The organism is Nocardia sp. NPDC003693, from assembly GCF_053981095.1.
Genome location: NZ_JBSFNO010000018.1, coordinates 1 through 115,343, shown reverse-complemented (window position 1 = coordinate 115,343; position 115,343 = coordinate 1). Strand labels below are relative to the sequence as shown.

Below are 115,343 nucleotides of genomic sequence, written 5' to 3'. Positions count from 1 at the left end.
CGGCTGTGCCGGATCGGCAGTCTTCTCGCTCATCACGGCACCAGCCCGTCCGGCAGGATGCCGGTCAGCACGAGGGCCAGCAGGGTGAGTCCGGCGAACACCGCCAGCCAGTCCTCACTGATCCATGACCATCGTCCGGTCGCCGCCGCGACCTGTTCTCCGGCGGTTTCGTCCTGTGACATGACCGGGTACCCACTTTCGCCTAGCTACTGACCTACGCCGGGCGAAGCCTGCCGCCCGGCGATTTCAGTGCAGCACCGGCGGTTTTACGAGAACAGGTTTCAGCTCATGCGGATCGCAACGAGCGAAATCCACTCTGGTGGAACACCAATGGTTCGGTGGCGGGATGGGTGCTCAGCCGATGCACGCGCAACAGCACCACGGCGTGATCGCCGGCCGGAACCTGTTCGTGCACCGAGGTTTCCAGCCAGATCGTGGCGCCGCCGATGAACGCGGCATTGCCGTGGCCGGTGTGCAGATCCACGCTCCGGAACCGGTCGCCGGTGCGCGAACTCAGTTCCTTGGCGACCTGATCCTGCCCGGTCCCGAGCAGACTCAGACCCAGCCGGCTCGCCTTCTCCAGGCGCGGCCAGGTCTCGGAGGTGTACTGCACGCAGATGGCCACCAGCGGCGGGTCCAGCGACACCGGCACGAAGGTGCTCACCACCAGCCCGTGCGGTTGTCCGCCGATCCGCGCGCACACCGCCACGATCCCACTGGGGAAGTGCGCGAACGTCTTTCGCAGCTCGACCCCCTCCACCGAGGTGAGTGCGGCCGCGGCCCCGTCCGGAAAGACATCCGCGTCGCCGCGAATCGAAGTCAGCTCGCCCATCTACCCACTCCACCATCCCGGCCTACCCCGGAACAGGTTTCAGCTCACCCCGATTCGAGCCCCGGGAACGCGAAACCCGCCCGGTCCGAAGGACCGGGCGGGTTCCGGGGTCCCGCGCACCGGACGTTGCAGGACCGGCAACGCGCCCCGGCTACTTGGCCGGAGCCACGAAGGGCTGGTTGATGGTGGTGAAGTAGTTGAACGCGGCGATGATCGCCACCGGGGCGGTGATGAAGATCTGGCCCGCGAGGGTGCCCAGGAAGCCGACCGTGGTGATGCCGGTGAGGCAGCCGAGCACGGTGCCGCCCAGCGCGCCGAACATGGCGGTCAGCGCGGCACTGGCGGCCAGGCCGACAGCGCCGCCGACGAGGCAGCCGACAGCCGCGCCACCGAGGCCACCGGCCAGGGTCGCGACGGTGCCGCCCATGGAGATGGTGTCGATCATGCGCTTCCAGGCGGCCTGTTCCCGGTCATACTCGGACTTGAACGGGGCCTGGTTCTCGAAGGGCAGGTTGACCGGCTTGTAGACGGCCTTGTCGATGGTGTACTCGGGGGTCAGCGTCGCGGTGTTGTCCGAGATGTTCGCGGCGATCGGGAACTCGAAATCGTCGACGCGGAACTTGAGCTCGGTGCCGGCGACGGTGGTCCCGTTCGCGGCCTTGATCTTGAAGACGCCGTCCTCGACGACCATCGCGCCCGCATCGGTGCGGATGATGGTGCTGGTGTCGGTGGTGGTGGCGGCGTAGTTGATCACGCCCTGGTCGGCGGGGGCTTCGGGAGCCGCGCCCGAGGTACCGGCGGTAATCCCCATGGCGGCGATCAGCAACGCCGCGGTGGCGGCGAATTTCTTCGAAAGCATGTTGTCGTTTTCCTCATCAGGCAGATCCGCAGGGGGAACGGAGGAATACAAACGTCGGCTCACGAACGGAATATGACTCGAGGGTGCCGCCACGATGAACTCTCGTGGCGACACCCTCGGGGGAGTACTACCGGATTACTTGGCCGGCGGGGTGAAAGGCTGGTTCACCGTGGTCAGGTACTGCGCGGCAGCCAGAATGGCGACCGGAGCGGTCACGAAGACCTGGCCAGCAATGGTGCCGAGGAAGCCGACCGCCGCCGCACCGGCGACGCAACCACCGAGCGGACCCGCGCCGAACAGAGTCGCCAGCGGCGCGGTCGCAGCCAGACCGACTGCGGCTCCAGCGGCGCAACCCAGCGCCGCGCCGCCGATACCACCGACGAGGGTTCCGACCGCCGCACCGAGGGTGATGGTGCTGGTGAGACGGGTCCAGGCCGCAACCTCACGCTCGTACTCGGTCTTCCACGGCGCCACGTTCTCGTAGGGCAGTGCGACCGGCTTGTAGACCGCGCTCGCCACATCGAACTTGGGGGTCAGGGTCGCGGTATTGCCCGAGATATCCGCGGCGATCGGGAACTCGAAATCGTCCACGCGGAAGTTCAATTCGGTGCCGGCGACCACGGTGCCGTTGGCTGCCTTCACCTTGAAGATTCCGTCTTCGACGACCAGCGAGCCCGCATCGGTGCTGATGATCGACTGGGTCTCGGTGGTGGTCTGGGTGTAATTGATTACGCCCTCGTCAGCCTTGACCGGGGACGCACCGGCGGTCCCGGAGGCCAGGCCCAGCGCCGTAACTACCAGCGCCGCAACTCCGGCGAACTTCCTCATCTTCATTGGTACTGCTTCCTCGCCACTGCCGAAACGAACTTGATAGCGGCAAGCATCAAGCAAACGACGCAGAACGAGGAGGTTAAAAACCAGCTTGATTCGATCGAGATAGGGGCTTGACTACTTGGCCTTGGCGGCCGCCTTGGCCTGCTTCTTGAATTCCCGCACCTGCCCCAGGGATTCGGCGTCGGTGACGTCGGCGACCGAGCGGCGGGAGTTCTGTTCGCCGTATGCGCCGGCGGCCTCGCGCCAGCCGCGGGCTTGCAGTCCGTCCTGTTTACCCAACAGCGCCAGGAAGATTCGGGCCTTCTGGTCGCCGAAACCCGGAAGGGCTTTGAGGCGTTTCAGGACTTCTTTGCCGTCGGGATCGCCCTCGGTCCACAGACCTGCGGTTTTGCCGTCGTAGTTCTCGACGATGAAGCGAGCCAGCTCCTGTACCCGGCGGGCCATGGAACGGCCGTACCGATGAATTGCCGGGGGCGTCGCGGCCAGCTCCTCGAATTCGGCCGGATCGGCGTCGGCGATTTTACGGATGTCGAACCCGCCCATTCGCTCGGCGATCTTCTGCGGGCCCCGGAACGCGTGTTCCATCGGGAACTGCTGGTCCAACGTCATTCCGACCAAAAGGGCGAAATCATCGGATGAAAGCAGGGCATCGGCTTCTGGTTCCTGAGCGATACACAGCGCGCGGCTCACCATGGGTCGATCATCCCATCCGGCCCGCGGACCGGTGACAGGGGTCACGCGAACACGCCACCTGGGCGCCGGCGTGGGCCGGTTGACCGGCCCGGTGGGATCTGGGAGTTTGTCGAACCATGAAGTACCTACTGCTCATCTACGGCAACCAGGAGAAATGGGATTCGATCCCGCCCGCGGAGTGGCCGCGCGTGGTGGCCGAGCAGGAGGCGTGGAACGCGCGCTATCGCGCCACCGGGGAACTGCTGGGCGCCTACGGTCTCGGCGACGCCGACACCGCGGAACTCGTGCTGCGCCGGGACGGCGCGCCGGTCGTGACCGACGGGCCCTACCTCGAGACCAAGGAGTACCTGGCCAGCCTCTACCTGCTGAACGTCGCGACCGCCGAGCGGGCGCGCGAGATCGCGGCCGACATCCCCATGGCCGATCGATCGCCGGTGGAAGTGTGGCCGGTGCTGCACGAGTCGCCGAAACAGTGACCGGCTCGGGCGTCGAATCGGTTCTGCGCGAGCTCGCGCCCGGCGTGCTGGCCACCCTGGTCCGGCGCTACGGCGACTTCGCCGCCTGCGAGGACGCCACCCAGGAGGCGCTGCTCGCCGCGACCACGCAGTGGCCCGAGTCGGGTATGCCGGACAACCCGCGCGGCTGGCTGGTGACCGTCGCGCAGCGGCGGCTCATCGACGAGATGCGCGGCGAATCGGCGCGCCGCCGGCGCGAGGAACGCGACGCGGCCGCCACCGTCGAACCCGGCGACGCGCCCGCCCACGATGATTCGCTCGCGCTGCTGTTCCTGTGCTGCCATCCCGCGCTGACTCCCCCGAGCCAGATCGCGCTGACGCTGCGCGCGGTCGGCGGCCTGAGCACCGCGCAACTCGCGGCCGCCTTCCTGGTGCCGGAAGCGACCATGGCACAGCGGATCTCCCGCGCCAAGCAGACCGTGGACGCCGCGGGGCGCGTCTTCGCCATGCCCGCGCCCGCCGAGCGGGCCACCCGGCTGGCTGCGGTGCTGCACGTGCTGTACCTAATCTTCAACGAGGGCTACACCGCTACCGCCGGAACGGATCTCGTGGCACCCGACCTCAGTGACGAGGGAATTCGACTCGCGCGCATGCTCTTCCGGCTGCTGCCCGCGGACGCCGAAGTGGCCGGGCTGCTGGCCCTGATGCTGCTCACCGACGCGCGCCGGGCCGCGCGCGTGGACGCCGCCGGGGACCTGGTGCCGCTCGACGAGCAGGATCGCGGACTGTGGGATCACGCGCGGGTCGCCGAGGGGGTCGAGCTGATCACCGCGACGCTGGCGCGCGGGGACGTCGGCCCGTACCAGCTGCAGGCCGCGATAGCCGCCGTGCACGACGAGGCCGAAACCGTCGAGACCACGGACTGGCCGCAGATCCTCGCGCTCTACGACCTGCTCGAGCGCGTCGCGCCCAATCCCGTCACCACGCTCAATCGCGCGGTCGCGGTGGCCATGGTCCTCGGACCCGCGGCCGGGCTGGCCGTCATCGCCGAGCTGGAGTCGGACCGGCGAATGGCCCGCCATCACCGGCTGCTCGCCACCCGCGCGCATCTGCGCGAACTCGCGGGCGACCGCGCGGGTGCGGCCCGGGACTATCGCGCGGCCGCCGACCGGGCCGACAATGCCCCTGAGCAGCGCTATCTCGCCGGGAAAGTTTTTTCGCTGACGATGTAGAGATCGCGGCGACCGCTCCGACCACCTCGCGTAAGGCACCGAAAAGCCAACCCGAGGAGTCACCGTGAACACCACCCGCGAACCCATCGTCCGCGCCGACATGAGCATCTCCCTGGACGGATTCGTCTGCGGCCTGGGAGCGCTCGAGCCGCCGTACCTGGACGAAGGCTTCCATCGCGTCACCGAGTGGGCCGTCAAGCACTTCGTCTGGCAGGAGCAGCACGGCCTCACAGGCGAGACGTCCGCGACCGCCGTCACCGATCCCGAGGCCGAGGTGATCGCCGAACGCGTCGAGCGGACCGGAGCGTACGTCCTGGGCAGGCGCATGTTCGATTCGGCCGGCACGGAATGGGACATCGAGTCGCCGTATCACGTGCCGGTCTTCGTGGTCACCCAGCGCGCGGAGGAATCGCGAATCCTGGCCGACGGCACCGTCTTCCACTTCTGCACCGACGGCGTGACCGCGGCGATCGAGCAGGCTATCCGGGTGTGCCGCGCGGCGGGCGCGGGCCGGGACGTGCACGTCTCCGGCGGCGCGTCCATCGTGCAGCAGGCCCTGGCCGCCGGCCTCGTCGACGAACTGCACATCCATATCGCGCCCGTCCTGCTCGGCCGCGGCGTCCGGCTCTTCGACAACCTGCCCGCCGGGATCGTGGAACTCGAGCGCTACCGGGTTCTCGACTCCGCCGACGCCACCCACCTCGCCTTCCGCATCCCGCGGCGGGACGCCGGGGGCGACGAGTCCGGCGCGCCCGCGAGCACCGGCGCCGTCCCCGAGACCACCTCGGCCGCGACCACCGGCACCATCCCGGCGACCGAGCGCACCGCCGACGGCTCGGACCCGGCCGAGGACACCGCCTCCGAATCGCCCACCGGCACAGTCGAATCCGCGACCGGCGTCCCCGGCGATGTCGCGCGCCCGAACACCCGCGAGGTCGTCTCGCGCGACGGCACGGTGCTGGCCGTCGACGCCATCGGCTCCGGGGCCCCGGTGATCCTGCTCGGCGGCGCGTTCAACGATCGCTCCACGGTCGCGGCCCTGGCCGCGGCGCTCGCGCCCGACTTCACCGCGATCACCTACGACCGCCGCGCCCGCGGCGGCAGCGACGACCGCGCCGCGGACTACGCGCTGCGGTCCGAGATCGAGGACCTCGCCGCGGTCATCGCCGAGTTCGGCGGGCGGGCAAGCGTTTTCGGTCACTCCTCGGGCGGAGTCCTCGCGCTGGAGGGTCTCATGCACGACCTCCCGATCGACCGGGTCGCGGTCTACGAGACCCCGTACCTGGCCGACGACTCGCGGCCCGCCCCCGCCCCGGGCACCCGCGCACGCCTCGCGGAGCTGGTGCGCGCGGGCGAGCACGACGCCGCGGTGACGCTGTTCCTGGAGGAGAACGTCGGGGTGCCCGCCGAGATGGTGGCGGGGATGCGCGCCGCCGACGACTGGCCCTTCCTGGTCGCCAACGCCGGCGGCCTGCCCTACGACGCCCTCGCCTGCGGCGACGACCTCGCCCCACCCACCGCCCGCCTCGCCGCCCTGACCCGCCCGATCCTGGCGGTCCACGGCGATCAGACCTGGCCCTGGCTCGCCGCGGGCGCCCGTGCGGTGGCATCGGCCGCCCCCGGCGCCCGCACGGTCGAGCTCCCCGGCGCCGACCACGGCGTCCTCGCGACCCCCGACCAGCTCGCCCCCACCCTGCGCGAGTTCTTCACCGCCCCCGCCCACCCCTGATCACCGGCGGCACACCGCCCCGCCCGCAACGGCTTCCGCGATGACCCCGCACCCGGGATCTCGCGCCGCGGGTGGGGCGTACGCGCTTTCCATGCCACTACACCCGGCGGCCACTACACCCGGCGGCCACTACACCCGGCGGCCACTACACCCGGCGGCCACTACACCCGGCGGCCACTACACCCGGCGGCCACTGCACCCGGCGGCCACTGCACCCGGCGGCCACTGCACCCGGCGGCCACTGCACCCGCGCAGGCGGGTGCGTGGCCCGGAGCCATGCTGGTGCGTGGCCGGTGCGGGGGACGTTCACCGGGGTTGGCGGCATCGTCCCTTCTGCCCGCGTTGCGGTGACGCGCGTCACGACTAGGCTCGGCGACATGCCCGACACCATGGCTGTACCCACAGCGGGAGCCGCGCCGCACGACGGCGGCGGGTCCGGACTGCGACCGGACCGATTCGACCGAGAAGGCCAGGACCAACTGGTCGACGTACACGATCTACAGGCCGCGCTACCCGGCATCCGGCGGCTGCGGAACTGGGCGCACGACGCGCTCGCCGCGCGCGCCGGAGAGAGCGCGGTGGACATCGGATCCGGGACCGGGTCCGAGGTCATCCGGTTCGCCGAGGCGGTCGGGGCCACCGGCACCGCGGTCGGGGTCGAACCCGACCCGCAACTGCTGACCGCCGCCGAACGCCGGGCCGCCCAGGCCGGATCGACCGCCACCTTCGTCTCCGGCGACGCCTACGGCCTGCCGTTCGGCTCGGACAGCTTCGACGTGGCGCTGTGCGAACGCGTCTTCCAGCACCTGACGTCCCCGGCACGCGCGGTCGGCGAAATCGCCCGCGTGCTGAAACCGGGCGGCCGGGTCGTGGTCATGGACAGCGACTGGGGCACCGCCATCGTGCATCCGGGCGACCGGCAGGTGGTCGGCAAGGTCATCGAGACCATGATCGCCGGAACCACCAACCCCTTCGCCGGGCGCAGGCTCGCCGGGCAGCTCAGCGCGGCCGGACTGGTGGTCGACGACATCGGCTCGCACGCCCTGATCCAGGACGGCGGGATCGGCGCGGGCGCCCTGGTGGCCCGCATCGCCGACATGTCCGTGGCGCGCGGGTCCATCACCCAGGAGCAGCGCGATCAACTCATCGCCGACCTGGAAGCGGGCGCGAAGAGCGGCGACATCCACCTGTCGGTGACCATCTTCGCGGTGCTCGCCCACAAGGCCTAGCCGCCGCATCGTCTCCATGTAAAAGCAAGGCGCGCACCGTATCCGGTGCGCGCCTTCGATTCCGGTAGCGACTACCGGCGCGGCCTATTCCCCGGCCGCGGCCAGGAGCTTCTCGGTGGCGGCCAGCAGCACGCACGTCGCGACGCCGTCCATCGCCTTCTCCAGATCGGCCAGCGAGGGGAAGCTCGGGGCGAGCCGAATGTTCTTGTCCTCGAGGTCCTTTCCGTACGGGAAGGACGAACCGGCGGGGGTCAGCGCGATGCCGGCCTGCCGGGCCAGCCCCACCACCCGGCTGGCCGTGCCCTCGAGCACGTCGAGGCTGATGAAGTAGCCGCCCTTGGGCTCGGTCCAGGACGCGACCTTGGACGCGCCCAGGCGATCCTCCAGAATGCGCAGCACCAGCTGGAATTTCGGCTCCAGGATGGCGCGGTGCTTCTGCATGTGCGCCCGCACACCCTCGGCGTCACCGAAGAAGCGCAGGTGCCGCAGCTGGTTGACCTTGTCCGGGCCGATGCTCTTCTTGCCCGCGTGCTTCAGGAACCAGTCCAGGTTCGCGGTGGACGCGCCGAGGAAACTCACGCCCGAGCCCGCGAAGGTGATCTTCGAGGTGGACGCGAAAACGTAGGGGCGGTTGGGGTTTCCGGCCGTGGCGGCCAGCCCGAGCACATCGATCACCGGATCGGCGATGTCGGTCAGCGGGTGCACCGCGTAGGCGTTGTCCCAGAAGAGCCGGAAATCGGGCGCGGCGGTGGGCATGGAGACCAGCTCGTGCGCCACGGCCTCGGAGAAGGTGACGCCGGTGGGGTTGGAGTAGTTCGGCACCGCCCACAGGCCCTTGATGCTCGCGTCGTCGCGGACGAGCTCGGCGATCGCGCGCACGTCCGGCCCGTCGTGACCCATCGGAATCGGGATCATCTCGATGCCGAGCGATTCGGTGATGGCGAAGTGCCGGTCGTAACCCGGTGCGGGACACAGGAACTTGAGCACCGGCTCGTCGGCCCAGCGCCGCTCGGAGTCGGCGTTGCCGTGCAGCATCGAGTACACGATCACGTCGTGCATGTACTCCAGGCTGGCGTTGTTGCCCGCGATGAGGTTCTCGACCCGGATGCCCAGCAGCTCGCCGAAGATGGCGCGCAGCTCCGGCAGGCCGTGCAGGCCACCGTAATTGCGCACATCGGTGCCGGTGGCGTCGCGGTAGTCCTCGATGCCCGGCAGCGAGAGCAGGTCCAGCGACAGGTCCAGCTGCTCGGGCGCGGGCTTACCGCGCGTGATGTCCAGCGTCAGCTTCTCGGTCTGGAGCGTCGCGTAGTTCGCGGTCTGCGTCTCGTGTTCGGTTACGAGTTCCGCATGGCTCATCAAACCAATTTGCGTCTGCCGGGGCATGGTGCAGCCTTTCCAGGGGCTAGGGGTGTTTTGTCCTGTCTGCGCCACAGCGCCGACCCGGATCACGTTACTTGGTAGCCACTGCCGACGGGGAGGTATCTCCACCGTCGCAAGCGTGCGAACACCCCGGAAATTAAAGGGGACCCAGCGCACCCGGCAGAGCCCGTTGACCCTTGCTGCCTTCCGGCCCTGGGGGAGTTCACAGGATGCGCGCCGCGCTGGATCCGTCGGCCAGTGTAGCGGCTCACCGAGACTCGCGCCGCCCCGGGTCGATACGATCGGTCGGACAGGCGGGGGGACCCGCTCAGCACCGGAGGGGAAAACCTGTAGTGACTAGCTCCAATCCCGGATCGGGCGACCCGCAGGACCCGGCCCGGCACCAGGAAACCGCGCAGTGGTGGGACATGCCGCCGGCCACCCAGGACGCGGGCGCGCCGGTCACCGGCGCGGACCCCACGATGCTCAACTACGGGGGTGGAGCGGCGTACGCCCCTCCCCCGCAGCCCTTTACGCCCCAGCCGTTCACCGGCCAGCAGTCCGCACCCCAGCCCTTCCCGGGTCTGCAGTCCGCACCGCAGCCGTTCCCCGGGCAGCAGTCCGCGCCCCAGCCGTTCGCGGGTCAGCAGTTCGCGTCCCAGCCCCAGCCGTTCTCCGGCGGGTACGCCCAGCAGCCGCCGCCGCAACCCCCGATGGGCAGCTACGGCGGCTACACGCCCCCGCCGTCCGGCGGCGGATCCAAGACCGGCTGGATCATCGGCGGCGTGGTGGGCCTGGTGGCGATCGTCGGCATCGGCGTCGTGGCGATCGGCTTGTCCGGCAAGAAGGACAATCCGCTCAGCCCGCTCGATGACGGGAAGGCCGCCATGGACGGCAACTACTCCATGGACAACGTCACCAACGCCTGCAACCTCATCGATCCCTCGTCGATAACCCGCTGGTCCTCGACCTCGAGCGGAACCCCCGAGCACACCGAGACCAAGCCGACCGATTACTCCGGCGGGCGGCTGACCTGCACGGCCGGCTACGAAAGCCAGTCCAGCACCAGCAAGTACCACACGAACGAGGCGGACATCACCCTCGACGTCTCCTTCAACGGCGCCTACGGCAAGCCCGACTACGAGTCCTGGAAGTCCTACGACACCGGCACCACCGGCAGCGGCCGCTCCTCCGGCGACGTCAGCGGCATCGGGTCGCAGGGCTACTGGCACGCCGAGACCCGCGACTACTCCTCGTTCAGTGTGCTCGATTACACAGTCGCCGTGCAGGACAGCAACGTCTCGGTCAAGGTCAAGATCAGCGTCGACCGCGGCGAAGGCGAAACCGTCAGCAAGGAGGACGTGGCCCGCGTCGCCAAGGACCAGGTCCAGCAGGCCCTGAACGGCCTGAAGAAGAAGTAGCCCGCGCACCGGCCGATCCCCGCGAGAAAGCGTCCCCGACCACCGAATTTCTTGTTACCGCCCTCTACCCGGTATATTCCTCCACGGAGGATTCGCCTAGTGGCCTATGGCGCTCGCCTGGAACGCGGGTTGGGTTAACGCCCTCAGGGGTTCAAATCCCCTATCCTCCGCTCACGAAAGCCTCGGCTGGACACCGTCCGCCGAGGCTTTCGTCGTTTCCGGCCGATTGTTTCCGGTCAGTCGTCGACGCGGGCGTGGCGGCCGGTCGGGGGCGGGACCGAGACGGCGGGCAGGTCCGGGACGGGGACCGGGGAGAGGGCGCGCTCCCACAGGGGAGCGGTCGTCTCCACGAACCTGGGGAGTTCTTCGGTGGGGTAGTCGAGTTCTCGGCGGGCCTGCGCGAGGAAGAGGTCCATGGTGCCGTAGGCGGTGAGGATCTCCGTGAGGAGGCGCAGGGCACTGGGGTGGGTTGTCTGCGTCACGTTCGTCATGGTCCTCCACTGGGGCGCGAACCCGGGCGCGCCACGCACCGGGACGGCCGCGGACTCGGAACACCGGCCGGCGGATGGGGTTGGGTTGGGTATACCCGCCGGCCGGTGTCGTGCTGCCGTGTACAGCGATCGGCCCCGTTTGCAGGCCGGGGCCCGAGTCGTCAGGGCGGGACGACCCAGGGCATCCGAGCGCGGGCGGCTGCCAGCCTGTAACTGCGCGTGGCCGGGAGTCCCCACGCAGGATCCCGCGCTCGGAATGCCCGAGGCCAAAGCTAGGCAGTACCACCAGGTCGCCGCGACACGACGCGCACGATGGCATGGAATGTCAGCGCATTCAGCACGACAGGTCACAGGTGACTAGAAAATAGCCTCTATGCCCGTCAGGTGGCCTGGCAAATCATCGGAAAGCATCCGTCGGCGCCGGATCGCCCGCGGCGCGCAGGGCCGCGACGACCTCGTCGAGAGCCGAGTCCAGCAGCGCCGCGTAGTCGTCGAGCCGGATCACGACCGCCGGATCGGCATGCACGGACACCGTGACCGTGTCGCCGAGGCCGTGCACGCCGTGGGTCAGATGCATGACCGAGCCCAGCCCGGGAAACCCCGCGGTGAACAGGACACGGCCGCCGGCGAACGCGAGATCCGCGGGACCCCGGTGCACGCTGGAGATCACGGTGTGGCCCGAGACCGACTGCGGCAGTACATCTATCGGATAGGACGCGATGTCGCGGTACAGGATCGGCGCGGGAATCGCGGCGGTCGCCCGGGTGCGCGCGGCCTGCAGCGGATGCGCGGCTCGGGTGCGGCGCTCGGCCAGACCGGCGGCGATACCCGCGGCGCGCTCCGCCGGATCCGGCTCTCCCGCAAGTAGATCCACCGACAGATCGTGATAGCTGTTGCGGGTGCGGCCGTCACCGGACACCGCCATGGGAACCTGCGCGAACAGCGGGGCGGCGGGCTCGCCCGATTCCGCCGAATACCGCTCCAGTGCAAGGGATACGGCGGTGGCGACCACCACCGTCACCGTCCGGCCGGGTACCCGCAACCGGTCGGCGTCCCGCACCAGCATGCGCACCGCGTGGGCCGCGGGCGGGATGCCGTCGCCGTTGAACACGGTGGGCCCGACGGGCGACGCCGGCGGCGGGATCGCGCCGGACGCGGTCAGTTCGGCCAGTTCGCGTTCGGCACGGTACGCCGCGATGCCGCGAAACACCGTGCGCGCCATATCGATCGGAATCACCGGCAGGGCGAGCGCGGCGGCCGCCCAGGGCCGCGGAAGCACCGTGGACAGCAGGTCCGCCGCCGCGTCGTGAGCACGGGCGATCAGGCGTCCCGGCAATCCGGCGGGTGCCGCGCCGGAGCCGAACCCGTCCCGACCCTCAGCCGTGCGAGATCCCGCGGCGGCGTCCCCGAACTCCGCCGCGGCGAACAGCGCCCGCGCCAGCTCCGCCGCGCGCCGGCCGTCCGCGAGCGCGTGCGAGAGCTGCAGCACGGCGATCAGCGCGGATTCGCCCGGCTCGGCACCGGGCGCGCCCGTGACGCCGCGGAACAGGTGCAGTCGCCAGGGGCGCCGATCGGCGCGCAGCCCGGTGCCCAGCAATTCGCCCAGCGCCGCCGGAATCGCGTCCCAGCTCACGCCCCCGGGCGAGTGCTCGGCCACCTGGTCATCGGTGAATCCACAAGGCTCCCAAATGGGATACGCAATGTTTGCAGGAGTATCCAGCACGCGCGCCAGCAAATCCGGAACGCGGGCGACCCGATTCGCGAGGATTTCCCGTAGTCGCTTGACCGACTGACCGGTATCGACAAAGGCGTACAGCAGGAACAGATCGTTGCGGGTTCGCGCCGACAGCCAGTACATGGTGGCGTCCCGGGGCGCCAGGGATTTCACCCGACGACCCTATCGAAAGGCCCTACGGTCCAGGCACTCTGGGTGCTACCGTGTGTAGTAGAAGGCTTGCAATACTCTCTTCTCGGGGCCGGGTGACCGCTATGGCAACTCGAAATCGACTCGCGGAACAGGCCGATGGGGCGGATCAGCGCTATCGGGCCGCGGCATTCCTCAAAAGATCCATCAATAAGGTATTTCCGACGCATTGGTCGTTCCTGCTCGGCGAAATCGCGCTCTACACCTTCGTCATTCTGCTGCTGTCCGGTATATACCTGACGCTGTTCTTCGACCCCTCCATGAGCGAGGTCGTCTACGAGGGCTCCTACCAGCCGTTACGCGGCGTCACCATGTCCCGCGCCTACGCCACCACGCTCGAGATCTCCTTCGACGTGCGCGGCGGGCTCTTCGTGCGCCAGGTTCACCACTGGGCCGCGCTGCTGTTCTCCGCCTCGATGATCATCCATCTGTGCCGGGTGTTCTTCACCGGCGCGTTCCGCAGGCCACGCGAGGCGAACTGGGTGATCGGCGCACTCCTGCTGATCATCGCCATGTTCGAGGGCTTCTTCGGCTACTCGCTGCCCGACGACCTGCTCTCGGGCACCGGACTGCGCGCGGCCTTCGCCGGCATCACGATGAGCGCACCCGTCATCGGAACCTGGCTGCACTGGCTGCTGTTCGGCGGCGACTTCCCCGGAAACCTCATCGTGCCCAGGCTCTACGTGACACACGTGCTGCTGTTCCCGGGAATCATGCTGGCGCTCATAGCCGTTCACGTCGCGCTGGTCTGGTACCAGAAGCACACCCAGTTCCCCGGGCCCGCGCGCACCGAGAAGAACGTCGCCGGCACCCGCATCGTGCCGGTGTTCTCGGTAGACCAGGGCGCGTTCTTCGCCTTCACCCTGGGCGTGCTCGCGCTGATGGGCGGCCTGTTGCAGATCAATCCGGTGTGGAACCTGGGTCCTTACAACCCTTCCCAGGTCTCCGCCGGCACCCAGCCCGACTTCTACCTGATGTGGACCGACGGCTTCCTGCGCCTGTTCCCGGCCTGGGAGCTGTACATCTTCGGGCACACCGTGCCCGGCGCCTTCTCGGTCGCGCTGGCCATGCCGGTGATCTTCGGGCTGCTCATCGTCTATCCGTGGATCGAGAAACGCCTGACCGGCGACCGCGCACACCACAACCTGCTGCAACGTCCCCGGGACGTGCCGGTGCGCACGGCCATCGGCGCCATGGCCCTCACCTTCTACCTGGTGCTCACCCTGGCCTGCGTCAACGACATCATCGCCCTGCAGTTCCACATCTCGCTCAACGCGACGACCTGGATCTTCCGCATCGCGCTGCTGCTCGGCCCGCCCCTGGCGTACTACACGGCGTACCGGCTCTGCCTGGGCCTGCAGCGCCGCGACCGCGCGGTGCTCGAACACGGCGTGGAAACCGGTGTGGTGCGCAGACTTCCGCACGGTGAATACATCGAGATCCACCAGCCGCTGGGCCCGGTGGACGCGCACGGCCACCCGATTCCGCTGGAATACCAGGGCGCGCCCGTGCCGTACAAGATGAACAAGCTCGGCAGCGCGGGCCGTCCGGGCACCGGCAGCTTCTGGCGCGCCGACCCGCCGGATGAACGCGAACAGCACGCCGCCGCCGAACTCGCCGCGGAGCACGCGCAGCTCGCCGTGCTGCGGCGCGCGCAGCGGAACGACCGCCCGGTGGACGGGGACGACCCCGCCGAGTAGCGATCACACCCCGAAATACGGAGAACCCCGAGTCTGGCATCGACTCGGGGTTCTCTGTTCTCGCTCGGCCGGCGGTCAGGCGCGGGTGAACTCGCCGTCGGAGACGCCCGCCACGAACGCGTCCCACTCGCCCGGGGTGAAAGCCAGAATCGGGCCGTGGCCGTGATCCTTGGTGTCACGGACACCCACGGTGCCGTTCACGAGAAAGGCGACCTCCACACAGTTGCCGTTGGGGCCGCTGTGTTTGCTCTTGCGCCATACGGCGCCTGTGAAATCCACATTCACGGTACTAGCTCCTTTGCTGCGTCAAGCTCGAGATCTTGCTGGCATCGATCTGGGTGACGCCGGAATCCACGACGCTGCACGATTCCCGCGTACGCCGGGAGTTGCACGCAAACACTCCGTACAACCAACTTTCCGCACTTCACGATGGGAATGCACCCCCGATGGCCCTTCCCGCGCTAAAGACTAGCAGGGTTCGACATAAGGAGATCGCATTCTTTCGTTTTCAACCAGCAAATTTGCAGCAAGGTTAGCCAGCTAATTATTAGCCTAATATTTGCCGAAGATCGGCGCACACGAATTTTGAAGCCCGCAATTAAGTTGTCGGTCAATTTGCCCACTTCCTGGCTAACTCGACGCGAGGCGCCCGCGAGCGCATCCGGGATCATGGACGGCATGGCCGAGCACACCCCGGACGATCCCGCCCCGGAGCCCGACGACACCCTCCGCGATCGCGACGAAACGGGCCGCGCGCGCAACGCCCGTCCGCGCGATCGTTTCGGCCGCCCACTGCCTTTCGGCAGCCCGGGCGTTCCGCGCATCCCCGATGACCTGCTGCTCTCCCCCGCCGAGACCCTCGACTACGCCCAGCGCCTGCTCGATGACGGTCTCGCCTTCAACGCGCACGAGGTGCTCGAGGCCGCCTGGAAGAACGGTCCGTTCGCCGAGCGGATGCTGTGGCAGGGTCTGGCCCAATACGCCGTTGGCCTGACCCACATTCAGCGCGGAAATCCCAAGGGCGCCCGCACCCTCCTGGAACGCGCGACGCATCGGCTGACCGCGTGCGAGCCCGTGCCGTACGACATCGACGCACCCGGCCTCATCGCACACGCGACCGCGCTCCTGACCGCACTGGACGAGGAAAAACCGCTGGTGGAAGCGGATTTACGAATACAGCTGCGACTTCGCTGAATTCGCATCGCGGCTGTCGGCACGCACCGGGTGTGCGCCCGTGCGTGGCTCGACGGCCACGCCGCCGCGAAGGATGCGAATGCACCCGTCACCTACTATGGGCCGCTGTGTCCACCACCGGTTTCGGACGATTCGCGCCCAGCCCCTCGGGTGATCTGCATCTGGGAAATCTGCGCACGGCACTGCTCGCCTGGCTGTTCGCCCGCTCGACCGGCCGCGGCTTCCTGCTGCGGGTCGAGGATCTGGATCGGGTGCGCGCCGGATCGCAGGAACGCCAGCTCGCGGATCTCGAAGCCCTCGGCCTCGACTGGGATCCGCCGGTCGTCCGGCAGTCCGAGCGGCTGCCCCTGTACGAACGAGCCATCGCGCGGTTGACCGCCGCGGGACGCACGTATGAATGCTTCTGTACGCGCCGGGAAATTCAACAGGCGGTCACCGCGCCGCACGGGCCCATGGGCGCCTATCCGGGGACATGCCGCGACCTCACGGAAAGTGATCGTGCGCAAAAGCGCGCGGCCGGACGACCCGCCGCACTGCGATTGCGTTCCGACGTCAGCGATTTCGAAATCACCGATCAGCTTCTCGGCAGCTATCGCGGCGCGGTCGACGATCTGGTGCTGCGGCGCGGCGACGGGATCCCGGCCTACAACCTCGCCGTCGTGGTCGACGATGCCGACCAGCACATCGACCAGGTCGTCCGGGGCGACGATCTCCTGCCTTCCACCCCACGTCAGGCGTATCTGGCCACCCTGCTGGGACTGCCGATACCGGCGTACGCCCACGTGCCGCTGGTCCTCAACACCGACGGCCAACGGCTGGCCAAGCGCGACGGCGCGGTCACCCTGCGCGATCGGATCGAGCTCGGCGAGACCCCGCAGCAGGTGTTCGCCGCACTCGCAGCCTCTCTCGGCTACCCCGAAGCAACCACGATGTCCCGGTTACTGGCGCAATTCCGGCCGGAAAACCTTCCACACCAACCATGGACACTCGATCCGAACGGCTTGTTGCAACCCAGTACGTATCCGTAACGTACGGACTCGACCAGATCCCGAACGAATTCGACGAGGACGGCGAAAACAAATGACAAGCGGTGGGTACGACCCCAACCAGTATCCGCAGGGCGGGCAGCCGTACGGCCAGCAGCCGTACCCGCCTCAGGGCCAGCAGCCGTACGGACAGCAGCCTTACGGCCAGCAGCCCGACCCCTACGGCAAGCAGCCCGATCCCTACGGCCAGCAGCCGCAGCAGCCGTCCTACGGGCAGCAGTCCGACCCCTACGGCCAGCAGCCCTACGGTCAGCAGCAGCCTTACGGGCAGCAGCAGCCCTACGGCCAGCCCGACCCCTACGCCCAGCAGCAGCCGTTCCCCGGCGGCCAGCCCGGCTACGGCGCGCCCGGCTTCGGCGGCGGCGCGGTGCCCGCCGACCTGTGGACCCGCTTCGGCGCCCGCGTGATCGACACGCTGATCGCCGGTATCCCGGCCGCCATCGTCGGCGCGATCCTGGCCTCGGTCATCGGCGGCATCGCGGGCAGCATCATCCAGTCGCTGTTCATCGGCGTGGTCATCACCGCCTACTTCGTCGGCATGGAGACCTCGCAGAACACCACCCTCGGCAAGAAGATGCTCGGCCTGCGCATCATCCCGCCGAACGGCGCGGCCAAGATCGATCCGAAGCAGTCGCTGATGCGCAACCTGTACGCCGCGTGCAACGCCGTGTACTGCCTGGGCGGACTGGTCGGCTTCGGTCTGGCGATCTACATCGCCATCACCATCGAGCAGGACCCGAACAAGCAGGGCTGGCACGACAAGCTCGCCGGCGGCACCCAGGTCGTCAAGGGCTGATAGTTCCGCGTCCCGCGTCGAGCCGGGGCGACAGCACGAAACGGGGCGCATCCGATGATCGGATGCGCCCCGTTGTCGTTCGCCGCAAGACATTTCGCGGCCCGCCGGTCAGTAGCTGCTGGTACCCAGGAAGGCCGCGCCGATGATCACCCACAGCAGGATGCCCAGCGCCAGCCCGCCCGCACCGACCCAGATACCGCCGAGCGCGAGCCCGCGGCCCTCCTGACCGCTCTGTTTGATCTGGTTCAGCGCGATCACGCCCAGGATCAGCCCGACCAGCGAACCGATGGGCAGGAAGCAGAAGAACAGCGTGGTCAGGCCGAGAATCGAAGTAATGAGCGCGCCGATGGCCATGCCGTTGGTGCCCATGCCCTGCGGCCCGTACCCGTAGGGCTGGTAGCCGCCGGGCTGCCCGTACCCGGGCTGCTGGTAGCCGTAACCCGGGGCCGCCGGTCCCGGCTGCGGGAACCCGCCGGACCCCTGCTGCGGGAACCCGCCCGACGCGGGCTGGCCGTAACCGCCCGGCGCGGGCTGCGCGAAGCCGCCGGAACCGGGCTGCGCGTACCCGCCCGAGTTCGGATACGGGGTACCCGGATTCGGCTGCGGCGGAGGATAATTCGGATACTGCGGCGCGCCGGCCTGCGCGTCCTGCGGCTTGCTCAGGTTCGGTGCGGAGGAATAGCCGGCCGGTGGCGGCGTCACCGGATTCGCCCCCGCGCCCGATGGCGCGGAATCCGGCGAGACCCCTTCACCGCCGTACTGTTTCCACCACTCGTCGGAACCGCCGGCATTCGTCATCAGCCCAGCCTATTCCACCCGAACGCGACACGGGTATCCTGTCTTGTTCGTGAGTGATGCACTATTACCGGCGGACACCGCCGGATCTGGACGCCCCGCTACCGAACACGCGGCTTTCGCGAAGGCGGCGGGGGGTTATTACACACCGGTCGTGGCTCTGTTCACGGCAGTACTGATCATCTCGAACATCTGCGCCACCAAGGGCGTTCAATTCTTCACCGATCAGTCCCTGAAGCTCGGGCCGATCGAGATTCTGCCGATAACCACCGACGGCGCGTGGTTCCTGTTCCCCTTCGCCTACATCCTCGGCGACGTGCTGAGCGAGGTGTACGGCTTCAAGGCCGCGCGCCGCGCGATCTACCTGGGTTTCGGCACGCTGCTGGTCGCGGTGCTCGCCTTCGAGATCGCCATCGCCCTGCCCGCCATGGACCCCGCCTACCAGGAATCCTTCGCCGGGGTCATGGGCCACACCCCGCGCATGGTGGCCGCCGGGCTCCTCGGCTTCTTCGTCGGCGAGATGCTCAACTCGGCCACCCTCGTGGCCATCAAGGAGCGCACCAAGGAGAAGCACCTGTGGGCGCGGCTCATCGGGTCGACCGTCGTCGGCGAGTTCGGTGACACGCTCATCTTCTGCTCCATCGCGGCCGGTGTCATCGGCATCTCCTCGTGGGGGCAGTTCATCAACTACGTGATCGTCGGCTTCGTCTGGAAGACGCTCGCCGAGATCATCGTGCTGCCCATCACCTACCGGGTGATCGCGTTCCTGAAGAAGAAGGAGCCCAGCTACCGGCCCCTGGACAAGCCCGCCCTCGAGAGCTGATGTCACAGGTTCGCGGTCCGCACCCCACCGGGCGGACCGCGAACCGATGCCCGCGCTCAGCCCAGCGGCATCTCCGCCAGCAGGGCCGCGGGGTCGTATCGGATGAGCACCACATCCAGTTCCAGGTCGACGCGGTCCTCGATCAACCGGATCGCGAGCACGGGCACCTTCGGCGCGGTGATGCCGAAGTCGGCGAGCGAGACGGTGGTGCCGGCCGAGAAGGCGATGTGCTCCTCGTCGTCGGCGAACGGATCCGGGGCGCTGCCCAGCCAGGAGACCGTCAGGATGACCGTGCGGGTCACCCCGTGCACCGTCAGCTGCCCGGACAGGGTGCCGTGCCCGTCCGCGTCCAGGATCAGGCCCGCGCCCTCGAAGACCAGTTCCGGGTAGGTCTCGACATCGAGCAGCTCGGCCGAGCCCAGGTGGCGGTCGCGCACGGCCAGGCCGGTGTGCACGCTCCCGGCGTCGATGGACACCGTCGCGGTGCTGTGCACCAGACTGGTGGCCACCTCGAAGGTGCCGCGCACCCGGGTGAACCGGCCCCGCACCCGGCCCGCGCCCCGATGCACCGCCACGAACTGCGCGTTCGTGTGGAACGGATCGATGTGCCAGGTGCCCGGACTCGGCAGGCGGCCGGGCAGATTCACGAGACTCCCCACTCGTCCGCGGCCGGTACGACGGTCGTGACGACCCCGGCCCCGGCGACGTTGTCCAGGTAGACGCCCAGGATTCGGGTGGCCGCGTTGGCGATCACCTCGACGATCTCCGCGTCGGTGAGCCCGCTCAGGCGGGCCAGTTCGAGCTGGGCATCGGTGATCGCGCCGTTGGTGCGCAGCAGCGCCGCGGCCAGGCCCTGCACCGCGGCGGCGCGCAGGTCGATGTCCGCCGCTGCCGGCGATCGTTGTGCGGCAACCGGATCCGGCTCGATGCGAAAGCGCAGGTGGACGGTTGCACGCAACTCGGTCGCCCGCGGTTCGGCGGCGGCACCGCGCGCTCGTCTCGGCCCGCGCGGTGCTTCCAGCGCCCGTGACGGCGGCTCCCACAGCGGAATTCCCAAGGCCCCGTCTCCCTTCCAGCGTGCTCGACGGCTCCTCGATCCTCGCGGGCGCGGCGCGCGCCCGGCAATGACGATTCGCTGATGCATCGATTAGCCCGGCTTATCGACCGAGGTGACCGGCGGCGAGTCCAGTACGATGGCCGCGGCCGGTGCGACGGCCGCCGATCGACCCGGAGGCTGATGATCATGGAACGGCACGAGATCGAGGCGTTCCTGACCCTGGCCGAGGAATTGCATTTCGGCCGTAGCGCGCACCGCCTCGGGCTCTCCCAGGGCCGCATGAGCCAGACCATCGCCAAACTCGAACGCCGCATCGGCGCACCGCTTTTCGAGCGAACGAGCCGCCAGGTCCGGCTGACGCCGATCGGCGAACAGCTCCGCGAGGATCTCGAACCCGGCTTCCGGCAGATCCAGCGCGCCGTGGCCCGCGCGGTGGCCGCGGGCCGCGACGTGTCCGGGGTGCTGCGCGTGGGCTACCAGGGCGCGGGCACCACGCCGATCCTGCGGGCGGTCGTGGATCTGTTCCGCGCCGCGTACCCCGCGTGCGAGGTGCAGGTGCGCGAATCCCAGCTCTCGGAATGGATCGGCGGGCTGCGCGCGAACACCGTCGACATCCTGTGCACCCTGGGCCCGATCAACGAACCGGACATGCGCACCGGGCCGATCCTGCGACGCGATCCGCGGGTGCTCGCCATCGCCTCGAATCACCCCCTGGCACAGCAGGATTCGATATCGATGGAGGAGATCGGCGAGCTGCCGCTACTCGGTATCGACGGGGTGCCCGAGTACTGGATGCGCGCGCAGATCCCAGCTCGAACCCCGCAGGGCAAGCCACTGAACTCGGGCCTGCGCGCGGCCACCCACACCGAACTGCTCGCACTCACCGCGGAGGGCCACGGGGCCTGCCTCGGCACCGACCTGATGGCCGAGCACTACCGCCATCCCCAGGTCAGCTGGATTCCGGTGCCGGACGGCCCGCGGATCGCCTGGGGGCTGTTCTGGCGCGCCGCCGACGAGGACGCCCGCATTCGCGCCTTCGCCAGCATCGCCGGCGAATTCGCGCGCGGCCTGCCCCGGCCGGTCGAACCGGCGGCGAGCTAGTCCTCCGGCGACTTCACGCGCCCGCGCCACTGCCCCAGGAACTCGGTCTTGTAGTCCTGGAAGTAGCCGCCGTCGATGCTCTCGCGCACGCGGTCCACCAGGCGCACCGTGAAGCGCTCGTTGTGGATGGTGCACAGCGTGGAGGCCAGCATCTCCTTGGCCTTGAACAGGTGGTGGATGTAGGCGCGGGTGTAGTTCGCGCACGTGTAGCAGTCGCAGGTCTCGTCGATGGGCGTGAAATCCCGTTTGAAACGAGCGGTATTGATGTTGAACCGGCCCTTGTCCACGTACATGGCGGCGTTGCGGGCCACCCGGGAGGGATTCACGCAGTCGAAGGTGTCCGCGCCGTTCTCGACCGCGACGAAGATGTCCTCGGGTTCGCTGATGCCGAGCATGTGGCGCGGTTTGTGTTCGGGCAGTTCGTCACAGCACCACCCGACGATGGTGCCGAGATTGTGCTTCTCCAGCGCGCCGCCGATGCCGTAGCCGTCGAATTCCGTTCCCTCCGAACCACGCAGCGCTTCGAGATCGCGAGCCGCCTTGCGCCGCAGGTCTTCGTACTGCGCGCCCTGCAGCACGCCGAACAGCGCCTGGTACGGGCGATGCGAGCGCGCGGCGGTGAGCCGCTCGTGCTCGTCCAGGCAGCGCTGGGCCCACCGGCGGGTGCGTTCGAGCGACTCCTCCTGGTAGCCACGGGTATTCATGAGGGTGGTGAGCTCGTCGAAGGCGAACATGATGTCCGCGCCCAGCTGATGCTGGATGCCCATCGACACCTCGGGGGTGAAGCGGTGCCTGGAGCCGTCCAGGTGCGAGCGGAAGGTGACGCCGTCGTCGTCGACGTGCGCCAGGCGCTCCTTGCCCGCGGCGATCACGTCGTCGTTCTGCACGCCGACCGATTCCATGGCCAGCACCTTCTTGAAGCCCACGCCCAGCGACATGACCTGGAAGCCGCCGCTGTCGGTGAAGGTCGGCCCCGGCCAGTTCATGAACTTCGACAGGCCCCCGGCCTCGTCCACGATGTCCGGTCCCGGCTGCAGGTACAGGTGGTAGGCGTTGGACAGCAGCGCCTGCGACCCGAGGTCCTTCATGGTCTCGGGCAGCACCGCTTTCACGGTGGCCTTGGTGCCCACCGGAATGAACGCCGGGGTCGCGATGTCCCCGTGCGGAGTGCTGATCAGCCCGGATCGGCCGTGCCGACCCTCGAGCCGGGTACCGACCTTGAAGGAGAACTCCGTTGCTGCCACACGGCCATCCTCTCAGCCGCCACCATGCCGTTCACCAGCGCATCTCCCCGGTCGTGAGCCCGGCCACGCCGATCCCGGACAAAACAGGCCCGCCCGCACCATCGGTGCGGGCGGGCCCGGCGTTCGTGCGGTCCGTCAGGACTTGGTCAGCTCCACCGACTCGGCCGGTTCGTCGTCCTCCTCGATCGCCGCGGCGAACTGCGCCTGGTACAGGCGGTAGTACGGGCCGTGGTTGGCCAGCAGCCGATCGTGCGTCCCCGTCTCGACGATGTGCCCCTTCTCCATGACGACGATGAGGTCGGCGTCGCGGATGGTCGAGAGCCGGTGCGCGATCACGAAACTCGTGCGATCGCGGCGCAGCGCCGCCATGGCGTGCTGCACCAGCAGCTCGGTGCGGGTGTCAACCGAGCTGGTCGCCTCGTCCAGGATGAGGATCGACGGCTTGGCCAGGAACGCGCGCGCGATGGTGATGAGCTGCTTCTCGCCGGCGCTGACGCCCGAGCCCTCCTCGTCGATCATGGTCTCGTAGCCGTGCGGCAGCGCGTGCACGAACCGGTCCACGTACGCCGCCCGCGCGGCCTCGATGATCTCCGCCTCGGAGGCGTTCGGATTGCCGTAGGCGATGTTCTCCCGGATCGTGCCGCCGAACAGCCAGGTGTCCTGCAGCACCATGCCCATGCGCGAGCGCAGTTGATCGCGGCTGATACGCGTGATGTCGACGCCGTCGATGGTGATGGCGCCGGAGTCGACCTCGTAGAAGCGCATGAGCAGGTTCACCAGCGTGGTCTTGCCCGCACCGGTCGGACCGACGATGGCCACCACGTGACCGGGCTCGGCGACCAGCGACAGGCCCTCGATGATCGGCGTCTCGGGCTCGTACCGGAAGGACACGTCCTCGAAGGCCACCCGGCCCCGATCCAGCGGTCGCGGGTCCTCGATCTCGGGATCGGGGATCTGCTCGTCGGCGTCCAGGATCTCGAAGATCCGCTCGGCCGAGGCCACGCCCGACTGCAGCAGATTGATCATGGAACCGATCTGCGTGAGCGGCTGGGTGAAGCCGCGCGAGTACTGGATGAACGCCTGCACCTCGCCCAGGGACAGCTGGCCCGAGGCCACCCGCAGCCCGCCGACCACGGCGATCAGCACGTAGTTCAGGTTCCCCAGGAACATGATGGTCGGCATGATCAAGCCGGAGATGAACTGGGATTTGAACGAGGCCTGATACAGCTTGTCGTTGGTCTCGTCGAAACGCTGCCCGACCTCGCGCACGCGGCCGAACGCACTCACGACCTCGTGCCCGGTGAACGCCTCCTCGACCTGCGCGTTGACCTCGCCGGTGGTCTTCCACTGATCGACGAAGTGCGGCTTGGAGCGCTTGGCGATCATGGCGGTGGCGATGACGGCCAGCGGCACCGTCGCCAGCGCGATCAGCGCCAGCAGCCACGAGATCCAGAACATCATGCCCAGAATGCCGATGACCGACAGCACCGAGATGAGCAGCTGACTCATGGTCTGCGACAGCGATTGCGCCACATTGTCGACGTCGTTGGTGACGCGGCTGAGCACGTCACCGCGCGGGGCGGCGTCGAAGTAGCTCAGCGGCAGGCGATGGATCTTCTCCTCGATCTCGTTGCGCAGCCGCTTGACCGTCCGGTTGATGACGACGTTGAGCAGGTACGCCTCGAGCCAGCCGAAGACCGACGAGCCGATGTACAGCGCCAGCACGAGGGCCAGGACGTTGCCGACGGCGTGGAAGTCCACGCCGACACCGGGAATCACGTTCATGCCGGCGAGCATGTCGGCGAAGGTGTTGTCGCCGTTCGCGCGCAGCGACTCGACGGCCTGGTCCTTGGTGGTGCCCGGCGGCAGGCCCTGACCGAGCTGTTTGCCGACCACGCCGTCGAAGATGAGGTTGGTGGCCCGGCCCAGGATCTGCGGACCCAGGGTGTTGAGGACCACCGAGGCGACGGCGAGCACGAAAACGATTGTCAGATAGAAGCGTTCGGGCGCGAGCCGGCGTAGCAGCCGCTTCAGCGAGGGACCGAACGACCGCGCCTTGGCATCGGGCGCACCGGGATTCGGGGCTCCGGGCCTCATCGCACTTCCTCCGCGCTGAACTGCGACTCCACGATTTCCCTGTACTCCGAACAGTCCCTGAGCAATTGCTCGTGGGTGCCGATGCCGGCCATCGCGCCGTCCTCGAGCACCACGATCTGATCCGCGTCCCGGACGGTCGAGATGCGCTGCGCCACGATGATCACCGCGGCGTCCGCGGTCTCGGGCCGCAGCGCGTCCCGCACCCGCACGTCGGTGGCGACGTCCAGCGCGGAGAAGCAGTCGTCGAACAGGTAGACGCGCGGTTTGCGCACCAGCGCGCGGGCGATGGCCAGGCGCTGCCGCTGCCCGCCCGATACCGTCGTACCACCCTGCGCGACAGGGGTTTCCAGCCCCTGCGGCATCTCCCGCACGAAGTCCGCGGCCTGCGCTATCTCCAGCGCGTGCCACAGTTCCGCGTCGGTCGCGTCCGGCTTGCCGTAGCGCAGGTTCGAGCCGATCGTGCCGGAGAACAGATACGCCTTCTGCGGCACCAGGCCGATCTGATTGCGCAGCAGCTCCAGATCGAGATCGCGCACGTCGGTGCCGCCGACGTAGACCGCGCCGTCGGTGACGTCGATCAGTCGCGGGATCAGATTGACCAGCGTCGTCTTGCCCGATCCGGTCGCGCCGACGATGGCGGTGGTCGTGCCCGGCTCGGCACGGAAGCGGATGGCGCGCAGCACCGGCTTCTCCGCACCCGGGAACTTGAACTCCGCGAAACCCAGTTCCACCGCGGCCGGATCGTCCCGGAACGGCTGCGGCTCTTGCGGTTCGGCCACCGAGGACTCGGTCTCGAGCACCGCGGCGATGCGCTCGGCGGAGACCGTCGCGCGCGGGGCCATCATGGCCAGGAACGAGGCCATCATGACCGCCGTCAGGATCTGCATGATGTAGGACAGCATCGCGGTGAGCGAGCCGATCTGCATGGTGCCGTCGTCGACCGCGTGGCCGCCGAACCAGATGACCCCGACCGCGGTGACGTTGGAGATCAGCATGACCAGCGGGAACATCAGCGCCATGTAGCGGCCCACGAACAGCGACTGCTCGGTCAGCTCGGAGTTCGCGACGCCGAACCGCCACGCCTCCTGGCGTTCGCGCACGAAGGCCCGGACCACGCGGATACCCGTGATCTGTTCGCGCAGCACCCGATTGACCACGTCGATGCGCTCCTGCATGCGCCGGAAACCGGGAACCATGCGGGTGATGATGAAGGCCATCGACAACCCGAGCGCCGGCACCGCGATGAGCAGCAGCCACGACAGCGCCATGCTCTCGCGCAGCGCCATGACGATGCCGCCGACGCACATGATGGGCGCCATCACCAGGATGGTCGCGCTCATCAGGATGAGCAGCTGCACCTGCTGGACGTCGTTGGTGTTGCGGGTGATGAGCGAGGGCGCGCCGAAGACGCCGACCTCGCGCGCGGAGAAGGTGCCGACCCGGTGCAGCAGGGCCGCGCGCATATCGCGGCCCGCACCCATCGCCGCCTGCGAGCCCAGGAAGACCGACAGGCCCTGGGCGATGATCTGCACGCCGGTGACCCCGAGCATGAGCAGCCCGGTGCTCCAGATGTAGCCGATATCGCCCTTGGTGACGCCGTCGTCGATGATGTCGGCGTTGAGGCTCGGCAGGTAGAGCATGGCGATGACCGAGATCAGCTGAAGCACTACGACCCCCGCCAGCTGGGGGCGGTAGGGCGCCAGATAGGTGCGGAGAAGTCTGATCAACATGATATTCGCAGGCTACCGGTAGGGGGTGCGGCCCGGAACGATGGTTTCGCGCGCGCCCGTGGCTATATGTCTGATTGGTCCAGATCGGGCCAACTCTGCGCGGCGTTCCCGCCGGTCGCCCTCGTGCGGCGCGTCCACGCGTCCGGATCGTGCAGCAGCTCGTCCAGGAAGGACGGGAGCAGATCGTGCGCGATGTCGGCGATGGTCACGCGTTCCAGTACGGAACGGATGTTCACCCGCAGGCCGATCCACACCCGCTGCAGGGGTTCGGCCGCGCCCGCGTAGTCCACGTCCTCGGGCCGCTGCCCGCGCACCGAGGCCAGCGGGCCCTCGACCGCGCGGATGACGTCGGCGATGCTGATCTGGGCGGCCGGACGGCCGAGGCGATACCCGCCGTCGGGACCGCGGCGGCTGGTGACCAGACCGCCCTTGCGCAGATCGGACACCACCGATTCCAGCACCTTGGGCGGGATGTCCTGCGCGTGTGAGATGGCGTCGGCCTTCACCGAATCCGACTGCGCCTTCGCGATTTCCACGAGGGTGCGCACCGCGTAGTCAACCTTCGCGGTGATGTGCACGGGTCCCCCTCACGAAACGAGTCGTCACTTTCTATCACTCCGGGCGCAGCACGCCGAGTGCGGCGTCGAGCAATACGCGTTCGATGAGATCGGAGGAGGCGTCGGGCACGCTGTCGCCCGAGACCAGGGCCGCACCCAGCACCTGAACCGCGGCGTGCGCGCGCAGTACCGCCTCGTCACCGGCGGCGGGGCCGGCCAGCCAGGTGCACAGGCGACGGCTCATCTCGATCAGGTCCGGGTAGCGGTCCCCGAGCGCGTTGAGGATGGCGACGGTGTCGCGCATGCAGAGGGTGCCCGCGGTGCGGTGACTCAGGCTCGACCGCAGATGATCGGTGAGCACGGCCCGCACGTTGTCGACGGAATAGGAACGCGCGTCCAGGCTTTCGACCAGGGTCCGCATGTCGTCGACGACGGGCTCGATGATCGCTTCGAGCAGATCGACCTTGGAGGCGTAGTGATAGTAGAGGGAGGCTTTTGTGATTCCCACCGCATCCGCGACCTCGCGCAGGCTGCTCTGCTCGAAACCTTTGCTGGCAAATAGCTCGATCGCGGCGTCCCGAATCGCGATTTTTGTGCTTCTACCTGCGGTGACAGTATTCGCCGCGCTTCGGACCACCATCCGATCATCCTCTCACCACATGCCGGGGAGCGAGCATCGTCGCTCATAATCGAGGTTGTTCCTCCGCTTAACTCCTCGGTAGTCTACCTACCGCACGGTAGGCAAATTTTCATGTGGAGGCGGGGAGCGTACCGACGAAGCTCCCGCGGCAGTGCTGTCTACCGCACATCAGCACAAACACCAGCGCCCAGGAGAACCCGTCGTGTCCGTATACCTGTACCGGTGGGGCAAATTCGCCTTCCGCCGCAAATGGATCGTCCTGCCCGTCTGGCTCGTACTGTTCGTTCTGCTCGGCGGCCTCGGCGGGCAGCTGAAAGAACCGATGAGCAATGACTTCAGCATGCCGGAGCTGCCGTCCGCTCGTGCCAACGAAATTCTCGACAAGCACTTCCCGGGCGCCTCGGAGGCGTTCAAGTTCGAGGCCGTGACCGGCACCTACGTCATTCAGGCGCCCGAGGGGCAGAAGCTCACCGACAAGAAGAACGTCGACGAGATCAACGCCCTGATCACCCGTATCAGCGAGCTCGGCATCGTCGCCAAGGACAAGCCGATCGCGAACCCGGTCACCGAGGCGCGGGAGATGGGCTGCCTCGTGGACAAGCCCGACCTGTCCAAGTGCACCGCCGCGCCGCTGAACGTGCTCAACGCCGACCAGCCGAACACGGTCGCGACGCTGAACGTTCCGTTCACCATCGCCAAGTTCAACGACATCACCGACGAGAACCGCGAACAGGCCTACGACGTGGCCCAGGTCGCGCGGGACAACGGTCTGACCGTGGAGCTGTCCGGCTCCATCGCCATGTCTCAGGAACAGCCCAGCGGTAAGTCCGAGCTGATCGGCATGGCCGTCGCGCTGGTGGTCATGATGATCGCCTTCGGTGCGATCGTCGCCTCGTTCGTCCCGATCGTCACCGCCATCATCGGACTCGGCGCGGCCACCTCCCTGATCTTCGTCGGCACCTCGATCATCGAGGTCCCGAGCTTCACCACCTTCCTCGCCTCGATGATCGGCATCGCGCTGTCCATCGACTACGCGCTGTTCATCGTCTCCAGATACAAATCCGAACTGGCCGTGCAGGATTCACCCGAGGAAGCCGCGGGCGTTGCCCTGGGCACCGCGGGTTCGGCGGTCGTGTTCGCCGGTCTGACCGTCATCATCGCCCTCGGCGGCCTGAGCATGGTCGGCGTCGAGTTCATGACCTTCATGGGTCTGGGCGGCGCCATCGCGGCCGCGTTCGCGGTGCTGACCGCCATCACGCTGATGCCGGCGCTGATCGGCGCCATCGGCAACAAGTTGTTCAAGCCCAAGCTGCCGCTGGTCGCCAAGCACGACACCGAGGACGACAACTACGTCAGCAACGGCACCCGCTTCGCCCGCCTGATCGCCAAGGCCCCCGCGCTGACGCTGGGTCTGAGCGTGATCGTGCTGGGTCTGCTGGCCGCCCCGGCCGCCGGCCTGCAGCTCGGCCTGCCGGGCGATGACAGCCTGCCCACCACGAGCACCGTCCGCAAGGCGTACGACGTGCGCACCGAGGGCTTCGGCGAGGGCAGCAACGGCGTGCTCATGGTCGTGGTCGACCTCGCCGACGTCGCGCCGGACCAGCGCGAGCCCGCGGTGAACGCGCTGCGCGAGAAGCTCGAGGGCTACTCGGGCATGGCGTACGTGACCGAGCCGCAGCTCAGCAAGGACGGCGCGGGCGCGATGCTCAACGCGGTGCCAGAGCGCGGCCCGAACAACCAGGACACCAAGGATCTGGTGGCCGAGGCCCGCGACGCGGAAAGCACTCTCGCCGAACAGTTCCCGGGCATGGCCTACGGCATCACCGGCACCACCGCCATCTACGCCGATGTCGACCACGTGCTGCTGAGCAAGATCGTTCCGTACCTGGCGCTCGTCGCCGGCGCGGCCTTCATCCTGCTCATCCTGGTGTTCCGGTCCATCCTGGTGCCGCTCACCGCCGCGCTCGGCTTCCTGCTCTCGATGGCGGCCACCTTCGGCGCGACGGTGCTCATCTTCCAGGAGGGCGCGCTCGGCCTGATCTCCGATCCGCACCCGCTGGTGTCGTTCCTGCCGATCATGTTGATCGGCTTGGTCTTCGGCCTGGCCATGGACTACCAGGTGTTCCTGGTGACCCGGATGCGCGAGGAGTTCGTGCACGGCAAGTCCCCGAAGGAAGCCATGATCAGCGGTTACCACCACGGCGCCCGCGTGGTCGCCTCGGCGGCAATCATCATGATCTCGGTCTTCGGCTCCTTCATCCTGGAATCCGATCCCACCGCCAAGACCTTCGGCTTCGCCCTGGCCGCGGGCGTGCTGCTGGACGCCTTCATCGTCCGCATGATCCTGATCCCGTCGCTGCTGGTCCTGATGGGCAAGTGGGCGTGGTGGATTCCGGCGTGGCTGGATCGCATCCTGCCGGACATCGACGTCGAGGGCACCAAGCTGCGCGAACTCCAGCGCAAGCCCGACGCCGTCGTGCTGGAGAAGGATCCGGCCCCGGTCGGCTGATAGCGACAACCGAAAACCACTCGGCCCCCGTCCTTTTCGGACGGGGGCCGAGTGCCGTTTCGGGCAAGCCCCGGCGCGCACGCTATCGATCGAGCTGTCCCCGCTCGAGTTTCGCCGCCATCCGCGCCGCCAGCTCGGGTTCGGCCGCCGCCATGCGCTCGACGTACGCGACCGCGTCACCCACGCCGCGCAGACTCGCCATGTCCTCGTCGGGAATGCTCACCCCGTACCTGTCCTCCAGCTGCACGGCGATTTCCACCAGCGACAGCGAATCGATCTCCAGATCGTCGGCGAAGGACTTCTCGATCGTGACCTCGGCGGCCTCGATGCCGGTGACCTCCTCCACGATCTCGGCGATGCCGGCGATGATCTCTTCCCGGATGGTTGTGCTCACGATTTCCTTTCGGCCGTACCGGTTTCCGCCGCTACGCTAGGAACTCCAGCGGGGTGGAGGTGCAACAGCTTGTGACGGACGGCACACGGGAAACACCGCGGATCAGCATCGGGGAACTGGCGCGCGGCACCGGACTCGCGGTGCGCACCATCCGGTTCTATTGCGACGAAGGACTTCTCGACTCCGAACGCAGTTCCGGCGGGCATCGGGTCTTCGAGGCGAACACCGCGATCGAACGCCTGCGCCTGGTGCGGCGCCTGCGCGCCCTCGGACTCGGGCTGACCGCCATCGCCGCCGTACTGCACGGCGAGGTGTCGATCGCCGAGGCGGTGGCCGCCGAAACCGCGCGGGTGGACGGCGAATTCCGGGCCCTGGCCTGGCGCCGGGCCGCGCTGCGGGCGATGGACGCGGCCGCGCCCGAACAGCGGGACGCGCGGCTCGCGCTCCTGGAACTCGCGGGCGACGGCGCGGCGGCACACGAACGGATCGTCCACTTCTGGCAGCGCGCGCTGCCCCGGATTCCCCGGCACGAGATCGACGCCTGGGTGTGCTGGAACGTCCCGGAGCCGCCCGGAGAACCGTCGGTCGCCCAGCTGCTGGACTACGCCGAACTGACCGCGCTCGCCTGCGACCCGGAGCTGAACGACGCCGTGCGGCAGCAACTCTGGCGCGCCGAACCGGCGTCGGTGCGCGATCCGCACCGGCTCTACGACGCCGTCGGCGCGGTCATGGGCGATGTCGTGCACCGCATCGCCGACGGGGTCGAGCCGCGCGCGGGGGCCGAGCTGGACGACTTCGTGCGGGCACACGCGCACGCGCACGGCGAACGCGACTCCCCCGCCTTTCGCGCGCGGCTGGCGGACGGGGCCGCGGACGGCGATCCGCGGGCGCGGGACTTCTGGGCGCTGACCGCCCGGCTGCTCGACGACCGGGTCACCGTGGGGACCGCGCACGGCTGGCTGCGGGCGGCGCTGGCCGGGGCCACGCGCTGACTCGGTCTCGCGCGCGGATCGATTCGCGCGCGCGGCGTCAGTCCTGCTCGCCGGGCTTCCGTTCGCGACCGGCCTCGGGCTCGGTGGCGGGGCTGATGCGGCGGGGTTTGGCCATGCGGCGGATGCCGCCGAAGGACGTGGCGTCCTCACCGGATCGCTTCCGGCGGAACGCGGTGAGGTCGACGACGCCCGCGTCCTGGTCGGCGGCGGACCCGGCGGGCGCACCGGGGGCCTCGGGTGCGGGGAAGCCGGGCGGCGGGGAAGCCGCAGGCCACCAGCCGGTCTCGCGCTGCAGTTCCGAGCGCGTCACGGGGCGGGTCGGGGCGGGATCGTAGAGCGGTACGCCGTCGGGCCGCCACGGCTGGCGGGGAGGCTGCGCGGGCTCCTCGGTCATGCGCCGGGGCCGGCGGGGCAGGCGGGTCAGCTTGGCCGCCGCGCCGTCATCGTCCGCGGCGGGCGGTTCCGGCTCGGCCGGACCGGTTTTCGCGGCCTCGAGCCGTTCGAGCTTGCGGCGTAGTCGTTCCACCGCGTCGAACCTGTTCGCGTCGGGGTCCGGTGCCGAACCCCGTCCCGGCATCTCCCACTCCGACATCGAACTAGCCGCTCGCGGGGGCCGTGGCATCGGTCGGCACCGCGGCCGCCGATACCCCGGACTGCTGTCTGAGTGTGCTGATCGTCTTCGTCATGTCCGTATTCTCCCTCAGCCCGGCGACACCGGAGTTTCCGCCGATCCGAGCGATCGGGTTCCGCGCCGAAATCGGGCATCCGGCATCCAGCATAGGAAAAGCCCCCCACCTGGCCAGCAGGTGAGGGGCTTTCGCAGCGGTGGCGGAGGGATTTGAACCCTCGGAGGGGGGTTACCCCTCACACGCTTTCGAGGCGTGCTCCTTAGGCCGCTCGGACACGCCACCGCCGGTGACTTTACCGGACCGGGCCGCGAATACCGAAATCGGCTGGAGAGAGGGCTAAAGACGCTGCGATCGGAAGAAATCGTCCAGGAGAGAGACGCATTCGGCTTCCAGGATTCCGCCGCGCACCTGCGGCCGATGGTTGAGACGTCGGTCACGCACCACGTCCCAGAGCGAACCGACGGCGCCGGTCTTGGGTTCCCAGGCGCCGAAGACGAGTTTGCCCACCCGGGACAGCACCAGCGCGCCCGCGCACATCGTGCAGGGCTCGAGGGTCACCGCGAGGGTCGCCCCCTCCAGCCGCCAGCCGTCGCCGGCGACCCGCGCGGCCGCGCGCAGGGCCAGCACCTCGGCGTGCGCGGTGGGATCGCCCAGGGCCTCGCGGGCGTTGGCCGCGCGCGCGAGTTCGGTGCCGTCGGCGGCGAACACGACCGCGCCGACCGGCACGTCACGATCGCCCGCGGCGGCCGCGGCGGCGATGGCGGCGCGGATCATCTCCTCGTCGGAGCTCATGGGCGTGCTCAGCGCGGGAGTTTGTCCAGCACGGCCGACAGCTCGTTCGCGAAGCCGAGACGCTGGGCGATCATGCCGAGCTGTTCGTCCGGGTAGAGGTCGGTCTCAGCGAGGATGACGCTCAGCACCGGTTCGGGCAGGCCGAGGTCGGACAGCACGCCGAGATCGCCCTCCTCCCACGGATCGATGTCGTCGAGTTCGTCCGGATCGATGTCCGGGATCTCGATGTTCAGTTCCTCGAGGACATCGGCGGCGATGTCGTAGTCGATCGCCGCGGTCGCGTCCGAGAGCAGGATGCGGCTGCCGGTGGGACCCGGTCGCAGGATGACGAAGAACTCGTCGTCGATATCGAGCAGGCCGAATACCGCGCCGGAGGCCCGCAGCTCCCGGATCTCGTCCTCGGCCGCGGACAGACTGTGCAGCGCCGCCGCGCTGAGCGGCGTCACCTTCCAGTTGGCTTCTTCGCGGACCACCGCTACTGCGAACCCTTCCACGTCGTCGTAGTCGTCCGACGTCGCCCTGTTCGTGCTCGAGCGCTGTGCTGCCATGGGCGCAACGGTAGTCCGCTTCGGGGGAAATGTTGAAGTCGTATGCCAATCTGATCGCATGACGGGCGATCCGAAAGCTGCGGTGTGTGTCCTGGGCGCCGGTTTGATCGGCGGGTCGGTGCTGCGCGCCGCGACCGCCGCCGGATACGAGGCGTGGGGATACAACCGGTCCGAGGCGGGCGTGCGCGCCGCGCGAGCCGACGATTTCGACGTGCTCGGCGATATCGAGACGGTGCTGCGCCGGGCCGCGAAACAGGACGCCCTCATCGTCGTCGGCGTGCCGATGCCCGCGGTCGATCGGATCCTGTCCGATGTGCGGATCTTCGCGCCCGAGTGCGCGCTCACCGACGTGGTCAGCGTGAAGGCGCCGGTCGCCGCGGCCGTGCGCGCGCACGAACTCGGGGCCCGCTACGTCGGCGGGCATCCCATGGCCGGGACCAGCGAGTCGGGCTGGGCCGCCACCACCCCGGACCTGTTCCAGCGCGCCGCGTGGGCGGTGAGCGTGGACCCGGACGTGCCGCGCGACACCTGGGAGCGGGTCACCCGGCTGGCCCTGGACTGCGGTTCGGTCGTCGTGCCGGTGCTGTCGGAGGAACACGATCGCGCGGTCGCCCGGATCTCGCATCTGCCGCACGTGCTGGCCGAGGCGCTGGCCATCGCGGGCGCGAACGGCGGTCCGCTGGCCCTGGGCCTGGCGGCCGGATCGTTCCGGGACGGCACCCGCGTCGCGGGAACCGCGGCGGACCTGGTGCGGGCCATCTGCGAACCGAACGCGGCGGCCCTGCTCGACGTGCTGGACGACACCCTGCGGGTGCTGACCGACGCGCGCGAATCATTGCGCGCCACCGGAACCATCACCCAGCTCGCGGAGGCCGGGCACGACGCCCGGGTGGACTACGAGGACAACGAGCGCTTCGCCATCACCGATATTCGCCCCGGCGACCCGGATTGGCGCGAGCGCCTGGCCGACGCCGGGCGCAGCGGCGGGGTCATCGAAGCGCTCTGAGTGGTTCGCGCGGGGGTCAGACCCGTTCGGCGAGACCGGGATAGTCGAGCACGAAACCGTCGGTGTCCACCGTGACGGTCGCGCTGGACACCGGCGACAGCACGTGGATGCCGTCCGCGCCGCTGCTGTAGGTGACGCTGGCCTCCTGCACCAGCAGGTCCGGCAGGCGCACGTAGACGACGGGGACCTGCACGTCCTCGCTGGCGTGCGCCAGCCCGTACCGGCGGATCGGCAGGGTGTTGAAGAAGGGGCTCAGCACGACGTCCACGTCGAGGGCGCCGCCGAAGGTGGAGCGCACGTGGGTGTTTCCCGCGTCGATGAGCCAGTAGTTCTCCTCGTCGCGGGCGATCGAGGCGTGTCTCTCCCCGGTGGCCAGGGTGCTGCGCAGCGAGAGCCGCCGTGTCACCCCGTTCTCGTCGGTGACCAGGTCGTAGGAGGCGCTGAAGGCGGGGTGCTCGGCGCATTCCCCGGCGATGATGCGGCCCGCGGCGCGAATTCGATTGCCGCTCAGCACTACCCGTACCGATTCCATCCGGGACGCGTTGTGCGCCCGCCAGGTCAGAATCGACGGCCAGGTGGCCGCCGCCGGTTTCGAGTCCTCGCTTCCGCTCTCCGTCACGCCTATCACCGTACGTGCAGGTGTACTCGGTCCGGTGACCACGCGCGGGCCGGAGTAGTCCGTTGTGCCTGGTGTTGCGGGAGAGCGGTACGGGGACACTCGAGTAACGTATTCGCGGGCATACGGGGACACAGGGTCGGAAGGGAATGTTGTGGCTGGCGCGCGGATGGTCGGGCTGTTCGCCGGGATCGGCGGACTCGAGCTCGGACTCGCCGCCCACGGCTGGCACAGCGAGCTGCTCTGTGAGATCGACGCCGGGGCGCAGGCGGTGCTCGCCGCGCGCTTTCCCGGGGTCGAGTTGCACTCGGATGTGAAGCGCCTGCGCGCGCTGCCCGCCGGCACCGAGCTGGTGGCCGCCGGCTTCCCGTGCCAGGACCTGTCCCAGGCCGGGCGGACCGCCGGAATCACCGGCGCCCGTTCGGGATTGGTGGACGAGGTGTTCCGCCTGGTGCGGCGCAGACGCGGTCCGCGCTGGCTGCTGATGGAGAACGTGCCGTTCATGCTGCAGCTCGGCGGCGGCGCGGCCATGCGGCACATCACCGCCGCGCTCGAGGAGCTCGGCTACACCTGGGCGTACCGGGTGGTCGACGCCCGCGCGTTCGGGCTGCCGCAGCGCCGTCAGCGGGTGCTCATGCTGGCCTCGCGCACCGAGGATCCGCGCCCGGTGCTGTTCGGCGCGGACGCCGGGCCGCGCACGGTGGGCGATCCGGACAACGACCCGTGCGGCTTCTACTGGACCGAGGGGAACCGCGGGCTCGGCTGGGCCGTCAACGCGGTGCCTACCCTCAAGGGCGGTTCGGCGCTGGGCATCGCGAGCCCGCCCGCGGTGCGGCTGCCCTCCGGCGAGCTGGTCACGCCCGGCATCACCGACGCCGAGCGACTACAGGGCTTCGACCGGGATTGGACGACCCCCGCGCTGGAGGTGCCGGGCGTGCGCGCGGGTCATCGCTGGAAGCTGGTCGGCAACGCGGTGAGCGTGCGCATGGCCGAGTGGGTCGGCGCCCGCCTGGCCGATCCCGCCGACGACGATTTCCCCGAGGGCGCGCCGCACATCCGCCGGGCCTGGCCGGACGCGGCGTGGGGCCGTGACGGGAAGGTGTACCGGGTTCCGGTGTCCACCTGGCCCGTGCACGCCCCGTACGAGGATCTGCGCTGGTTCCTGGACGACGTCCGGCTGCTCTCGGCGCGCGCGACCGCGGGCTTCCTGCGCCGCACCACCATGGGGACGCTGCGCTTTCCGCCGGGTTTCATCGCCGACGTGGAGAATCACCTCGATCGCATGGGCGGCTTCCCGCGCGAGGCCGCCTGACCCGCGTCGCGCGCGACCGGCCGGCACTTGCCCGGCTCCCGGGGCGCGTGTACCCAGGAGTGGCCCCAGCCGTCGCGGGGCCCGTGCACGCAGGAGCCCTATGACCCACCACCAGCGAACCCCCGACCCGAGCGGCCCGGCGCGGTGAGCGCGCGTCCCGGCACCGACGCCGCGACCAGTGCGCGCATGGCCAAGCAGAAGCGGGCCGGAACCAAACCCGAGGTGGCCCTGCGACGGGAGCTGCATCGGCGGGGCGCCCGGTATTTCGTGGATCGCGCGCCGCTGCCGAAACTGCGCCGCCGGGCCGATCTGGTGTTCCCGCGCCGCAAGGTCGCGGTGTACGTCGACGGCTGTTTCTGGCACAGCTGTCCCGAGCACGCGACCTACCCCAAGAACAACGCCGAGTGGTGGGCCGAGAAGCTGGCCGGGAACGTGGCCCGCGACCGCGACACCGATGCCCGGCTGGCCGCGGCAGGCTGGACGGTGGTGCGCGTGTGGGAGCACGAGCCCGCGACGGCGGCCGCCGATCTCGTCATGCGGATCGTGACCGGCGCGGCCGGGGGCGCCGCCGACGCCGTGGGCAACAATGGAGTGACTATCGGACAGGCCGACCAGTCCGGACGGGAGTGACGCCAGCGAAAGCGAGACGGCTATGCAGCCCACCGAGCGACTACCTGCGAAAACAGACTCCACGGCGGTGGTTCCCGCCGCCTCGCGCACGCGCCGCGCCCTGCAGTGGGCCGTGGTCGCGTTCATCGCCCTCGCGGGCGTCACCTACTCCTCCTGGGTGCTGGAGTTCGTGCTCCCGATCGACGCCGACCCCACCGACACGTTTCTCAGCCAGCTCGCCGAGGAGGGCGCGCCCTACAACTGGGTCTTCACCACCGGCGACACCGTCACCGGCGCGCTGCTGGCCCTGGCCGGGATCGGCGGCCTGTTCCTGTTCCGTCCGCGCCGGCGCTGGTTCACCATCGGCTGGGTGGCGCTGACCTGCTTCGGCCTCGCGACCATCGCGGACGCGCAGTGGTCGCTGAAACCCGCGGATCCGAACTCCCCGCGCCCGGACGGCGGGCTGTTCCCGCAGCTGCACCAGGTGCACGCGCTCACCAGCAGCGTGTCGGTGTTCGCGATCTTCATCGCCATGGTGGCGTTCACGGTGGGCGCGTTCAAGTACCGAAAGTGGCCGGTACTGCGGCACACCGGGCTCTGGATCCTGATCGTGGGTTCGGCGGTGACGGCGTGGATGCTGATCGCCGACAACCTGCCCGGCGACTACGGCCTCGGGATAGCCCAGCGCATCCAGGTCGGCGCGATGTCGCTGTGGTTGATCGCGCTGGCTGTGCAAATCGCTGTGGCCGAACGAGATTCGCCGACTCCCGTTAGGGTCGGCTGGTGACCAGCGAAGCACCGGAACTCACCGAGATAGCCGAACAGCTCGACACCGTCGCGGCCGCGACCGCCCGCCTGCTCCATACCGCCGAACAGCTGCGCGACGCGGATCTGGTCGACCCCTCGCTCCTGCCCGGCTGGACCCGCGGCCACGTCCTGGCCCACCTGTCCCGCAACGCCGACAGCCTGGTGAACCTGCTGCTGTGGGCGCGCACCGGCATCGAAACCCCGCAGTACGCAAGCGCGTTCCTGCGCGAGGCCGACATCGAGGCGGGCGCGCCCCGGCCGCTGCGCGAACAGCTGGAGGATCTGACCGCCGCCTCCGAGCGCTGGCTGTCCCTGGCGCGCGTGCTGCCCGCCGATCGCTGGCCGACCGTGGTCCGCAATCGCGCGGGCGGTGAGATGCCCGCGACCCGGGTGCCCTGGATGCGCCTGCTGGAGGTCGAGATTCACCATGTGGACCTGAATAGTGGTTACACCCCGGCTGATTGGCCCTCGGCCTTCGTGGACACCCTTTTGCCGGTCGCGGTGGCGGACCGGGCGGCCGCCGCCGCGGGCCCCGGCTTCGCGGTGCGGGCCACCGACACCGGCTACACCGCCACCGTCGGCGAACCCGCGACCGAGATCGCCGGCCCCGCCGCCGCCCTGGCCGCCTGGCTGATCGGCCGCCCGCCCGGCGCGGACCTCACCGGCGAGCTGCCGGACCTGACCGCCTGGAAATGAGCCCGCCGCCCCGGCGCCCGGCCGGAACGTGAGTATCGACACATTCCGGCCCCGGCGCCGAACCGCTTGCCCGGCAGGCGAGTCCGCGGCATTCCCCACAACGACAAAGGTCCCGCACCTACCGGTGCGGGACCTTTTGCTGTGCGCCCGAAGGGATTCGAACCCCTAACCTTCTGATCCGTAGTCAGATGCTCTATCCGTTGAGCTACGGGCGCATGGTTATTCAGTTGGTCTTGCAGCCCGGCGAACCGGGCTTGGCGGAGGCGAGAGGATTTGAACCTCCGGTCCCCGTGAAGGGACAACTCATTAGCAGTGAGTCCCATTCGGCCGCTCTGGCACGCCTCCTGGAGCCTTCTCTTACGAGGGCGCCGGTCCTTTCGAACCGCCGGGACGAAAGATTACACAGGGGTTGACCAATAGGCAAAACGGCTGGTCAGCGCAGGTGACTGTCGAACCAATCGAAGATTCTGGCCTGTGCGTCGAGCACGCTGTCGTCCTCGCGCGCGGCCGGATCGAAACCCGGATGGTCGGGGCGGTGCGCCAGCCCCGGGTAGGTGACGACCAGGGTCGCCACGTCCGCGCGGGCGGCCGAGTCGCGCAGGCGGTCGACCTCCTCGGGCGGGGTGCGCGGATCGTCGGCGCCGAAGAGCGCGAGCCAGGGGGCCTTGAGCCCGGGCGCGGCGGCCGCGAGGGCGATGGCCTGCGGGGTGAGGGGGACGTCGATCCCGGGTGCGGCGATGCTGACCGCCGCGCCCAGACGGCGGTTGGTGGCAACGAGGGCGGCGGCGGTGCCGGCGGAGTCGAAGCCGATGACCCCGACGCAGTCCTGGAAGACCCCGCGACCGGTGAGCCATTCGAAGCAGGCGTCGAAATCGGCGAAGAGATCGGCGCCGAAAACCTGTTCGGGATACGCGCCGTTGATCGGGGCCGAGTTCGCCGAATCCGTTGCCGCTCGCGGTTCCTCCCGATGGAACAGGTCCGGCGCGATGACGGTCCAGCCGTCGTCGGCCAGCGATCGCATGAGTTCCAGCAATGGGTCGGTGAATTCGCGCGATTCGTGCAACACCACGATGCCACCGCGCGCGTAACCATCCGGTTCGATCACGGTGAGAGGCACTCCGGTCGTGTCGTGCACGGGCGCCAGATCTCGGTAAATGCCCGCCATGGAGCCAGCGTAGTTGCGCCAGATAAATTCGCGATAAATCTTTCGACAGGTGCTGGGATCCGGCGGAATTCCGCTACCGCCGATATCGCGGCAACATGTCAGCGGCGTTGCCGCGAGGATGCCGGAGCGCCCCGGCGCCGCCCGCGCGGCGCCGTTCGCACCCGGTCCGAACACCACCCGGATATCGGCCGGACACCGCGACATAGGGTGGAGGGGTGAGCGCGCACATCCGTCCGGACCTCGAAGCCATTCCGGCGTACGTCGCCGGCCGCAGCAACCCGGGGGCGGTGAAGCTGGCCAGCAACGAAACCACCTTCCCGCCGCTGCCGTCGGTGGCCAAGGCCATTGCCGAGGCCGCCGAAGTCGTGAACAGGTATCCCGATAATCAGGCCGTCGAATTGCGCACGGCCATCGCGGAATTCCACGGCGTCGGGGTCGAGAACGTCGCGGCGGGTTGCGGAAGTGTCGCCATCTGCCAGGAACTGGTGCAGATCACCTGCCTGTCTCCCGAGGACGAGGTGCTGTTCGCCTGGCGCTCGTTCGAGGCGTACCCGATCGTGACGCGGGTGGCCGGGGCCAAGGCCGTGCAGGTTCCGCTGAACAGCGAGCACACCCACGATCTCGATGCCCTGGCGGCGGCGGTGACGCCGAACACCCGCGTGGTGTTCGTGTGCAACCCCAACAATCCCACCGGGACGGCGCTGGGCCAGGCCGAGCTGGCGCGCTTCCTCGATCTGGTGCCGGTGAACGTGCTGGTGGTGCTGGACGAGGCGTACTACGAATACCTGCGGCTGCCCGATCAGCCGAACGGCGTCGAACTGGGCCGGACCCGGCCGAATGTGCTGGTGCTGCGCACGTTCTCGAAGGCGTACGGCCTGGCCGGGCTGCGCGTCGGGTACGCGGTCGGCGATCCGGCGGTCATCACCGCGCTCATGAAGGTGCACATCCCCTTCAGCGTGAACCGGCTGGCGCAGGCCGCGGCCATCGCCTCCCTCGAGGCCAAGCACGAACTGCTGGAGCGGACGAACGCCGTTGTGGCCGAGCGCGATCGGATGCGCGCGGCGCTGCTGGCGGCGGGGTACCGGGTGCCCCCGAGCGAGGCGAACTTCGTCTGGCTGCCGCTCGGGGCGGACAGCGTGGCGTTCGGCGAGGCGAGCGCGGAGGCGGGCGTGCTGGTGCGCCCCTACGGCACCGACGGCGTCCGGGTCACCGCGGGCGATCCGCACGAGAACGACCAGTTCCTGGCCTTCGCCACCGATCCGGCCGTCGCGGCGCGATTCGCGGGCTGAGCGGGCCCGCCGGGTCGCGCGGGACCGGCCGGCGGACGGGATCGGCGCGCTAGCCGATCCCCAGCCCCGCCGCCAGCGTCGGCCACGAGCGCGGCAGTTCCTCGGCCCAGTACGGCCAGGAATGCGTGCCGGTCAACCGCCGGTTGACCGTGGCCGGAATCCCCAGCTGCCCGAGGCGTTCGGCGAGCTGCTGGGTGCACATGTCGGAGCCGGCCTCGATCGGCCCGCCGAACATGATGGCGCTGCGCATTTCCGGGTTGGCCGGTGTGTCGTACTGCCCGGGCAGCCCGCTGCCGGAGGACAGGTAGATGGCCTTGCCGCGCAGGTGATCGGCCTGGCTCAGGACGTCGTGGGCGGCCCACGCCGGGTCCTCCGCCGGGCCGAACATGTTGTCCGGGTTACCGCCGAAGGTGCCGATCACCGCGCGGGCCTGCGCCTGGCCGAAGTCCGAACTCATTGCGTAGCAGCCACTGTGCGCCGCCACCGCGCGGTAGAGGTCCGGGAAGCGCACGGCGAGCATCATGGCCGCCTCCGCGCCCATGGAGACGCCGGTGAGCGCGTTCACGCCGTTGCCGGCGAAGCGGGCGTCCAGCAGCGGCGGGAGTTCCCGGGTGAGAAAGGTCTCCCAGCGGTTGGTGCCGAGCTTCTCGTCGGGCTGCTGCCAGTCGGTGTAGTAGCTGGCGGGCCCGCCCAGGGTGAAGACCACGTTGACGTTCTTGTCGGCGAAGAAATCCACCGCGCCGCCGAGCTGGGCCCAGTTGTTGGCGTCGGGGGCGGCGGCGCGACCGTCGAGCATGTAGACGGTCGGTCGGGGTCCGGTGCGTTCGGCGGGCAACAGCACCTGCACGTCGACCGTGCGGGCCATGGCCGGGGACGACACCGAGACCCGGAGTAGGCGGTCCCCGATGTTCTCCACGCGGCGGATGGCGGCGCGGGTGGGGTGGGTCGGATCCAGTCCGGGTGGGGGTTCGTCGTTGGACCCGGAACCGCCGACGGGCGGGGGTTCGGCGAGCGAGAGCGGAGAGGTGAGTACCGCCGCACCGGCGAGAAGTGCGGCGCTGGCAAAGGCGCCGACGAGGCGACGCCGTACATGACGGCGGCTGTCCACCCGGCCATCCTGCCAGAAAAGCTCAATCGGCGGCGAGGTCCCGCTCCCAGCGAGTCTCCACATCGGTGAAGCGCCACACCGCGATTGCCACCGCCCAGGTGACCACGAACAGGCCGACGATCACGAATCCGAGGTCGCCGAGGTCGAGATTTCCGATCCAGGCGATGAAACCCGAAGTGATGTCGAGTCGTTCGACGAAAATCGAGAGAATCTCCTGCACGCCGATGAGCAGCGCGACGGCCACGGACAGGCCGGTGATCACCAGGTTGTAGTAGATCTTGCGCACGGGGCGGGCGAAGGCCCAGTCGTAGGCGTAGCTCATGAACGACCCGTCCAGCGCGTCGAAAAGCGTCATACCGGCCGAAAACAGAACGGGCAGTACGAGAATCGAGTACCACGGCAGTCCGGTCGCGGCCGCGCCGCCCGCGATGACCAGCAGTCCCACCTCGGTGACGGTGTCGAATCCCAGGCCGAACAGCAGGCCGACCGGATACATCTGCCACGGCTTACGGACCAGGCGCACCACCGGGCCCAGCACGCGATTGAGCAGGCCGCGATTGTCGAGTTCCCGCTCCAGGCGCGCCTCGTCGAGTTCACCGCCGCGCATGCGCCGGAACACTTTCCAGATTCCGATGAGCGCGAGCAGGTTCAGCAGGCCGATGGCGATCAGGAACAGTCCGGACACGCTGGTGCCCCAGAGACCGGTCCAGGTCTGCAGCGCCGAGTTCTCGTCCTCGAGCGGGCCGATCAGCGCCCGCACGCCGAGCGCGAGCAGGCCGACCATGACGAACACGATGGTGGAATGCCCGAGGGCGAACCAGAATCCGACGGTGTGGGTGCGCTCGCGGCCGTGTTCGGCGACGAGTTTGCGCGTGGTGTTGTCGATCGCCGCGATGTGATCGGCGTCGAAGGCGTGCCGCATGCCGAGGGTGTACGCGGTGACCCCGAGCCCGACCCCGAACACCGCGCCCTGCACCTGGTAGTGCCCGGGCACCACGAACAGCAGCAGCGTGCCCCAGCCCAGAACGTGCAGCGCCGCCACGGCGAGCCCCATACCTATCCAGCCGCGCATGCGAAACCTCGATACCTCGTCGAACGGAAACGGACGGCGGCACTCGCGCGAAACGCGATGTGCCGCCGTCCGTATCGATTCTCGGCCCGGGCCGAGCGATCCGCGATCCGAAACTCGAAATCGCCGATCGGGCTGCGGAAGCGGAGGGATTTGAACCCCCGGTTGCTTTCACAACGCTCGCTTTCAAGGCGAGTGCATTCGGCCGCTCTGCCACGCTTCCAGGCGCTCGATCCTAACAAGCTCACCGCCACGGGTCGCGCCGGTGTTTGGCGGGTGTCCGGCGCGCGGGTGCGCCCGCTCAGTCGGCGCGCTGGTCGGAGGCGATGTTGACCACCTCCAGCGCCCCGGCGACGGCGGCGAGCTGCTGCGGGGTGAGCATGTCCACGAAGTAGCGCCGGACCGCGGCGACGTGGCCGGGCGCGGCGGCGCGCAGGCGGCGCATGCCCTCGTCGGTGAGCTGGGCCAGCACCCCGCGCCCGTCCTCGGTGCAGGCGGTGCGCCGGACCATCTGCTGGGTCTCGAGCCGCCGGATCTGATGGGTGAGACGGCTGCGGGAGGAGAGCACGCCGTCGGCGAGATCGCTCATGCGCAGCGACCGGCCGGGCGCCTCGGACAGTTTCACCAGAATCCGGTAGTCGGCCAGGGACAGCGCACTGTCGCGCTGGAGCTGCCGGTTGAGGTCGGCCATCAAACGCTGACTGCCGTCCATGTACGCCCGCCACGCGCGCTGCTGTTCCGGGGTGAGCCACCTCGGTTCGGCCGCGACACGGCCCCCGGGTTCGACAACCACCGGCTCAGTGTAGCCAAGCGAATCGGCCCGACCGCTCCGAGCTGCGAAAACAGCACGCCCGGAACCCTTCTCGCGCGGGTCACACCCTGCTCGAGCTGATCATGGTGCGGCTCAGGTCGGACAGGGTGGTGCAGCCCGACAGCCCCATGGCCGAATCGAAGTCCGCGAGCAGGGCGCGCAGCGCGTGCCGGACGCCGTCCCGGCCCGCGATGCCGAGCCCGTACGCCCAGGGCCGGCCGTAGAGCACGGCCTTCGCGCCCAGGGACAGCGCGATCATGACGTCCGAGCCGCCGCGCACCCCGGAATCGAAGAGCACCTCGGCGCGATCGCCCACGGTGGCGACGATGGTCGGCAGGGCGTCCAGGGCGGCGATGGCGCCGTCCACCTGCCGGCCGCCGTGGTTGCTCACGATCACCGCGTCCGCGCCCGCGTCCACGCACCGGCGGGCGTCGTCGGGGTGCACCACTCCCTTGACGGCGATGGGCAGCGCGGTCCAGTCGCGCAGGCGGGAGATGTCGGCGGGCCGCAGGCCGTGGTTGCCGAACAGGCCGATCCAGGTCAGGATGGCCGCGCGCATGGCGTCGTCGCTCTCTTCCGGCGGCGCGGCCAGCTTCGCGCGAAAGACCGGATCCGCCAGGTAATTGGCGATGCCCTGCCCGTGCAGGAACGGCAGATGCCCGAGTTCGAGGTCGCGGGGCCGCCACCCCAGCGCCGGGGTGTCGACGGTGACGACGATCGCCTTGGCCCCGGCCTTCTCGGCGCGTTCGACGAACGAGCGCGCCAGCTCGGTGTCGTCGGGCCAGTACAGCTGGTACCACCACTCCCCCGCGGCCGCGCCCGCCTCCTCGATGGTCGTGGAGGCGGCGGTGGAGAGCACCATGCCGATGCCGAGTTCGCGGGTCACCTCGGCGACCACGGCCTCGCCGCGGTCGTGCAGCAGTCCGAGCACCCCGATGGGTGCGGTGAGAACGGGCGCGGCCAGCGTGGTCCCGAGCACCTCGAGGGAGAGATCGCGCGCACCGGGCGCGCTCGCGCCGCGCAGCACGCGGGGCATGAGCCGGTATTTCTCGAAGGCGGCGATGTTGGCCGCGGCCGTGCGCTCGGTCGACGCGCTGCCCGCCACGTAGGCGAAGGCCGCCGGGTCGAGCACCTCGCGGGCCCGTCGCTCCAGACCCGCCGCGGTCATCGGGAGGGCGGGCAGCGTGCCCGCGAGCCCGGCGAGATAGATCTCGTTCTGGAAGTCGACGAAACTGCTCATTGCGCAAACGCTAGCGCTTGCCACCCGTGCGCGCGGACGGTCGGAAATACTTTCCCGGAGCGTAACTTCCGGAAAGGTTCCGGTTATCGGCCGCGGCGCGGATCGCGGTCGTTGGCGCGCACGCGAACGAGCGCGCGCGGCTGGTCCGCGGCGATGAAACCGGAAATGGCCATGGCGGCCAGCAGTGTCATGGCACCCAGAGCGGTCAGAAAGCCGATCATGGATTCTCCTTTCAGGGGCATTGATTCCACGGCGCCGCACCAGCGCGTCCGGCATCGTGTCCGCCTCCACGGTGTACCACGAAGCTGACAGGATGCTGTGCGCTCGCCGAGGACGGCCTGACAGTAATCGCCCGGACGCCGTCGTAGGCTCGTTTTCATGTATGCGGTAGCGCTCGACGGTTTCGGCGATCCCGAGGTCATGGCCTGGACGCAGGTCGCGGACCTGCCCGCGCCCGGTCCCGGGGAGGTGATTGTCGAGGTCGCGGCGGCGGGGGTGAATCGCGCCGACCTGCTGCAGCGGCGCGGGCTGTATCCGCCGCCGCCGGGCGCGAGCGAGACGCTCGGGCTGGAGTGCGCGGGCACGGTGGCCGCGGTCGGCCCCGGGGTCACCGCACCGCGCGTCGGCGATCGCGTGTGCGCGCTGCTGTCCGGCGGCGGGTACGCCGAACGCGTCCTGGTGCCCGCGACGCAGGTGCTCCCGGTGCCGGACGATCTGGATGTGGTTGCGGCGGCGGCGCTTCCGGAGGTGGCGGCCACCGTCTGGTCGAATCTGGTCATGACCGCGGGCCTGCGCGCCGGGCAGTTGCTGCTGGTGCACGGCGGCGGTAGCGGGATCGGCACCCATGCCATCCAGGTGGCGCGGGCCCTGGGCGCGCGGGTGGCGGTGACGGCCGGGTCGGACGGCAAGCTCGCGCGCTGCGGGGAATTGGGCGCGGACATCCTCATCAATTACCGCGAACAGGATTTCGTGGACGTGCTGCGGGCCGAAAGTCCCGGCGCCGACGTCATTCTCGACAATATGGGCGCGGCCTATCTGGACCGGAATGTGCGGGCGCTCGCCGAGAACGGGCAGCTGGTGGTGATCGGCATGCAGGGCGGTGTGAAAGCGGAATTGGATCTGGCGACCCTGCTGGGCAAGCGCGGCACCGTCCACGCCACCAATCTGCGCCGCCGTCCGGCGACCGGTCCCGGCAGCAAGGCCGAGATCATCGCCGAGGTCCGCGAGCACCTGTGGCCGCTGGTCGCCGCGGGCGCGGTGGCGCCGATCATCTCCGCGGAGCTGCCCATCACCGAAGCGGCACAGGCGCATCGGCTGCTCGACTCGCCCGAGACCGTCGGCAAGGTGGTGCTGCGCGTCGGGTGAGGTCGGGTGACTACTTCTCCAGCGCGGTGAGCGCGCGGCCGAGCTGATCGATCTCGAACTTGGTCGTGTACGGCGCGAGGCCGATCGTGACCGCGCCGCCCTCGTCGTTCACCCCGAGCGCGTCCAGCAGGCGGCTGCCGCCGTGCGAGCCGCTCAGCGTGCCGATGCGGGCGTCGGCGAGGGTGGCCGAGACCTTCTCCGCCTGCATGCCGGCGAGGGTGAAGCTGACGGTGGGGATGCGGGTGGAGGCGCGGCCGATCACGGTCAGGTTCGGGACCTGGTCGAGCACCGTCATCAGGTGTTCGAAGAGCTGGTCGTGATAGTCCTGCAGCGAGGTGATCGACATCTCCAGGCGTTCGCGCCGGGTGCCGGTGGCGCGTTCGTCGAGCCCGGCCAGGTAGTCGATGGACGTGGTCAGGCCCGCCAGCAGCGCGTACTGGTGGCCGCCGACCTCGAGGCGTTCGGCGCCCTTGGCGTAGGGGTTGAGCGACATCGACGGGATGCGGTCCAGGAACGCGGGGTCGCGGAAGACGAGCGCGCCGATCTGCGGGCCGCCCCACGCGGGTGCGCTGAGCGCGATCACGTCGGCGTTGAGTTCATCGATGTCGATGAGCGCGTAGGGGGCGGCGCCGAAGCAGTCGGCCACCAGCAGGCCGCCGACCTCGTGGACGCGATCGGCCGCGACCCGCACCGAGGGCGCGGAGCCCACGATCGGGGAGGCCGCGGTCAGCGCGACCAGGCGGGCGGTGGGGCCGATGAGCTCCTCGAACTGCCAGGCCGGCATTTCACAGGTCTCGATCTCGACCTCGGCCCAGCGCACATGGGCCCCATAGCGATTGGCGATGCGCAGCCACGGCGCGACATTGGCCTCGTCATCCAGACGCGACAGCACGATTCCGGTGCCCAGACCCAGCCGGGAGCTCAGCGATTCGGCGAGCCAGGCCAGCAGGACCGCGCGATCCGGGCCGAGCACCACGCCCGCCGGATCACCGCCGACCAGATCCGCGACGGCTTCGCGGGCGGCGTCCAGGATGGCCGCACTGCGCCTGGCGGCGCCGGTCCGATTGGTATGCGAGAAGGCGGAGGTCCGGAATCCCGTTGATACCGCGCGGGATACCGAATCCGGAACCAGCATGCCCGCTTGCGGGTCGAGGTGGATCCAGCCGTCGCCCAGGGACGGTATGAGGCCCCGCACCCTTGCGACGTCGTAAGTCATGCTGGTCACTCTAAAGGGAACGGGCACGCCGCGGTAACGGTGTGGGGTGTTTGCTGCACTCACCAGGGCGTGAAGCAAAGGCGACCCCGTTGCGACATGATAGGGGCATGACGGAATCGGATGGGGCGCCGGAATCCATTGTCGTGATCGGCCCCGAGGGCAAGCCGCTGATCGTTCCGGCGAACGCCGGGCGCGGGGGCGAATCGGTGGAGTTCACGGGGCAGGTCGTGGGTGACGAAAACCCCGGCGAATCAGGCGAAAAGGAAGAATCGCTCGCCGATATGGTGGAGCAGCCCGCGAAGGTCATGCGTATCGGCACCATGATCAAACAGCTGCTCGAGGAGGTCCGGCACGCGCCGCTGGACGACGCCAGCCGCACCCGGCTGCGCGAAATCCACAAAACCTCCATTCGCGAACTCGAACAGGGCTTGGCCCCCGAACTCCGCGAAGAACTCGAACGCCTCGCCCTGCCCTTCAGCGACGACGTCATCCCCTCGGACGCCGAACTGCGGATTGCCCAGGCCCAGTTGGTCGGCTGGCTCGAAGGCCTGTTCCACGGCATCCAGACGGCCCTGTTCGCCCAGCAGATGGCGGCCCGCGCCCAACTGGAACAGATGCGCCACGCACTCCCCTCGGGCGCGAGCACGATCGATCCGCAGGGGCACGGTGGTCCCGCCACCGGTGGCGGGCAATACCTCTGAACAAGGTCGCGGGGGCAGCTTCCCGTCACACAGCCCGGGCCATTAGATAGGGTCGGGTGCTGTGCCTGCTGCTGCTCCCCCCGACTCGGCAACGACCGAGGTACAACCGGACAATGATCCGGTGGTGCTGAAGTCCGATTCCCAGTCCTTCGGTCGCGCGTTCAAGGACTTTCGTGACGGCTTCTCCCAGCGCGAGTTGTGGTTGGCGCTGGGGTGGCAGGACATCAAGCAGCGCTATCGCCGCTCGGTGCTCGGCCCGTTCTGGATCACCATCGCGACGGGTCTGCAGGCCGCGGCCATGGGCGTGCTCTACGCCACCCTCTTCGGGCAGTCGCTGACCTCGTACCTGCCCTACGTCACGGTCGGGCTGATCGTCTGGAACGTGATCTCGGCCAGCATCCTCGAGGGCTCGGACGTGTTCATCGCCAACGAGGGGCTGATCAAACAGCTGCCCTCGGCGCTGAGCGTGCACGTGTACCGCATGGTGTGGCGGCAGTTCCTGTTCTTCGCGCACAACCTGATCATCTACGTGGTCATGCTGGCCGCGTTCAGCATCTGGCGCGATCTGGACTGGACGGTCCTGCTCGCGATTCCGGGTCTGCTGCTGCTGTTCCTCAACGCGCTGTGGGTGACCATCGCCTTCGGCATCTTCAGCACCCGCTACCGCGACCTGGCCCCGATTCTGAGCAGCACCACGCTCATGCTCTTCGTGCTCACCCCGGTCATGTGGAAGACCACCGCGCTCACCGGCTCCGCCAGCGATCGCGCCAAACTGGCCGAGCTGATCCCGACCTACCATTACCTGGAGATCGTGCGCGCGCCGCTGCTCGGGGATCCGATCGTGCTGCGCAGCTGGCTGGTGGTCCTGGCGATCACCGTCATCGGCTGGATAGTCGCCATACTTGCCATGAAGCAGTACCGTTCCCGCGTCCCCTACTGGGTGTGAAGGCTCAATGACCGACCATGTGAGTATCGAGACCCAGAACGCGTGGGTGGAGTTCCCGATCTTCGACGCCAAATCCCGGTCGCTGAAAAAGGCGTTCCTGGGCAAGGCCGGTGGCGCCATCGGACGCAATCAGTCCGACGTGGTGGTCGTGGAAGCGCTGCGCGAGATCAACCTTTCCCTGAAGGAAGGCGATCGGGTCGGTCTGGTCGGCCACAACGGCGCGGGCAAATCGACACTGCTGCGGCTGCTTTCGGGCATCTACGAACCGTCCCGGGGCAGCGCGCGCATTCGCGGCCGCGTCGCGCCGGTCTTCGATCTCGGCGTCGGCATGGACCCCGAGGTGTCGGGCTACGACAACATCATTATTCGCGGTCTGTTCCTCGGGCAGACACGTAAGCAGATGCTCGGGAAAATCGACGAGATCGCCGAATTCACCGAATTGGGTGAGTATTTGGCCATGCCGCTGCGGACCTACTCCACCGGCATGCGCGTACGCTTGGCGATGGGCGTGGTCACCTCCATCGACCCCGAAATCCTGCTGCTGGACGAGGGGATCGGCGCGGTCGACGCCGAATTCATGAAGAAGGCGCGAGTTCGCCTGCAGGAGCTGGTGTCCCGCTCCGGCATTCTGGTCTTCGCCAGCCATTCCAATGAATTCCTGGCGCAGCTCTGCGATTCGGCTATGTGGATCGATCACGGTCAGGTACGCATGCATGGCGGCATCGAGGAAGTGGTGCGCGCGTACGAAGGCCCGGAGGCGGGCGATCACGTGGCCCAGGTGCTGCGGGATCTGGAACGTGAACCCGAACGGAATCCCGCATGACCGAGCAGATGACCCCCAACTTCGGTGCCGACGCGCGGATCGTCGCGATCGTCGTCACCCATAAACGCCGCGAACTGCTGGCCGAATCGCTGAAGGTGCTCTCCACCCAGACGCGGGCCATCGATCACCTCATCGTCATCGACAACGGCAACGAGCCCGAGGTCGGCGAACTGGTGCGCAACCAGTCCATCGAATCGACCTACCTGGGTTCGGAGCACAACCTCGGCGGCGCCGGCGGTTTCGCGCTCGGCATGCTGCACGCGCTGACCATGGGCGCGGACTGGGTGTGGCTGGCCGACGACGACGGCAGGCCCGAGGGTCCGCGGGTGCTGGAAACCCTGTTCGACTGCGCGCAGCGGCACGGGCTGGTCGAGGTGTCACCGGTGGTCGCCGATATCGACGATCCCGATCGGCTGGCCTTCCCGCTGCGCCGCGGCGTGGTGTGGCGGCGGCTGCGCTCCGAGCTGGGCGACGAGGATTTCCTGCCCGGCATCGCCTCGCTCTTCAACGGTGCGCTGGTCTCGGCGCAGGCCGTGGACGTCATCGGCGTCCCGGACCTGCGGCTGTTCGTGCGCGGTGACGAGGTCGAGGTGCATCGCAGGCTGGTGCGGTCCGGCCTGCCGTTCGGCACCTGTCTGCAAACCGCCTATCTGCACCCCAACGGTTCGGAGGAGTTCAAGCCGATCCTGGGCGGGCGCATGCACACCCAGTACCCGGACGACCCGGTCAAGAGGTACTTCACCTACCGCAACCGCGGCTACCTGATGGCCCAGCCCGGGATGCGCAAGCTGCTGCCGCAGGAACTGGCCCGGTTCGGCTGGTTCTTCCTGGTGCAGCAGAAGGATCCGCAGGGCCTCATGGAGTGGCTGCGCCTGCAGCGGCTGGGCCGGCGCGAGCAGTTCCACAAGCCGGAGCAGACCCCGCCGCAGGACCGGCCGGCCGCGCCCGAACCGAGCCGGGCCGAACCGGACAAGGCCACATCCTGACCCTGTCGCCGGGGCGAAAGCCCAGGTAGGAAAATCGGTTGCGTACCCGCGACCGACCTGACAGGGTGGTGACGTTCTTATTCGGCTCGCGGTCGCCTCGGTGACCACCCAGGGAAGAGAAGGAGGTGGATCTACGTGTTTACGACAGTGCGGATTGTCGTGCCTGCGCGAGCCCTCGCCGCGCGCGTATCCACCTCGAACCCCCTGCGCTGAGTCCGAATGACGGGCTCGGCCCGTCGAAGGACCCCCCATCATGTCTCTGGTCGATCTCGACCTGCTCAATTCCTACGGCTGGACCGCTTCCGTAGCGACCGATTACCTTCCGCTGCTCGATGATTCGGTGATTCCGGCGCGCGTGCTGCGCATGGATCGCAGCGAATGCGATGTGGCCGTTCCGTTCGCCACCACCCGTCTGCCCGACGCCACCGCGCGTATCGTGCGCGCCCGCTGCCCGCGCTCGGATTCCGAGGTCAGCGGTCTGTGCACGGGCGACTGGGTCGCGCTCGGCAGTGATTCCGGCGCGGCACCCACCACCCACCGGCTCCTCACCGACGCCGTGGTGCGGCGACTGCTGCCGCGCCGCACCGCCATTGTGCGAGCGGCGGTTTCGGGTCACTCCGACGCCCGGGCGCGCTCGGCGAGCCAGGTGCTGGCCGCCAACGTGGACACCGTCCTGCTGTGCTCGCCCGGTGACGGCGACGTGGATCTCGGGCGGATCGAGCGCATGCTCGCCCTCACCTGGGAATCCGGGGCGCAGCCGGTGGTGGTGCTGACCAAAGCCGATCTGGCCGAGGATCTTTCGCTGGATCAGGTGCGAGCGGTCGCGCCCGGGGCCACCGTGGTCGCGGTGAGCGCCGCCTCCGGTCTCGGCATGGAGGTGCTGACGGCGCTGCTGGAGGGCACCGTCGCACTGCTCGGGCCGTCCGGCGCGGGCAAGTCGACCCTCGCCAACGCGCTGCTCGGCGCGGATGTGTTCGCCACCAACGCCGTTCGCGAAGGCGACAAGCGCGGGCGGCACACCACCGTGCACCGCGAGCTCCGGCCGCTGCCCGGCGGCGGGACCCTCATCGACACCCCCGGCCTGCGCTCGATCGGGCTGTGGGATGCCACCGAGGGCCTGGGCCGCACCTTCAGCGAGGTGGAATCCCTTGCCGCGCAGTGCCGTTTCAGCGACTGCTCGCACATCGGCGAGCCGGGCTGTGCGGTGCTGGCCGCCATCGAGTCCGGGGAGCTGCCCCAGCGCAGGCTGGACAGCTTCCGCAAACTCACCCGGGAGAACGAGTGGATGGCGGCCCGCACCGATTCGCGGGCCCGCGCCGAACGCGAGAAGCAGTGGCGTGACATCAGCAAGGAACAGCGTCGCATGTACCGCCAGCGTCAGGGCGGCCGCCGCTGATCCGGCGCGGCCGCGCCCCGGCCCCGTTCCCGGCTCGGGAGCGCGGGCGGAGGCGCGGTCGCGGCGGTTCGCCGAACGGCCGAGCAGGCAGCGGGCGATCCGGGTCGTGGCCCGGGCCGAGGTTCGTGACCGCCGGGCGCGGGTGTGCCCGCGCGCCGACTTCCGCGGCATGCGGAGAATGAGAGCGTGAACGGTGCTGGTGTGGCGCGACGGGTTGAAACGAGCGTTCCAGTTATGGGCCGATGAGGTGGGCGCTGGAGCGGATACGGCGGCTGCCCGGTGCGGTGGCCTATCTGGCGATCGGTGGGATCACCGCGCTGGTGTCGATCTTCGCGGTGGTCGGGCTCGCTCTGGTCGGGATGTTGTGCCTGATCGGGGTGGGTATTCCGGCCGTCCCGGAGGCGGTGCGGGTGCTGCGGCGATTGGTGAACTTCGACCGGCGACGGGCCGCGCGCTATCTGGGTGAGCCCATCGCGCAGCCCTATCAGCCCATGTCGGGCGGGCTGCGCGAACAGCTGGCCACCGTTGCCCGGGATCCCGCGAATCTGCGGGATCTCGGGTGGCTGGTGCTGCACGCGATCACGGGCACCATCGTCGGCGCCTGTGCGGTGCTGCTGCCGATCAGCGCGCTGAACCAGGCGCTGATTCCGGCGTACTGGCGGGCCATCTCGCCCGCGACGGTCGACAACTTCGGCATCGCGGTGGATTCCTGGGGCCGGGCCTGGCTCTCGGCTCTGATCGCCCTGCCCATGATCTGGCTGGCGCTGCAGGTACCCGCCATCGCGCGCTGGCAGGCGCGCGCGGCGGCGGCGCTGCTGGCCCCGGCCGACGGGGCCGAACTCGCGCACCGGGTGGCCGAGCTGACCGCGACCCGGGCGGCGGCGCTGGACGCGCACGGGGCGGAGCTGCGGCGGATCGAGCGGGATCTGCACGACGGGGCGCAGGCCCGGATCGCGGCGGTGATCATGCAGCTGGGGCTGGCCGAGCAGCTGCGCGGCGCGGATCCGGCGGCGGCGGACGCCATGGTGCGCACGGCCCAGGACACCGCGACCGCCGCGCTCGCGGAACTGCGCGACGTGGTGCGGACCGTGTATCCGCCGGTGCTGGCCGATCGCGGATTGGCCAGCGCCGTCTCGGCATTGGCGGCCCGCTCACCCATACCCTGCGTGGTCGATATCGAGCCGGGCGCGCGGCGGCCCGCCGCGGTGGAGGCCGCGGCCTACTTCGTCATCGCCGAGGCGCTCACCAACGCCACCAAACACTCGCGGGCCGAGCATGTTTCGGTCCACCTGGGCGGAACGCCCGAACTGCTGGCGCTGACCATCACCGATGACGGGATCGGCGGGGCGCACGAGACCGAGGACGGCGGGCTCGCCGGCATCCGGCGGCGGGCGCGGGCCCTGGACGGGGACATGCGGCTCACCAGTCCCGCCGGTGGCCCTACTGTGGTGCGCGTGGAGTTGCCATGCGGGTCGTGATCGCCGAGGACGACGCCCTCCTGCGCGAGGGTCTGGTCCTGCTGCTGCGCACCGCCGGTATCGAGGTGGTGGCGGCGGTCGACAATGCCGGGGATTTCCTGACCCTGGTGACCGCCGACCGCCCCGACGCGGTGGTGGTGGATGTGCGCATGCCGCCGACCTTCACCGACGACGGACTGCGAGCCGCGGTGCGGGCCCGCGAGATTCACCCCGGACTGCCGGTGCTGGTGCTCTCGAACTGGGTGGAGGACAGCTATGTCGCCGAACTGCTCGGTGACGGTTCCGGCGGGGTCGGGTATCTGCTCAAGGAGCGGGTCGGCAGGGTCGACCGCTTCCTGGAGTCCCTGCGCCGGGTCGCGGACGGCGGCACCGCCATGGATCCCGAGGTGATCTCGCAGCTACTGGTTCGCCGCAAGTCCGACGATCCCCTGGCGGCGCTCACCCCGCGCGAGCGCGAGGTGCTGGCCCTGATGGCCGAGGGCCTGGACAACGCGACGATCGCCGCCCGCCTGGTGGTCTCCGAAGGCGCCGTCCTCAAACACATCCGGAGCATCTTCGCCAAGCTGAACCTGCACGCCGACGAGGTCGGGCACCGCCGGGTGCTGGCGGTGCTCGCGTATCTCGGCGCCGCGCCGCGCCTTTGAGCGTCACCGCGGCCCGCCCTCCGAGGGCGGGCCGCGGGCCGGTCAGTTTCCGGACTCGTCGTCCCGGCAGGTGATGTCGGTCGGGGGCAGGGTGCCGTCGGCGAAGTAGGTGTTCACCGCACCCCAGGCGCAGGTGTTCCGGTAGCGGCCGTACACGCTGTGGATGTCCACGTTCTCGAGGGTCACCAGGCGAGAACCGGTGAGCGCCTTACGCATCGCCACGCCGTTGGCGTACGAGGTGCGGGTGTCGCCGGTGGCCTGCACGATCAGGGCGGGTAGCGCGTTGCCGATCGTCGTCGGCTCCTCGGCGGGTGCGGGCCAGAACGCGCACGGGGTGATGTTGTTGGCGAACGCCCCGAAGATCGGCTGGGTGGCCCGGGCCGCCTCGATGTTGCGCCAGTACCAGGCGGGATCGCGGGGCACACCCACATCGCCGCACATGATGGTCATCTGCGCGGACAGGTTCTCCGGCTTGCCGTTCAGCATGCGATCGATGGTCGCCGCGAGCTCCGCGTCGGGCGTCACCGCCTTGCCCGCGGCCGCGTCGAGGTAGAGGCGCACGTGCGCGGACGTCGTCGGATAGTTGCGCGCGTCGTCGAGCACGGTGAACAGCAGCATCGGCAGCCAGTGCTCGTCCACATCGAATTCGCCTATCCGGAGCGGCTTCTCGGCCGCGCCGCGAATCATGGTCTCGACGGTGGCGCGGACCTGCGCGCGGGTCGCGCCGAAGTGGTACTCGCCGTCGCGGGCCGCGGCCCAGTCCGCCCACCGGTCCAGGGCCGCCTCGTTGGCGGGACCCATGTCCTGCATCATCCCGACCGCGCCGTAGCGCTCGGGATCCACCGCGCTGTCCAGCACCATGCGGTCGCTGCGCTCGGGGTACATCTGCATGTAGACCGCGCCCAGGTACGTGCCGTAGGAGGTGCCGAAGTAGTTGATGCGCTCCTGCCCCAGCACGCCGCGCACCACATCCATATCGCGGGCGGTGTTGCGGGTGGAGATCGAGGCCAGCCGATCACCCTGGTTCGCAACGCATTCGGCGGCCAGCCGGCCCTGGGTCACGACCGACTCGGCGAACCCCGCGCCGTCCACGCCCGCCGATTGCAGGCCGAAACCGGTGGTCCAACCGCAGTCGATCGGCGTCGACCGGCCGACCCCGCGCGGGTCCATGCCGATGAGGTCGTAGCCCGCGCGGACCTCGGGCGTCATGGCCGGGAGCAGGCGGATGAACTGGTCGAGCCCGGATCCGCCCGGGCCGCCGGGGTTGGACAGCATGACGCCGCGACGTTGCGCGGGATCGGTGGCGGCGATGCGGGAGATGGCGATGGTCATCGTCTTCCCCTGCGGCTCCGCGTAGTTCACGGGAACGGTGATGTCGGCGCACTGCGCGCCCACCTCGTCCAGCGCCTGCACACCGCAAGCCACCCAATTCGGGTGCTGCCCGTAGTAGCGGCCCAGGTCGGCCTCGGTGGCGGCGGCCGGCGGCGCGGCGACCACCCGGTCCACCACCACCGCACCGGTGACGGCGGCCAGCGCGGTGGCGGCGGCGGTGATGAAGAGCTTTCCGCTGTGCAAGATGAATTCCTCTCGGGGGCAGGGCAAATGACGCGCGGGCGTGGAAGCACGCCGGCGCGGGGAGTGGTGCCGCGGAAGCGCCGGGGTCAGGAACAGACCGCGGTATCGAGTGCCGCGGTCACCTTCTCGGCCTGCGCTTCGCTGACCGGCAGCTGATTGACGATGACGGTCACCGCGGTGCCCGCGGCGGTGACGCCGTTGCGGGTCTCGAACCCGGGGATGCTGCCGCCGTGACCCCAGACCTCCGCGCCGCAGGACACGGGTTGGCGGATCAGGCCGAGGCCGTAGCCCGCCCCGGGCATGCGGTCGAACGGCACGGTCACCCGCATCTCGGCGAGCAGGTTCGCGGGCAGCAGTTCCCCCGCGAGCAGGGCGCGGAAGAAGCGATTGAGGTCGGCGCCGGTGGCGACCATGGCGCCGGCCGCGCCGCCCCAGGACGGGTCGAGGTCGGTGAAATCGACGCGCTCCCCGGTTCTTTCCTCGTATCCGCGCGGATGCGGACCGCGGATGACCTGTTCGCCGTCCGCCGGGAAGTAGGTGTCGCGCAGGCCGAGCCGATCCAGTACGCGGGTCTGGATCTCGGCGGCGACGGGTTGTCCGGTCACCTGCTCGACGAGCATCCCGAGCAGGATGTAGTTGGTGTTCGTGTACACCGAGCGGGCACCGGGCTCGTACTGCGGCGGCAGGCTCATGGCGATGTCCACCAGCTCGCGCGGGGTGAAGTGCCGGGTCCGCAGCTCGGCCGCGTCCCCCCGCAGCTGCGGCGAATTCGGCTCGTGGGCCGCCGCGGGATCACCGCTCGCCAGATAGTCCGGCAGCCCGGTGGTGTGCTGGAGCAGCTGCCGCACGGTGATCCGGGTGCCGTCGTTGCCGTTGCCGCGCACCACGCCCGGCAGATACTTCTCCACCGGATCATCCAGGGCCACCGCGCCTTCGGCGACCAGCTGCATGATCACCACGGCCACATACGTCTTGGTGTTGCTGCCGATCCGCACGCGGGCGTCGGCGGCGAACTCCGCGCCGGTGCCGAGATCGGCCCGCCCGGCGGTGCGCGCGCGCTGTCCGCCGGCGTCGGTGATCACCACCTGCACGCCCGGGAACCCGGCGTCCACCACCTCGGCGAGGGCCGTCCCCAGCGCGTCGTCCCGGTCCCGGGCGGCGGGCGCGGCGCCCGGGTCCGCACTCGCGCAGGCGGCCGTCGCGAGGACGGCCAGTACGCCGATCACGGCCGGCGCGCGGCGCGCGCGGTACCCCCGAAATGTCGTCATGAGAAGGCGTTCCTCCTGTTCGGACCGGTTTTCCCGGCTCCCATCGAGCCTAGGAATCCGGGGCCGCGATTCCGATGCCGCACACGCCCTTCTCTCCGGTGGCGCGGACCGGACGGCCGAGGTAGCGCAGGCACTACCCCCGACACCCATATGCACCTAGTTGCATAGAGGCCGAAATCGGCCTACTGTCCGGATTGGAGGGTTTTCGCTCCGTTCGCGCACGGACGCGCGGATCATCGAACCCGGGGCGAAAGCAGAGAGCAGGGAGCCGAGATGACCGAAGCACTCAAGCCGCTGGCGGGCCGGACCATGATCATGTCGGGCGGCAGCCGCGGCATCGGGCTGGAGATCGCCAAGCGCGCGGCCGCCGACGGCGCGAACATCACGCTGATCGCCAAGACCGATCAGCCGCATCCCAAGCTGCCGGGCACGATCCACACGGCGGCAGCCGAATTGGAATCCGCGGGCGGCACGGTGCTCAAGTTCGTCGGGGACGTGCGCGACGACGGCGCGGTGGCCGAGGCCGTGCAGCGCACGATCGCCACCTTCGGCGGGATCGACATGGTGGTGAACAACGCCTCGGCGATCGACCTGTCCCCCACCGAGATCCTGCCGATGAAGAAGTACGACCTCATGCAGGACATCAACTGCCGCGGCAGCTTCCTGCTGTCCAAGCTCAGCATCCCGGCGCTGCGGGAGTCCGCGCAGACCGGGCGCAATCCGCACATTCTCACCCTGTCGCCGCCGCTGAACCTGGACCCGAAATGGGCGGGCGGCTCGCTCGGCTACACCATCGCCAAGTACGGAATGTCGCTCACCACACTGGGATTGGCCGAGGAGCTGCGCAAGTACGGCATCGGCGTGAACTCGCTGTGGCCGCGCACCACCATCGCCACCGCCGCGGTGCGGAACCTGCTCGGCGGCGAGGAGATGGTCGCCACCTCGCGGACGCCGGACATCTACGCGGACGCCGCGTACCTGGTGCTCACCTCGCCGGCCAAGGAGACGACCGGCAACTTCTTCATCGACGACGACGTGCTCGCCGCGCACGGCATCACGGACCTGGACAAGTATCGCGTGGTGCCGGGCGATGGCCCGCTGTCCACGGATCTGTTCCTGTAGACGGGTTTCCGCGGCATACGCTCCGAATACCGGGGCGGCACAACGCGAAAGAACCCGAGAGCGATCTCGGGTTCTTTCGTTCCGCCGGGCGGGGGGCTACTTGCCGGAATCGATTCCGTACAGCCGCTCCCAGTTCGCGCGGCTGGTGAGCTCGGGCATGGCGGCCCGCCAGCGCCGCTGCAGATCGGGCAGTTCCTTGCGCAGCTTCTTGAGCACCCGGTAGGCGCGGATCAGCAGCTTGCGGGCGGTCTCCTTGTCGCGGTGGCGAACTCGCACACCCGACTGCGAGGCATCGGTGACCACCACGTCGCCGAACAGGCCGACGTGCCACCAGTGCGCGTCCTCGCGGGTGACCGCCACCGGACCCGGGATCACCCGGCCGGTCCACTGGTTCAGCGCCCGCTTGAACAGGATCAGCAGCGGGCGGCTGGGCTCGCCGCCGGCCCGGCGCACGTGCAGGTGCGCGTTGGGAATCGGCGAGGTCGCCGCCGGATGCTTGATGGTCTCGGCGTACTCGTTGCGCGAGCCCCGGGCCGCGGCCAGCGCGGCGATGCCGCCGTCGCGCAGGATCTCCGGGCCCTTCAGGTAGTCCTCGATGCCCTGCAGCGTGGTGTGCGCCAGCCCGTACTGCATCCCGACCAGATATTCGCCGATCTCCCGGAAGAGCTGGCGGGTAACGGCTTTGGGATCGAGCTCGGTGTGCAGCGAGGAGACGATGAGCGAGTTACGGGAGGAGAAGTAGCGCGCCCAGTCGTCGAAGTCCTTCCAGTAGAAGTCCGCGTGCCACACCGCCGCGTTCGGCATGGTGACGGTGACGAAACCGTTCTCCCGTGCGCGCAGACCGTATTCCACGTCGTCCCACTGGAAGAAGATCGGCACCGGCAGCCCGATGCGGGCGACCACCTCGGCCGGGATGAGGCAGGTCCACCAGGCGTTGTAGCCCGCGTCGACACGGCGTTCCTGATGCTTCTTGAGCATGCTGGTGTTGCGCAGCGCCTTGGCCACCTTCTGGCCGTGCCGCAGCTTGGCCAGATCGGTCTCCTCCGCGCCGACGTTGAGGAAGTCGGGGTTGTAGAGGAAGAGCATCTGCGCGCCGACCAGGGTCGGCTCGACGGTCATGTTCGCGAAGGCGTTGAGCCGCAGCACCGTTTCCGGTTCGCACAGGATGTCGTCATCCATGAGGATGACGTCGGCGTGCTCGTTGGCCGAGGAGACCTCGTAGAGGCCGCGGGTGAAGCCGCCCGCCCCACCGAGATTCGGCTGGCGCAGGTAACGCAGCTTGTCCCCGAGTACCGGCGCGGTCTCCTGGAAGACCGGCTGATCCTGCACCAGATCGCTGCCCTGATCCACGACGTACACCGCGTCGATGGCCTCCAGCACGGTGGCGTCCGAGGCCAGCGCCGCGACCGTGTTCGCGCAGTCCGGCGCGCGGTTGAACGTGCAGATCGCGATGGCGACCGGCCGCACCGTCTCGGGCGCGGGCGCGCTCCAGGCCAGATCGGAGATGAGGACGTCGCCGCCGATGGCATCGAATTCCAGCCACAGCGCGCCGCCGTCGATGTACATGTCCAGCGCGGTGCTCAGCACCACGCGGCCGTCCTCGCGGGTCTCCGCGGTGGCGACCACCCGCCGGTGCCCGGCGATGTCCGAGGCGGCCAGGCGCACCTTGGTGCGGCCGCCCACCTCCAGGGTCATCGCGACCTCGACGGCGGTGACGGTGGTCCAGCGCTGCCAGTAGCTGGCGGCGAACCGGCCGAAGTAGGTGTTCGTGGTGGCGGTGGCGCCCTTGTCCAGGCGCAGGCTGAAGCGCTCGCGATGCGCCTTGCCGCCCTTCACCACCGCGTATAGATCGTCGCTGATCCGGGGAGCCGGTCCGGTGAACAAACCGCGTTGCAGCACCAGCCGCTCGGGCGCGACATGATCCGCCCGCAGCGTCGCGGGGGCTCCGGCGGTCTGCCGGTCATTGATTTCGGTCACGGCTTGGCCAGCCGACGCATCCATGAATCCCTCGACATCGCTCGAAAACTTTCAGATACCGGCAATACCCTGACGTGGACCAACACCCACTGTCACGCACGGCGCGCAGAGAATAACAGTATTCAATTCTCTCCGCTGCGCTGCGGCGGGGTCACGGCCGCTTCGTCCCGTACGCGCCCCAGGGTTCGCCACGTCGCGCCACTCAGTCCAGAACCCGGGCGGGCTGCGAACTTTCGTCGTTTTCCGGTGTTCCGGTGAAGACGAATTTGTCGTAGGCCCAGTAGCGGAACAGCACCGCGACAGCCTGGCCGACCAGTGTTCCGGAGATGTTGTCCGCCAAGGGACTCGACAGTTCGAGCACGTATCGGGAGAACCCGAGGCAGCTCAATTGCAGGCCGATGGCGATCACATTGAACACCGCGTACAGGACGTATTCGCGGGCCGCGGATCCGCCCTTCTTGTGCGCGAAGGTCCACCATTTGTTGCCGAAATAGGTGACGACCGTGGCGACGCCGATCGCGATGATCTTCGCGACGATGGGCCGGTCGAACAGCACGCCCTCCCCGCCCCAGAACACCAGCAGGTTGTAGGTGCCCGCGTCGACGGCCAGGCCGATCAGACCGACCACGAGAAAGGCGCTGCCCTGCTTGAGGGTGGTGCGCACCTTGTCCGCGAATGACACGGGGACGGTATCGGCGGGGCTGGGATCGACGGCCGCCGGCTCACTGCTGGACACTCGGCGACGGTACCCCAGCCATCTCGGGTACCCTCCCCGTGTTCGTATTCGCCTACCGATCACATCGAGGATTGACCGGGTGGACCCCACCGAGCTTCGCATTGCCGCAGTTGTCCCCTGCCACAACGAAGAGGCCTCGGTCGCGAAGGTCGTCAGCGACCTCAAAGCCGCCGTGCCCGGAATCGTCGTGTACGTCTACGACAATCGCAGTACCGACGCGACCGCCGAGAAGGCGCGCGAGGCGGGCGCCATCGTGCGCCACGAATATCGCAAGGGCAAGGGCAATGTCGTCCGTCGCGCCTTCGCCGATATCGAGGCCGACATCTATTTGATGATCGACGGCGACGACACCTACGACGCCGCCGCCGCACCGCGGATGATCGAGGCGCTGCTGTCCGGCCCGTACGACCACGTGCTGGGCGTACGCAGAGAATCGGCGGGCGAATCGGCCTACCGGCCCGGCCACGAGACCGGCAACAAGGTGCTCAACGGCGTGGTAGCCCAGGTGTTCGGCGAGAACGTCGAGGACATGCTCTCCGGCTACCGCGTCTTCTCGCGGCGGTTCGTGAAGAGCTTCCCCGCGGTGTCGCGCGAATTCGAGATCGAGACCGAACTGACGGTGCACTCGCTGCACCTGCGCGTGCCGCAGACCGCGGTGCCGGTCGGGTTCAAGGACCGGCCCGAGGGCAGCGAGTCGAAGCTGCGGACCTATCACGACGGCTTCAAGATTCTGCGCCTGATCATCGGGCTGGCCCGGCACGAGCGGCCCGTGGCCTTCTACGGCCTGTTCGGCACCCTGGCCTGGATCCTGTCGATCGTGCTCATCACGCCGATAGTGATCGAGTTCTACCGGATTCACGAGGTGCCGCGCTTCCCCACGCTGTTCCTCGGCTTCACGCTGCTGCTGCTGGGCAGCCTAGCCTGGACCGCCGGCCTGGTGCTCGACGGCATCCGCCGCTCCCGGCACGAGGCCGCGCGCCTGATGTACCTGCGTTACTCGGCCGTCGGCGCGGCCGCCGAGCACGAGGCGCAGGACTGCTCGGGCGGTAGCAGGCGATGACCGTTCGCACCGAGCCGGACGCCACGCGACCCGGGGAGGAGCCGAGCGAATCCGCCACTCCCGCTGCGGGAGCCCGGCCCCTTACCGAGCAACCGGGCGAGCGTCCAGCACAATCGGACACCGTGGGAACAGAATCGAGCGCCGCCGGCACCGTCGCCGAGACCGGCGCGGCAACCGCCCCGAACGGGACCGAGTCCGGTACGAGAACGACCGGCGCGGAATCGACGACGGAAGCGAGTGGCCGCGCGGCCGCGTTCGCCCGGATCGAGCAGCGCTTCGGCGCGGCGACCGTGGCCTTCCTGGTGCTGGCCGGCATTTTCGGCGCCGTGTTCTCGGTACTCACCCCACCCTTCTGGGGACATGACGAGATCACCCAGTTCGGGCGCGCCTACCAGGTCGCGCAGGGGCAGATCACGCCGCAGCAGATTCAGGACGATCGCGGGCCCGCGTGGGGCGGCGACGTACCGATCAGCGTCGACGCGCTCATGTCGTTCGCGTTCGACGACTACCGCAACAACACCGACGAGCCCGACCCGATGGTGGTGGACCGGGCGGCGTACGACAAGCTCGGATCCCTGCCGGTGTCCACGGCCACGACGCAGGTGTGGTTCACCAACACCGCCGCCTACTCCCCCGTCCCGTATCTGCCCGCCGCCGCGGGCATTCGGATCGCCGAGGCGCTCGACCTGAACGTCGGCGGCCTGGTGCTGGCCACCCGCTGGGCCGGGTTGCTCGCCTACCTGGTGATCGTCGGCTTCGCGGTGCGCGTGCTGCGCGGGCACCGCGTGCAGTGGCTGGCGCTGACCGTCGCCGTCCTGCCCATCGCGGTGTTCCAGGCGGGCACCGTGACCGCCGATACCGTGACCAACGCGCTCGCCCTGCTGGTCTCGGCCTTCATCGTCAAGGGCGTGTTCCTCGGGCAGCGCCTGTCCCGGCCGGAAACGGTGTTCGCGCTGACGGCCACCGTCCTGCTGCCGGTCTGCAAACCGACCTACGTGCTGCTGGCCATGCTCACCGTGCTGATTCCCGCCGGGCGCTTCGGTTTCGGCGATCCCGACCGCCCGGCGCTCTGGCAGCGGGCGCTGCCGTGGGTGTGCGCGGTCGTCGGCGGCGGGGTGTTCGCGGTGTGGATGAAGATCGCGGCGCCGACCGGCGACGGCATGAGTCTCATGCGCCCGCAGGAACAGTGGGGCTCGGTGCGCCCGGGGGATCAGCTGAAGGAGATCCTCGGCGATCCGATCCAGTTCCTGAGCGTGTTCGGCGACAGCATCGCCCGTCGCGACCAGCGCTGGTTCACCCAGTTCTTCGGCGAACTCGGCTTCGCGTACATCGACGTGCCGGCGCTGACCATCGTGGCCAGCCTGCTGGCCTTCGCGGTGAGCGCGGGCATCGCCGACCGCATGGTCGGGGACCGGCTGCGCGTCTGGCTGATCCTGCTCACCATGGTCGCCAGCGTCGCGATGATCTACGTGACCCTGTACATGTCCTTCACGCCCGTCGGCTATTTCATCATCGACGGCGTCCAGGGCCGCTACTTCGTCCCGCTCGCACTGCTCACCCTGGCGGTGTTCCTGCGCTGGATGCCGTTGCGGCTCACCGGCGCCGATGGCCGGACCCCGGTGCGCGGCCCGGCCATCGTCGTCACCGCCGCCACCGCGGTCGCGCTGCTGGCGGCGGTCGTGAAGTACTCCACCATCGTCTGGGGCTGACCTTCACGATTTCCGCACACGACCTCCACCGCACCACCCCCGAACGCTCGATAGCGTTCGACCATGAAGCGAAAAGGACGGCCGCGCAAGCTCTTCGCGGCCGTGGGGGCGAGATGGCACAGCTGGTCACGATGGCGCCGGGCCGGGGTGATCGTGCTGCTCGTCCTGGCCGCCCTGCTGACACCCGTCGGCGGGGCGGCGCTGTATCTGCGCCTGCAGTACACCGGAACCCCCGAGGCCGATGCCCGCACCCGCGGCCGCGACGCGCTCTGGCTCGGCCACGCCTGGGTGGACGGCCGTAAGTCCGAGGCCGACGTGACCGGACTCGCGGAGCTGTTGTCCGGCACCGGGATCAAGGACCTGTACGTGCACACCGGCCCGCTCGAGCACGACGGCACCCTGCCCGCAGACCTGCATCCCCGCGCCCGCTGGTTCACCGAGACCGCGCACCGCCTGCTGCCCGGCATCCGCGTGCAGTCCTGGCTGGGCGACATCCTCGCCCCGGAATTCGACGGGATGGACGTGGCGGACGCGGCCACCCGCGCACGCGTCGCCGCCTCCGCGACCGGGGTGCTCGACCTCGGGTTCGACGGCATCCACTTCGATCTGGAACCGGTGCGGTCGGGGTCGCCCGGATTCCTGGCGCTGCTGGACCTGGTGCGCCCGATCACCGCCGGCCGCGGCGCCCTGCTGTCGGTGTCGGCGCCCGTGATCGATCCGCTGCCGGGCCTGCATTCGGTCGGCATCGCCGTGGCCGATCACGGGAAGTGGTGGTCGCAAAGCTATTTCGCCGAGGTCGCGCGGCGCTGCGATCAGGTGGCGGTGATGTCCTACGACACCGCCATGCCGGTGCAATCGCTCTACGGCGGATATCTCGCGCAGCAGACGCGATTGGCAATGGAGGTCACACCCGCGGCGGTGGATCTGCTCATGGGCGTGCCCGCGTTCTGGGCGAACGATCTCGGGCATCGCGGGAACGCGGAAACCGTGGCGACGGCCATCCACGGTATCCGGCTCGGTTCGAGCCGGACCGATGGCGGGCGCGCGAACTTCGGCGTCGCGATCTACGTGGATTTCGCGGCGACGCCGCGGGATTGGGCGGAGTATCGGCGCGATTGGGGTGAGCTCACCGCGCGGTGAGCTCGTCCGGAATCAGAGGACTTTCTCCCCCGCGGCGGCATAGGCGTTCTCGGTGCGGGATTTCTGCGCGCGCCACCAGGGTTCGTTGGCGCGATACCAGGCGATGGTCGATTCCAGGCCCGCGCGGAAGTCGCCGAAACGGGGCGCCCAGCCGAGTTCGGTGCGCAGCAGGGTGGCGTCGATGGCATAGCGCTGATCGTGACCGGGGCGATCGGTGACGTGATCGAAATCGTCGGCCGGACGGCCGAAGCCCTCGAGAATCAACTCCACGACCGATTTGTTGTCGCGTTCGCCGTCGGCCCCGATGAGATAGGTCTGGCCGATGCGGCCGCGGTCGATGATGTCCCACACCGCGGTGTTGTGGTCCTGCACGTGGATCCAATCCCGAACCTGGTGTCCCGCACCGTAGAGCCGCGGGCGGATTCCGTCGATGAGATTGGTGATCTGCCGCGGAATGAACTTCTCCACGTGCTGGTACGGCCCGTAGTTGTTGCTGCAGTTGGACAGTGTGGCGCGGACCCCGAACGAGCGCACCCAGGCCCGCACCAGCATGTCGCTGGACGCCTTGGACGCCGAGTACGGGCTGGACGGGTTGTAGGGCGTGGCCTCGCTGAACGCGGCCGGATCGTCCAGTGCCAGATCGCCGTACACCTCGTCGGTGGAGATGTGGTGGTAGCGCACGTCGTACTTGCGCACGGCCTGCAGCAGCGAGTAGGTGCCGACAATATTGGTCTGCACGAAGGGCCACGGATCGGCGAGGGAATTGTCGTTGTGTGACTCGGCGGCGAAATGCACGACCACGTCGGCGGCGCCGACGAGTCGATCCACCAGCGCGCCGTCGGCGATGTCGCCGTGCACGAACTCGACGCGATCGGCGATCGGGGCCAGGGAGGCCCGATTTCCCGCGTAGGTGAGTTTGTCGAGCACGGTGACATGGACGCCGGGGCGCGTGGCCACGGTCTGATGAACGAAGTTCGCGCCGATGAATCCGGCGCCGCCGGTTACGAGCAATCGCACGGGGGCAACCCTACTCGGCGCGACCGCCACCGGGGCGCGGCGTCCACATTGCGAGCATTACACCGGTTACCGCTCGCGTGTGCGCGGAATCGGATACTCCGCCGAAACAAATTTCCGGGCGGCACGAATGCCCCATGTCCGGATTGCCCAATTTCTGGCGGACGCTCGCGAATTCCACGTTAAATCCCCCGCACTTATCACGCCCACGCTGTGACCTTTGTCACAACGACATAATTTGGTTACCGATCCGGTGGCCGACGGCGGCTTCCGAAACACCGCGCACGCTGCAGATTTCCGAAACCTCCCGAAGCGGATGATCGCGATGGTGAACGGATTTTGAACGGACGGTCACGGCCGGTTCACCGCTCGTTAGCTGAATTCGATTTCTATTCCTCTCGTCCCCCCGAGCTCTTCCCTGATGAGGTTTGCACCAAATGCTGATGAGGAAATTCGCCGCCACGTCGGCGCTGCTGATCGCCGCCATGGGCGTTGCCGCCGGCACCGTGAACGCGGCTCCCGCCGCGGCCGAGGCCGAGGCGATCAACTACACGGCCACCAACTCCGAGACCAACACCATCATCCGCACCGACGGTGGCTCCATGGTCGTCGAGGACGGCGTTTTCAAGATCAAGGCCGCCAACGGCGCCGTCGTCGCGGGCACCGAGCTGAACTTCCGCGTGGACGACTACGTCTTCCCGATCGCGGCCGAGATCACCGACCGCACCGCGGTGCTGACCCCCGAGCTCGCGGTCGACAAGGCGGTCTACAAGCCGGTCGCCCTGCCCTACGAGAACGTCGCGCCGTGGAAGACCGAGTACGACCGTGAGCAGGCCGCCTTCAACCGCATGAAGGACACCATCGCCCTGGGCGCCACCGTCGGTACCCTGGTCGGCGGCCTCGGCGGCGCGGCCCTGGGCTGCATCATCGGCGGCAGCATCGGCCTGGCCGCCACCGGCGCGCTGCTCGCGATCTTCGGCGCCGGCCCGATCGCCGGCTGCGTCGTCGGTATCGCCACCGTCGGCTTCCTGGGCACCCTCGCCGGTCAGATCTTCGTGACCGCGCCGGTCGCCATCCTGGCCGCCGCGCAGTACTTCACCACCATCAACCAGCCGTTCACCCCGCCCGCCAAGTAATCTCGGGCGCCACACCGGCACAGTCGAAACCCCCGCACCGGACCACCCGGGCGGGGGTTTCGCCGTTCGCGCCGCCGATGCGGGCCCGGCCGCCGCGCGCGCCCGGGCCCCGGCCGCGTCACGCCGTGCGCGCCACGTCTCCGGCGTCGAGCCGCGCGCGCACGAACTGCGCCACGTGCGCGAGCGCGGCCCGGCTCTCGGGCATGTTCGGGAAGATCGACATGAACGCGTGCACCTGCCCGCGCCAGATCTCCAGTGTCGCGGGCACTCCCGCCGCGGCCAGGCGCTGAGCCATGATCTCGCTGTCGCGCCGCAGCACCTCGTCCTCGGCGACGATGAGCAGCGCGGGCGGCAGGCCGGCCAGCACGTTGTTGACCGGGGACAGCTCCGGATCGAGCCGACCGTTCACCTCGGCGCCGATCTTGACCACCGACTCCAGGGCGGACAGCGGAATCAGCGCGTCCTTGCGCAGATTCGGGTGCGCGCGCTTCTCGGTGCAGTCCAGATCCAGTGCGGGACACAGGCCCACGAGTCCGGCGGGGACCGGCAGTCCCCGATCGCGCGCCCGCAGCGCCGTCGCGAAAGTCATGTAGCCGCCGGCGGAATCGCCCGCGAAGACCACCCGGGCCGGATCCGCGCCGTGCCGCAGCAGCCAGCGGTAGGCGGTCAGGCAGTCCTCGACGCCACCGGAGATGTCGGTCTCGGGCAGCTGGCGGTACTCCACGCTCACCACCGGCAGACCGGTGCGGCGGGCGATGGCGGCCACCACGGGCCGATGGGTGTCCAGGCCGCACAGGAAGAATCCGCCGCCGTGCATGTACATCACCGCGCCGTCGCGCAGCGAGCTGCGCGCGCCCGCGGGCCGCACGATCTCCATGCGGAAACCGTTGAGCCGCACCTCTTCGCGCTCCACGCCGCGCGGGGCCGGGCGCAGTTTGGCCAGGCCGTTCACCACGGCGGCGACGATGGGCATGTTCGAGGTGGTGACCGTGGCCATTTCTCCCATGGGCTTGACGATCCCGCGGCAAGCCAGCTCGAGAGCCTGTGAATAACGGCTGCTGCCATCCGGATTGATCACGGACGTACCGTCGTTGCTGGTCGCTGCCATAGCGCACCTACCTTCACCGCTGGGCGCGCCGAGCCGCTCGAACGGGCGTCCGACGAACAGCTCGGAACCCGGCGCGCGAGAGTCAGCGCTGACATCTCACATAGTGCTGTTTCAGAACACCACGGGAACGTGACCTACGCAACACTTATCGACAGATCCGCATGGCGGTAAACGCGTGTGATCGAATCGCCGTCCAGCTGGAATCGCGCCGTACCTCCCCGCACCCGCGCGCGACCCAACTGGCAGACTGCTGTGACATGCGTGGAATCATCCTGGCGGGCGGCACCGGGTCGCGTTTGCACCCGATCACACGCGGGGTGAGCAAACAGCTGGTCCCCGTCTACGACAAACCGATGGTGTACTACCCGCTGTCGACCCTCATGCTGGCGGGCATCCGGGACATCCTGGTCATCACCACCCCCGAGGACGCCGCGGCCTTCACTCGGCTCCTGGGAGACGGCAGCCAGTTCGGCGTCTCGCTCACCTACGTCGTACAGCCCGAACCGGACGGCCTGGCACGGGCCTTCGTGCTCGGCGCGGATCACATCGGCACCGAGCCCGCCGCACTCGTGCTGGGCGACAATATCTTCCACGGCCCGGGCCTGGGCACCAGCCTCACCCGGCACGCCGCCGTCGACGGCGGCGCGGTGTTCGCCTACCGGGTCTCGGATCCGACCGCCTACGGCGTGGTCGAATTCGCCGCGGGCAAGGCGATTTCCATCGAGGAGAAGCCCAAGAAGCCGCGCTCGAACTACGCGATCCCGGGGCTGTACTTCTACGACAACGACGTGGTGGCGATCGCGCGCGAGCTGAAGCCGTCCGATCGCGGCGAATACGAGATAACCGACATCAACCGGGCATACCTGGAACAGGGCAGGCTCCAGGTCGAGGTGCTGCGGCGCGGTACCGCGTGGCTGGACACCGGCACCTTCGACTCGCTGCTCGATGCCGCCAACTACGTGCGCACCATCGAGGAGCGGCAGGGACTGAAGATCGGCGTACCGGAGGAGGTGGCGTGGCGGCAGGGCTACATCGACGACGAGCAGTTGCGCGCGATCGCCGAACCGCTGGTGCGCTCGGGCTACGGCGCCTACCTGCTGAACATCCTGGCCCAGGGCCGCGATCACGCCGGATTCGACAAGCGACAGGACGAGTGAGCATGCGGATACGGCAACTCGCGGTGCCCGGGGCGTGGGAATTCACCCCGGCCCTGCACGGCGACGAGCGCGGCGTCTTCGCCGAGGCGTTCAAGGCCTCGGAGTTCGAGAAGGCGGTGGGGCGGCCGTTCGAACTGCTCCAGGTCAACACCTCGACCTCGGCGGCCGGGGTGCTGCGCGGCATCCACTACACCGAAACCCCGCCCGGGCAGGCCAAATACGTGACCTGCACGCGCGGCGCGTTCCTGGACGTCGTGGTGGACCTGCGGCCCGGATCGCCGACCTTCGGCCGCTGGGACAGCGTGGTGATCGACGACGTCGAGCGCAAATCGGTGTACCTGGCCGAGGGCCTCGGGCACGCGCTGCTCTCACTCGCGGACGATTCCACGGTGATCTACCTGTGCTCGCTCGAGTACTCCCCCGAATTCGACAGGGACCTGGACGCTTTCGATCCGGATCTGGGCATCGAATGGCCTTCCGTGGGCCGGGACGGGGAACCGCTGACCTTCGTGCGGTCGGCCAAGGACGCGGCCGCGCCGCGATTCGCGGACCTGCGGCGCTGACCCGGCGTCCCGCCGGAACCGCGCGCACCCGAACGAACAACCGGGGCGCACCGTGTGATTACGGTGCGCCCCGGCGCTTTTCGCGCTTCCCCCGGGCGGGGGATGCTCGGCCTCAGGAGACCAGTTCGACCTCGAGCTCACGCTCGGCCCGCTGCTCCGCCACCCGGCGCGCCCGCGCCTTGGGCAGGTACACGGTGAGCGCGACCAGCGCGCCGACGATCGCCACCCCGGCCGCGAATCGCAGGCCCGGCAGGTAGTTGTCGAGCACCGCGGCGGGGTCGGCGTCCGCGCCGTGCACCGCGCCGGAGGAGATGATCGCGGTGGTCACCGCGAGCACGATGGCCGCGCCGACCTGCATGGCGGTCTGCAGCACACCGGCGGCCAGGCCCTGCTCGTCGTCGTCGATACCGCTGGTGGCCTGAATGTTGATGGCGGGGAAGCCGACCCAGCCGATGCCGATCAGCAGGATGGCGGGCAGCAGCACCGTCAGGTAGTCCGGCGCGGTGTCCAGGCGCAGGTACATCAGGTAGCCGATGGCCATCACGGTCAGGGTCACGGCGATGATCGGGCCGGTGCCGAAGCGGTCGACCAGCTTGTCCGAGACGAAGGCCGAGGAGACCACCAGGATACCGACCGGCAGCAGCGCCAGCGACAGGTGCAGCGGGGTCCAGCCGAGGGTGTCCTGCAGGTACAGGGTGGTGATGAACTGCCAGCTGAAGAAGGAACCGGCCACGGCGATGATGGCCAGGCTGGCCCGCCACAGGGTGGGCTTGCGCAGAATGCCCAGGCGCACCAGCGGGTAGCGCACCTTCTTCTCCACCACGACGAAGGCGGCGAACAGGGCGATGGCGGCGAGGAAGGAGAGCACCGTGCGCGCCGAGAGCCAACCGGCCTCGGGTGCGGAGACCACGGTGTAGACCAGCAGCAGCATGCCCGCGGTGGACAGCAGCGCGCCGAACAGATCGTGACCGCCCTCCTCGGCGGGCTTGTCCTTGGGGACCAGGTAGAACGCCGCGACCAGGGCCGCGAGGGCGATCGGCACCGGGAGCAGGAAGGTCCAGCGCCAGCCGAAGCCGGTCATCAGCCCGCCGAACAGCAGGCCCATGGAGTAACCGCCCGCACCGAACACGGTGTAGATGGACAGCGCCTTGTTGCGGGCCGGGCCCTCGGCGAAGGTCGTGGTGATGATGGACAGGCCGGTGGGCGCGGTGAACGCGGCGGCCAGGCCCTTGATGAAACGGGTCAGGATCAGCAGCGGACCGGAACTGACCAGCCCGCCCGCCAGGGAGGCGATGGCGAAGACCGCCAGCGCGATGAGGAAGACCCGGCGGCGCCCGAGCAGGTCGGCGGTGCGGCCGCCCAGCAGCAGCAGGCCGCCGTAGCCCAGGACGTAACCGGAGACGAGCCACTGCAGGGTCGAGGTCTCGAGGCCCAGTTCCGAGCCGATGGACGGCAGCGCGACGCCGATCATCGAGACGTCGAGGCCGTCCAGGAACAGCACGATGCAGAGGGTGATGAGCATGCCCCACAGCCGAATCGGCCACTGCTGGGTCTCTGCCGCTGCGGTGCTCACTGCGGAGCGGATGTCTGTGGAAGTCACGAGCGAGGACATTACATGCGTGTGCATTAGTTGTCCAAACATTAAATGCGGTTGCATGATTATGGGCGGAGGTCTAGGATCGGGCGCATGCCGAAGTCGACAGTGCCGGTCGAACGGGCCGCTCCCAGCGGTCTCGTGTCCGAGTGGCGCGATCTGCTCGCCCGGCACGCGGCGACCTCCTGCGCCCTGGAGAAGGAGCTGCAGGGTCGCCATCGGATCGGGCTCAGCGAATTCGAAACCCTGGATCGCCTGGTCGACGCGGGCGGGGAGAGCTACAAGATGAGCGACCTGGCCGGTGACATCCACCTGAGCCAGAGCGCGCTCTCGCGCGCGGTGGCGCGCCTGGAGCGCGACGGTCTGGTCGCGCGGACACTGTGCACGCAGGACCGCCGCGCGATTTTCGTGTGCCTGACCGACAAGGGCCGGGAAGTACACGGCGCGGCGGCTCCGACCCACCGCGCCGTGTTGGAAGAGACCCTCAGCTGACCCGAGGTCAGACCTCGGCGCGCAGGGTGTCTATCAGCGGCAGCGCGTCCACCGCGATGGACGCCACCGAGGCGAACGCCTCGCGATAGCGCTCCACGTCGGGCTCCTTGTCCAGATAGGACGAGCCGGTGAGGGACTCCACGTACACCACCGGTGGTTCGTTGGCTTCATTTGGAGCCGCGGGGAATTCGAGCAGCACGAAGCGCCCGGCATCCATGCCGTGGTGGTACCCGCAGTCCGCGGGCAGCAGGCGCAGCCGCACGTTCGGCAGTTCGCCGAGTTTGCGCAGCCGGTCCAGCTGGCCGGCGGTCACCTCGTCGCCGCCGATGCGATGCCACAGCACCGCCTCGGAGATCACCACGTCCAGCTGCAGCGGCGCGTGCGCGCGGGTGAGCAGGGCCTGGCGGGCCGCGCGCACCCGTACGCGGCGATCCATCTGCTCGGCCGAGATGCCCGGATAGGCCGCGGCCAGCACCGCGCGCATGTACGCCTCGGTCTGCAGCAGCCCCGGCACCAGCTCGTTCTCGTAGGTGGTGAGCCGGGCGGCCGCCTCCTCGAGACCGATGTAGACCTCGTACCCCTCGTCGATCACATCGCCGAACTCGGTCCACCAGCCGCGCGCCTTGGTTTCCCGGGCCAGAGCGGTCAGCGGTGAAATGGCGTCCTCCGGAGCGCCGTAGATCCGGCACATCGCCTCGACGTCCAGGCTGCGCAGCGAAGTCTGGCCGGTTTCGATCCGCCAGATCTTCGCCTCGGACCACTCCAGCCGCTGTGCCGCCACCCTCGTGGTCATCCGTGCGCGATTGCGCAGGTCACGCAGCTGCCGGCCGAGTTGCCGCCGCGGCATCGTCGAGCCGGTGATCCCCTGTGGTAGTGCCATCCCTCCCCCTTACGAGTCATGCGAGGGAAATTGTCGCACAATTATTTCCGGGGCGAACGGCGTCGATAGCGCCAGAACTGCACGGCGCGAACGTCTTCCGACAGCTGGTTGACCGGTTCGGCCACATCGGAGAGCGCCTGGAACAGGTCGTCCGCCATTTCCGAGATGTGCTCGACCCGGGCGGCGAGCCGCGAGGCGTTCAGCACGAACTCCAGCAGCAGGCGCACCACCGCGGCGATGGTCAGCCCGAGCGGTACCGCGAACACGAGCGCGAAGACCAGCCCGAGCCAGGTCGAAATCCGCCACAGCCCTACGGTTCCCACGATCGGGATCGCCACGGCCGAGGCCAGGCCGAGCAGATACGCCAGCGGCAGCAGCGTGCGCGTGGCGGCGTGGTGGAACTGGACGTCGAGCAGGCTCTTGGCCGCCGCCACGCTCCACGCGCCGAAAGCGCTTGGGCTGGCGAAGGGTTCGACCGGAGCTTCCCGCTCTTCCGCTTCGGCCGCCGCGCGCCTGGACATGCGCCGGGCGGCGGACTCCTTGAAGGCGGCCCAGCGGCCGACCTCGAACTCCTCCTCATCGAACTCCTCGAGTTCGGCTGCGCTCGTGTTCGATTGGTCGGTCATGACGACGATCCTCTCTCCCCCAGACCATTTCGGTCACGGGAAGTGTCGCCGGTGTCGCACCGCGGCGGCTCCTCGACACAATGTGTTCTAGAACACTTCCCCGCATGGTGCGGGTGAATCGGGGCACGGGCCCGCCAGCCGCCTTGACGACATAACTGCTGGCAGTGGCCGTCAATCACGGTTTCGTCCCAACTGCGACACGGTCGCTTCGGAGCCAAAATCCTCGCAAAGCGCCGCTTCGACGGGCTCAACCGAACTCGGAGAGAAAAGAACATGTAACGGTTCGGACGTCCGGTTGCGATACGTCGCACAGAGCAGGACATAGATCTACCGGGGAATGGAGAAACCAGTGCGTACGACGTTTTCGTCTTCCGTCACGGCGGCAGCACTGGCCGCTTCTGCGCAGGAATACACGCAGCGCGGCTGGACGGTTGCCGAGACGGCCAACGGCATCAGCCTGGTCACCGACGAGAATCTGTCGGGCATCGAGCTCACGGGAGAGACCGCCGCGTTCGTGCGTCGCTTCCTGCGGGCCAATGACCTGACCGGCCCGATCATCGAGATCCCGGGGCCCGAGCGCCGCGAGATCCACCTGGTCACCGGCCTCCGCAAGGCCACCGCGGCCATCGAGGCGCTGCGCGCGGCGGGTGCGATCGTGCACACCGACGGCGCTGGCATCCCGCTGCCGCCCACCCAGCTCTTCGACGGTTCGGCCTGCTGGGGCGTGGCCCCGCACGAGGCCCGCTGGGTGCCGCCGATCGTCGCCATCGGGGCGGGCGTGCGCGCCGCCGCCAAGGGCGTCAAGCCGCAGGTGTCGCGTATCGCTTCCTGAGGCGATCGGCTGCCACCGGCAGTCGTAGTCGTCAGCCAACTGAAAAAGCCGCAAACCGCGAGTGCACCCCGGCGCCCGCGGTTTTTGGCGTATGCGGATACCGCGGGCGAAAACGACTCAGCGCCCGGGACTTTCGTCCCGGGCGCTGCTGTTATAGGTCGAGGCTACCAAGATCACGGCCGCCGCGGGGACCTTTCGCCGCGGACACGCCGCGGAGCGTGCGGATCCCCGGCGACGGCGCTCACGCGCTGCGCAGTACGCGGGCCGGGCGTGCGTCGTGATGCGCGAGATTCGCCCGGGGACCGTGGGGGTGCCCACCCTGGCGCAACAGCAGTTGCTCGAGCACCGTGGTGCGAGCCGCCCGGCGGTTGCGGACCCCGAGCTTGCGCAGGATGGCCGACACGTGATGGTCGACGGTGCGCACCGACAGCACCAGCGACGTCGCGATCTCGGCGTTGGTGAGCCCCGCGCACAGCAGGTTGGCGACATCCCGCTGGCGCGAGGTCAGGCGGTAGACCGCCGGCGGCTCGGCCGGCTCGGCCCCCGGTTCGTCCGGGACCAGCACCGCCAGATCCGGCGGGACCGCCCCGGTCACGTCGGGCTGCACCACCGCCGCCACCTCGGGCGGGACGGCCGCCAGCCCGTCCACCGGCGAGTCGGGTATGCGCACGAACAGACCGGGCTCGCCGCCGATGGTCAGCGCGACCACCGATCCGGCGCCCGCCTCCACCTCGTCGTACGCCTGGCGCAGTGCGTCCAGGGCCTGTGCTCGATCCAGAAACCGCATGTCCCGAGCCTGACCGGACCGGCGCGAGAAGTCTGTCCGCCCGCAGACGCGCCATCTGTCGGAAATCCGACACACCGGACACGAACCCTGTTCGAGGTGACTCGGGTCGCTCCTGTTTCGCCTCCCGCGTTCCCGGGCGATGATGAGGTATGACCCCCGTCACGAACAGCTCGCGGACGACCTCACCCCGGGGCGCCGATCCCCTGCGGATCCTGCCGCGCACCTGCCCGCTCTGCGAGGCCGTGTGCGGGCTCGAGATCACCCTGGACGCCGCCGACCACATCACCGCCGTACGCGGCGACCAGGCCGACCCGTTCAGCCGAGGCTTCCTGTGCCCCAAGGGCGCGAGCCTCGGGCAGCTGGACGAGGACCCCGAGCGGCTCACCGCGCCGATGCTGCGGGACCGGGCCACCAACCGCTGGCGCGCGGTGAGCTGGGACGAGGCCTTCGGGGTGATCGCCGATCGGCTCCCACCCGTCGCCGCCGAACACGGCAATCAGGCGCTCGGGCTGTATCTGGGTAATCCCAACGCGCACACCATCGCCGGGGCGCTGTACGTGCCGGTGCTGATTCGCGCGCTGGCCACCCGGAACCTGTTCTCCGCCAGCACCGCCGACCAGATGCCCAAGCAGGTCGCCAGCGGCCTGATGTACGGCGATCCGCTGACGGTGGCGGTGCCGGACCTCGACCGCACCGACTATCTGCTGATGCTCGGGGCGAATCCGCTCGAATCCAACGGATCGCTGTGCACGGCACCGGATTTCCCCGGCAGGCTCAAGGCGCTGCGCAAGCGCGGGGGCAAGCTGGTCGTGGTGGATCCGCGCCGCACCCGCACCGCGAAGCTGGCCGACGAGCACCTGTTCGTGCGGCCGGGCAGTGACGCCTACCTGCTGTTCGGGATCGTGCGCACGCTGTTCGAGGAGAACCTGACCGCCGTGCGCGTCGGGGTCAGCGGCCTGGACGACGTGCGTTCGGCCGCCGCGCCTTTCACCCCCGAGGTGGTGGCCGAGCGTACCGGCGTCGCCGCCGAGACGGTGGCGCGGCTCGCGCGCGAGCTGGCGGCCGCGCCGACCGCGGCCGTCTACGCGCGGATCGGCACCTGCACCGCGGAATTCGGCACCCTCACCCAGTGGCTGGTCGACGTGATCAACGTGCTCACCGGGAACCTGGACTCGCCCGGCGGCGCGATGTTCGCCGAGGGCGCGGCGCTGGGGATCGTGCGTACCCGCCCGTTCCGGCTCGGGCGCTGGAGCAGCCGGGTCCGAAACCTGCCCGAGGCCATGGGCGAGCTGCCGGTGGCGACGCTGGCCGACGAGATCCTGACCCCGGGCGAAGGCCGGATCCGCGCCATGGTGACAGTCGCGGGGAACCCGGTGCTGTCCGCGCCGAGCAGCGCCCGCCTGGACGAGGCGTTCGCCGGCCTCGACTTCATGGTCAGCGTCGACCGGTACCTGAACGAGACGACCCGCCACGCGGACGTGATCCTGCCCCCGCCCCGCATCACCCAGTCCCCCCACTACGACTTCGCGCTGCTGCAGTTCGCGGTCCGCAACTACGCCCGCTACTCCCGCCCCCTGGTCCCCCTGGCCGGCGCGCCCTCCGAGGCCGAGGTGATGGCCCGCCTGGCCCTGGCCATCGGCGGCCAGGAGCTCGCCCCCGGCATGGACCCGCTGGCCGTGGTCGACGAGATCGTCATCGCCGGCACCCTGCACAAGGCCGGGATGGCCGACCGCCGCGCGGAACTGCTGGGCGACAACACCACCGAGCAGCGCGTGGACCTGATGCTGAAGCTCGGACCGTACGGCGAGTGGACGCACGCGAACTCCGGTGCGGGATCCGCCGCGCAGGAAAACACGGACGAGACCGCGATCCCCCGCACCGACCTGAATCTGCAGGTGCTGCTGGACAATCCGCACGGGATCGACCTCGGGCCGTTGCGGCCGCGACTGCCGGGGCTGCTGCTGACCAAGACGCGGCAGGTCGACCTCGCGCCGGAGCCGCTGCTCGCGGACGTCGAGCGGCTGCGGGAGCGGCTGGCCGACCCGGCGCCCGCCATGGTGCTGGTGGGGCGGCGGCAGCTGCGGTCCAACAACAGCTGGCTGCACAACGTTCCGCCGCTGGTGGGCGGGTCGAACCGGTGCACGCTGCACATCCATCCGGAGGACGTGGCGCGGCTCGGGCTGGCGGACCGGGCGGTGGTGAAGTCGGCGGCCGGAGCGGTCACGGTGGACCTGGAACCGACCAGCGACATCATGCCGGGGGTCGTCAGCCTGCCGCACGGCTGGGGGCACACGGGCAGCGCGCAGACGGTCGCGCGCGAGCACGCGGGCGTGAACGCCAATGTGCTGACCGATGATTCGCTGGTGGACGCGCCGTCCGGGAACGCCGTGTTCAACGGCGTCCCGGTCACGATCACCCCCGCGTGAAACCGGTGCCGAGGGTATGTCCTATCTCCGAATACTGCTGTGGCTCGTGCACGTCGCCCTGCCCGCCGCCGGGCTGTGGCTGCTCGTGGCCAATCCGCACCTGGACCACGAGTACATGCACGGCGGGGTGCACTTCTGGCTGATCCTGGGCGCGGCGCTGATCTCGCTGGCGCTGGGCGTGCTGCTGCTGCGGGCCGCGCGCGCCCGGCGCGACATGCGCCTGATCCTGGTTTCGCTGGTGTTCCAGCTGAATTCGGGATTCCTGGGCCTGCACGCGCTGGCCACCCCGGGCATCATCCTCACCGAATCGAACGTGGGCTTCACCGGCGCGGTGCCGGTGGGGCTCATGCTCGGCGGGCTGGCGGCGCTGGCCTCGGTGGTGGAGTACGGCCCGACGGCCTGGGCGCATCGCTTCATCGACGTGCTCGCGGCGCTGCCGCTCACGCTCATGGGCGTCTGGGCGCTGCTGTCGCTGACCCGGGTGCCGCCGTTCGACGCGCACCCGAGCCCGGACGAGGTGCAGGGCCCGCTGGTGGCCACGGCCTTCCTCGGCGGGGCCTGCTATCTGATCGCGGCGGGCTGCTACGCGTACATGTACCTGCGCAACCGCGGCACCGTATTGCTCAGTGTCCTCACGGCTTTCATCCTGCTGGCCGAGTCGCTGTTCGCGGTGGGCTTCGGCCGCAGCTGGCGGGTGACCTGGTGGGAGTGGCACGTCCTGCTGGGGATCGCCTTCCTGCTGATCGCGGTCAGCGCGCATCGCGCGTTCCGGCGCGAGGGGTCCGCGCGCGGGTTGTTCGACAGCGTGACCCAGCGCAGCACGGTCGCGGCCATCCAGCGCGACTACACCCGGGCGCTGGAGGAGATGGTGCTCGCGCTGGATCAGCGCGCCAGCGGCGGCGTCCGCCCCGACGAACCGCTCGGCGCTGTGGGACAGCAGCTTTCGCGCCGTTTCGGGCTCACCGAGCGCCAGGTGGCCGTGCTGCGGCAGAGCGCGCGAGCGGTCGGCGACGAACGCGAGCAGGTGCGCCGGCTCGGTGCGCTGGTCGCGGTCGGCGAGCGCGCCAGCGTGATTCGCGGCGAACCGGAGCTGCTCGCGGAGGTGCAGCGGCTGGCCAACACCGCCTTCGATCAGGATCGGGTGCGCATCGGCGTGCAGCGCCAGGGCAGGCTGTACTTCGACGACGGCCTGCCGCCGAATCCGAACGCGTTCGTCTTCCCCTTGACGGTCAAGGGAATTCAGACCGGGGTACTCGAACTGGCGCGGGCGGGGAACGGCGTGCCCGGGCAGCTCGGGCCCGCCGAGCACGCGGTGGCGCGCTCGTTCGCCAGCCAGACCTCGGTGACCCTGGAGAACGCCAGGCTCTACCAGCAATTGGACGGGCTGTTCCGGTCCTACATGTCACCCCAGGTCGCCACCGCGCTGCTGGCCGATCCCGCCCAGGCCGGCCTGGGCGGAGAGGTGCACGAGGTGAGCGTGCTCATGGCGGATCTGCGCGGCTACACCCCGTTCGCCGAACAGGCGGGCCCGGTGCGGGTCATGCGGATGCTCAACACCTACTACGGCGCCATCGTGCCGGAGATCCTGGCCGAGGGCGGGACCGTCGTGCAGTTCGTGGGCGACGCGGTCATGGCCATCTTCAACGCGCCGGTGCGCCAGCACGATCACGCGCTGCGGGCCGCGCGGGCCGGGCTCGCCCTGCAGCGGGCTACCGCGGCGGTGCGCGATCGCACCGAGGGCGCCAACGGCCGCGGCCCGGCCGGCGCGGGGGCCGCGTGGCCGATGTTCCGGGTGGGCGTGAACACCGGCCCCGCCATCGTCGGGAACGTGGGCGCGCGCGAGATGCGCAACTTCACCGCCATCGGCGACACCACCAATCTCGCTGCGCGCCTGGAGGGTCTGGCCGAACCGGGAACCGTGGTGGTGGGCCCGCTCACCCGCGAGCGGCTGGGCGATCACGCGCGGGTGCACTGCCTGGGCGATTTCGACATCAAGGGCAAGAGTCTGCCGGTGACGGCGTATCGGCTGGAGGGACTGCTGTGAGACCCGAGGGACCCGGGGCGCGCGCGGGCCGCCCGTACGCGCGCTCGATCGCCGCCGCTCCGAGGAGGTGCCCGCGGTGCTGAATTTCCCCCTGTTGGAAGGGCTTTCGGCGCTGGAGCAGCGGGAGTTCATCGCCGCCTGCACCCCGCGCAGGTTCCGGCGGCGCGACATCGTCTGCCACGAGGGCGATCCCGGCGACTGCGTGCACCTGATCACCGCGGGCAGGCTCATCGTGCGGGTCACGACCCCGCTCGGGCACACCGCGACCCTGACCATCCTGGGCCCCGGCGACATGTTCGGCGAGCAGGCGCTGCTGAGCCCGGACGCCCGGCGCACGGCCACCATCGTGGCCGTCACCGACGCCGCCACCCTGACCCTGAACCGCTCCCAGCTCGAAGGTCTGCGCCTGCGGCATCCGCAGGTGGAGCGCTTTCTGACCACCTCCCTCGCCGCCCAGGTGCGGCGCCTGTCCGCGTCGGTGCTGGAGGCGCTGTACCTGCCCGTGGAGACGCGCGTGCTGCGCAGGCTCGCGCACCTCGCGCGGGTCTACGCCGACGCCCCGGGCCGGCCCCCGCTGATCAATCTCACCCAGGAGGACCTGGCGTCCATGGCGGGCACCACCCGGGCCACCGCGAACAAGGTGCTGCGCGAGCTCGAGGATCAGGGTGTGGTGCGCCTGAGCCGGGGCGCGGTGACCGTGCTGGACCCGGCCCTGCTGGACAAGCGGGCCCGCTAGGGCGCGGGCATACGCACGGCTAAGAGCCGAAAGACTCTAGTGGAAAGTTTCATTCGGGAGGATCCTCGCAATGGAACGGCGCGCCCGGCGATCCCACACGAGCCCCACCAGCATATTTCCCCCCGGTTCGCGCATTCGCCACACCAAAATAGTTAAACCGTATAGGGTTTCGGGTGGCCGATGCTCGTGGCCAAGCCTCTTCCACCCGGTATTCAGCTACCCAAGGGGGCCGCACGATGTCCGGTTTCAGAAACGGCAGCGATGGCGAACGGGAACTCCAGGAGCGCTACGGAACGCAGGATCGGGCGGCTCGTTTCTACGCCGACCAGATGCGACATCGGCTCAACGAGAACATGATCGAATTCATCGGCCGGATGGATATGGCCTTCATCGCGACGGCCGACAAACACGGCGAGTGCGACAACAGCTTTCGCGCCGGAAAACCCGGTTTCCTGCACGTCATCGACGACGGCACCATCGCCTATCCCGAATATCGCGGCAACGGCGTGCTGGCCAGTCTCGGAAACATGCTGGAGAACCCGCACATCGGCATCCTCCTGATCGATTTCACGCACGACCTCATCGGCCTGCACATCAACGGGACGGCCCGCATCGTCGACGACACCCTCATGCGCCGCTGCGTGCCCGGCCTGCCCCCGGACGAGCGCGGCCGCCGCCCCGAGCGCTGGGTCGTGGTCGACGTGCAGGAGTGCTACATCCACTGCCGCAAGCACATCCCGCACCTGGTTCCCGCGCAGCGCGAGTCCCGCCAGTGGGGCACCGACAACGTCCGGGCCAAGGGCGGCGACTACTTCCACGCCAAGGCCGACGCCGAGCGGGACGCGCTGGTGGATCACTGATCTCGCGGCCCGCCCGGGCCGCGCTCAGCTGATCTTGAAGATCACCGCGCGCTGCACGATGAAGTTGATCACGGTGGCGGTGCCCTGGGCGATGACGAAGGCCAGCAGCACGGTGATGTTCAGGTCGTTCCCGAACGCGGACCAGTTCAGCGTGGGGAACGTCTCGACGACCAGGGCGTTGAGCCCGACCTGTGCGGCGAAGGTCACGCCGTAGAGCGCGATCACCGCGAGGAAGCGCTTGCGGCTCGGCGGCGCCTGGAAGGTCCAGCGGCGGTTGATCAGATAGGCCGTCGTGGTGCCCGCGATGAAACTCAGCGCCTTGGCGATATCGCGCGGCAGGCCGACGACATTCCAGAGCAGCAGGTACAGACCGAAGTCCACGATCGCGGAGAGCCCGCCCGTCACGCCGAAGCGGATGATCTGGGTCTTCAGATCGACGTCCGTGCCACCCGGCTCATCGACCAGGGGCAGCTCGGGCGGCAGGGGCAGGCGGGGTTCGGCGGTCACATCGCAGAGCGTAATGCGGCCGGGAGAGGACACGAGCCGCGAACTGGTTATACCTGTAGCCTCTATCCCGATGTCCACGAAAGCTCAGACCACCACCAAGGACGCCGCCGGCAGCAGCTCGGCGAGCGCGGGTGCGGACGCAGCGTCGAGCGGTTCGTTCGAACTGCCGACGCGCACCCGTCGCCTGACCGGTTGGGGTCGCACCGCAGCCACCACATCGGAAGTTCTCTCCACGAGCGACCCTGAGCTGATCGCCCAGGCGGTCGCCATGGTCGCGGAGGACAACGACTCCAAGCCGGCGCACCTGCGCCGCGGCGTCATCGCGCGCGGCCTCGGCCGCTCGTACGGCGACCACGCGCAGAACTCCGGCGGGCTCGTCATCGATATGCCGGCGCTGAACCGCATCCACCGTATCGACCGCGATTCGCGCCTGGTCGACGTGGACGGCGGTGTCAGCCTGGACCAGCTCATGAAGGCGGCGCTGCCGTTCGGGCTGTGGGTCCCGGTCCTACCCGGTACCCGCCAGGTCACCATCGGCGGCGCCATCGCCTCCGATATCCACGGCAAGAACCATCACAGCGAGGGTTCTTTCGGCAACCACGTCCGGTCCATCGACCTGCTGACCGCCGACGGCAAGGTCTCCACCATCGGCCCCAAGAAGAACGCCAAGCTCTTCTGGGCGACCGTGGGCGGCAACGGCCTGACCGGCATCATCCTGCGCGCCACCATCGAGATGGTGCCCACGGAGACGGCCTATTTCATCAACGACGGCGTGAAGACCACCACGCTGGACGAGACGATCGCCGCGCACAGCGACGGCAGCGAGGCCAACTACACCTATTCGAGCGCCTGGTTCGACGCGATGAACCCGGCGCCGAAACTGGGGCGCGCCTGCATCACTCGCGGCCGGCTGGCCAAGCTGGACGAGCTGCCCGCGAAGAAGCAGCGCAATCCGCTCAAGTTCGACGCCCCGCAGTTGCTGACGGTGCCGAACATCTTCCCGAGTTTCACCGCGAACAAGCTGACCCTCGGTTCGGTCGGCGAGGCGTACTACGCCATGGGCGGCAACTACACCGGCAAGATCCAGAACCTGACGCAGTTCTACCACCCGCTCGACATGATCGCGGAGTGGAATCGGGCGTACGGTCCGGCGGGATTCCTGCAGTACCAGTTCGTGGTGCCGACCGAGGCGGTCGAGGAATTCAAGAAGATCATCATCGATATCCAGGCGTCCGGGCACTACACCGCCCTGAACGTTTTCAAGCTGTTCGGCCCGGGTAATCCGGCGCCGTTGAGCTTCCCGATGCCGGGCTGGAACATCTGCGTGGACTTCCCGATTCGGCCGGGCCTCAACGAGCTCGTCACCGATCTGGACCGTCGCGTCATGGAATTCGGCGGCCGGCTCTACACCGCGAAGGACTCGCGCACCACCGCCGAGACCTTCCACACGATGTACCCCCGGATCGACGAGTGGATCAAGATCCGCCGAAGCGTCGATCCCACAGGCGTTTTCATGTCCGATATGGCACGAAGGCTGGAGCTTCAGTGATCAACGCGGTAGGCAATCCGCAGTCCATTCTGCTTCTCGGCGGTACCTCGGAGATCGGTCTGGCGATCGTCTCGGAGTACCTGAAGAAGGGGCCCGCCCGCATCATCCTGGCGGCGCTGCCGGGCGACCCGCTGCGCGAGGACTCCGTGCGCCAGATGAAGGACGCCGGTGCGAGCGAGGTGCAGGTCATCGACTTCGACGCCCTCGACACCGACAGCCACCCGGCCGTGATCGACGCGGCCTGGGCGTCCGGTGACGTGGACGTGGCCATCGTCGCGTTCGGCATCGACGGCGACGGCGAGGTCTTCTGGCAGGACCAGCGCAAGGCCGTCACCATGGTCGAGATCAACTACACCGCGGCGGTCTCCGTCGGCGTGCTGCTCGGCGCGAAGATGAAGGCGCAGGGCTACGGCCGCATCCTGGCCATGTCCTCGGTCGCCGGTGAGCGCGTGCGCCGCTTCAACTTCGTCTACGGCTCCACCAAGGCCGGACTCGACGGCTTCTACCTGGGCCTGGGCGAGGCGCTCGCGAAGTTCGGCCCGCGCGTGACGGTCATCCGCCCCGGCATGGTGCGCACCAAGCTCTCCGCGCACGCCAAGGAGAACGGACTCACGGTCAACAAGGAGGACGTCGCCGTCCTCGCGGTCGCGGCCTCGGAGAAGGGTAAGGAAATCGTCTGGGCCCCGGGCACTTTCCGGTACGTCATGATGATCCTGCGCCACGTCCCGCGCCCGATCTTCCGCAAGCTGCCGATCTAGCCGCACGCGCACCGGCACGAACGGACAACCGCCGCACCTTCACTCGAAGGTGCGGCGGTGTCGTTTCACCGGGCGGGCACACGAGCCCCGGTGACCATTAGGCTGACGCGCGGCGGCCGGTTGGGCGCCGGGCACGGTGACGAGGATCCGGAGGCGGAGTGCGAAACATCGAGCGACTGGCTGCTCACGGCACGCGGGTGCCCGACGCGAGTGGGGCGCGCCGATGAGCGCCGCCGAACCGGACGCCGCACCCGCCGCACCCGCGCCGGCAACCCCCGCCACCGCGCCGGCCCCCGGCCGCGGCACGGTCCTGACGCGGCTTGTCGGCAGCGCCCTCGGCGAGGCGATCCTGGCGATCGTCGTCGCGGGCGTCGTCGCCGGGATCGGCCTGTTCGCCTTCGGGCGGGTGCAGTGGCCCGCGTTCAACTCCTCCAACGTGACCCGGGCGCTGACCACCGTCGGGCAGGTGGCCGCGATAACCCTGCTGGTGATCGCGGTCGCGCTGATCCGCGCGCACCGCCGCCCGCTGCTCGCGAAAGTGCTGTCCTGGACCGGGCTTTCGGCCTTCGTCACGGTCACCCTCGGCATGCCGCTGGCCGCGACCAAGCTGTACCTGTTCGGGCTCTCGGTCGATCAGGAATTCCGCACCCAGTACCTGACGCGGCTGACCGACGCTGCGGCCCTGCGGGATATGAACTACGCCGACCTGCCGCCGTTCTATCCCGGCGGCTGGTTCTGGGTCGGCGGGCGCTTCGCCAACCTGACCGGCATGGACGGCTGGGCGGCGTTCAAGCCCTTCGCCATCATCGGGCTCGCGGTCGCGGCGGTGCTCGCACTCGTGCTGTGGTCCAAGCTGATTCGCGCGGACTGGGCGGTGCCGGTCGCGACCGCGGTCACCGCCATGACCCTGGCCTACGGCTCGCCCGAGGCCTACAGCGCGGTGCTCATCCTGCTGTTCGTGCCGGTGCTCGTGCTCGCGTGGGGCGCGCTGTACCGCCCGGCGGAACCGGCCGCGGCGACCGCGGGCGGCTGGGGCGCGGTCATCGGCACCGGGCTGTTCCTGGGGCTCGCGGCCACCTTCTACACCCTCTACCTGGGCGTGGCCGCCTTCGCCGTGACGCTGATGGCGCTGATCGCGATGGGCCTGGCCCTGCGCGAGCGCAAGGCCGGACTGCGGGCGGCGCGACGGCTGCCGCCGGAGAACCCGGTGCCCGGGGTGTGGCGCACGCTCACGCCGATCCTGGTCCGGCTGGTGACCATCGCCGTCATCGCGGGTCTGCTCGCGCTGACGGTGTGGCTGCCGTTCCTGCTCGACTTCCTGACCGGCAAGGTCTCCAGCGCCGGCGGTAGCGCCCTGCACTACCTGCCCGAGTCCGGCGCGGAACTGCCGCTGCCCATGTTCGAACTGTCCCTGCGCGGCGGTTTCTGCCTGCTCGGCGTCGTCTGGCTGGTGCTGCGCGCCGGCAGTTCACGCCGCGCCCAGGGCCTGGGCATCGGCGTGGTGGCCGTGTACCTGTGGTGCCTGCTGTCCATGGCGGCCACCGCCGCGGGCACCACCCTGCTGGCCTTCCGCCTCGAACCGATCCTGCTCGCCCTGCTGGCCGCGGCCGGATCCTTCGGCTTCGTCGAGGGCGTCCGGGCGCTCTACCAGGTACTGAACGAGCCCGCCCGGCTGCGACCGGCCGCCGCCGCGGTCGCCGTGCTCGGCGCGGTGGCCTTCGCCCAGCAGATCCCGCACGTGCTGGACGTGGAGATCACCACCGCCTACACCGACACCGACGGCGACGGCGTGCGCGCGGACAAGCGGCCGCCGTCCGCGGTCTCGCACTACGCGGCGGTGGACGCGGCGCTGCGCGAGCAGACCGGCCGCGCCCGCGACGAGAGCGTGCTGCTCACCGCGGACACGAGCTTCCTGGCCATCTACCCGTACTGGGGCTTCCAGGCGCTCACCTCGCACTACGCGAATCCGCTCGCGGACTTCCCGGCGCGCGCGGCCGAGATCAAGCGCTGGAGCACGCTGGGCTCGGCGCCGGAGTTGATCGCCGCGCTGGAAGTTTGCCCGTGGCGCGCACCGGACGCCTTCCTGTTCCGGCGCGCGGGCGACGAGTACACCCTGCGCCTGTCCGAGGACGTCTATCCGAACGATCCGAACGTCAAGCGGTACACCGTCGCGTTCCCCCGGACGCTGTTCGCGGACCCGCACTTCCGGGTCACCGATATCGGGCCTTTCACCCTCGTGGTGCGCCGATCCTGAGCGAACGGCCGAAATGTGGTGTAGCTCACGGCGAATCTCGATAAGAGGACGAGACAAGGCTCACTTATCCACAAAACCATGTCCGAATCTGGGGATACCGCCTCGTTTCTGTGGATAACTCATCCACTTGCCAGCGCAATCTCAGCCGAGCCCGGTAGCGTGAGCCGCTGATTGTGAAGGCAAGAGGAGTTTGCGCGTGGCACAGGGGTGGGCGAAGAGCCGAGCATCCGACGAGGAATCCGCAGTGGCAGTTCTGGATCGGCCCGCGCCGCGGCCGGTTCACCCGGAACTAACCCGGCCGCAGCGGGTCCTTCGCCGAATCCGGCTGGCGCGCACCGATCTGGTCGTCGCCACCGGTTATCTGGCGCTGTCGATCTTCGTGCTCGCCGGGCAGTGGCAGCATCCCCACAACGGCTACCTGATCAAGAGCGGTCAGGACCAGACCATGTGGGAGTGGTTCTTCGCGGTCACCGCGCACAAGATCTCGAACTTCGAGAATCCGCTCAGCACGCTGCTGCAGAACTATCCCGACGGCGTGAACATGATGGCCAACACCGCCATGTTCGGCGTCGGCGTCCCGCTGACGCCCGTCACGCTGCTGTTCGGGCCGACCGTCACCTTCGTCCTGGTGCTCACGCTCGGCCTGTTCGGCACCGCCTTCGCCTGGTACTGGCTGTTCTCGCGCGAGCTGGTGAGCTCCAAAGCCGCTGCGGCCGTTGGCGGTTTGTTCTGCGGCTTCGCCCCCGCCATGATCTCGCACGCCAACGCCCACCCGAATTTCGTGGTGCTCGCGCTGCTGCCGCTCATCGCCCTGCACATCATCAAAATGGCTCGCCGCGCGAACAATTCGCTCGAGGCCCGCAAGGCGCGGCGCCTGCGCGACGCGTTCGTGCTCGGCCTGCTGGTCGCCCTGCAGATCGCGCTCGGCGAGGAGCCGCTGCTCATCTTCGCCTTGGCCTTCGGCGTTTTCGCGCTCGTGTACTACCTGCACACCCCGCGCGCGATGCTGCGCGTCCTGCGCTCGCTCACCCCGACCGTGCTGCTGGCGGCCCTGATCACGGTGGCGCTCACCGAGATTCCGCTGTGGTGGCAGTTCTTCGGCCCGCAGTCGTATCGGATGATCGACCACGGTCCCATGGGCAACGACCTCAAGGCGCTGTTCCAGTTCCCGTCCGAATCCCTGGGCGGCATGGTCATGCCCGGGCAGAACGTGAGCATCAACCCCACCGAGGAGAACTCCTACTTCGGCTGGCCGCTGCTGCTGGTGATCACCGTGGCGGCCGTGCTGATGTGGCGCGAGCGCACGGTGCGGGCCGCGACCGCCGTCATCCTCGGATTCACCGCGCTCTCGCTGGGCTCGACCCTGATGTTCGGTAAGCACGACACCGGCTTCGCGCTGCCGTGGAAGTTCTTCGAGCGGGTCCCGCTGCTGAACTCGGTGCTGGAATCGCGTTTCACCATCGCCGCCGTGCCGGCGATCGCGCTGATCCTGACCTTCGCCACCCAGCGCGCCCTGGACTACTGGAAGATCTCGGTCACCGACTGGCGACCGCTGGCCTGGTTCGGCGCGCTGGCGTTCGCGCTGGTGCCGCTCGCCCCGACCATCCTCCCGGTGGTGGAACGCTCCCCCACCCCCGGCTTCTTCGCCGACGGCACCGTGCGCCAGTACGTTTCGGACGGTTCGGTGGTCATCGCGCCGCCGCCCACCCCGCCGGACGCCCGCGCCCTGCGCTGGCAGGCCGACGCCGACTTCACCTTCCCGCTGGCGGGCGGCTATTTCGTCGGGCCGACCGGGGTGGACAAGAAGGGCCGCTACGGTCCGGACGACCGGCCCACCGCCAGCCTGCTGATGAAGGCCCAGAAGACCAACCGGGTTCCGGTCATCGACCAGGCCGTGCGCGATCAGGCCCTGGCGGACCTGCGCTACTGGCAGGCCGACGTCGTGGTGCTGCCGCCCACCGAGAACAGCGACGCCCTGCGCTACACCGTCGATCAGCTGCTGGGCTTCCCGGCGCAGCGGGTGGACGGGGTCTGGCTGTGGGACGTGCGCGGACTCGTCTGATCTTCCTCCTCGCGTCGCGTCCGGGCGAGGCGCGCGGAGCCCGGACAATCCGGGGCTCGCGCGGGCGATCGTTCGCGAAGACAATCACCACGACCGTGTATCACTCGCGCCCGGTACCGTGAGCGGCTGATTCGAACGTGATTGTCAGAGGAGCTTGGACGCGTGGCACTGGGGTGGGCGACCGATCGGACCGTGAAAACCCGACCGGCGGTGGAGGATTCGACGCGCGACGCACCGGCGGATCCGCCCGGGCGAAGACGGCCGTCGCTCGCGCGGCGGCTGCGCGCCGCGCGCGCGGACGCCGCGGCCGGACTGGGATATCTGGCGCTGGCGGTGTTCGTTGTCGGCGACCTGTGGCGGAACACGGGCACCGGCTACCTGACCAAGAGTGATCAGGATCAGATCCTCTACGAGTGGTTCTACGCCCTCGGGGCGCACAACATCACCGACGGCGCGAGTCCGTTCTTCACGACGCTGCAGAACTATCCCGACGGCGTGAACCTCATGGCCAACACGCTCATGTACGGGTTCGGCGTGCCGTTCGCGCCGGTCACCCTGCTGTTCGGGCCGACGGTCACCTTCGTGCTCGCGCTCACCCTCGGCCTGTCCGGGACGGCGTTCGCCTGGTACTGGGTCTTCTCGCGCGAGCTGGTGAGCTCCAAGGCCGCCGCGGCCATCGGCGGCGCGTTCTGCGGGTTCTCGCCCGCCATGATCTCGCACACCAACGGCCACCCGAATTTCGTGTTCCTGGTGCTGCTTCCGTTCATCGCGCAGCGCGTCATCAAGATGGCACGGCCGGCGCAGGACGCCCCCGAGGCGGGCAGCGAGCGGCGGCCGCGCGACTCCATCGTGCTGGGATTGCTCGTCGCCCTGCAGCTTTCGCTCGGTGAGGAGCCGCTGCTCATCTTCGCGCTGACCTTCGCGGTCTTCGGCCTGGTCTACCTGCGCACCCGCGCGGCCATCGTCCGGACGGTGCGGGTCATCGCGCCGCCGGTGGGGCTCGCCGCGCTGATCACGTTGACGCTCACCGCGATTCCGCTCGGCTGGCAGTTCTTCGGACCGCAGTCGTACCGGTTCGTGGGCCTGGGCCGCGTGGGCAACGACATCCTGGCGCCGTTCCAGTTCTCCGCGGAATCGGCCGGCGCCGCCCTGTCGATCGGCCCGGACGTGGAAATCAATCCGACCGAACACAATTCGTACTTCGGCTGGCCGCTGATCCTGGTGCTGCTCGTGGCCACGGCGCTGCTGTGGCGCGAACGGATCGTGCGGGCCTGCCTGGTCGTCGCCGTGGTGTTCAGCGCGCTGTCGATGGGCATCGTGCTGTCCTTCGCGGGCAACTACACGATCATCCCCATGCCGTGGATCCTGTTCGGCTGGATTCCGCCGGTGAACGGGATCATCGAATCGCGCTTCGCCATGGCGGCCGTCCCCGCCATGGCCGTCGTCATGACCCTGGCCGGCCAGCGGGCGATCGACCACTGGCGCGCCGGCGGAACCCGGTGGCAGCCGATCGCCTGGTTCGCCGCGCTGGCGTGCGCGCTCGCGCCGATCGCGCCGACCATGCTGCCGGTGTCCGAGCGACCCCCGACGCCGGTCTTCTTCACCGACGGCACGGTGGACCGGTACCTGTCCGGCGGCGGCGTGATGTCGGTGCCGCCCGCCACCGCGATCGACACCCCCGCCCTGCAGTGGCAGGTCGACTCCGACTTCGCGTTCCCGCTCATCGGCGGCTACTTCGTCGGACCGGACGGCGCGGACCGTCGATCTCGGTACGGCGCCGACGAGCGGCCCACCTCGCGCCTGCTCACTCGCCTGGATCAACTCGAGAAGGTGCTGGGGTCGACGACCGTCCCGGTCATCGAGCAGGCCGATCGCGATCAGGCGGTCATCGACCTGCGGTACTGGAAAACCGATGTGCTGGTGATGGATCTGAACGAGGACAGCGCCACCCTGCGCGCCACCGTCGATCAGCTGCTCGGCTTCCCCGCGCGGCAGGTGGGCGGGGTCTGGCTCTGGGACGTGCGCCACCTCCGCTGATCCGCCCGCGCGGGCCGCGAAATCCGCACCGCCGGAGCGCGGGACGGCGGCCCGCGCACGGCGGGCGGACCGCCGGACCCCGTGATCGCTAGCATCGGGGATCGTGCGCGAAGACACCCGAGCGTTTCATCGCATCCGCCTCATCGCCGTGGTCTCCGGACTGCTGGGATTCCTGCTGGCGGTGCTGACCCCGATCCTGCCCGTGAAACAGGATCGGCCGACCCTGAATTGGCCACAGGGTGACGCGGTGAACGTGGCGGCGCCGCTGGTGTCGTACACCCCGCTCACGCTCGACGTGACCATCGGCTGCGAGGTGCTGCGCGAACGGCCCACCGGGACACTGTTCTCGACCGTCCCGGTGGAATCCGGGAAGGCCGTCGACAAGGGCCTGGTCGTGCGCGTGGACGCCCCCGCGGCCACGGCCGACGCGAACCCCGCGGTTCCGGCCGAGCGCACGATTTCGGTTCTGCTGCGCAACATTCCGCTGCTGTCCGCGCCCGTCGACGAGATCCAGAACTGTGGGGCGCTGACCCTGCACTCGGACGCGACCGAGACCCGCGCCGAGTTCGCCGGCGCCGCGCGCGCGGACGGAACCCCGTTCGCGGGCAAGGTCACCGGCGACATCCGGCCGCAGGTGGTCGGCATGTTCACCGATCTGCCGAAGGACCGGCTCGGCGCGTCGACCGCGCACGCGGAGATCGACGCGCGCTTCAGCAGCAGCCCGAGCTGGGTCAAGCGCATCGCCATCGCGGGCGCGGTGCTGTTCACGCTGATCGCCCTCGTCGCGCTGCACCTGCTCGACACCCGCGACGGCCGCAAGCCGCGCCGCTTCCTGCCCGCGCACTGGTGGCGTTTCCGGCTCGCCGACGGCGTGGTGCTGGGCACGCTGGTGCTCTGGCACATCATCGGGGCCAACACCTCCGACGACGGCTACATCCTGAACATGGCTCGGGCCTCGAAGGTTTCGGGCTACATGGCGAACTACTACCGCTGGTTCGGCGTCGCGGAGGCCCCCTTCGGCTGGCCGTACGAGGTACTGGTGTGGATGTCGCGCATCAGCGACTCCAGCCCGTGGATGCGGCTGCCGTCGCTGCTCGCCGGAATCGTGTGCTGGCTGGTCATCAGTCGCGAGGTGCTGCCGCGCCTGGGAGCGCGGGTGCGCCGCGACAACGTCGCGGTATGGACCGCCGGACTGGTGTTCCTGGCTGCCTGGATGCCGTACGACAACGGCCTGCGCCCCGAACCTCTCATCGCCGCGGGCGCGCTGCTGACCTGGTGCTCCATGGAACGCGCCATCGCCACCGGCAGGCTGCTGCCCGCCGCGGTCGGCGTGCTCATCGCCGCGTTCTCGCTCGCCGCCGGGCCGACCGGACTGATCTGCCTGGCCGCCTTGGTCGCCGGATCGCGGCCGGTGCTGCAGATCATCATCAAGCAGGCCAAGGGCACGGGCCCCGCGCTGCTGCGCTACGCCGCCCTGCTCGCACCCGGCGTCGCGGCCGGAACCCTGGTCCTGGTGGTCGTTTTCGCTGATCAGACGCTCGCCTCGGTCATGGAGGCCACCCGCGTCCGCACCGCCATCGGCCCCAACGTGGCGTGGTTCGACGAACGCACGCGCTGGGATTCGCTGCTCATGCTCTCCCCCGACGGCTCGCTGGCCCGGCGCTTCGGCATTCTCGCCATGCTGCTGAGCCTGGGCGTGTGCGTCATGGTCATGCTGCGCAAGAACGGCCGTATCCCGGGCACCTCGCGCGGGCCGTCCGCGCGCGTGCTCGGCATCGTGTTCATGTCGCTGTTCTTCATGATGTTCACCCCGACCAAGTGGACGCACCACTTCGGCGTATACGCCGGGCTGGCGGGTTCGGTGGCGGCGCTGGCCGCGGTCGCCGTTGGCGTCAACGGGATTCGCTCGCCGCGCAATCGCACGCTGTTCACCGCGGCGGTGTTCTTCCTGCTCGCCATGACTTTCACCGGACCCAACGGCTGGTGGTACGTCTCGAGCTACGGCGTCCCGTGGTTCGACAAGGCCCCGCTCATCGCGGGCAAGGGCTTCTCCACCCTGTTCCTGGGCCTGGCGATCCTGTGCCTGCTCATCGCCGCCTTCCAGCACTACCGCGAGCCGTACACGACGCCGAAACCGGTGCGCGGCTTCGACAAGTTCGCGAGCATGCCGCTCACCATCGCCGCGGCCGTCCTGGTGCTGTTCGAGGTCGCCTCGCTGGCCAAGGCCGCGGTCACCCAGTACCCGGCGTACTCGGTCGCCAAGTCCAATATCCGGGCCCTGGGCGGTGATTCGTGCGGGCTGGCCAACGACGTGCTGGTGGAGACGAACACGCGGGACTCGCTGCTGCGCCCCTGGACCGGCTCGGTCGCGGACGGATTGACCGCGGGGAACACCGCGGTGAACACCGGATTCACCCCCAACGGCGTGGCCACCGACCTCACCGCCGACGCCGAGGAGACCGTCACCGGCGGCGCCAACTCGGTGGACAAGGACTCGGACAACAAGACCACCAACACCACCGGCGCCGGCACCGGCGGCGGCACCAGCGCCGAGACCGGCGTCAACGGCAGCACCGTCACCCTGCCGTTCGACCTCGACCCCGCCACCACCCCCGTGCTCGGCAGCTACAGCGACGGCGACCAGGCCGTCGCCAAGCTGACCACCGGCTGGTACCGCCTGGACCTGTCCGGCGAGATGCGCGCGGACCCGGCCTACCGGGTACTCGCGATCACCGCCGCCGGCCGCATCAGGTCCGTCAACAAGGACGGCGTGGAGACCTACGGCCAGGACCTGTTCCTGGAGTACGGCACCCGCGCCGCCGACGGCAGCGTGACCGACACCGGCCGCCTGCGGCCCATCGACATCGGCCCCGCCCCGTCGTGGCGCAACCTGCGCGTGCCGCTGGATCAGATTCCGTTGGGCGCGAACGCCGTTCGCCTGGTAGCCAACGACGTGGACATCACCGAGCGTCAGTGGCTGGCCGTCACCCCGCCCCGCCTGCCGAAGCTGGAGACGCTGAACTCCGTTGTCGGCGAACAGGCCCCGGTCCTGGAGGACTGGCACGTCGGCCTGGCCTTCCCCTGCCAGCGGCCCTTCGACCACCACGACGGCGTGGCCGAGGTACCCGAATGGCGCATCCTGCCCGACCGCACCGGCTCGGACGCCTCCAACGCCTGGCAGGACGACATCGGCGGCGGCCCCCTCGGCTGGACCGGCCTGCTGCTGCGCGCCGAGACGATCCCGTCCTACCTGAACGACGACTGGTCCCGCGACTGGGGCTCCCTGGAGCGGTTCACCCCCTACGTCCCGGACGCGGTCCCGGCCGAGCTGCAGGTGAGCGTCGAAACCCGCACGGGCTTCGCAAAAGACGCACCGATCCGCGCGAAGTAGCCACGACAGATACCACCGCCCTCACCCGCCGACCCGAGCGTCGGCGGGTGGGTACCATCAGCAACCGTGCCCGACGCCTCCGCTGTCCTGAGCAAACCCGCTACGCCGCCGACGCCCGCGGCGACGCCGCGCGACTATCGCACCGCGAAGCTGATCGCGATCGTCGCGGGCGTGCTGGGAGCGCTGTTCGCGCTCGCGACCCCGTTCCTGCCGGTGAAACAGACGGTCGCGACGGTGCAGTGGCCGCAGCGCGGAACACTGGAGAGCATCGACGCCGCGCTCATGTCGCAGGTGCCGCTGGAACTCACGGCCACCATTCCCTGTGCGGCGGTGAACCAGCTCGATCCGCGCGGCGGCATCCTGCTGGCAACCGCACCGCCGCAGGGTAGCGGAGCGGACCTGCAGGGCTTGTTCGTCCGCGTGTCCGGCGAGAGCGTGGACGTGCTGGACCGCAACGCGGTCGTGGCAACCGCCCAGCGGTCGGAAATGGCGGACTGCACGCAGATCGTCATCACCTCCGACAACACCCGGACCTTCGCCGCGTTCGAGGGCCTGACCCGCACCGCGGAACGGGTCACCGCGAACGGCGGGCGCGAGAGCGTCACCGTCCCGGTCGAGGGCAGTCTGCTCGGTGACCTGCGCCCGCAGGTGGTCGGCGTCTTCACCGACATGAAGGGCGATGTGCCGCAGGGCCTTTCCTTCTCCATGACGGTGGACTCGCGGTTCTCCTCGACCCCGACCCTGCTCAAGCTGGCCGCCATCGTCGCGGCCGTGCTGCTGACCCTGCTGTCGCTGGGCGCGCTCGCCGCGCTGGACACCAGCGACGGCCGCGGGCACCGGCGCATCTTCCCCCGGCACTGGCTGAAGCCGACCTGGGCGGACGGCGGCATCATCGGCACGCTGCTGCTGTGGCATTTCGTGGGCGCCAACACCTCCGACGACGGCTACATCATGACCATGGTCCGGGCGGCCCCGCACGCCGGCTACATGGCCAACTACTTCCGCTGGTTCGGCGTCCCCGAGGCCCCGTTCGGCTGGTACTACTACGTCATCCAGGCCTTCTCCGAGATCTCCACGGCCAGCCCGGTCGTGCGCATCCCGGCGCTGCTGTGCGGCATCCTGTGCTGGCTGGTGATCAGCCGCGAGGTGGTCCCGCGCCTGGGCCGCGGCGTGGCGACCTCCAAGGTCGCGCTGTGGACCGGCGGCCTGGTCTTCCTGGCGTTCTGGCTGCCCTACTGCAACGGCCTGCGCTCGGAGCCGATCGTCGCGCTCGGCGCCCTGCTGACCTGGGTCTCCATCGAACGCGCCATCGCCACCGCGCGCCTGCTGCCCGCGGCGATCGCGGTGCTGGTCGCGGCGTTCACCCTGGCCGCCGCGCCGACCGGCCTCATGTGCGTGGCCGCGCTGCTCGCCGGTATCCGCCCGCTGGTCCGCATCGTGGTGCGCAGGCACGAGCAGTTCGGCACCACGGCGCTGCTGGCGCCCATCGCCGCCTCCGGATTACTGGTCCTGGTGGTCGTTTTCGGCGACCAGACCTTCTCCGGGATCATGGAGGCCAACCGCGTCCGGCAGGCGATCGGGCCGAATCTGGCCTGGTACGAAGACTATCTGCGCTACTACTACCTGTTCGTGGAGACCGTCGACGGCTCGCTCGCGCGCCGCTTCGCCTTCCTGCTCATGATCCTGTGCCTGATCACCACCATGCTGGTGCTGCTGCGCAGGCGGCAGGTGCCGGGCATCGCCTCCGCGCCGACCTGGCGGCTCATGGGCGTGGTCTTCGGAACCATCTTCTTCATGATGTTCAACCCGACCAAGTGGACGCACCACTTCGGCGCGTACGCGGGCATCGCGGGTTCGCTGGCGGCGGTGACGGCGGTCGCGGTGTCGGCCACCGCGCTGCGCTCGCGCAAGAACCGCTCGGTGTTCCTGGCCGGGTTGCTGTTCACCCTGGCCGTGGCGTTCTCCGGCATCAACGGCTACTGGTACGTCTCCAGCTACGGCGTGCCCTGGTACGACAAGCGGGTGTCGCTCAGCGGCTACCAGTCCAACACCCTCATGCTCATGCTGTTCGGCCTGGCCCTGGCCGTGGTGGCGTGGCAGTCGCTGCGCGAGGGCTACGCCAAGCCGATGGCGAACGGAAAGACCGCGCGCGGCAGGCGGATTCGGCGCTTCGCCGCTATCCCGCTGACCGTCATCGCGGCGCTCATGGTGGCGTTCGAAGTGCTGTCGCTGGTCAAGGGCGCGGTGTCGCAGTACCCCGCGTACTCCCTGGCCCGCTCGAACTTCGATGCGGTGGGCGGCAATTCGTGCGGCCTGGCCAACGACGTGCTGGTGGAGACCGACGTCAACGGCGGCAACCTCACCCCGATCATCGATCCGGCCAACCCGCCGGTGAACAACGACCCGCTCGCCGGAGCGAATCCGATCGGCTTCTCCCCCAACGGCATTCCGGAGAAGATCAGCGCGGACAACGTCGAGGTGAAGCCGGGCACCGGCAACACCGACACCCAGACCATCGGCCCCGCCTTCGAAGAGGGCGAGAGCGCGGGCACCGCCGGCGGCAAGGGCGCCGAGGGCGTCAACGGCAGCACCGCGGCGCTGCCGTTCGGCCTGGACCCCGCCACCACCCCGGTCATGGGCAGCTACCAGGACGGCGTGCAGCAGCCCGCCGAGATGAAGTCCAGCTGGTACCAGCTGCCCGCGCGCTCGGATGACACTCCGCTGGTGGTGATTTCGGCCGCCGGTCGCATCCTGTCCTTCGACGACACCGGCAACATGACCTACGGGCAGTCGCTGGTGGTCGAGTACGGCCATCGCGAGGCCGACGGCACCGTCACCGAACTCGGCTCCTACCTGCCGCGCGACATCGGGCCGGCCCCGTCGTGGCGCAACCTGCGGGTGCCGTTCTCGGCGCTGCCCGAGAACGCGGACGCCGTGCGCATCAACGCCAAGGACCCGATCCTGATCGGCGATCAGTGGCTGGCGTTCACCGCGCCGCGCGTGCCCAAGCTGCAGACGCTCAACAGCTACATCGGATCCACCCAGCCGGTGCTGCTGGACTGGGCGGTGGGCCTGCAGTTCCCGTGCCAGCGCCCGTTCGATCACCGCTACGGCGTGGCCGAGATGCCGAACTTCCGCATCCTGCCCGACCGCCCGCTGGCCATCAGCTCCACCAACACCTGGCAGGCGGCCGAGAACGGCGGCCCGCTCGGCTTCACCGAGATGCTGGCCAAGTCCAAGACCATCCCGACCTATCTGAACGACGACTGGGATCGGGACTGGGGTTCGCTGGAACAGTACGACCAGTACTACCCGGCCCAGCCCGCCGAGATCGAGACCTCGACGGCGACCCGGTCCGGCTTCTGGTCCCCGGGACAGCTCCGGGTCTCCTGACCCGCCGCGCCGGCCACCCGACCGGCGCGCCGACCCGGCGAACGGCCGCCCGCAACACGCGGGCGGCCGTTCTCGTTTCACCCGTCCCGGCCCCCGTTTCACCCGTCCTCACCGGGGAAACCCACCCGTTGTGAGTACGGGCGGAACCTACCGGGAAGATATAGCCATGGTGAATATTCAACTCGGCGATGTAGCGACCTGGTACGACGTACACGGTGACGGCGAACCGGTGGTCCTGCTGCACGGCGGGTTCGTGGATTCACGCATGTTCGCCCCCGCCATGCCCGCGCTGGTCGGCCGCTTCCGCGTGTACACCACCGACCGCCGCGGCCACGGCCACACCCCCGACGTCGACGGCCCGCTCACCTACGACGTGATGGCCGAGGATCTGGTCGCCTTCCTCGAGAAGGTGGTCGGCGAGCCCGCGCACCTGGTCGGGCACAGCGACGGCGCGATCGTCGCGCTGCTGGTCGCGCTGCGCCGCCCGGATCTGGTCCGCAAGCTGGTGCTGATCAGCGGCAACTTCCACCACATCGGCGTATTGCCCGGCGTCATGGACGGATTCGAGGATCCGGACACGCAGAAGTACCTGGCCGGACGCTACGGCGAGGTGTCACCGCACGGCGAAGGCCACTTCCCCGTCGTGGCCCGCAAGATGCTCGACATGGGCCGCACCGGGCCGACCCTGTCCCCCGAGGAGCTGCGCGACATCCCGCACCGCACCCTGGTCATGTCCGGCGACGACGACGCCGTCGCGCTGGAGCACACCATCGCCCTGTACCGGGCCATCCCCGATTCCGAACTCTCCATCACCCCCGCGACCTCGCACCTGCTGGTCATGGAGAAGCCGGCGCAGGTCTACGCGGAGATCGCCGAGTTCCTCGGCCAGGACCGGGCCCCGACGCGGCAGCCGATCCGCCGCGCGGAACCGGCGCATCGGTAGGTCTCACCCGCCGCGCGACGGCGCGGGCGCTGCTCTCGTCCGGCCGCGGTCTCGACCTCGGCCCGGCCCCATCCGGGTTCAGCCCGGGATGTGGGCCACCCATTCGTAGACCGGGAGGCTGCCCTCGGGGGTGTCCTCCCAGCGCGGGGTCACCTTGAACCGCTCGTAGCCGCCGCCGAACGCCACCCGCAACTCGATTCCCGGCGGCGTAATGGGGACGATGCGATGATCGAGCCCGTCAGGTCCGCCTTCGAGCAATGCCTTAGGTGAGCTACTCATAGCTGAAGGCTCTCACATGCGAGTCAACCGACCAATCGATTCGACGCAATCGGCGAGCCGCAAATCGGACACATCTCGCACCCCCGCGCGACCCGGATCCGCTCGGATCCGGGCGCCGCGGTCACCGCGTCAGAGCGGAAGAAGGTGGTGTTTGCGCGGGTTTCGAGCGATCTTCTTGTCGCGCAACAGCTGCAACGCCTTACGGATTTCCAGCCGGGTGGTGGCCGGGTCGATGACGGCGTCGATGTAGCCGCGCTCGGCCGCGACCCACGGCGTGGCGATGGTGGCGTTGTAGAAGGCGATCATCTGCCGGCGCATGGCGGCGCGCTGATCCTCGGGCGCGGCCTCCAGCGACTTGGCCCCGATCAGGCTGACCGCGCTCTCGGCGCCCATGACCGCGATGCGGGCGGTCGGCCAGGCCAGGTTCACGTCCGCACCGAGCTGCTTGGAACCCATGACCGCGTACCCGCCGCCGTAGGACTTGCGGATCACCACCGTCACCTTGGGCACCGTCGCCTCGACGAACGCGAAGATGAAGCGGCCGCCGCGTTTGATGACGCCGATCTTCTCCTGCTCGACGCCGGGCAGGAAGCCCGGGGTGTCGACGACGAAGACCAGCGGGATCTCGTACGCGTCGCAGAGCCGGACGAAGTGCGCGGCCTTGTCCGAGGCCCGCGCGTCGAGGGCGCCGGCGTAGACCAGGGGCTGATTGGCGACGACGCCGATGCTGCGCCCGTCGACACGGGCGAAGCCGCAGATGACATTTCGGCCCGCGGAGTCGCCGAACTCGTGGAACTCACCGTCGTCGAAGATGCGGATCAGGACGTCGTACATGTCGTAGCCGGCGTTGTCGGCGTCCGGGACGATGCCGTTGAGTTCCCGATCGGAGTCCGTGATGTCCGGCTCCAGACCGGGATTCACGATCGGTGGCAACTCCTGGCAGCTCGACGGCAGATACCCCAGGTACTGGCGCACCCATTCGAAGGCGGCCAGTTCGTCCTTGGCGACATGGTGGATGTTGCCGTAGTCGGCCTGGCTGCGCGCGCCGCCCAGTTCCTCGAGACTCACGTCCTCACCGGTGACCTCGCGAATCACCTTGGGACCGGTGACGAACATGTAGGCGGCCTCGGTGGCGACCACGACATCGGTGTTGATCGGCGCGTAGACCGCGCCGCCCGCGCAGCTGCCCAGGATCATGGAGATCTGCGGAACCAAGCCGGACAACGGTTCCTGCCGCCTGCCCAGTTCGGCGTACCAGGCCAGCGAGGTCACCGCCTCCTGCACCCGCGCGCCGCCGGAGTCGTTGATGCCGACCACCGGGCAACCCACCTTGGCGGCGAATTCCATGATGCCCGCGACCTTCCGGCCGAACATCTCCCCGACCGAACCGCCGTAGACGGTCTGGTCGTGGGAGAACACCGCCACCGGCCGGCCCTCGACGAGGCCGTGACCGGTGACGACGCCGTCGCCGTAGAGTGCGTCCTTTTCGCCCGGATTGCGAACCAGCGCACCGATTTCCACGAAGGTACCGGGATCCAGGAGCATGTTGATCCGGTCGCGAGCGGAAGGAATGTGCTTGCGCTCGCGCTTGGCGATTCCCGCTGCACCCGCCGGTTCCCTCGCGACTTCCAACTTCCGTCGCAGGTCAGCGAGTTTCTCGGCGGTAGTGCTCACAGGACTCCCTTCGGTAGAAACCTACTTTCGCAGAACCCGTTTCGCAGCGCGGCTATTTCGGCGTCGTGTCGACGGCCCCCAATTTCTTGGTCAGATCGGCGCCGATGGTCGCGATGCGCGGCTCGTCCACGATATCGATGTGGTCGCCGGGGATGTGAATGACCTCCAGATTCGGGATGTGCTCGCCCCAGCCGCCATTGGGCAGGCGCTCACCGAAACGTGGCTCCAGCTCGATGATTCCGTCGTGGTAGCGGTCCGCGAGGTAGAGCACCACGTGGCCGTCGTAGTGCTGCGGCGAGATCCGCTGCAGCTCACCGCTGTCGATGTACGAGCTGCGCTGGTGTTCGAGCACGCCGCCCGGAATGTCCACTCCGGCGAATTTGACCAGTTCCAGGACGATGTCGATCTGCTCGGCGTCCGAGGCCGCGGCCAATTCCTCGAGCTGCTCGTCGTCGAGTTCGCCCTCGAAGCCGTAGGTCTTCTTGGCGAAGTTCTGGAAACGCCGGACCCGGTTCACCCGCTCCTCCGGGGTGTCCAGGTGCGGCTGCGACGGCAGCGCCACGTCGATCAGGCCGACCTCGCGCACATCCGCGCCCTCGGCGCGCATGAGCTCGGCGACCTTCAGCGCGAACACGCCGCCCAGCGACCAGCCGTAGAGGAAGTACGGACCCTCGGGCTGCCGCTTGCGGATCTCCGGAATGTACTGGCGCGCACGCTCTTCGATGGAACCCTCGACGCGTTCGAAACCGTACATCGGGGTGCCCGCCGGCAGGCGCCGCAGCAGCGGCTCGTACACGAGGGTGTTGCCACCCGAGGCGTGGAAGACGAAGACCGGGATCGCGGTGGAACCGGCCTCCTTCGCGCGCAGGGTGCGCACGAAGCCCTCGACGTCGTCGCCGTGCTCCTGATAGGTGGCGACCAGGTCGGCCAGCTTCTCGATCGTCGTGCAGGCCCGCACCTCATCCGCGCTGACCTGCGCCTTGACCCGCTCCGAGAGCCGGGCCACCAGCTTGTCCATGGTGGCGTCGTCCAGCTCCGGCAGCGGGTTGAAGATGCCGCCCGCGGACTTGCCGGTCGCCAGCGCCCAGGTGCCGTACGCCAGGCGCTCGGCGCCGTTGCGCGGGGGCACGTTGTCCTTGTCGGTCTCCCCGACCGGCGGCGCGGCCTCGAAATCGGCTGCGGTGGCCGTGGATTCGGCCTCCGCCTCGGCCACGATCTCGGTCGCCTCGGCGATCACGTCCGACGCCTCGGCGTCGAGCCGGTCGGCCGCGGTCGGCAGCACCGCGAGCGGATCGGTGCCCGCCGCCATAGCCGCGCGCGCGGCGGCGACCAGATCGCCGTCGACCGAGATGTCCTCACCCGCGGCCTGCCGCGCGGCGATATCGGCCAGCTCCTCGCGATGCTCGATCGCGTAGCGCAGCACCTTGCCGACCTCGAGCAGGCTGGCGTCGCGCACCGCCTGCAACTGCAGCTGCGGAATATCGAACTCGTACTCCACCCGGTTCTTGATGCGCATGGCCATGAGCGAGTCCAGGCCGAGCTCCATCAGCGGGATCTCCATCGGCAGATCCTCGACCGCGTAACCCATCGACTCCGCGACGATGAGCGCCAGGCGCTGCTCGATGGTCTGGCGGCCGTTGGGATCCCAGCGATCACCGGCGGCCTCGACGACCTCCACCTCGGCGGCCGGAGCGGCGGCGAGGGCCGCGACCGGCTGTGCCACCACCGATTCCGGCAGCGGCGCGCCGGAGGCGACGACGGCGTCGAACAGCGCTGTGAAGGCGGCGCCCTGCTTGGCGTGCACCGCGACCGACGCGCCGCCCAGGTGCGGGGTCAGCGTGGTGGTCAGGGTGCCCGCGGCGGGCAGCGCCGCGTGCGCGACGGACGCGCCCACGGTCACCTCCGAGAGCACCTGCGCCGCAGCGGCTTTCACCAGCTCGGTCAGGTCGGTGACGGCCGCGGCCTGCACCTCCCAGACGTGGCGGCCGTCCGGCAGCGCCACGTGCGCGCCCGGAATCCGGCTGCTGCCCGAATCGGCGGCCAGCCCGACCTTGGGCCAGTACTGCTTGCGCAGGAACGCCGTACGCGGCACGTCGGCGTAGTCACCCGCGGGCACCAGCGACGGCAGATCCACCGCGTGGCCCTGCACGTACAGCTGCGCCAGCGCCGAGATGACCGCGGCGGACTCGTCTTCCTTGCGCTTGAGCGTCGGGATGAGCGCGGCGTTGTGCACGCCGGCCGCGAAGGTGGTGCCGAGCACCTGCATGAGCGCCACCGAGTTCGGCGCCAGCTCCAGGTAGGTGGTGATGCCCGAGTTCACCGCCTGCGCGATGGCATTGGTGAAGTACACCGAGCCGCGCATGTTGGTGACCCAGTAGTCCACGTCGTGCACCGGCGGGTTGCCCGCGCGGTAGACGGTCTCCTTGTGGACGGTGGAGTACAGATCGTGCTTCAGCACGGTCGGCTCCAGACCGGCCAGCTCGGCGGCCAATTCGCCGAGCAGCATGTCCATCTGCGAGGTATGGCCCGCGCCGCGGGTCTGCAGCACGCGCGCGAACTTGCCCTCGGCCTCGGCGCGCGCCACGATCGCGTGCACCTGATCCGGCGGACCGCCGATGACGGTGTTGGTCGGCGCGGCGTAGACCGCGACCTCGATGTCCGGGTAGTCCACCAGGATCTCGGCGATGGCCTCGGCCGAGTACTCGACCAGCGCCATGTTGCGCACCTGGTCGTCGGTGATCATGGCCTCGCCCTCGGCCATCAGCCGCGAACGGGCGCAGATGACGCGGACCGCGTCCTCCAGGGTCAGGCCGCCGGAGATGTACGCGCCCGCGACCTCGCCCTGCGAATGGCCCACGATGCCCGCGGGTTCCGCGCCGTGCGCGCGAAGCACCGCGTTCAGGCCGAGCTGGATGGTGAAGGTGCCGACCTGGCCGGTGCCGATGTCCCAATCCTGCTCGTCGTCCAGGATCATCTCGCGCACCGAGTAGCCGGCCTCGTCCAGCACGTACTCGTCGACCTCGTCGACGGTCTTACGGAAGATCGAGTTCTCGTTGTAGAGCTGCTTGCCCATCTTGCGGTGCTGGGCGCCGAAACCGGCCATGACCCAGAGCGCGCCGCGGGCGGCGGGAGCGTCGGCGGTGTACACGCCGGTGCCCGGCTTGCCCTCGGCGATGGCGCGCAGGCCGGCGACGGCCTCCTCGTGCGTCTTGGCCACCACCACGCCGCGCGAACGGCCGTGGTTGCGCTTGGCCAGCGACCGGGCCACGTCCGCCAGCGGAGTCGCCTGTCCGGCTTCGCTTTCCAGCCAGTCGGCCAGATCGGCGGCGGCGCGGCGGCGGCGCGACGGCAGGTACGCCGAGACCGGCAGGATCAGCGGCAGCGGCTCGTCGCGGTCGGCCCATTCCGGTTCCGGCGCGGCGGCTTCGGCGACGATGTGCTCGGCCTCGGAGATCACGTCGGTGTTCTCGTTGTCGAGATCGACCGGCGCGGGCGCGGCGGCGTCGGTCGCGGGAACGACCGGGGTCTGCACGTACTCCTGCACGACGATGTGCGCGTTGGTGCCGCCGAAACCGAAGCCGGAGACGCCGACGGTGGCCTTGCCGCTGTAGCGCGGGAACTCGGTCGGCTGCTCGACGACCTTGAGATGCGCGGTGTCCCACGGGATGTACGGGTTGGGCCCGGCGTACCCGAGGTTCGGCGGAATCACGTTGTGCTGCAGCGACATGATGACCTTGGCCAGCGCCGCGGCGCCGGCGCCGGACTCCAGGTGCCCGAAGTTGGTCTTGGCCGAGCCCAGCAGCGCGGGCTTGTCGTCGTCGCGGCCGCGGCCGATCACCCGGCCGAGCGCGTCGGCCTCGATCGGATCGCCGATCAGCGTGCCGGTGCCGTGCGCCTCGATGTAATCGACGCTGGACGGGGCGATTCCGGCGTCGCGGTAGGCCCGGCGCAGCACCTCGGCCTGCGCGTCCGGGTTCGGCGCGAGCATGCCGTTGGAGCGGCCGTCGTTGTTGACCGCCGAGCCCTTGATGACCGCGTACACGGTGTCGCCGTCGCGTTCGGCGTCGGCCAGGCGCTTGAGCACCAGCAGCGCACCGCCCTCGGCGCGGACCATACCGTCCGCGTCGGACGAGAACGCCTTGATGTGACCGTCCTTGGCCACACCGCCGTTGGCGTCGAAGCCCAGCGTCGCCATCGGCGCGACCAGCGCGTTCACGCCGCCGGCCAGCGCCAGATCGGCTTCACCGCTGCGCAGCGCGCGCACCGCGTCGTGCACCGCGACCAGCGAGGACGAGCACGCGGTGTCGATGGCCACCGACGGGCCGCGGAAGTCGAAGAAGTACGAGGTGCGGTTGGCGATGATCGACGAAACCGAGCCCATGATCCCGTAGGCCTCGGCCGAGAGCGGGGTCTTGTCCTGCTCGGTGTTGCCGACGCTCATCGCGGCGATGAGCATGAACTCGTTGCCCGAGGAGCCGACGTACACGCCGACCGGCTCGCCCTTGAGGGTGTTCGCCGGAATCCTCGCGTGCTCCAGCGCTTCCCAGGTGAGTTCCATGGTGAGCCGCTGCTGCGGATCCATGCGCTCGACCTCGACCGGCGAGGTGGCGAAGAATTCGGCGTCGAAGCCCTTGATGACCTCTTGGTCGAGGTAGCCGCCCTTGGTGTTCGCGTTCGCGACGGCCTCGGCCGCGCGCGGATCGGTCAGGAACTCCGACCAGCGACCCTCGGGTAGATCGCGGATGCCGTCACCGCGGTTGATGAGGAAATCCCAGGTGGATTCGGGCGTATCGCCCGCACCCGGCAGGCGGGTGGACAACCCGACGATGGCGATGTCGTGCGCCTCGTCCGGGGTGTAGCCCGCGGTGTAGAACGAGTCGTCGGCCGACTCGGCCGGAAGATCCGGTTCCCCGTTGATGATTCGCTCGGCGAGCGAGGCGATCGTCGGGTGCTGATAGACGATGGTCGCGTTGAGGATGACGCCCGTCAGTTCCTCGATGTCACCGCCGAGCGCGAGCGCGTCCCGCGACGCCAGGCCGAACTCCTCCATGGGACGGTCCACGGTGATCTGCTCGAGCGGCTGCCCGGTCGCGTCGGCGACCCATTTGCGCAACCACTCCCGCAACTCCGCCACCGTCATATCGGCGCCGGTGGGAGCCGCTTTCGCGGCCGCGTCAGCGGGCACCGCCGGAGCGTTGTCGGTCGTCTGGGTGGGGGACGTGCCCTCGTTCTCAGCCATCAGTTCCTCAAGCTACCTGTCTGCTCACGGTGTGCGGCGGTGTATCGGCGGTGATTGTCCTTCGAGAACCTCACCGGGCGAAGCGGCGGGGCTCCAAGCATGAATGGCGCGGACCATATCGCGGTCCGCGCCACTTCACGTTAGTTGCTCCGACTCACTCCTCGTCTGGAGCATCGGGGAAAGCCTGCTGCGTGTAACCACCGCGCAGTGTGCCCTCCAGATAAGCGGCCTTGCACGCGGCGCGCGCGATCTTGCCGCTGGAGGTACGCGGAATCGAACCCGCGGGCACCAGCAGAATGTCCCGCGCCGTCACACCGTGCCGGGACGAGAGCGCACCGCGCACCGCGTCCGCGATCGGCTGCGGATCGGCCTTACCGGCGCCCGGGCCACGCTCGGCCACGATGACCAGCTGCTCGGAACCGTTGTCCGGGTCGTAGGGCAGACCCGAATGGCTGTCCTGCGCAAAGACTTCGGCGGGCAGCTGATTGGCGGGCACCGAGAACGCGGCGATGAAGCCGGGGCGCAGCTGGGTGGAGGCCTCCTGCGCGGAGAACTCCAGATCCTGCGGGTAGTGGTTGCGGCCGTCCACGATCACCAGGTCCTTGACGCGACCGGTGATGTAGAGCTCGCCGTCCACGTACACGCCGTAGTCGCCGGTGCGCAGCCAATTGCCGTCGGCCGGAACGCCCTCGGCGTGCGAACCCGCGGCGACCCGGTTGACGATCCGGTTCCGGAAGGTCTTCTGGGTCTCCTCGGCGCGACCCCAGTAGCCGATGCCGACGTTGTTGCCGTGCAGCCAGATCTCACCGACCCGGCCCTCGGGCAGCTCGGTCGCGCCCTCGGGGGAATCGACCGAGGCCGGATCCACGATGGCGCCCCACTGCGAGACCGCCACGTACCCGCAGGAGACCTGCGCGATGGAGTTCGGCGTGCCCTGTTCGACCTTCACGATCCGGCCGGCGTTGAGCTCGGTGCGGTCCACGTAGATGACCTTGGCCTCGTCCTCGTGCCGGGTGGCCGAGACGAACAGCGTGGCCTCGGCCATGCCGTAGCAGGGCTTGATGGCCGTCTTGGGCAGGCCGTACGGGGCGAACGCCTCGTTGAACTTCTTCATCGAACCGGTGGTCACCGGCTCGGAGCCGTTGATCAGGCCGAGCACGTTGGACAGGTCCAGTGACTCGCCCGGCTTGGGCACCGCGCGCGCGGCGGCGTGCTCGAAGGCGAAGTTCGGTGCGGCGGCGAAGGTTCCGGCGCCGTCGGACACCGCGGCCAGTTCCTGGATCCAGCGCGAGGGACGGCGCACGAACGCCGACGGCGACATGATGGTGATGTACTTGCCGCCGACCGCGGGCAGGATCACCGTGAGCAGGCCCATGTCGTGGTACAGCGGCAGCCAGGTGACGCCGCGCGAATTCCAGTTCAGGTCCAGCGCGTTCACCATCTGCAGCACGTTGGTCCCGACACCACGATGGGTGATCTCCACACCCGCCGGGGTGCGTGTCGAACCGGAGGTGTACTGCAGGTACGCGATATCGTCTACCGCGATGTCGGGGCGGATCCAGGATTCGCCCACGCTGTCGGGGATCGCGTCCACGGCGATGATGCGGGGACGCTGGGCCGCGGGCAGCGCACGGAAGAACTGGCGGACACCGGCGGCCGAGGAGCTGGCCGTCAGGATCGCCGCAGGCGTGCAGTCGCCGAGCACCGCGTGCAGGCGATCGGTGTGGCCCGGCTCGTCCGGATCGAACAACGGCACCGAGATGGTGCCCGCGTAGATCGCCGCGAAGAAGGAGATGACGTAATCCAGCCCCTGCGGGGCCAGGATCGCGACCCGATCGCCGCGCTTGGTCACCTGCTGCAGTCTGGCGGCCACCGCGCGCAGCCGAGTGCCGAACTGACTCCAGGTGAGGTCCTGGTACACGCCGTCGCGCTCACGGGAGTAGTCGATGTAGCGGTAAGCCAGATCGTTCGCGTCATTCCCGGCTGTGTGCTTCTCGACGTAGTCGACGAGGGTGCGCCCCTCGGGAATCGTGATGTTCCCCGTTTCGTCGAGGTAATCGTCGAAAGTCTCGTCCATTCCTTCTTCTCCTCCGAGGCACACGCGACATGGGCGGCGACGATGCCGCTGTTGCCTGTGTGGGGCCCCGACTTTTCGCCCGCGGGGAGCTCTTGCGAGAGCCGACCTGCAGAATTCTGTTGCGGTCTGCGCGGTGACCGTCTATTGGCTAGATGTACTCAAACCAGGGTCATGTTACAGAGCGGCCACCCTGCCATGCTCCGGAGCGGCCAAACATATCCCAGCTCACTCGGCCTCCGCACACGGGATCACCGGCGCGAATGTCGATGTTTGGGTGGGCGATGTTCACACACGATGGCATGGATGTGAGTTGCCGCACCCGACGGACCCGGACGACGGTCCCGGCTGATGTGCCGACCGCCACAGCCGGCGAAGACAGAGGAGTTGCACACGCCGAGCACCTTCGGGCGAGTCCCGGCCTCGGCGTGTCCGCTGCTTTCTTCCAGCCCGGAGCGGTCGCCGTAGGCGGTACGGCGGCGACTGCTCTCATGAACACCTTGCTCCTGGCTGGCCGGATTCTGCTGCGGCGCCGCGCAAGCCAGGCACCGCAATCTGGTGCACTCTACAACGTGACCCCGAAACTAGGGGGTCGGCTGTATTTAATTTGCCTCCACCTCACGCCGGCTGCTCGCGGACGTCGTGACCCACCCCAATCACGGGGTTCGCGGCCCGCTCGGTTCGGGATCGGCGCAGCGGACCGGGGCGGAACCGGTTCTAGGAATGCGGCGGGTGCGGAGCGTTCTCGATCAGGCCGCTCGCCCAGTTCACCGTCCAGGTCGTCGCGGTGTTGCCCGCGTCGTCGACGACGAAGCCCGCGTAGAGGCTGTGCACCGGATTCCCGGCGGCCTTCACCAGGGTGCCGACGCTGGCCATGATGTTCAGCGGGTTCAGGGCCTGTTTGGGTGCGTCGCAGATGAGATCGCCCGGGGAGCACATGGTGAAGGACCGGTCGGCGAGCGCGCCGAAGCCCGCGCGCGGTCCGGTCATGGTGATGCCGGGGACGTTCAGGCCGCGCAGGGCGACCTCCGCGCCGACGCCGGGCGGCGAGACGCCGATCTCGGTCGGCTGTCCGGCCCCCTGATCACGGCGCCCGTCGGCGATGACGGTCACGCCGAGCACCCGGTCCGCCGGGACGGGCCCGTCGCCCGCGCCGATCTGGGCGGCGACATCGCCCGCGATGACCGCGCCCTGGGAGAAACCGACGATCACATAGCTGGTCAGCGGGCAGGCCGAATACGTCTCGGCCAGCTTCTCGGTGGCCTTGCGGGTGCCCTCGGACCGCGAGTTGTTGTAGGACTGCTGGCCGTCCGGCGGCAGCGCGACGGGATTGGAGAACTGCGCCACGTACGGGACGGTGTAGACCTCCAGCCGGTTGTCCGGGAACTTCTCCCGGACCGGGTTGGAGATGTTGAGCATGAGCGACGCCGGATTCGCGGACGGGTTGTACGGATCGTCGGTGCTACTGGACTCCCAGGTACCGGGCACCGACAGGAACAGCACGTCCGGGCAGCTCTCGGGCTGCGAGGTCGGCGGCGTCGGGCCGGGCGGCTTGGGTCCGGGCACCTTCAGCCGGCCCGCCAGCAGGTACCACAGCAGCAGCACCACGATGATCACCAGGACGATCGCGGCGATGAGCAGCAGGCACCCCTTCGGGGCGGACCGGCCTCCGGAACGGCGTCGCGACATCACTTGTCGCAGTAGCTGGCCGCGGCGACTTCGTAGTAGATCTTGCCCGCCTGCTCCACCGACATCTTCGACTCGTCGAAGCCGGGATCCGAGCCCGCGATGGCGGTCACGTAGGTGATGATCTGGTCCTCGGGCGCGCCCTGGGCCTTGCCCTGGCACACCAGGTTGCCCGCGGTGAGCGCGATGTCGGAGGCGGCCGGGTTGATGCCGCGCTTCTTCAGCTCGTCGAGGAAGGTCTTGTCGCGATCCCCCAGCGGCGCGGCATTGCTCGGGGTGGTGATGAACTCGCTCGGCACCGGCGCGGGCCGTTCGACCACCGTGCTGGAGGGGTCGCCCTCGGGCGCGGGCGCGGCCTCGGAGCCGGGGGTCTCGGCGCCGGGCGTGGTAGCCGCGGTGGTCTTGGCCGTGGTCGGGGTCAGAGTGGGCGTGCTCGTCGCCGTCGAATCGTTGTCACCACAGGCGGCGAGCAGCCCGGTGGCGGCGAAAGCGAGAACGACGCCGAGAACCTTGCCACGGGTCCGATGCATTTATTCGTTTCCTTGATCTGTCTGCGGGCACCAGGTCGGCCCCCACATTAGCGGCGACCTCTGCCGACGTCGCTGACTCGGAGCCGAACCTCATGCACTTCTAAGAGAAAATCCGCCCGCTGCACCCCGCCCCAACAGGTCAGTTGGGGCGCACCTCCGGGCCGAGGGCCGGAATCGGCAGCGGAAAGCCCTCTGCCGGTTCCAGGCCGCGCGGCTCGGTCGTGGTGGGCGCCGCGGCGGGCCCGGGCTGCGCGTCCGCGGGCCGATCCGCGCGAGCCGGCTGCGCGCCGGGCGGTACCGCCGCGGGTGCGGCCGGATCCGGCGCGGCCACGACCGGCTTGGTGTCGACCGGACCGCCGACGGGCCTGCCGTCCAGCGAGTAGACCTGCGCGCGGTCACCCTGCACCAGGATCGAACCGCCCTGGAAGGCCTGCTGGGCGCCCGCCGCCGTGATGCCCTCGTCGCCGATCGGGAAGCCGAGCGGACCGTTCTCGAATCCCTGTGCGCCCCACGCGTGCATGATCGGGCCGTTGCGCACGCCCCACGCGCCGGACAGCGGACTCCAGTAGATGTTGCCGCCCTCGAAGGCGACGTACCGGCCGAGATCGCGCAGCGGTTGCTCGGCGCCCATCGGGAAGCCGAACGCGCTGTTCTCGAAACCGATCTGGGCGTACCTGCCCAGAATCAGCCCCTGCAGCAGATGCGCGCCGGTCTTCGGGCTGAAGTAGATGGGCCCGTGCTCGAAGCCCTGGACCACGCCGTCCCGGTTCGGGGTGCGCAGTTCCGGTCCGTTCGGGTACCCGGCCGGACCGCCCTCGAAGCCCTGCCTGGCCCACTCGTCCAGGATCGCGCCGCGCACCATCTGCGCGCCGGTCTGCGGGGTCCAGTAGATGGATCCGTTCTGGAAGCGCTGCCAGCGGCCGCGGCCGTCGGGCAGCGCTTCCTCACCGCCGGTGGGGAATCCGAGCCCGCTGCCGGACCCGTTCAGACCGGCGAAGGTGCCGCTGATGGCGCCGCCGACGGCCTGGGCCCCGGTGGCCGGGGAGAAGTAGACCTGGCCGTTGCGGAAGTCCTGCGCCACGCCGTTGGCGACCGCGTACTCCGCGGTCAGGCAGTCGCCGAGCCAGTTGTTCGCCTGTGCCGCACCGGCTATCGCGCCGCCGAGCTTGCAGTCGGTGGCGGTGCCGTCCACGCCGAGCGCGGCGGCGGTCTGCGCCCAGGACTGCCGCATCTCGAAATCCCAGTAGGGCCAGGTGTGCGTGCCCGAGGGACGGTAGCTCACCTGCACCGGGATGTTGAGCTTGTTCAGCTTGGACACGAAGTTCTGAGAGCTCAAGCGGGACAGCACTTCCAGGCCCATACCGGCGTAATTACTGGTGAGCCCGGGAATGTCGCCGGGCGGATCCGTGGCGCCCGCGGTGCCGCTGCCGCTGGAGATGTAGAGGCCGGTGCCCTTCAGCTGCTCGGCGAGCTCGTACGGGTCGTGTGCCTTCCACTCCGGGCTGCTCGGCGGGCCGAACATCGCGTTGGAGTCGAAGCCGCCGGAATCCTTCATCGCGAAATTGACCATCTGCGGCATGCCGAGGGTGGTCAGGGTGAGGAATCCCGAGTAGGAGGCGGCGTGCCGGACCCAGCCGGGATTGCGCGCGGCCAGCATCATGGCGGCGGTGCCGCCCATCGAGAGACCGGACACCGCACGCGAACTCGTGGCGCGCCACTGACTCTCCAGCAGCGGCGGCAGTTCCTTGGTGAGGAAGGTCTCCCACTTGTAGTTGTGGCCGTTGTCCGGTTGCAGCCAGTCGGTGTAGAAGCTGGACTGGCCGCCGATCGGCAGCACCACGGTGACGTTCTTGTCGGCGAAGAAGCCCGCCGCGCCCGCCTCCTTGGTCCAGCCGTTCTCCTCGTTGGTGGCACGCAGGCCGTCCAGCATGAACATGACCGGGAATTTGGCGTCCGGGCGGGATCGCCAATCACGGGCCAGCAACAGCTGAACCTGGACGGGCGTGCCGGAGGCGGGCGAATTCACCCACAACGCCACCCGGCGATCACCCAGCCACACGACTTTCTGGACCGTCGCCGGACCGGATTCCACGGGAGCATCGGGTTCGGCCGCAGCCGGACCCAGCCCCGCGAAAGATCCCGCGACCATGGTGAAAACCAAGGTCGCGGCTCTTGTCACCCAGCGTCGGCGCGCTCGCTTCGTCCCACGAACAACTCCAGCCACACAATTGTTGTACCCCTGATTACCCGCGCGGCCGGGAAGACGCGCGGGTAATCAGGAGCATTCAGCTAACTATTGGTTTTGTTCGTCCGAATCTGCGGGCCGGCGGTCCGGTTAAACACCCAGGGCGCGCAGAATATCCGGCCGGGCGCTGGCGAGTTCGTCCTGCCAATAACCCCACGAATGGGTGCCCTTGCCCGGGGTGCTGTAGTGCGCGTCGATGCCGAGCTGCTTCAGCCGGGACATGAACGCGACCGTGGACACCATCGACAGCGCCTCCAGGCCCACGGCATTGACGGTGTCGAAGGTGGTCCTGTCCTCCCGGTCGTCGTACGGACCGGGCAGGCCGGACGCCGCCGACACGTACATCGGCAGGCCGCGCAGCTGCGGCGCGAAGACGAAGGGGTCCATGCGCAGCCACGCCGGACTCCACGGCCACGCCATCGAGTCCACGTTGAAGCGCCCGGCGCTGAGCATCGCCAGGCGAATGGCCTCGCGCATACCGGGGGCGGAGATGTTGAGGTAGCCGGAGAACGAGGACGCGTGCTTGAACTGGTCGCGGTGGTAGGCCGCGAGCGCGAGCGCCGCCGATCCGCCCATGGACAGCCCGGCCACCGCGTTGCGGGTGCGCGAGACGCCGTGTCCCTCCAGGAAAGCGGGCAGCTCCTCGGACAGGAACGTCTCCCACTTGTAGGTGAACTTCTGCCCGTTCGTGCCCGAGGGCGCACGCCAATCCGAGTAGAAGCTGGACTGTCCGCCGACCGGCATCACCAGCGTCACATCGTCGTCGATGAACTGCTTGAGCGCGTCGGTCTCGAAGGACCAGGCGTTGAAGTCGTCCCGCGCGCGCAGGCCGTCGAGCAGGTACAGCGCCGCGTCGCCGCCGCGCGCGGCCCACTGCACCTGCACCTTCACCGGGCCCATGCTCGAGGGCACCATGAATTCCTGGAAACGCGGGCGCGCCGGCGGTTCCGGGGGCGCGGGATCACCCGCGGCCGCCGGGGCGGGCGCGGCGGCGGGCGCCGCCGGGGCCGGGTCGGCGACGGGCTGCGGATCGGCCGCGGGCTTCGGGTCGGCGGCCGGCGCCGCGTCCTCGCCGCCCTCGGGTGCGCGCAGCAGCGGCGCGGGGGCGGCCGCGGCCGAACCCGAGAAGCCAGGCAGCCCAGCGACTCCCGGTAAGACCGTCGCCCCGGGCAGTACCACCGCGGCGGCCGCGACCGTCAGCACGCGTCGCCAGTGACGCGCCCTGTCGTGACGAACCGAATCGAGCTCTGGAACCGAACGTGGGCATGACGGGCCCTGTGCTGCCATCAGAATTGTGCTCCTGAACCGCAAGGGGGAACGACACCAAACGTGACTGGCGTCACGGACATCGGAGCACATTACCGGTGCGCACCCGGTTGCTGGCAAGTATCTCGTTCAGCTGGCGTGTATTTCGGTCTTTCCCTCTCGGAAGACGATGTAGCCGCGCTGGAAATTCTGCCGCACGCCGCCCGGAATGGGAGTTTCGTCGCTTATTGGAAAACCAAGCGTGCCACCGGGTCCCGCCGCGCCCTGGTACGCGCCGCCGATCGATCCGCCCACCGCGTGCGCTCCGCCGGCTTCGGACCAGAACACCCGGCCGCCCCGGAAATCCTGTGCCGCACCCCCGGCCAGCGCGAACTCCCGGGTCACGCAGTCACCCAGCCAGTTCTTCGACAGTGCCACGGGCGCGATCTCGCCCGCGGTCGCACAGCCCGGCGCGTCCTGCACCCCGAGCGCGGCCGCGGCCTGCGGCCAGGACTGCCGCATCTCGAAATCCCAATACGGCCAGGAATGCGTTCCGGACGGTCGATAATTCACCTGAATCGGAATGCTCAATTTATTGAGCTTTGCTACGAATTGCCGGGCGGAGAAACGCGCGATAACTTCCAGCGCCATACCCGTCCAATCGGTGCTCACCCCGGGAATGCCGTGCGGTATGTCCCGCGCCCCGGCGAGCCCGCTGCCGGTGGAGACGTACAGGCTCACGCCCTTGAGCCGTTCGGCCAGCGCGTACGGATCGTGCGCGGCCCATTCGAGGTCGGTGACCGGGCCCCACATGTTCTCCGAGTCGTAGCCGCCGGCCTCGCGCATGGTGTAGCGGATCGCCTGCGGCATACCGAGAGTGGTCGTGGTCAGCACGCCGGAGAAGGAACCGGCGAAGCGCACGAAGCCGGGATTGCGCGCGGCCAGGGTCATGGTGGCGCTGCCGCCGAGGGCGGCGCCGAGCATGCCGCGCACGCCGTTCGTCCGCCACGAGCGCTCCAGCAGCGGCGGCAGTTCCTTGGTGAGGAAGGTCTCCCACCGATAGGTCCTGCCGCGGTCGGGTCTTCGCCAGTTCGTGTACCAGCTCGACTGCCCGCCCACCGGCAACACGACCGTGATGTTCTTGTCCGCGTAGAACTTCTGCGCCCCGGCGTCCCTGGTCCACCCGCTCTCGTCGTCGCTCGCCCAGCGTCCGTCGAGCAGGAAAAGCGCTGGAAATCGACTGTCCGGCTGGATGTTCCAGTCCCGTGCGAGCAGCAGCTGCACCTGAATCCGAGTGCCCATGGCCGGCGAGTCCACCCACAGCGCGACCCGTCTCTCGGTCAGCCACACCACATTCCGTATCTCGGGCGCGTTCGGCGCGGCGGCCACCGCGCCGCCCGTCACCAGGACCGACGCGGCCACCGCGAGCGCCATCAGTCCGCCGCGCCCGCGCCTCCCCCTACCACCACTTGCCACACGTGTCACAGAAGGTTTCTACCGCGCCAATGCCTTTCGCGGGAATTCACGACAAAAGAACCGGCCGCCCTCTCCGGGGCCCGACAGCCGTGCTCCACACGCCGGTGCTGGTGACCGCCGGATTCGGCGGCGGGTCCAGCGAGAGCCGCAGTTTGGGCATCGGGTCGAGCCGAT

97 protein-coding genes, 5 tRNA genes, 1 other RNA gene and 1 pseudogene (1 of these 104 running past the window's edge) are annotated in these 115,343 nt (G+C 69.2%); 49 read left to right on the top strand and 55 right to left on the bottom strand.

What is annotated here, in order from left to right; genetic code table 11:
• The 6 genes from ACWDOP_RS21015 to ACWDOP_RS20990 form a co-directional block, all read right to left on the bottom strand.
• Positions 1-33, bottom strand: partial view of a YeiH family protein gene (locus ACWDOP_RS21015; RefSeq protein WP_456346420.1) — the 5' end (the start) only. Its footprint begins 1,152 nt before the window's first position; only the first 33 of its 1,185 coding nucleotides appear in the window; its start codon is at positions 31-33; the stop codon falls past the left edge of the window.
• Positions 33-182, bottom strand: coding sequence for a hypothetical protein (locus ACWDOP_RS21010; RefSeq protein ID WP_454208499.1), 150 nt, complete (start codon positions 180-182; stop codon positions 33-35). The genes ACWDOP_RS21015 and ACWDOP_RS21010 overlap by 1 nt, the downstream gene beginning before the upstream one ends.
• 104 nt (positions 183-286) lie before the next feature.
• Entirely contained in the window at positions 287-832 is a 546-nt protein-coding gene (locus tag ACWDOP_RS21005) for a flavin reductase family protein (protein WP_456346419.1), read from the bottom strand.
• A gap of 151 nt (positions 833-983) precedes the next feature.
• Entirely contained in the window at positions 984-1,691 is a 708-nt protein-coding gene (locus tag ACWDOP_RS21000) for a hypothetical protein (protein WP_456346418.1), read from the bottom strand.
• A gap of 135 nt (positions 1,692-1,826) precedes the next feature.
• Entirely contained in the window at positions 1,827-2,525 is a 699-nt protein-coding gene (locus ACWDOP_RS20995) for a hypothetical protein (protein WP_456346417.1), read from the bottom strand.
• Positions 2,526-2,639: 114 nt separating this feature from the next.
• Positions 2,640-3,215 carry an HhH-GPD-type base excision DNA repair protein gene (locus ACWDOP_RS20990; protein ID WP_456346449.1) on the bottom strand — a complete coding sequence of 192 codons (576 nt, stop codon included), beginning with the start codon at positions 3,213-3,215 and terminating at the stop codon, positions 2,640-2,642.
• 119 nt (positions 3,216-3,334) lie between these two features.
• On the opposite strand from ACWDOP_RS20990, the gene ACWDOP_RS20985 reads away from it, so the two are divergent.
• From ACWDOP_RS20985 to ACWDOP_RS20970, 4 genes are all read left to right on the top strand, one after another.
• Positions 3,335-3,694, top strand: coding sequence for a YciI family protein (locus tag ACWDOP_RS20985; protein WP_456346416.1), 360 nt, complete (start codon positions 3,335-3,337; stop codon positions 3,692-3,694).
• A complete protein-coding gene (locus ACWDOP_RS20980; RefSeq protein ID WP_456346415.1) occupies positions 3,691-4,905 on the top strand; it encodes an RNA polymerase sigma factor in 1,215 nt (404 codons plus the stop codon). The genes ACWDOP_RS20985 and ACWDOP_RS20980 overlap by 4 nt, the downstream gene beginning before the upstream one ends.
• Before the next feature lie 64 nt (positions 4,906-4,969).
• The gene (locus tag ACWDOP_RS20975) at positions 4,970-6,634 is read left to right on the top strand and encodes an alpha/beta fold hydrolase (RefSeq protein ID WP_456346414.1); all 1,665 of its coding nucleotides are present in this window, start codon (positions 4,970-4,972) and stop codon (positions 6,632-6,634) included.
• 389 nt (positions 6,635-7,023) lie between these two features.
• Entirely contained in the window at positions 7,024-7,863 is an 840-nt protein-coding gene (locus ACWDOP_RS20970) for a methyltransferase domain-containing protein (protein ID WP_456346448.1), read from the top strand.
• An 84-nt stretch (positions 7,864-7,947) separates the two neighbouring features.
• Here the strand turns inward: ACWDOP_RS20970 and ACWDOP_RS20965 are convergent, their stop codons facing one another.
• Both ACWDOP_RS20965 and ffs read right to left on the bottom strand, forming a co-directional pair.
• Positions 7,948-9,246, bottom strand: a complete 1,299-nt coding sequence (locus ACWDOP_RS20965; protein ID WP_456346413.1) for an aminotransferase — start codon at positions 9,244-9,246, stop codon at positions 7,948-7,950.
• A 134-nt stretch (positions 9,247-9,380) separates the two neighbouring features.
• Positions 9,381-9,475: signal recognition particle sRNA small type (gene ffs, locus ACWDOP_RS20960), an RNA gene on the bottom strand.
• A 100-nt stretch (positions 9,476-9,575) separates the two neighbouring features.
• Here ffs and ACWDOP_RS20955 point away from each other — a divergent pair.
• Positions 9,576-10,643, top strand: coding sequence for a hypothetical protein (locus ACWDOP_RS20955; protein ID WP_456346412.1), 1,068 nt, complete (start codon positions 9,576-9,578; stop codon positions 10,641-10,643).
• An 85-nt stretch (positions 10,644-10,728) separates the two neighbouring features.
• Positions 10,729-10,813 (top strand) — tRNA-Ser (locus tag ACWDOP_RS20950).
• A gap of 66 nt (positions 10,814-10,879) precedes the next feature.
• On the opposite strand, the gene ACWDOP_RS20945 is transcribed toward ACWDOP_RS20950, so the two are convergent.
• Together ACWDOP_RS20945 and ACWDOP_RS20940 are read right to left on the bottom strand one after the other, a co-directional pair.
• Positions 10,880-11,125 carry a hypothetical protein gene (locus ACWDOP_RS20945; protein ID WP_454208510.1) on the bottom strand — a complete coding sequence of 82 codons (246 nt, stop codon included), beginning with the start codon at positions 11,123-11,125 and terminating at the stop codon, positions 10,880-10,882.
• 406 nt (positions 11,126-11,531) lie between these two features.
• Positions 11,532-13,022, bottom strand: a complete 1,491-nt coding sequence (locus tag ACWDOP_RS20940) for a wax ester/triacylglycerol synthase domain-containing protein (protein WP_456346411.1) — start codon at positions 13,020-13,022, stop codon at positions 11,532-11,534.
• 101 nt (positions 13,023-13,123) lie between these two features.
• On the opposite strand from ACWDOP_RS20940, the gene qcrB reads away from it, so the two are divergent.
• Positions 13,124-14,758 (top strand): cytochrome bc1 complex cytochrome b subunit, encoded by a 1,635-nt coding sequence (gene qcrB / locus ACWDOP_RS20935; protein ID WP_456346410.1) that lies wholly within the window; start codon positions 13,124-13,126, stop codon positions 14,756-14,758.
• A gap of 75 nt (positions 14,759-14,833) precedes the next feature.
• Here qcrB and ACWDOP_RS20930 read toward each other — a convergent pair whose 3' ends face one another.
• Positions 14,834-15,037 (bottom strand): DUF397 domain-containing protein, encoded by a 204-nt coding sequence (locus ACWDOP_RS20930; protein WP_454208513.1) that lies wholly within the window; start codon positions 15,035-15,037, stop codon positions 14,834-14,836.
• A gap of 399 nt (positions 15,038-15,436) precedes the next feature.
• On the opposite strand from ACWDOP_RS20930, the gene ACWDOP_RS20925 reads away from it, so the two are divergent.
• The 3 genes from ACWDOP_RS20925 (at position 15,437) to ACWDOP_RS20915 (ending at position 17,794) form a co-directional block, all read left to right on the top strand.
• On the top strand, positions 15,437-15,952 hold the full coding sequence (locus ACWDOP_RS20925) for a DUF309 domain-containing protein (RefSeq protein WP_456346409.1): 516 nt from the start codon (positions 15,437-15,439) through the stop codon (positions 15,950-15,952).
• A 107-nt stretch (positions 15,953-16,059) separates the two neighbouring features.
• On the top strand, positions 16,060-16,980 hold the full coding sequence (gluQRS, locus tag ACWDOP_RS20920; protein WP_456346447.1) for a tRNA glutamyl-Q(34) synthetase GluQRS: 921 nt from the start codon (positions 16,060-16,062) through the stop codon (positions 16,978-16,980).
• Between the two features lie 52 nt (positions 16,981-17,032).
• Entirely contained in the window at positions 17,033-17,794 is a 762-nt protein-coding gene (locus ACWDOP_RS20915) for an RDD family protein (RefSeq protein WP_456346408.1), read from the top strand.
• 108 nt (positions 17,795-17,902) lie between these two features.
• Here ACWDOP_RS20915 and ACWDOP_RS20910 read toward each other — a convergent pair whose 3' ends face one another.
• Positions 17,903-18,592: a DUF4190 domain-containing protein gene (locus tag ACWDOP_RS20910; RefSeq protein ID WP_456346407.1), complete on the bottom strand. Its 690-nt coding sequence runs from the start codon at positions 18,590-18,592 to the stop codon at positions 17,903-17,905.
• 49 nt (positions 18,593-18,641) lie between these two features.
• Here ACWDOP_RS20910 and ACWDOP_RS20905 point away from each other — a divergent pair, with 49 nt between their 5' ends.
• A complete protein-coding gene (locus tag ACWDOP_RS20905; RefSeq protein ID WP_454208518.1) occupies positions 18,642-19,412 on the top strand; it encodes a queuosine precursor transporter in 771 nt (256 codons plus the stop codon).
• Positions 19,413-19,468: 56 nt separating this feature from the next.
• On the opposite strand, the gene ACWDOP_RS20900 is transcribed toward ACWDOP_RS20905, so the two are convergent.
• Positions 19,469-20,059, bottom strand: coding sequence for a YceI family protein (locus tag ACWDOP_RS20900; protein WP_454208519.1), 591 nt, complete (start codon positions 20,057-20,059; stop codon positions 19,469-19,471).
• Positions 20,056-20,370: a hypothetical protein gene (locus ACWDOP_RS20895; RefSeq protein WP_456346406.1), complete on the bottom strand. Its 315-nt coding sequence runs from the start codon at positions 20,368-20,370 to the stop codon at positions 20,056-20,058. The genes ACWDOP_RS20900 and ACWDOP_RS20895 overlap by 4 nt, the downstream gene beginning before the upstream one ends.
• A 285-nt stretch (positions 20,371-20,655) precedes the next feature.
• Between ACWDOP_RS20895 and ACWDOP_RS20890 the strand changes: the two genes are divergently transcribed.
• Positions 20,656-21,570: a LysR family transcriptional regulator gene (locus ACWDOP_RS20890; protein WP_456346405.1), complete on the top strand. Its 915-nt coding sequence runs from the start codon at positions 20,656-20,658 to the stop codon at positions 21,568-21,570.
• On the opposite strand, the gene tgt is transcribed toward ACWDOP_RS20890, so the two are convergent.
• The 5 genes from tgt to ACWDOP_RS20865 all read right to left on the bottom strand — a co-directional run bounded on the left by tgt (position 21,567) and on the right by ACWDOP_RS20865 (position 27,838).
• Entirely contained in the window at positions 21,567-22,814 is a 1,248-nt protein-coding gene (gene tgt, locus ACWDOP_RS20885; RefSeq protein WP_456346404.1) for a tRNA guanosine(34) transglycosylase Tgt, read from the bottom strand. The genes ACWDOP_RS20890 and tgt overlap by 4 nt on opposite strands.
• A gap of 135 nt (positions 22,815-22,949) precedes the next feature.
• Positions 22,950-24,911 (bottom strand): ABC transporter ATP-binding protein, encoded by a 1,962-nt coding sequence (locus ACWDOP_RS20880; RefSeq protein WP_456346403.1) that lies wholly within the window; start codon positions 24,909-24,911, stop codon positions 22,950-22,952.
• Positions 24,908-26,641: an ABC transporter ATP-binding protein gene (locus ACWDOP_RS20875; RefSeq protein WP_456346402.1), complete on the bottom strand. Its 1,734-nt coding sequence runs from the start codon at positions 26,639-26,641 to the stop codon at positions 24,908-24,910. Before ACWDOP_RS20875 ends, ACWDOP_RS20880 begins: the two co-directional genes overlap by 4 nt.
• Before the next feature lie 62 nt (positions 26,642-26,703).
• A complete protein-coding gene (locus tag ACWDOP_RS20870; protein WP_454200604.1) occupies positions 26,704-27,219 on the bottom strand; it encodes an RrF2 family transcriptional regulator in 516 nt (171 codons plus the stop codon).
• Positions 27,220-27,253: 34 nt separating this feature from the next.
• The gene (locus tag ACWDOP_RS20865) at positions 27,254-27,838 is read right to left on the bottom strand and encodes a TetR/AcrR family transcriptional regulator (RefSeq protein ID WP_456346401.1); all 585 of its coding nucleotides are present in this window, start codon (positions 27,836-27,838) and stop codon (positions 27,254-27,256) included.
• A 202-nt stretch (positions 27,839-28,040) separates the two neighbouring features.
• Between ACWDOP_RS20865 and ACWDOP_RS20860 the strand changes: the two genes are divergently transcribed.
• Entirely contained in the window at positions 28,041-30,347 is a 2,307-nt protein-coding gene (locus ACWDOP_RS20860; RefSeq protein ID WP_456346400.1) for an MMPL family transporter, read from the top strand.
• 82 nt (positions 30,348-30,429) lie between these two features.
• Here ACWDOP_RS20860 and acpM read toward each other — a convergent pair whose 3' ends face one another.
• On the bottom strand, positions 30,430-30,741 hold the full coding sequence (gene acpM, locus ACWDOP_RS20855) for a meromycolate extension acyl carrier protein AcpM (RefSeq protein WP_456346399.1): 312 nt from the start codon (positions 30,739-30,741) through the stop codon (positions 30,430-30,432).
• A 71-nt stretch (positions 30,742-30,812) separates the two neighbouring features.
• Between acpM and ACWDOP_RS20850 the strand changes: the two genes are divergently transcribed.
• Entirely contained in the window at positions 30,813-31,733 is a 921-nt protein-coding gene (locus ACWDOP_RS20850) for a MerR family transcriptional regulator (protein ID WP_456346398.1), read from the top strand.
• A gap of 37 nt (positions 31,734-31,770) precedes the next feature.
• Here the strand turns inward: ACWDOP_RS20850 and ACWDOP_RS20845 are convergent, their stop codons facing one another.
• The 4 genes from ACWDOP_RS20845 to ACWDOP_RS20830 form a co-directional block, all read right to left on the bottom strand.
• Entirely contained in the window at positions 31,771-32,310 is a 540-nt protein-coding gene (locus ACWDOP_RS20845; protein ID WP_456346397.1) for a hypothetical protein, read from the bottom strand.
• Between the two features lie 246 nt (positions 32,311-32,556).
• Positions 32,557-32,644: transfer RNA gene (locus tag ACWDOP_RS20840), tRNA-Ser, on the bottom strand.
• A gap of 54 nt (positions 32,645-32,698) precedes the next feature.
• Positions 32,699-33,154, bottom strand: coding sequence for a nucleoside deaminase (locus ACWDOP_RS20835; protein ID WP_456346396.1), 456 nt, complete (start codon positions 33,152-33,154; stop codon positions 32,699-32,701).
• 8 nt (positions 33,155-33,162) lie between these two features.
• Positions 33,163-33,702, bottom strand: a complete 540-nt coding sequence (locus ACWDOP_RS20830; protein ID WP_454200611.1) for a tRNA adenosine deaminase-associated protein — start codon at positions 33,700-33,702, stop codon at positions 33,163-33,165.
• Positions 33,703-33,760: 58 nt separating this feature from the next.
• Here ACWDOP_RS20830 and ACWDOP_RS20825 point away from each other — a divergent pair, with 58 nt between their 5' ends.
• The gene (locus ACWDOP_RS20825) at positions 33,761-34,708 is read left to right on the top strand and encodes a prephenate dehydrogenase (RefSeq protein ID WP_454200612.1); all 948 of its coding nucleotides are present in this window, start codon (positions 33,761-33,763) and stop codon (positions 34,706-34,708) included.
• A 16-nt stretch (positions 34,709-34,724) separates the two neighbouring features.
• Here ACWDOP_RS20825 and ACWDOP_RS20820 read toward each other — a convergent pair whose 3' ends face one another.
• On the bottom strand, positions 34,725-35,327 hold the full coding sequence (locus ACWDOP_RS20820) for a putative glycolipid-binding domain-containing protein (protein WP_454200613.1): 603 nt from the start codon (positions 35,325-35,327) through the stop codon (positions 34,725-34,727).
• 166 nt (positions 35,328-35,493) lie between these two features.
• Between ACWDOP_RS20820 and ACWDOP_RS20815 the strand changes: the two genes are divergently transcribed.
• The 4 genes from ACWDOP_RS20815 to ACWDOP_RS20800 all read left to right on the top strand — a co-directional run bounded on the left by ACWDOP_RS20815 (position 35,494) and on the right by ACWDOP_RS20800 (position 38,748).
• Positions 35,494-36,636 carry a DNA cytosine methyltransferase gene (locus ACWDOP_RS20815; protein ID WP_456346446.1) on the top strand — a complete coding sequence of 381 codons (1,143 nt, stop codon included), beginning with the start codon at positions 35,494-35,496 and terminating at the stop codon, positions 36,634-36,636.
• Positions 36,637-36,780: 144 nt separating this feature from the next.
• The gene (locus ACWDOP_RS20810; protein ID WP_456346395.1) at positions 36,781-37,266 is read left to right on the top strand and encodes a very short patch repair endonuclease; all 486 of its coding nucleotides are present in this window, start codon (positions 36,781-36,783) and stop codon (positions 37,264-37,266) included.
• 67 nt (positions 37,267-37,333) lie between these two features.
• Entirely contained in the window at positions 37,334-38,032 is a 699-nt protein-coding gene (locus ACWDOP_RS20805; protein WP_456346394.1) for a DUF998 domain-containing protein, read from the top strand.
• Positions 38,029-38,748 carry a maleylpyruvate isomerase family mycothiol-dependent enzyme gene (locus ACWDOP_RS20800; RefSeq protein WP_456346393.1) on the top strand — a complete coding sequence of 240 codons (720 nt, stop codon included), beginning with the start codon at positions 38,029-38,031 and terminating at the stop codon, positions 38,746-38,748. The genes ACWDOP_RS20805 and ACWDOP_RS20800 overlap by 4 nt, the downstream gene beginning before the upstream one ends.
• Before the next feature lie 142 nt (positions 38,749-38,890).
• On the opposite strand, the gene ACWDOP_RS20795 is transcribed toward ACWDOP_RS20800, so the two are convergent.
• The 3 genes from ACWDOP_RS20795 to ACWDOP_RS20785 form a co-directional block, all read right to left on the bottom strand.
• Positions 38,891-38,963, bottom strand: a tRNA-Arg gene (locus ACWDOP_RS20795).
• A 40-nt stretch (positions 38,964-39,003) separates the two neighbouring features.
• A tRNA-Ser gene (locus ACWDOP_RS20790) sits at positions 39,004-39,093 on the bottom strand.
• An 88-nt stretch (positions 39,094-39,181) separates the two neighbouring features.
• Positions 39,182-39,913, bottom strand: coding sequence for a dienelactone hydrolase family protein (locus tag ACWDOP_RS20785; protein ID WP_456346392.1), 732 nt, complete (start codon positions 39,911-39,913; stop codon positions 39,182-39,184).
• A gap of 215 nt (positions 39,914-40,128) precedes the next feature.
• Here ACWDOP_RS20785 and hisC point away from each other — a divergent pair, with 215 nt between their 5' ends.
• Complete coding sequence (hisC, locus tag ACWDOP_RS20780) at positions 40,129-41,202, top strand: histidinol-phosphate transaminase (RefSeq protein ID WP_456346391.1); 1,074 nt, start codon at positions 40,129-40,131, stop codon at positions 41,200-41,202.
• A 49-nt stretch (positions 41,203-41,251) separates the two neighbouring features.
• Here hisC and ACWDOP_RS20775 read toward each other — a convergent pair whose 3' ends face one another.
• From ACWDOP_RS20775 to ACWDOP_RS20750, 6 genes are all read right to left on the bottom strand, one after another.
• On the bottom strand, positions 41,252-42,310 hold the full coding sequence (locus ACWDOP_RS20775; protein ID WP_454200619.1) for an alpha/beta hydrolase: 1,059 nt from the start codon (positions 42,308-42,310) through the stop codon (positions 41,252-41,254).
• A gap of 22 nt (positions 42,311-42,332) precedes the next feature.
• Positions 42,333-43,382: a Nickel transporter NicT gene (gene nicT, locus ACWDOP_RS20770; RefSeq protein WP_456346390.1), complete on the bottom strand. Its 1,050-nt coding sequence runs from the start codon at positions 43,380-43,382 to the stop codon at positions 42,333-42,335.
• A 135-nt stretch (positions 43,383-43,517) separates the two neighbouring features.
• Positions 43,518-43,602, bottom strand: a tRNA-Ser gene (locus tag ACWDOP_RS20765).
• A 78-nt stretch (positions 43,603-43,680) separates the two neighbouring features.
• Positions 43,681-44,091 (bottom strand): MarR family winged helix-turn-helix transcriptional regulator, encoded by a 411-nt coding sequence (locus ACWDOP_RS20760; RefSeq protein ID WP_456346445.1) that lies wholly within the window; start codon positions 44,089-44,091, stop codon positions 43,681-43,683.
• 160 nt (positions 44,092-44,251) lie between these two features.
• Entirely contained in the window at positions 44,252-45,430 is a 1,179-nt protein-coding gene (locus tag ACWDOP_RS20755) for an alpha-hydroxy-acid oxidizing protein (protein WP_456346389.1), read from the bottom strand.
• Between the two features lie 83 nt (positions 45,431-45,513).
• The gene (locus tag ACWDOP_RS20750) at positions 45,514-45,651 is read right to left on the bottom strand and encodes a hypothetical protein (RefSeq protein ID WP_379008043.1); all 138 of its coding nucleotides are present in this window, start codon (positions 45,649-45,651) and stop codon (positions 45,514-45,516) included.
• 157 nt (positions 45,652-45,808) lie between these two features.
• On the opposite strand from ACWDOP_RS20750, the gene ACWDOP_RS20745 reads away from it, so the two are divergent.
• Complete coding sequence (locus tag ACWDOP_RS20745; protein WP_456346388.1) at positions 45,809-46,795, top strand: NAD(P)H-quinone oxidoreductase; 987 nt, start codon at positions 45,809-45,811, stop codon at positions 46,793-46,795.
• Between the two features lie 10 nt (positions 46,796-46,805).
• Here the strand turns inward: ACWDOP_RS20745 and ACWDOP_RS20740 are convergent, their stop codons facing one another.
• Positions 46,806-48,011, bottom strand: a complete 1,206-nt coding sequence (locus ACWDOP_RS20740) for a cysteine desulfurase-like protein (protein ID WP_454200623.1) — start codon at positions 48,009-48,011, stop codon at positions 46,806-46,808.
• Positions 48,012-48,118: 107 nt separating this feature from the next.
• Between ACWDOP_RS20740 and ACWDOP_RS20735 the strand changes: the two genes are divergently transcribed.
• The 7 genes and pseudogenes from ACWDOP_RS20735 (at position 48,119) to ACWDOP_RS20705 (ending at position 54,985) form a co-directional block, all read left to right on the top strand.
• Positions 48,119-48,712 carry a bacterial proteasome activator family protein gene (locus ACWDOP_RS20735; protein ID WP_456346387.1) on the top strand — a complete coding sequence of 198 codons (594 nt, stop codon included), beginning with the start codon at positions 48,119-48,121 and terminating at the stop codon, positions 48,710-48,712.
• Positions 48,713-48,833: 121 nt separating this feature from the next.
• Complete coding sequence (gene wzm, locus ACWDOP_RS20730) at positions 48,834-49,658, top strand: galactan export ABC transporter permease subunit Wzm/RfbD (protein ID WP_456346386.1); 825 nt, start codon at positions 48,834-48,836, stop codon at positions 49,656-49,658.
• 7 nt (positions 49,659-49,665) lie between these two features.
• Positions 49,666-50,481, top strand: coding sequence for a galactan export ABC transporter ATP-binding subunit Wzt/RfbE (gene wzt / locus ACWDOP_RS20725; protein ID WP_454200626.1), 816 nt, complete (start codon positions 49,666-49,668; stop codon positions 50,479-50,481).
• Positions 50,478-51,392: pseudogene (gene glfT1 / locus ACWDOP_RS20720) on the top strand (galactofuranosyltransferase GlfT1); the annotation flags it as partial. The gene wzt and the pseudogene glfT1, both read left to right, overlap by 4 nt.
• 328 nt (positions 51,393-51,720) lie before the next feature.
• Positions 51,721-52,863 (top strand): ribosome small subunit-dependent GTPase A, encoded by a 1,143-nt coding sequence (gene rsgA, locus ACWDOP_RS20715; RefSeq protein WP_454200627.1) that lies wholly within the window; start codon positions 51,721-51,723, stop codon positions 52,861-52,863.
• Between the two features lie 242 nt (positions 52,864-53,105).
• Positions 53,106-54,341: a sensor histidine kinase gene (locus ACWDOP_RS20710; protein ID WP_456346385.1), complete on the top strand. Its 1,236-nt coding sequence runs from the start codon at positions 53,106-53,108 to the stop codon at positions 54,339-54,341.
• On the top strand, positions 54,329-54,985 hold the full coding sequence (locus ACWDOP_RS20705) for a response regulator (RefSeq protein ID WP_456346384.1): 657 nt from the start codon (positions 54,329-54,331) through the stop codon (positions 54,983-54,985). Before ACWDOP_RS20710 ends, ACWDOP_RS20705 begins: the two co-directional genes overlap by 13 nt.
• A 42-nt stretch (positions 54,986-55,027) precedes the next feature.
• Here ACWDOP_RS20705 and ACWDOP_RS20700 read toward each other — a convergent pair whose 3' ends face one another.
• Both ACWDOP_RS20700 and ACWDOP_RS20695 read right to left on the bottom strand, forming a co-directional pair.
• Positions 55,028-56,560, bottom strand: coding sequence for an alpha/beta hydrolase (locus tag ACWDOP_RS20700; protein ID WP_456346383.1), 1,533 nt, complete (start codon positions 56,558-56,560; stop codon positions 55,028-55,030).
• Between the two features lie 86 nt (positions 56,561-56,646).
• Complete coding sequence (locus tag ACWDOP_RS20695) at positions 56,647-57,828, bottom strand: serine hydrolase domain-containing protein (RefSeq protein WP_456346382.1); 1,182 nt, start codon at positions 57,826-57,828, stop codon at positions 56,647-56,649.
• Between the two features lie 273 nt (positions 57,829-58,101).
• On the opposite strand from ACWDOP_RS20695, the gene ACWDOP_RS20690 reads away from it, so the two are divergent.
• Positions 58,102-58,950, top strand: a complete 849-nt coding sequence (locus tag ACWDOP_RS20690) for an SDR family oxidoreductase (protein ID WP_454200632.1) — start codon at positions 58,102-58,104, stop codon at positions 58,948-58,950.
• Positions 58,951-59,046: 96 nt separating this feature from the next.
• On the opposite strand, the gene ACWDOP_RS20685 is transcribed toward ACWDOP_RS20690, so the two are convergent.
• Together ACWDOP_RS20685 and ACWDOP_RS20680 are read right to left on the bottom strand one after the other, a co-directional pair.
• Positions 59,047-60,951: a glycosyltransferase gene (locus ACWDOP_RS20685; RefSeq protein ID WP_456346381.1), complete on the bottom strand. Its 1,905-nt coding sequence runs from the start codon at positions 60,949-60,951 to the stop codon at positions 59,047-59,049.
• Positions 60,952-61,129: 178 nt separating this feature from the next.
• Complete coding sequence (locus ACWDOP_RS20680) at positions 61,130-61,663, bottom strand: GtrA family protein (RefSeq protein WP_454200634.1); 534 nt, start codon at positions 61,661-61,663, stop codon at positions 61,130-61,132.
• Positions 61,664-61,742: 79 nt separating this feature from the next.
• Between ACWDOP_RS20680 and ACWDOP_RS20675 the strand changes: the two genes are divergently transcribed.
• The 3 genes from ACWDOP_RS20675 to ACWDOP_RS20665 all read left to right on the top strand — a co-directional run bounded on the left by ACWDOP_RS20675 (position 61,743) and on the right by ACWDOP_RS20665 (position 65,572).
• The gene (locus ACWDOP_RS20675) at positions 61,743-62,723 is read left to right on the top strand and encodes a glycosyltransferase (RefSeq protein ID WP_454200635.1); all 981 of its coding nucleotides are present in this window, start codon (positions 61,743-61,745) and stop codon (positions 62,721-62,723) included.
• Between the two features lie 122 nt (positions 62,724-62,845).
• Complete coding sequence (locus ACWDOP_RS20670; RefSeq protein ID WP_456346380.1) at positions 62,846-64,432, top strand: DUF2142 domain-containing protein; 1,587 nt, start codon at positions 62,846-62,848, stop codon at positions 64,430-64,432.
• Between the two features lie 63 nt (positions 64,433-64,495).
• Positions 64,496-65,572, top strand: a complete 1,077-nt coding sequence (locus ACWDOP_RS20665) for a hypothetical protein (protein WP_456346379.1) — start codon at positions 64,496-64,498, stop codon at positions 65,570-65,572.
• Between the two features lie 12 nt (positions 65,573-65,584).
• On the opposite strand, the gene rfbB is transcribed toward ACWDOP_RS20665, so the two are convergent.
• A complete protein-coding gene (gene rfbB, locus ACWDOP_RS20660) occupies positions 65,585-66,589 on the bottom strand; it encodes a dTDP-glucose 4,6-dehydratase (RefSeq protein ID WP_456346378.1) in 1,005 nt (334 codons plus the stop codon).
• Positions 66,590-67,023: 434 nt separating this feature from the next.
• Between rfbB and ACWDOP_RS20655 the strand changes: the two genes are divergently transcribed.
• Complete coding sequence (locus tag ACWDOP_RS20655) at positions 67,024-67,722, top strand: hypothetical protein (RefSeq protein WP_456346377.1); 699 nt, start codon at positions 67,024-67,026, stop codon at positions 67,720-67,722.
• Positions 67,723-67,840: 118 nt separating this feature from the next.
• Here the strand turns inward: ACWDOP_RS20655 and ACWDOP_RS20650 are convergent, their stop codons facing one another.
• Positions 67,841-68,830, bottom strand: a complete 990-nt coding sequence (locus ACWDOP_RS20650; protein ID WP_454200640.1) for an alpha/beta hydrolase — start codon at positions 68,828-68,830, stop codon at positions 67,841-67,843.
• Between the two features lie 257 nt (positions 68,831-69,087).
• Here ACWDOP_RS20650 and rfbA point away from each other — a divergent pair, with 257 nt between their 5' ends.
• Both rfbA and ACWDOP_RS20640 read left to right on the top strand, forming a co-directional pair.
• The gene (gene rfbA, locus ACWDOP_RS20645) at positions 69,088-69,987 is read left to right on the top strand and encodes a glucose-1-phosphate thymidylyltransferase RfbA (RefSeq protein ID WP_456346376.1); all 900 of its coding nucleotides are present in this window, start codon (positions 69,088-69,090) and stop codon (positions 69,985-69,987) included.
• 2 nt (positions 69,988-69,989) lie between these two features.
• A complete protein-coding gene (locus ACWDOP_RS20640; RefSeq protein ID WP_456346375.1) occupies positions 69,990-70,550 on the top strand; it encodes a dTDP-4-dehydrorhamnose 3,5-epimerase family protein in 561 nt (186 codons plus the stop codon).
• A 112-nt stretch (positions 70,551-70,662) separates the two neighbouring features.
• Here ACWDOP_RS20640 and ACWDOP_RS20635 read toward each other — a convergent pair whose 3' ends face one another.
• A complete protein-coding gene (locus ACWDOP_RS20635; RefSeq protein ID WP_456346444.1) occupies positions 70,663-72,072 on the bottom strand; it encodes an MFS transporter in 1,410 nt (469 codons plus the stop codon).
• A gap of 165 nt (positions 72,073-72,237) precedes the next feature.
• Here ACWDOP_RS20635 and ACWDOP_RS20630 point away from each other — a divergent pair, with 165 nt between their 5' ends.
• The gene (locus ACWDOP_RS20630; protein ID WP_454200643.1) at positions 72,238-72,636 is read left to right on the top strand and encodes a MarR family winged helix-turn-helix transcriptional regulator; all 399 of its coding nucleotides are present in this window, start codon (positions 72,238-72,240) and stop codon (positions 72,634-72,636) included.
• Between the two features lie 7 nt (positions 72,637-72,643).
• Here ACWDOP_RS20630 and ACWDOP_RS20625 read toward each other — a convergent pair whose 3' ends face one another.
• Together ACWDOP_RS20625 and ACWDOP_RS20620 are read right to left on the bottom strand one after the other, a co-directional pair.
• Positions 72,644-73,516, bottom strand: a complete 873-nt coding sequence (locus ACWDOP_RS20625) for a helix-turn-helix domain-containing protein (RefSeq protein ID WP_456346374.1) — start codon at positions 73,514-73,516, stop codon at positions 72,644-72,646.
• A 41-nt stretch (positions 73,517-73,557) separates the two neighbouring features.
• Entirely contained in the window at positions 73,558-74,142 is a 585-nt protein-coding gene (locus ACWDOP_RS20620) for a DUF4282 domain-containing protein (RefSeq protein WP_456346373.1), read from the bottom strand.
• 349 nt (positions 74,143-74,491) lie between these two features.
• Between ACWDOP_RS20620 and ACWDOP_RS20615 the strand changes: the two genes are divergently transcribed.
• Entirely contained in the window at positions 74,492-74,974 is a 483-nt protein-coding gene (locus ACWDOP_RS20615; protein WP_454200646.1) for a hypothetical protein, read from the top strand.
• A 241-nt stretch (positions 74,975-75,215) separates the two neighbouring features.
• On the opposite strand, the gene ACWDOP_RS20610 is transcribed toward ACWDOP_RS20615, so the two are convergent.
• Positions 75,216-75,761 carry a LuxR C-terminal-related transcriptional regulator gene (locus ACWDOP_RS20610; protein ID WP_456346372.1) on the bottom strand — a complete coding sequence of 182 codons (546 nt, stop codon included), beginning with the start codon at positions 75,759-75,761 and terminating at the stop codon, positions 75,216-75,218.
• A gap of 149 nt (positions 75,762-75,910) precedes the next feature.
• Here ACWDOP_RS20610 and ACWDOP_RS20605 point away from each other — a divergent pair, with 149 nt between their 5' ends.
• The 4 genes from ACWDOP_RS20605 to ACWDOP_RS20590 all read left to right on the top strand — a co-directional run bounded on the left by ACWDOP_RS20605 (position 75,911) and on the right by ACWDOP_RS20590 (position 81,827).
• Positions 75,911-78,187 (top strand): molybdopterin-dependent oxidoreductase, encoded by a 2,277-nt coding sequence (locus ACWDOP_RS20605; protein ID WP_456346371.1) that lies wholly within the window; start codon positions 75,911-75,913, stop codon positions 78,185-78,187.
• Positions 78,188-78,203: 16 nt separating this feature from the next.
• Positions 78,204-80,231: an adenylate/guanylate cyclase domain-containing protein gene (locus ACWDOP_RS20600; RefSeq protein WP_456346370.1), complete on the top strand. Its 2,028-nt coding sequence runs from the start codon at positions 78,204-78,206 to the stop codon at positions 80,229-80,231.
• A gap of 76 nt (positions 80,232-80,307) precedes the next feature.
• Entirely contained in the window at positions 80,308-80,967 is a 660-nt protein-coding gene (locus tag ACWDOP_RS20595; protein WP_456346369.1) for a Crp/Fnr family transcriptional regulator, read from the top strand.
• Positions 80,968-81,203: 236 nt separating this feature from the next.
• The gene (locus ACWDOP_RS20590) at positions 81,204-81,827 is read left to right on the top strand and encodes a pyridoxamine 5'-phosphate oxidase family protein (protein WP_456346368.1); all 624 of its coding nucleotides are present in this window, start codon (positions 81,204-81,206) and stop codon (positions 81,825-81,827) included.
• Positions 81,828-81,851: 24 nt separating this feature from the next.
• Here the strand turns inward: ACWDOP_RS20590 and ACWDOP_RS20585 are convergent, their stop codons facing one another.
• Positions 81,852-82,334, bottom strand: coding sequence for a GtrA family protein (locus tag ACWDOP_RS20585; RefSeq protein WP_456346367.1), 483 nt, complete (start codon positions 82,332-82,334; stop codon positions 81,852-81,854).
• 70 nt (positions 82,335-82,404) lie between these two features.
• Between ACWDOP_RS20585 and ACWDOP_RS20580 the strand changes: the two genes are divergently transcribed.
• The 8 genes from ACWDOP_RS20580 to ACWDOP_RS20545 all read left to right on the top strand — a co-directional run bounded on the left by ACWDOP_RS20580 (position 82,405) and on the right by ACWDOP_RS20545 (position 98,721).
• Positions 82,405-83,883 carry an FAD-binding protein gene (locus tag ACWDOP_RS20580; protein ID WP_454200653.1) on the top strand — a complete coding sequence of 493 codons (1,479 nt, stop codon included), beginning with the start codon at positions 82,405-82,407 and terminating at the stop codon, positions 83,881-83,883.
• On the top strand, positions 83,880-84,641 hold the full coding sequence (locus ACWDOP_RS20575; protein ID WP_456346366.1) for a decaprenylphospho-beta-D-erythro-pentofuranosid-2-ulose 2-reductase: 762 nt from the start codon (positions 83,880-83,882) through the stop codon (positions 84,639-84,641). The genes ACWDOP_RS20580 and ACWDOP_RS20575 overlap by 4 nt, the downstream gene beginning before the upstream one ends.
• A 223-nt stretch (positions 84,642-84,864) precedes the next feature.
• On the top strand, positions 84,865-86,895 hold the full coding sequence (locus tag ACWDOP_RS20570) for a galactan 5-O-arabinofuranosyltransferase (protein ID WP_456346365.1): 2,031 nt from the start codon (positions 84,865-84,867) through the stop codon (positions 86,893-86,895).
• A gap of 244 nt (positions 86,896-87,139) precedes the next feature.
• Positions 87,140-88,957, top strand: a complete 1,818-nt coding sequence (locus ACWDOP_RS20565) for a glycosyl transferase (RefSeq protein WP_456346364.1) — start codon at positions 87,140-87,142, stop codon at positions 88,955-88,957.
• Between the two features lie 162 nt (positions 88,958-89,119).
• The gene (locus tag ACWDOP_RS20560) at positions 89,120-90,994 is read left to right on the top strand and encodes a glycosyl transferase (protein WP_456346363.1); all 1,875 of its coding nucleotides are present in this window, start codon (positions 89,120-89,122) and stop codon (positions 90,992-90,994) included.
• 103 nt (positions 90,995-91,097) lie between these two features.
• Positions 91,098-94,385 carry an arabinosyltransferase domain-containing protein gene (locus tag ACWDOP_RS20555; protein ID WP_456346362.1) on the top strand — a complete coding sequence of 1,096 codons (3,288 nt, stop codon included), beginning with the start codon at positions 91,098-91,100 and terminating at the stop codon, positions 94,383-94,385.
• Positions 94,386-94,451: 66 nt separating this feature from the next.
• A complete protein-coding gene (locus ACWDOP_RS20550) occupies positions 94,452-97,778 on the top strand; it encodes an arabinosyltransferase domain-containing protein (protein ID WP_454200659.1) in 3,327 nt (1,108 codons plus the stop codon).
• A gap of 166 nt (positions 97,779-97,944) precedes the next feature.
• Positions 97,945-98,721, top strand: a complete 777-nt coding sequence (locus ACWDOP_RS20545; protein WP_454200660.1) for an alpha/beta fold hydrolase — start codon at positions 97,945-97,947, stop codon at positions 98,719-98,721.
• Positions 98,722-98,799: 78 nt separating this feature from the next.
• Here ACWDOP_RS20545 and ACWDOP_RS20540 read toward each other — a convergent pair whose 3' ends face one another.
• From ACWDOP_RS20540 to ACWDOP_RS20500, 9 genes are all read right to left on the bottom strand, one after another.
• Positions 98,800-99,000 (bottom strand): DUF5988 family protein, encoded by a 201-nt coding sequence (locus ACWDOP_RS20540; protein WP_354986489.1) that lies wholly within the window; start codon positions 98,998-99,000, stop codon positions 98,800-98,802.
• A gap of 129 nt (positions 99,001-99,129) precedes the next feature.
• Positions 99,130-100,674 (bottom strand): acyl-CoA carboxylase subunit beta, encoded by a 1,545-nt coding sequence (locus ACWDOP_RS20535; RefSeq protein WP_454200661.1) that lies wholly within the window; start codon positions 100,672-100,674, stop codon positions 99,130-99,132.
• 52 nt (positions 100,675-100,726) lie between these two features.
• Positions 100,727-105,913, bottom strand: a complete 5,187-nt coding sequence (gene pks13, locus ACWDOP_RS20530; RefSeq protein WP_456346361.1) for a polyketide synthase Pks13 — start codon at positions 105,911-105,913, stop codon at positions 100,727-100,729.
• A gap of 154 nt (positions 105,914-106,067) precedes the next feature.
• Positions 106,068-107,990, bottom strand: coding sequence for a long-chain-fatty-acid--AMP ligase FadD32 (fadD32, locus tag ACWDOP_RS20525; protein WP_454200663.1), 1,923 nt, complete (start codon positions 107,988-107,990; stop codon positions 106,068-106,070).
• A 714-nt stretch (positions 107,991-108,704) separates the two neighbouring features.
• Complete coding sequence (locus ACWDOP_RS20520; RefSeq protein ID WP_454200664.1) at positions 108,705-109,676, bottom strand: cutinase family protein; 972 nt, start codon at positions 109,674-109,676, stop codon at positions 108,705-108,707.
• A complete protein-coding gene (locus ACWDOP_RS20515; protein ID WP_454200665.1) occupies positions 109,676-110,203 on the bottom strand; it encodes a DUF732 domain-containing protein in 528 nt (175 codons plus the stop codon). Before ACWDOP_RS20515 ends, ACWDOP_RS20520 begins: the two co-directional genes overlap by 1 nt.
• Before the next feature lie 139 nt (positions 110,204-110,342).
• A complete protein-coding gene (locus ACWDOP_RS20510) occupies positions 110,343-112,352 on the bottom strand; it encodes an alpha/beta hydrolase-fold protein (RefSeq protein WP_456346360.1) in 2,010 nt (669 codons plus the stop codon).
• Between the two features lie 186 nt (positions 112,353-112,538).
• Positions 112,539-113,651 (bottom strand): alpha/beta hydrolase, encoded by a 1,113-nt coding sequence (locus tag ACWDOP_RS20505; protein ID WP_456346359.1) that lies wholly within the window; start codon positions 113,649-113,651, stop codon positions 112,539-112,541.
• A 192-nt stretch (positions 113,652-113,843) separates the two neighbouring features.
• Positions 113,844-115,178: an alpha/beta hydrolase-fold protein gene (locus ACWDOP_RS20500; protein WP_456346358.1), complete on the bottom strand. Its 1,335-nt coding sequence runs from the start codon at positions 115,176-115,178 to the stop codon at positions 113,844-113,846.
• Between the last annotated feature and the right edge of the window lie 165 nt (positions 115,179-115,343).

Bases quoted from the DNA above. Each gene is read 5' to 3' on its own strand.
- ACWDOP_RS20995 (WP_456346417.1), bottom strand. From the start codon at position 2,525: ATGAAGATGAGGAAGTTCGCCGGAGTTGCGGCGCTGGTAGTTACGGCG.
- ACWDOP_RS20865 (WP_456346401.1), bottom strand. From the start codon at position 27,838: ATGGTGGTCCGAAGCGCGGCGAATACTGTCACCGCAGGTAGAAGCACA.
- ACWDOP_RS20630 (WP_454200643.1), top strand. From the start codon at position 72,238: ATGCCGAAGTCGACAGTGCCGGTCGAACGGGCCGCTCCCAGCGGTCTC.
- qcrB (WP_456346410.1), top strand. From the start codon at position 13,124: ATGGCAACTCGAAATCGACTCGCGGAACAGGCCGATGGGGCGGATCAG.
- ACWDOP_RS20735 (WP_456346387.1), top strand. From the start codon at position 48,119: ATGACGGAATCGGATGGGGCGCCGGAATCCATTGTCGTGATCGGCCCC.
- ACWDOP_RS20640 (WP_456346375.1), top strand. From the start codon at position 69,990: ATGCGGATACGGCAACTCGCGGTGCCCGGGGCGTGGGAATTCACCCCG.
- ACWDOP_RS20655 (WP_456346377.1), top strand. From the start codon at position 67,024: ATGCTGATGAGGAAATTCGCCGCCACGTCGGCGCTGCTGATCGCCGCC.
- fadD32 (WP_454200663.1), bottom strand. From the start codon at position 107,990: ATGGACGAGACTTTCGACGATTACCTCGACGAAACGGGGAACATCACG.
- ACWDOP_RS21000 (WP_456346418.1), bottom strand. From the start codon at position 1,691: ATGCTTTCGAAGAAATTCGCCGCCACCGCGGCGTTGCTGATCGCCGCC.
- ACWDOP_RS20705 (WP_456346384.1), top strand. From the start codon at position 54,329: ATGCGGGTCGTGATCGCCGAGGACGACGCCCTCCTGCGCGAGGGTCTG.
- pks13 (WP_456346361.1), bottom strand. From the start codon at position 105,913: ATGGCTGAGAACGAGGGCACGTCCCCCACCCAGACGACCGACAACGCT.
- ACWDOP_RS20880 (WP_456346403.1), bottom strand. From the start codon at position 24,911: ATGAGGCCCGGAGCCCCGAATCCCGGTGCGCCCGATGCCAAGGCGCGG.
- ACWDOP_RS20755 (WP_456346389.1), bottom strand. From the start codon at position 45,430: ATGAGCAGTTTCGTCGACTTCCAGAACGAGATCTATCTCGCCGGGCTC.
- ACWDOP_RS20890 (WP_456346405.1), top strand. From the start codon at position 20,656: ATGGAACGGCACGAGATCGAGGCGTTCCTGACCCTGGCCGAGGAATTG.
- ACWDOP_RS20510 (WP_456346360.1), bottom strand. From the start codon at position 112,352: ATGGTCGCGGGATCTTTCGCGGGGCTGGGTCCGGCTGCGGCCGAACCC.
- nicT (WP_456346390.1), bottom strand. From the start codon at position 43,382: ATGCGCGGCTGGATAGGTATGGGGCTCGCCGTGGCGGCGCTGCACGTT.
- ACWDOP_RS20650 (WP_454200640.1), bottom strand. From the start codon at position 68,830: ATGGCAGCGACCAGCAACGACGGTACGTCCGTGATCAATCCGGATGGC.
- ACWDOP_RS20835 (WP_456346396.1), bottom strand. From the start codon at position 33,154: ATGAGCTCCGACGAGGAGATGATCCGCGCCGCCATCGCCGCCGCGGCC.
- ACWDOP_RS20580 (WP_454200653.1), top strand. From the start codon at position 82,405: ATGTCCACGAAAGCTCAGACCACCACCAAGGACGCCGCCGGCAGCAGC.
- ACWDOP_RS20545 (WP_454200660.1), top strand. From the start codon at position 97,945: ATGGTGAATATTCAACTCGGCGATGTAGCGACCTGGTACGACGTACAC.
- ACWDOP_RS20925 (WP_456346409.1), top strand. From the start codon at position 15,437: ATGGCCGAGCACACCCCGGACGATCCCGCCCCGGAGCCCGACGACACC.
- ACWDOP_RS20685 (WP_456346381.1), bottom strand. From the start codon at position 60,951: ATGGATGCGTCGGCTGGCCAAGCCGTGACCGAAATCAATGACCGGCAG.
- ACWDOP_RS20665 (WP_456346379.1), top strand. From the start codon at position 64,496: ATGAAGCGAAAAGGACGGCCGCGCAAGCTCTTCGCGGCCGTGGGGGCG.
- ACWDOP_RS20740 (WP_454200623.1), bottom strand. From the start codon at position 48,011: ATGACTTACGACGTCGCAAGGGTGCGGGGCCTCATACCGTCCCTGGGC.
- ACWDOP_RS20875 (WP_456346402.1), bottom strand. From the start codon at position 26,641: ATGTTGATCAGACTTCTCCGCACCTATCTGGCGCCCTACCGCCCCCAG.
- ACWDOP_RS20815 (WP_456346446.1), top strand. From the start codon at position 35,494: ATGGTCGGGCTGTTCGCCGGGATCGGCGGACTCGAGCTCGGACTCGCC.
- ACWDOP_RS20970 (WP_456346448.1), top strand. From the start codon at position 7,024: ATGGCTGTACCCACAGCGGGAGCCGCGCCGCACGACGGCGGCGGGTCC.
- ACWDOP_RS20915 (WP_456346408.1), top strand. From the start codon at position 17,033: ATGACAAGCGGTGGGTACGACCCCAACCAGTATCCGCAGGGCGGGCAG.
- ACWDOP_RS20690 (WP_454200632.1), top strand. From the start codon at position 58,102: ATGACCGAAGCACTCAAGCCGCTGGCGGGCCGGACCATGATCATGTCG.
- ACWDOP_RS20760 (WP_456346445.1), bottom strand. From the start codon at position 44,091: ATGGACGGCAGTCAGCGTTTGATGGCCGACCTCAACCGGCAGCTCCAG.
- ACWDOP_RS20910 (WP_456346407.1), bottom strand. From the start codon at position 18,592: ATGACGAATGCCGGCGGTTCCGACGAGTGGTGGAAACAGTACGGCGGT.
- ACWDOP_RS20540 (WP_354986489.1), bottom strand. From the start codon at position 99,000: ATGAGTAGCTCACCTAAGGCATTGCTCGAAGGCGGACCTGACGGGCTC.
- ACWDOP_RS20710 (WP_456346385.1), top strand. From the start codon at position 53,106: ATGAGGTGGGCGCTGGAGCGGATACGGCGGCTGCCCGGTGCGGTGGCC.
- wzt (WP_454200626.1), top strand. From the start codon at position 49,666: ATGACCGACCATGTGAGTATCGAGACCCAGAACGCGTGGGTGGAGTTC.
- ACWDOP_RS20620 (WP_456346373.1), bottom strand. From the start codon at position 74,142: ATGACCGACCAATCGAACACGAGCGCAGCCGAACTCGAGGAGTTCGAT.
- ACWDOP_RS20605 (WP_456346371.1), top strand. From the start codon at position 75,911: ATGACCCCCGTCACGAACAGCTCGCGGACGACCTCACCCCGGGGCGCC.
- ACWDOP_RS20985 (WP_456346416.1), top strand. From the start codon at position 3,335: ATGAAGTACCTACTGCTCATCTACGGCAACCAGGAGAAATGGGATTCG.
- rfbA (WP_456346376.1), top strand. From the start codon at position 69,088: ATGCGTGGAATCATCCTGGCGGGCGGCACCGGGTCGCGTTTGCACCCG.
- ACWDOP_RS21005 (WP_456346419.1), bottom strand. From the start codon at position 832: ATGGGCGAGCTGACTTCGATTCGCGGCGACGCGGATGTCTTTCCGGAC.
- ACWDOP_RS20610 (WP_456346372.1), bottom strand. From the start codon at position 75,761: ATGCGGTTTCTGGATCGAGCACAGGCCCTGGACGCACTGCGCCAGGCG.
- ACWDOP_RS20695 (WP_456346382.1), bottom strand. From the start codon at position 57,828: ATGACGACATTTCGGGGGTACCGCGCGCGCCGCGCGCCGGCCGTGATC.
- ACWDOP_RS20830 (WP_454200611.1), bottom strand. From the start codon at position 33,702: ATGGCAGCACAGCGCTCGAGCACGAACAGGGCGACGTCGGACGACTAC.
- ACWDOP_RS20590 (WP_456346368.1), top strand. From the start codon at position 81,204: ATGTCCGGTTTCAGAAACGGCAGCGATGGCGAACGGGAACTCCAGGAG.
- ACWDOP_RS21010 (WP_454208499.1), bottom strand. From the start codon at position 182: ATGTCACAGGACGAAACCGCCGGAGAACAGGTCGCGGCGGCGACCGGA.
- rsgA (WP_454200627.1), top strand. From the start codon at position 51,721: ATGTCTCTGGTCGATCTCGACCTGCTCAATTCCTACGGCTGGACCGCT.
- ACWDOP_RS20520 (WP_454200664.1), bottom strand. From the start codon at position 109,676: ATGTCGCGACGCCGTTCCGGAGGCCGGTCCGCCCCGAAGGGGTGCCTG.
- ACWDOP_RS20825 (WP_454200612.1), top strand. From the start codon at position 33,761: ATGACGGGCGATCCGAAAGCTGCGGTGTGTGTCCTGGGCGCCGGTTTG.
- ACWDOP_RS20600 (WP_456346370.1), top strand. From the start codon at position 78,204: ATGTCCTATCTCCGAATACTGCTGTGGCTCGTGCACGTCGCCCTGCCC.
- ACWDOP_RS20785 (WP_456346392.1), bottom strand. From the start codon at position 39,913: ATGGCGGGCATTTACCGAGATCTGGCGCCCGTGCACGACACGACCGGA.
- ACWDOP_RS20965 (WP_456346413.1), bottom strand. From the start codon at position 9,246: ATGCCCCGGCAGACGCAAATTGGTTTGATGAGCCATGCGGAACTCGTA.
- ACWDOP_RS20570 (WP_456346365.1), top strand. From the start codon at position 84,865: ATGAGCGCCGCCGAACCGGACGCCGCACCCGCCGCACCCGCGCCGGCA.
- ACWDOP_RS20845 (WP_456346397.1), bottom strand. From the start codon at position 32,310: ATGCCGGGACGGGGTTCGGCACCGGACCCCGACGCGAACAGGTTCGAC.
- ACWDOP_RS20745 (WP_456346388.1), top strand. From the start codon at position 45,809: ATGTATGCGGTAGCGCTCGACGGTTTCGGCGATCCCGAGGTCATGGCC.
- ACWDOP_RS20515 (WP_454200665.1), bottom strand. From the start codon at position 110,203: ATGCATCGGACCCGTGGCAAGGTTCTCGGCGTCGTTCTCGCTTTCGCC.
- ACWDOP_RS20635 (WP_456346444.1), bottom strand. From the start codon at position 72,072: ATGCTCATCACCCTCTGCATCGTGCTGTTCCTGGACGGCCTCGACGTC.
- ACWDOP_RS20625 (WP_456346374.1), bottom strand. From the start codon at position 73,516: ATGGCACTACCACAGGGGATCACCGGCTCGACGATGCCGCGGCGGCAA.
- ACWDOP_RS20750 (WP_379008043.1), bottom strand. From the start codon at position 45,651: ATGATCGGCTTTCTGACCGCTCTGGGTGCCATGACACTGCTGGCCGCC.